The sequence below is a fragment of the Hoeflea sp. EC-HK425 genome, assembly GCF_902498795.1.
GTDB classification, from domain to species: Bacteria; Pseudomonadota; Alphaproteobacteria; order Rhizobiales; family Rhizobiaceae; genus Hoeflea; species Hoeflea alexandrii.
This window is the reverse complement of record NZ_LR701572.1, coordinates 1,809,445-1,915,245: the sequence shown is the minus strand read 5'-3', so window position 1 is coordinate 1,915,245 and position 105,801 is coordinate 1,809,445. Positions and strand designations below refer to the sequence as shown.

The following is a 105,801-nucleotide window of genomic DNA, read 5'->3' as shown; positions in this document are numbered from 1 at the left end:
GTCGACGAGTTTGTCGTCTGCCGCCATTCCGGCGATGTGATGATTACCCCGCGTGATAACATCGACCTGATGGACGTTTCGCCGCGCCAGCTGGTGTCGGTAGCTGCAGCCCTGATCCCGTTCCTCGAGAACGACGACGCCAACCGTGCGTTGATGGGATCGAACATGCAGCGTCAGGCGGTTCCGCTGGTTCGCGCCGAGGCTCCGTTTGTCGGTACCGGCATGGAGCCGGTTGTGGCGCGTGACTCTGGCGCAGCCATCGCGGCCCGCCGCGGCGGCGTTGTCGACCAAGTCGATGCGACCCGTATCGTTATCCGCGCCACCGAGGACCTCGAAGCCTCGCGGTCGGGTGTCGACATCTACCGTCTGCAGAAGTTCCAGCGCTCCAACCAGAACACCTGCATCAACCAGCGTCCGCTGGTGACTGTCGGTGATGTGCTCAACAAGGGCGACATCATCGCCGACGGCCCGTCCACGGACCTGGGCGATCTGGCGCTTGGCCGCAACGTGCTTGTCGCGTTCATGCCATGGAACGGCTACAACTACGAGGACTCGATCCTTCTCTCCGAGCGCATCGTCTCCGACGACGTGTTCACCTCCATCCACATCGACGAGTTCGAGGTGATGGCGCGTGACACCAAGCTTGGTCCGGAAGAGATCACCCGCGATATTCCGAACGTCTCGGAAGAAGCACTGCGCAACCTCGATGAGGCCGGTATCGTCTATATCGGTGCGGAAGTCGCACCGGGCGACATTCTCGTTGGCAAGATCACGCCCAAGGGCGAAAGCCCGATGACGCCGGAAGAGAAGCTTCTGCGCGCCATCTTCGGTGAGAAGGCCTCCGACGTCCGCGACACTTCGATGCGGATGCCGCCAGGAACCTACGGCACCATCGTTGAAGTTCGCGTTTTCAACCGCCACGGCGTTGAAAAGGACGAGCGTGCGATGGCCATCGAGCGCGAGGAGATCGAGCGCCTGGCCAAGGACCGTGACGACGAGCAGGCCATTCTTGACCGCAACGTCTACGGCCGTCTGTCCGACATGCTGGCCGGCAAGACCGCCATCGCCGGACCGAAGGGCTTCAAGAAGGGCGCGGAAGTCAATGCCGACTCGATCGCCGAATATCCGCGGTCGCAGTGGTGGACATTCGCTGTCGAGGACGAAAAGCTGCAGGGCGAGATCGAAGCGCTGCGTGCCCAGTACGACGATTCCAAGAAGCTGCTGGAAAGCCGCTTCATGGACAAGGTCGAGAAGGTCCAGCGCGGAGACGAACTGCCGCCTGGCGTGATGAAGATGGTCAAGGTCTTCGTTGCAGTGAAGCGCAAGATCCAGCCGGGCGACAAGATGGCCGGCCGTCACGGCAACAAGGGTGTGGTTTCCCGCATCCTGCCGTGTGAAGACATGCCGTTCCTCGAAGACGGAACCCATGTCGACATCGTGCTCAACCCGCTCGGCGTGCCGTCGCGCATGAATGTCGGACAGATCCTCGAAACCCATCTGGGTTGGGCCTGCGCCGGCATGGGCAAACAGATCGGCGCCATGCTCGATGCCTACAATGAGGGTGGAGATATCCAGCCTCTGCGTGACACCATCGACAGCGTCATCGGCACCGGTCCTAAGGGCGAGCCGATCAAGCAGTATGATGATCCGTCGATCGTCCGTCTGGCCGAGCAGACACGCCGCGGCGTGTCGATCGCCACGCCGGTGTTTGACGGTGCGGTCGAGGCCGACATCAACGTCATGCTCGAGCAGGCGGGCCTCAACGTTTCGGGTCAGTCGACGCTTTATGACGGGCGTACCGGCGAAACCTTCGACCGACCGGTGACCGTGGGCTACATCTACATGCTCAAGCTCAATCACCTGGTTGACGACAAGATCCACGCCCGTTCGATCGGACCTTACTCGCTCGTGACCCAGCAGCCGCTGGGCGGCAAGGCGCAGTTTGGCGGTCAGCGCTTCGGGGAAATGGAGGTCTGGGCTCTCGAAGCCTATGGTGCCGCCTACACCCTGCAGGAAATGCTGACGGTGAAGTCGGACGACGTGGCGGGCCGTACCAAGGTTTACGAAGCCATCGTGCGTGGCGACGACACCTTCGAAGCTGGCATTCCCGAGAGCTTCAACGTTCTCGTCAAGGAAATGCGGTCGCTTGGTCTCAATGTCGAGCTGGAATCGAACAAGATCGACGGTATCGCCGAACCGGATGAATTGCCCGACGCGGCTGAATAAAGCCTGGAAGGCGCGGGGGACTGACGTTCCTCGCGCCAGCTTCCTTTCCGCTTCAACGCGGGCAGGAGATGACACCCGCGTGTGACGCGGTGAACATGAATTTCAGGCGATGGCCTGTTGCCGGTGTTGACCGGCGCCGTCGCAAGTCAAGGGCGAACAGCCCTAAAAGGAGACAGGCATGAACCATGAGGTCATGAATCTTTTCAACAACAATGTTCCGGCGCAGACGTTCGATTCCATCCGGATATCGATCGCCAGCCCCGAGAAGATTCTTTCCTGGTCTTTCGGCGAAATCAAAAAGCCGGAGACAATCAACTATCGGACATTCAAGCCTGAGCGCGACGGTCTGTTCTGCGCCCGCATCTTTGGCCCGATCAAGGACTACGAATGCCTGTGCGGCAAGTACAAGCGCATGAAGTACAAGGGCGTCATCTGCGAGAAGTGCGGCGTTGAAGTCACGCTTTCGCGCGTGCGCCGCGAGCGCATGGGCCATATCGAGCTCGCAGCTCCGGTTGCCCACATCTGGTTCCTCAAGTCGCTGCCTTCGCGCATCGGCACGCTGATGGACATGACGCTCAAGGATATCGAGCGGGTCCTGTACTTCGAGAACTACATCGTCACCGAGCCGGGCCTGACGTCACTCAAGGAGAACCAGCTTCTCTCCGAGGAAGACTACATGGTCGCCGTCGACGAGTTCGGCGAAGACAGCTTCACCGCCATGATCGGTGCCGAGGCCATCTACGAGATGCTCGCCTCGATGGACCTCGAGCGCATCGCCGGTGAACTGCGCACCGAACTGGCCTCCACGACTTCCGAACTGAAGTCCAAGAAGCTGATGAAGCGCCTCAAGATCGTCGAAAGCTTCCTCGATTCCGGCAACCGCCCGGAATGGATGATCATGAAGGTCGTGCCGGTGATCCCGCCGGACCTGCGTCCTCTGGTTCCGCTCGATGGCGGCCGTTTCGCCACCTCCGACCTCAACGACCTCTACCGTCGCGTGATCAACCGCAACAACCGTCTCAAGCGGCTGATCGAACTGCGTGCGCCCGGCATCATCATCCGCAACGAGAAGCGGATGCTGCAGGAAGCTGTTGACGCGCTGTTCGACAACGGCCGCCGCGGCCGGACCATCACTGGCGCCAACAAGCGTCCGCTGAAGTCGCTGTCCGACATGCTCAAGGGCAAGCAGGGCCGTTTCCGCCAGAACCTGCTCGGCAAGCGCGTCGACTATTCCGGCCGTTCGGTGATCGTGACCGGACCGGAACTCAAGCTGCACCAGTGCGGCCTGCCGAAGAAAATGGCGCTCGAGCTGTTCAAGCCGTTCATCTATGCCCGTCTTGACGCCAAGGGGTATTCCTCGACCGTCAAGCAGGCCAAGAAGCTGGTTGAAAAGGAAAAGCCGGAAGTCTGGGATATCCTCGACGAGGTCATCCGCGAGCATCCGGTTCTCTTGAACCGCGCGCCGACGCTCCACCGTCTGGGCATCCAGGCGTTCGAGCCTACCCTGGTGGAAGGCAAGGCGATCCAGCTTCATCCGCTCGTCTGTACTGCGTTCAACGCCGACTTCGACGGCGACCAGATGGCCGTTCACGTGCCGCTGTCGCTCGAAGCCCAGCTTGAAGCACGCGTGCTGATGATGTCGACCAACAACATCCTGCACCCTGCTAACGGCGCACCGATCATCGTGCCGTCGCAGGACATGGTGCTGGGTCTGTACTATCTTTCGATCCAGGCTGAGAACGAGCCGGGGCAGGGCATGGTGTTCTCCGATATGGGTGAACTGCATCACGCTCTCGAGAGCAAGGTCGTCACCCTGCACACCAAGATCAAGGGACGCTTCAAGAGCGTTGACGCGGACGGCAATCCGACATCGAAGATCTACGAGACCACGCCTGGTCGCATGATCATCGGCGAACTGCTGCCGCGTAACGTCAATGTCTCCTTCGACATCTGCAACCAGGAAATGACCAAGAAGAACATTTCCCGGATGATCGACACCGTCTACCGCCACTGCGGTCAGAAGGACACGGTCATTTTCTGTGACCGCATCATGCAGCTCGGTTTCGGCCATGCCTGCCGCGCCGGCATTTCCTTCGGCAAGGACGACATGGTGATCCCGGACACCAAGGCAAAGATCGTTGGCGACACCGATGCGCTGGTCAAGGAATACGAGCAGCAGTACAACGAGGGTCTCATCACCCAGGGCGAAAAGTACAACAAGGTTGTCGACGCCTGGGGCAAGGCCACCGAGAAGGTTGCCGATGAGATGATGGCGCGCATCAAGTCCGTGGAGTTCCACGACAACGGCCGCCAGAAGCAGATGAACTCGATCTACATGATGAGCCACTCCGGTGCGCGTGGTTCGCCGAGCCAGATGCGTCAGCTGGGCGGCATGCGCGGCCTGATGGCCAAGCCGTCGGGCGAGATCATCGAAACCCCGATCATCTCGAACTTCAAGGAAGGCCTGACCGTGAACGAGTACTTCAACTCGACCCACGGCGCACGTAAGGGCCTCGCCGACACCGCTCTGAAGACGGCGAACTCGGGCTACCTCACCCGTCGTCTGGTCGACGTTGCACAGGATTGCATCGTCACCCATGTCGACTGCGGCACCACCGAAGGCCTGACCATGACGGCGATCGTCGATGCCGGTCAGGTGGTGGCGTCCATTGGTCAGCGTATCCTTGGCCGCACCACGCTTGACGACATCAATCATCCGGTCACCGGCGATCTCATCGTCAAGGCCGGCTCGATGATCGATGAAGCCCAGGTGGTCGATATCGAGGCCGCAGGCATCCAGTCGGTTCGCATCCGCTCGCCGCTGACCTGCGAAATCCAGACCGGGATCTGCGGAACCTGCTACGGCCGTGACCTTGCGCGCGGCACGCCGGTCAACATCGGTGAGGCCGTCGGCGTCATCGCCGCGCAGTCGATCGGTGAGCCGGGCACCCAGCTGACCATGCGTACCTTCCACCTTGGCGGCACTGCCACCGTGGTCGACCAGTCGTTCCTGGAAGCCTCCTACGAGGGCACGGTCCGCATCAAGAACCGCAACATGCTGCGCAACTCCGATGGCAATCTCATTGCCATGGGCCGTTCGATGGCGATCCAGATCCTGGATGAAGCCGGCACCGAGCGTTCCTCGCAGCGCGTCGCCTACGGTTCCAAGATCTATGTGGATGACGGCGATGCGGTCAAACGCGGCCAGCGTCTGGCCGAGTGGGACCCGTATACCCGCCCGATGATGACCGAAGTCGAAGGCACCGTGGAATTCGAAGATGTCGTCGACGGCATCTCGGTTCTCGAGGCCACCGACGAGGCCACCGGCATCACCAAGCGTCAGGTCATCGACTGGCGTTCGACGCCGCGTGGCACCGATCTCAAGCCTGCGATCGTGATCAAGGGCAAGGATGGCGAGATCGCCAAGCTGGGCCGTGGCGGTGAAGCCCGCTTCCAGCTTTCCGTTGACGCGATCCTGTCGGTCGAACCCGGTGCCAAGGTCAGCCAGGGCGATGTTCTCGCCCGTGTGCCGCTCGAAAGCGCCAAGACCAAGGACATCACCGGTGGTCTGCCGCGGGTTGCGGAACTGTTCGAGGCCCGTCGTCCGAAGGATCACGCCATCATCGCCGAGATCGATGGCACCATCCGCTTTGGTCGCGACTACAAGAACAAGCGCCGGATCCAGATCGAGCCTGCGGAAGATGGCGTTGAGCCCGTCGAGTATCTCATCCCGAAGGGCAAGCCGTTCCATCTTCAGGATGGCGACTACATCGAGAAGGGCGACTACATCCTCGACGGCAATCCTGCACCGCACGACATCCTGGCGATCAAGGGCGTGGAGGCTCTGGCTTCCTACCTCGTCAACGAGATTCAGGAAGTCTACCGGTTGCAGGGCGTGTTGATCAACGACAAGCACATCGAGGTGATCGTCCGCCAGATGCTGCAGAAGGTCGAGATCACCGAATCCGGCGATTCCGTCTATATCGTCGGCGACAATGTCGATCAGATCGAGCTGGACAATGCCAATGACCGTCTCGTCGAGGAAGGCCGCAAGCCTGCTTACGGCGTGCCGGTGCTGCTCGGCATCACCAAGGCGTCGCTGCAGACCCCGTCCTTCATCTCGGCGGCATCGTTCCAGGAGACCACCAAGGTGCTGACCGAAGCCGCGGTTGCGGGCAAGGTCGACACCCTGCAGGGTCTCAAGGAAAACGTCATCGTCGGTCGTCTGGTGCCGGCCGGTACCGGCGGAACCATGACCCAGATCCGTCGCATCGCAACCTCGCGCGACGATCTGATCCTGGACGAGCGTCGCAAGACCTCGGGTGCGGAAACAGCGGCTCCGATGCTGACCGACATGGCCAAGGAAGAACCGTCACCTGCCGAATAGTCAGGAAGATCTCAGACATGAAAAAAAGGCCGCCTTTCGGGGCGGCCTTTTGCGTTGCGGGAATGGAAACAGGCGCCAGGCTCGGATGTTTCAGCTTGGTTCAGCGTCCGTTGCCGGACTGGTCGAAGGCAATGACTGCGACTTCGCCCTCAAGCGCACCCTGATAGGCCGAGGCATGCGGCTCTTCATCCGGCATGCCCTGCATCAACCCGATCTGGTCGAGGTCCGCTTCGGCAAATCCTTTGGCGGAAAGCGCGTCAAGGCAAAGCCGGACGGCGGTGTCCTCGTCGGGGGCCGCCAGCATGACATGGACCGGCGCCATGTCGCCGCCCTTTTCCTGGCTGACCTGGCCGATAATGATGAAGATCGTCGCCGCGTCGCCGCCATCCCGGGCATTGTCATTGTCTGAATTCATCTGGCCATCCTTTCAGGGTCGGTGTTTGAACGACTTATTCCCATGCGATCCGCGCAAACACAACGCCGGGCAGGGGATTTACTGCCCTGTTCCCGGTTTGCCGCTGGAACGACAGTCTGAATGAACACGCGTGCCGATATCTGGCGAGGCAGGAAGCCCCGACCAGTCTTTCACGCACCAAATGTGGGCCGAGATGATTGGGGAGAGCTGAAGCCGGGTTGATGGCCGATGTTATTCATGTTTCCATGAAAAGTGCGGTGAAGCACAGGCCTCGCAGAGACATGCGCTCAGTCTCGTATGGGGCTGCACAGTGATTGTCTTCCCGCGAGCAGTACGGGCTTTCAGTACGGAGAGGTACATCATGGGTATTCAGGGTCTGATTGTTTTTCTTCTCATTGGCGCCGTCGCCGGCTGGCTTGCCGGTATCATCATGAAAGGCTTTGGCTTTGGCCTGATCGGCAACATGGTGGTCGGCATTGTCGGAGCCTTCGTCGCCGGTCTGGTCCTGCCGATGGTCGGCGTGTCGATTGGCGGCGGAATCGTTGGTTCCATCATCCACGCCACCATCGGTGCCGTGATTCTGCTGTTTCTCATCGGACTGGTTCGAAAGCGCTGATTCCCGATTCTTCTGGGGAGATTCGCCCGACGCGCCGATCCATCGGTTGCCGCCGGCAGAAAAACTGGTAGTGCAAGGACCGCGATGGGCTAGGCGGGCAATGAATCTCCGCGGATGCCCCGACGCGCCGCAATTTTCTTTCGCGCCTTTGCGCCGCGGAGCCCCTGTCAGCCGATGGTGACGATTATTTCGCCCATGGCCTTGACGTCATGCGGGGAAATCAGTAGTTACCGGCCACCGAGACCGATGTGAGGCGCTTTTCTTCGGGACGACACGTCCTGGAACTTGTCTCAAACACGGTTTCTTACTGCACTGTGAACTGACAATGCTGCACGCATGACACGGCCTATTGTGTCCTCTGCTTTTTTGGGCCCTCCGGCAAAACCGGATCCGGCCCTCGTTTTGCGCATACGGTTTGCGGGCATGGTGCCTGAGAGGGCGAAACATGAATTCTAAAGGGATGGTTACATGCCAACTGTAAACCAGCTGATCCGCAAGCCGCGCCAGGCGCCGGTAAAGCGCAACAAGGTTCCCGCGCTGGAGCAGAATCCGCAGAAGCGCGGTGTTTGCACCCGCGTTTACACCACGACCCCGAAGAAGCCGAACTCGGCGCTTCGTAAGGTTGCAAAGATCCGTTTGACCAACGGCTATGAAGTGATCGGCTATATCCCGGGTGAGGGGCATAACCTTCAGGAACACTCCGTGGTCATGATCCGCGGCGGCCGCGTGAAGGACCTTCCGGGTGTGCGTTACCACGTCATCCGCGGCGTTCTCGACACCCAGGGCGTCAAAAACCGCAAGCAGCGTCGTTCGAAATACGGCGCCAAGCGTCCGAAGTAATTGTGTCGGGCTGCCGCGCGGGGTGCGCGGCAATCCGTTTCGACCCATCAGTTGAAAGACGAAAAGCATGTCACGACGTCACAGTGCAGAGAAGCGTGAGATCAACCCGGACCCGAAGTTCGGCGATCTGGTCATCACCAAGTTCATGAACGCCATCATGATGCACGGCAAGAAATCAGTTGCCGAGCAGATCGTCTATGGTGCCCTTGATCAGGTTGAAACGCGTTCCAAGTCGGAGCCGGTCGCCCAGTTTCATCAGGCTCTCGACAATGTCGCGCCGCACGTGGAAGTCCGCTCGCGTCGCGTCGGTGGTGCAACCTATCAGGTGCCGGTCGATGTGCGCCCCGAGCGCCGTCAGGCTCTTGCCATTCGCTGGCTGATCGCCGCTGCGCGCAAGCGCAACGAGACCACCATGATCGAGCGCCTTTCGGGCGAGCTCATGGATGCGGCCAACAATCGCGGCAGCGCGGTCAAGAAGCGGGAAGACACCCACAAGATGGCCGACGCCAACCGCGCATTCTCGCATTACCGCTGGTAATCAAAGAACCGTTCTCGAAAGGCATTCAAGATGGCCCGCGAATACGCAATCGAAGACTACCGTAACTTCGGCATCATGGCGCATATCGACGCCGGCAAGACCACGACCACCGAGCGTGTTCTTTACTACACCGGCAAGTCGCACAAGATCGGCGAAGTGCATGATGGTGCAGCCACCATGGACTGGATGGAGCAGGAGCAGGAGCGTGGCATCACGATCACCTCTGCTGCGACCACCACTTTCTGGAAGGGCCGTACCGGCAAGATGTGCCGTTTCAACATCATCGACACTCCCGGCCACGTTGACTTCACCATTGAAGTCGAGCGTTCGCTGCGCGTGCTTGATGGCGCGATTGCGCTGCTCGACGCCAATGCCGGTGTTGAGCCGCAGACCGAGACTGTCTGGCGCCAGGCCGACAAGTACAACGTCCCGCGCATGATCTTCTGCAACAAGATGGACAAGACCGGCGCCGATTTCTATCGCTCCGTGTCGATGATCAAGTCCCGGCTTGGCGCAACCCCTGTCGTCATGCAGCTGCCGATCGGCGCTGAAACGGAATTCAAGGGTGTTGTCGATCTGATCGAGATGAATGCGATTGTCTGGCGCGACGAGTCGCTCGGCGCGCAGTGGGACGTGGTTGAAATCCCTGCCGATCTCAAGGAGAAGGCAGAGGAATACCGCGAACTACTCATCGAGACCGTGGTCGAGGCCGACGAAGCTGCGATGGAGCGTTATCTGGAAGGCGAAATGCCTGACAATGACGAGATCCGTGCGTTGGTCCGCAAGGGCACGATTGCCGTGCAGTTCTTCCCGATGTTCTGCGGCTCCGCCTTCAAGAACAAGGGTGTTCAGCCGCTGCTCGACGCCGTTGTCGAATACCTGCCGAGCCCGATTGACGTTCCTGCCATTGAAGGCATCGACGTCAAGACTGAAGAAGAGACCACGCGTACAGCATCCGATGATGCGCCGCTGTCGATGCTGGCCTTCAAGGTCATGAACGACCCGTTCGTTGGTTCGCTCACCTTCGCCCGCATCTATTCCGGCAAGCTCGAGAAGGGCTCGTCGGTTCAGAACACGGTCAAGGAAAAGCGTGAGCGCGTCGGCCGCATGCTGCAGATGCACTCGAACTCCCGTGAGGACATCGAGGAAGCATTCGCAGGCGACATCGTCGCGCTTGCAGGTCTCAAGGAAACCACCACGGGTGATACGCTTTGCGATCCGCTCAAGCCGGTTATCCTCGAGCGCATGGAATTCCCCGAGCCGGTGATCCAGATCGCCATCGAGCCGAAGACCAAGGGCGACCAGGAAAAGATGGGCCTCGCGCTCAACCGCTTGGCTGCCGAGGATCCTTCGTTCCGCGTCAAGACCGACGAGGAGTCCGGCCAGACGATCATCGCGGGCATGGGTGAGTTGCACCTCGACATCCTCGTTGACCGTATGCGTCGCGAGTTCAAGGTCGAGGCCAATGTCGGTGCTCCGCAGGTCGCCTACCGCGAATCGATCACCAAGGCTTACGAGGCCGATTACACCCACAAGAAGCAGTCGGGTGGTTCGGGTCAGTTCGCCCGCGTCAAGATCCGTTTCGAGCCGAACGACGAGACCGAAGAGTTCATCTTCGAATCGAAGATTGTTGGTGGTTCGGTGCCCAAGGAATACATCCCGGGTGTCCAGAAGGGCATCGACAGCGTGATGAATTCCGGGCCGCTTGCTGGCTTCCCGATGCTCGGCATCAAGGCAACCCTGATCGACGGCGCCTACCACGATGTGGACTCGAGCGTCCTCGCCTTCGAAATCGCCGGTCGCGCCTGCTTCCGCGAGAACTCGAAGTTCATGGGCCCGCAGCTGCTCGAGCCGATCATGAAGGTCGAGGTTGTGACACCGGAAGATTACGTCGGTGACGTGATTGGTGACCTGAACTCACGCCGCGGCCAGATCCAGGGCCAGGAAATGCGCGGAATTGCCGTGGTCATCGATGCCCACGTTCCGCTGGCCAACATGTTCAAATACGTCGATACGCTGCGTTCCATGTCCCAGGGCCGTGCGCAGTACTCGATGGTCTTTGATCACTACGCGGCCGTGCCGTCGAATGTCTCCCAGGAGATCCAGGCGAAATACGCATAATTTGCCGGACTGCCGTGCCGGCGTCTGAAGACGCGGCCCGGACCGGAGACCGAAACTGTAAATTGCTCGTAATGGGCTGAAGAGAATGGAGAGCCGAAGATGGCAAAGGGTAAGTTCGAGCGCAACAAGCCGCACGTAAACATCGGCACGATTGGTCACGTTGACCACGGCAAGACATCGCTGACGGCTGCGATCACCAAGTATTTCGGTGACTTCAAGGCCTACGATGGCAAAGGGTAAGTTCGAGCGCAACAAGCCGCACGTAAACATCGGCACGATTGGTCACGTTGACCACGGCAAGACATCGCTGACGGCTGCGATCACCAAGTATTTCGGTGACTTCAAGGCCTACGACCAGATCGACGCAGCGCCGGAAGAAAAGGCCCGCGGCATCACCATCTCGACGGCTCACGTCGAGTATGAGACCGAAGCGCGTCACTACGCCCACGTCGACTGCCCCGGCCACGCCGACTATGTGAAGAACATGATCACCGGTGCGGCGCAGATGGACGGCGCGATCCTGGTGGTCTCGGCTGCCGATGGCCCGATGCCGCAGACCCGCGAGCACATCCTGCTTGCCCGTCAGGTTGGCGTTCCTTCGCTGGTCGTGTTCCTCAACAAGGTCGACCAGGTCGACGACGAGGAGCTGCTCGAGCTCGTCGAGATGGAAGTGCGCGAGCTGCTTTCGTCCTACGACTTCCCGGGCGACGATATTCCGATCACCAAGGGCTCGGCGCTTGTGGCGCTCAACGATGGCGACAAGGCCCAGGGCGAAGACGCGATCCGCGCTCTGATGAAGACCGTTGACGACTACATCCCGACCCCTGAGCGTCCGATCGACCAGCCGTTCCTGATGCCGATCGAAGACGTGTTCTCGATCTCGGGCCGCGGCACCGTTGTGACCGGCCGTGTCGAGCGTGGCGTTGTCAAGGTTGGCGAGGAAATCGAGATTGTCGGTATCCGCGACACCCAGAAGACGACCTGCACCGGCGTTGAAATGTTCCGCAAGCTGCTCGACCAGGGCCAGGCCGGCGACAACATCGGCGCACTGCTTCGTGGCGTTGGCCGTGAGGACGTCGAGCGTGGTCAGGTTCTGTGCAAGCCCGGTTCGGTCAAGCCGCACACCAAGTTCACCGCGGAAGCCTACATCCTGACCAAGGAAGAGGGTGGCCGTCACACGCCGTTCTTCACCAACTACCGTCCGCAGTTCTACTTCCGCACGACCGACGTGACGGGCATCGTGACGCTGCCGGAAGGCACTGAAATGGTGATGCCGGGCGACAACATCTCGGCTGAAGTTTCGCTGATCGTGCCGATCGCGATGGAAGAGAAGCTGCGCTTCGCCATCCGCGAAGGCGGCCGCACCGTCGGCGCCGGCATCGTCGCCTGAAATGGTGATGCCGGGCGACAACATCTCGGCTGAAGTTTCGCTGATCGTGCCGATCGCGATGGAAGAGAAGCTGCGCTTCGCCATCCGCGAAGGCGGCCGCACCGTCGGCGCCGGCATCGTCGCTACGATCATCGAGTAACAAAACTGGGTCAGGGCGCATGGTCCGGGTCTCCCGGACCATGCGGTTCTCACACAAGCAAGGACAAGTCGAATGAACGGCCAGAACATCCGCATCCGCCTCAAGGCGTTTGACCACCGGATCCTTGACGCCTCCACGCGTGAAATCGTGTCGACGGCAAAGCGGACCGGCGCAAGCGTACGTGGCCCGGTGCCGCTGCCGACACGGATCGAAAAATTCACTGTCAACAGGTCGCCGCACATCGACAAGAAGAGCCGCGAGCAGTTCGAGATGCGCACTCATAAGCGCCTTCTCGATATTGTTGATCCTACCCCGCAGACCGTAGATGCGCTCATGAAGCTGGATCTCGCTGCAGGTGTAGATGTGGAAATCAAGCTTTAAGGCCCTGAGCCTTGAAGACAGGGAACGAGGCATGAAGGGGCTAGGCCCCGACAGGCTCATCTCAAGAGGATTGAACCGATGCGTTCAGGTGTGATTGCACAAAAGTTGGGAATGACGCGGGTCTACAACGACGCCGGCGAGCATGTCCCCGTAACCGTCCTGCGGTTGGAAAACTGCCAGGTGGTGGCCCAGCGGACCGAAGAGAAGAACGGCTACACCGCCGTTCAGCTCGGCGCCGGCGTTGCCAAGGTTAAGAATACGTCCAAGGCCATGCGCGGCAACTTCGCCATCGCCAATGTCGAACCCAAGGCCAAGCTGGTCGAGTTCCGCGTGAGCTCGGACAACATGATCGATGTCGGTGCCGAGATCACTGCCGAGCACTTCGTTGCCGGCCAGCTGGTCGATGTCTCCGGCATCACACAGGGTAAAGGCTTTGCGGGCGCCATGAAGCGTCACGGCTTTGGCGGTCTTCGCGCCACCCACGGTGTATCGGTTTCGCACCGTTCGCACGGCTCGACCGGTTCCAACCAGGATCCGGGCAAGGTCTGGAAGGGCAAGAAGATGGCTGGTCACATGGGTCAGACCCGCGTGACCACGCAGAACCTCGAAATTGTCTCGACCGATGCCGACCGTGGTCTGATCCTGATCAAGGGCGCGGTACCGGGTTCCAAGGGCACCTGGATCGTCGTTCGTGACGCCGTCAAGTCCGGCATCCCGGCTGATGCGCCTCTTCCTGCAGCCATCCGCGCTGCAGCCACCGTATCGAATGAGGGAGCCGAATAATGGATCTCACCGTCACCACTCTCGAGGGCAAGGACGCAGGAAAGATTTCGCTTTCCGATGCGATCTTCGGTCTCGAGCCGCGCCAGGACCTGATCCAGCGCATCGTGCGTTGGCAGCTCGCCAAGAAGCAGCAGGGCGGTCACAAGACCCTCGGCCGTTCCGAAGTGGCCCGCACCGGCGCCAAGATGTTCAAGCAGAAGGGAACGGGCCGCGCCCGTCACCACGCTGCAAGCGCCCCGCAGTTCCGCGGTGGTGGCCGGGCCCACGGTCCGGTCATTCGCAGCCACGCTCATGACCTTCCCAAGAAGGTTCGTGCGCTTGCCCTGCGTCATGCGCTGTCGGCCAAGGCAATGTCGTCCGACATCATCGTTGTCGACAATCTGTCCGCAGCCGAGGCCAAGACCAAGGCGCTGACAGGTTCGCTGTCGAAGCTGGGTCTGACCAACGCGCTGTTTATCGGCGGCGCCGAGCTTGACCAGAATTTCCGCCTTGCGGCCAAGAACATTCCGAACGTGGATGTGCTGCCGGTCCACGGCATCAATGTTTACGACATCCTGCGCCGCGGCAAGCTTGTCTTGTCCAAGGACGCTGTCGCTGCTCTGGAGGAGCGCTTCAAATGACGGATCTTCGCCACTATGATGTGATCGTCTCGCCGGCGATCACCGAAAAGTCGACGCTGGTGTCCGATCAGAACCAGGTTGTCTTCAATGTTGCCCGACGTGCTTCCAAGCCTGAGATCAAGGCTGCTGTCGAAGCGCTGTTCGGTGTCAAGGTAACGGCTGTCAACACGCTGGTACGCAAGGGTAAGACCAAGCGTTTCCGTGGCATCGCCGGTCGCCAGACCGACGTCAAGAAAGCGTATGTGACGCTTGCCGAAGGTCAGTCGATCGACGTCTCCACCGGTCTGTAAGGGCCGCGCGGAAGCAAGCCCCCAAAAGGGAACAGGAAAATGGCACTGAAAAGTTACAATCCGACGACCCCGAGCCAGCGCCAGCTGGTCATCGTTGATCGTTCGGGTCTTCATCGCGGAAAGCCGGTCAAGTCGCTGACCCAGGGGCTTCACAGCAAGGGCGGCCGCAACAACGCCGGCCGTGTTACCGCACAGTCGATCGGTGGCGGTCACAAGCGCACCTACCGCATGGTTGATTTCAAGCGTCGCAAGTTCGGCGTTGAAGCCACCGTTGAGCGGATGGAATACGATCCGAACCGGACCGCATTCATTGCGCTGATCACCTATGCCGATGGCGAGAAGTCCTACATTCTCGCGCCGCAGCGTCTGACTGCAGGCGACAAGGTGATCTCGTCGGACAAGGCGGTTGACGTGAAGCCGGGCAATTGCATGCCGCTTCAGTTCATGCCGGTCGGTACGATCGTCCACAACATCGAGATGAAGCCGGCCAAGGGTGGTCAGATCGCCCGCTCGGCAGGCGGATACGCCCAGCTGGTCGGCCGCGACCAGGGCATGGCGATCCTGCGTCTCAACTCGGGTGAGCAGCGTCTGGTTCAGGGTGCATGCCTTGCCACCGTTGGCGCGGTATCCAACCCCGACCACCTCAACATCAACGACGGCAAGGCAGGCCGCTCCCGCTGGAAGGGCAAGCGCCCGCATGTTCGCGGTGTTGCGATGAACCCCGTCGACCACCCGCACGGCGGCGGCGAAGGCCGTACATCCGGCGGTCGTCATCCGGTCAGCCCATGGGGCAAGCCGACCAAGGGCAAGCGCACGCGCTCGAACAAGTCGACCGACAAGTTCATCATGCGCTCGCGCCACCAGCGCAAGAAGTAAGAGAGGAAGTCTCCAATGGCTCGTTCAGTTTGGAAAGGTCCGTTTGTTGACGGCTATCTTCTCAAGAAGGCTGAGAAGGTTCGCGAAGGCGGCCGCAATGAAGTGATCAAAACCTGGAGCCGCCGCTCCACCATCATGCCGCAGTTCGTCGGCCTGACGTTCGGCGTCTACAACGGAAGCAAGCACATTCCGGTCAACGTGTCCGAGGACATGGTCGGCCAGAAGTTTGGCGAATATTCCCCGACGCGGACCTATTATGGCCACGGCGCCGACAAGAAAGCGAAGAGGAAGTAACCATGGGCAAGGCAAAAACCGAACGCCGGCTCAAGACCAACGAAGCGCAGGCAATAGCCCGCACGCTTCGCATCAGCCCGCAGAAGCTCAACCTGGTCGCTGCCCTCATTCGCGGCAAGAAGGTTGACAAGGCGCTGGCCGAGCTTGAGTTTTCGCGCAAGCGCATCGCTTCGACCGTCAAGAAGACGCTTGAATCCGCAATCGCAAACGCCGAAAACAACCACGATCTCGATGTCGACTCGCTGGTTGTTGCCGAGGCTTACGTGGGTAAGTCGATCGTCATGAAGCGTTTCCATGCCCGCGGCCGCGGTCGCTCTTCGCGCATCGAGAAGCCGTTCGCTCACCTCACCATCGTGGTGCGTGAAGTGGAAGCCAAAGGGGAGGCCGCCTAATGGGTCAGAAAATCAATCCAATCGGTTTCCGCCTCGGCATTAACCGTACCTGGGACAGCCGTTGGTTCGCCGACAATGCCGAATACGGCAAGCTGCTTCACGAAGACCTGAAGATCCGCAAGTATCTTCTGGCCGAACTCAAGCAGGCCGGCATTTCCAAGGTCGTTATCGAGCGCCCGCACAAGAAGTGCCGCGTCACGATCCACGCTGCCCGTCCTGGCCTGATCATCGGCAAGAAGGGTGCGGACATCGAAAAGCTGCGCCGCAAGCTGTCGGAAATGACCAACTCGGAAACACACCTCAACATCGTTGAAGTGCGCAAGCCCGAAGTTGACGCAACCCTGGTTGCCCAGTCGATCGCCCAGCAGCTGGAGCGCCGCATCGCGTTCCGCCGCGCCATGAAGCGTTCGGTCCAGTCGGCCATGCGTCTTGGCGCAGAAGGCATCAAGATCACCTGCGGCGGCCGTCTCGGCGGCGCGGAAATCGCCCGTACCGAATGGTACCGCGAGGGCCGGGTTCCGCTTCATACCCTGCGCGCCGACATCGATTACGGCACCGCGGAAGCAAAGACCGCTTACGGGATTTGTGGTGTGAAGGTCTGGATCTTCAAGGGCGAAATCCTCGAGCATGATCCAATGGCGTCTGAACGTCGCGCCACTGAAGGCGACGCTTCTGGCGGCAATCGCCGGCGCGAAAACGCCTGATTTTGCGCCAGGCAGATAATTCGGAGAATTAGACAATGTTGCAGCCAAAGCGTACCAAGTACCGCAAGCAGTTCAAGGGCCGCATCAAGGGCGTCGCCAAGGGCGGCTCGGACTTGAATTTCGGTTCCTACGGCTTGAAGGCACAAGAGCCTGACCGCGTCAATGCGCGCCAGATCGAAGCCGCCCGCCGTGCCATCACCCGTCACATGAAGCGTGCCGGGCGTGTGTGGATCCGCATCTTCCCGGACGTGCCGGTCACGTCCAAGCCGACGGAAGTCCGCATGGGTAAGGGCAAGGGTTCGGTCGATTACTGGGCTGCAAAGGTCAAGCCCGGCCGTATCATGTTCGAAATCGACGGTGTCAGCGAGGAACTCGCCCGTGAAGCCCTGCGTCTCGGCGCAGCCAAGCTTTCGGTCAAGACCCGCTTCGTACAGCGCATCGCAGAGTAAGGAGACGGATCATGAAAGCCGCTGATGTTCGCGCCTTGAGCGTCGACCAACTCAATGATGAGCTCGCCAAGCTGAAGAAAGAGCAGTTCAACCTGCGTTTCCAGGGCGCTACCGGCCAGCTCGAAAAGACATCGCGCGTTCAGCAAGTTCGCCGCGATATCGCTCGGATCAAGACTATTGCCCGCCAGAAGGCGGCCGAATCCAAGGCCTAAGGACCGAAGAAAATGCCAAAACGCATTCTGCAGGGCACTGTTGTCAGTGACAAGAACGAGAAGACCGTAGTGGTCCGGGTGGAACGCCGTTTCGCGCATCCGGTCATGCGCAAGATCGTTCGTCGCACCAAGAACTACAAGGCACACGACGAAAACAACCAGTACAAAGTGGGCGATGAGGTTTCCATCCAGGAATGCGCGCCCATTTCCAAGGACAAACGCTGGACAGTCATCGAGACCGTCCAGGCTTGAATGAATAGGTTTTGAGGCGAGGGCACTTGCGCCACGCCGAGAATCCTGTATGAAGCAGGCCATTGGCGCAGAACGCCCCGGAAACGGGCGTTCTTCTGCTTTCAGCGCATGGAAGGTCCTTTCGGGGAAACCACCTTGGCAACATCCTTCCCGCGCACAAAAAGAATTGATTCCTAAGCTGGCATAGGGGGCCTTTCCGCCCAACCGTGCCGGTAACAACAAGAAGGCGGCCTGATATGATTCAGATGCAGACAAACCTCGACGTCGCGGATAATTCCGGCGCTCGTCGTGTCATGTGCATCAAGGTTTTGGGCGGTTCCAAGCGGAAATATGCTTCCATCGGCGACATCATTGTCGTCTCGATCAAGGAGGCCATTCCGCGCGGCCGCGTCAAGAAGGGTGATGTGATGAAGGCGGTTGTCGTTCGGACAGCCAAGGACATTCGTCGCGCCGACGGCAGCGTCATCCGGTTCGACCGGAACGCGGCTGTGTTGATCGACAACAAGAAAGAGCCGATCGGCACCCGTATCTTCGGACCGGTTCCGCGCGAATTGCGCGCCAAGAGCCACATGAAGATCATCTCCCTGGCTCCCGAAGTGCTGTAAGGAACGAACCGATGCAAAAGATCCGCAAAGGCGACAAGGTCGTCGTTCTGACCGGCAAGGACAAGGGCCGTTCTGGCGAAGTCCTGGCTGTGATGCCGAAGGAAGACCGTGCGATTGTCCGTGGTCTGAACATGGTCAAGCGCCACCAGCGCCAGACCCAGACCCAGGAAGCCGGCATTATCAACAAGGAAGCTTCGCTTCACCTCTCCAACCTGGCGATTGCCGATCCGAAGGACGGCAAGCCGACTCGCGTCGGTTTCCGCATCGAGGGCGAGAAGAAGGTGCGCGTGGCAAAGCGTTCGGGAGTGGTCATCGATGGCTGATAAGTACGAGCCACGGCTCAAGAAGGATTATGTCGAGCGTATTCGCAAGGCGATGCAGGAGCAGTTTGCCTACGCAAACGAGATGCAGATCCCGCGCCTCGACAAGATCGTCATCAACATGGGTGTTGGTGAAGCGACCGCGGACTCCAAGAAGCCCGCAATCGCGGCTGAGGATCTCGCAGCGATCGCCGGCCAGAAGCCGGTCATCACCCGCGCCCGCAACTCGATCGCAGGCTTCAAGCTTCGTGAGCAGATGCCGATCGGCGCCAAGGTGACGCTGCGCGGCAACCGCATGTTTGAATTCATGGACCGCCTGATCACCATCGCGCTTCCGCGCGTTCGTGACTTTCGCGGCCTGAACCCGAAGAGCTTTGACGGCCGTGGCAACTTCGCCATGGGCATCAAGGAGCACATCGTGTTTCCGGAGGTCAACTACGACAAGGTTGATCAGATCTGGGGCATGGACATCATCGTTTGTACGACGGCACCGACGGACGACGAAGCACGGGCTCTTTTGAAAGAGTTCAACTTCCCCTTCCGCCAGTAATCGTAACGGCATTCGTAAAAAGGATATCTGATCATGGCGAAAGTCAGCGCAATCGAAAAGAACAAGCGCCGCCGCAAGCTGGTCGCACGCGACGCGTCAAAGCGCGCCGCACTCAAGGCGATCACACAAAATCAGGAGCTTCCGATCGAGGAACGCTTCCGTGCAACCCTGAAACTGGCCGAAATGCCGCGCAACGGATCCAAGATCCGCGTTCGCAATCGTTGCGAAGTTACCGGCCGTCCGCGTGCGTTCTACCGCAAGCTGGGCATGTCGCGTATCGCATTGCGTGAACTCGGGTCGCTGGCCAAGGTGCCCGGCCTGGTCAAGTCGAGCTGGTAAGGAGCACGCAACATGGCAATGACTGATCCACTGGGTGATATGCTCACCCGCATCCGCAACGGCGTTGCTCGCCGTAAGTCCTCGGTGTCGACGCCCGCTTCCAAGCTGCGCGCCCGCGTGCTCGATGTGCTGCAGGCCGAAGGCTATATCCGCGGATACACCGAAGTTGCATACGACAACGGCAAGTCCGAGCTGAGCATCGAGCTCAAGTACCACGAAGGCGCACCGGTGATCCGCGAGATCGCCCGCGTCTCCAAGCCGGGCCGTCGCGTGTACGTCTCCGTTAAGTCCATTCCGCAGGTCGCCAACGGTCTCGGCATCACGATCCTTTCGACTCCGAAGGGCGTTTTGGCCGATCATGTTGCGCGCGAGCACAATGTTGGTGGTGAGGTTCTCTGCTCGATCTTCTGATCGCGCAGGATCTCCAACTCGAACAGACAGGTTGAACAATGTCTCGTATCGGTAAAAAGCCCGTCCCAGTCCCCGCCGGCGTCACCGCGACGATCGACGGCCAGACAGTGGTCGCCAAGGGTCCCAAGGGTGAGCTGTCCTTCGTTGCTAACGACGAAGTGTCGCTCAAGCTTGAAGACAACGCGATTGTTGTCACGCCCGTGGATAACTCCAAGGACGCCCGCTCCAAGTGGGGCATGTCGCGCACCATGGTTTCCAACATCCTGACAGGGGTGAAGGACGGCTACGAGCGCAAGCTCGAAATCAACGGCGTCGGCTATCGTGCCGCCATGCAGGGCCAGAACCTGCAGCTGGCACTCGGCTTCAGCCACGATGTCGTCTACCAGCCTCCAAAGGGCGTCAACATCGCTTGCCCGAAGCCGACGGAAATCGTCATCACCGGCATCGACAAGCAGGTGCTGGGCCAGGTTGCTGCGGAAATCCGCGCCTACCGGAGCCCCGAGCCCTACAAGGGCAAGGGCGTGAAGTATGCTGAAGAGCGGATTGTCCGCAAAGAAGGCAAGAAGAAGTAAGGAAGACGCGAAATGGCTAGCAGGAAACAATCCCTTACGCGTCGTTCCGACCGGGTACGTCGCCAGATCAAAGCGGTGGCCAATGGCCGTCCACGCCTGTCGGTACATCGCTCGTCGAAGAACATCTATGTTCAGGTTATCGACGATGCGGCAGGCCGCACGCTTGCCGCCGCATCAACGCTTGATGCCGGCCTGCGCGCCGACCTCAAGACGGGTGCCGATGTGGCTGCTGCTGCAGCAGTTGGAAAACTGGTTGCGGAGCGCGCGGTCAAGGCCGGCGTTACCGAAGTCGTTTTCGACCGTGGTGCATTCATTTATCACGGCCGCATCAAGGCCCTCGCCGAAGCAGCCCGCGAAGGCGGTCTGAGCTTCTAATCAGAACCAGCCGATTGATTCCGGAAAAGAATAAGGAACAGGACAATGGCCAAGGAAGGTCGCCGCGACAACCGCGGTAGAGACGAAGAGCGCGACAGCGAATTCGTCGACAAGCTCGTACACATCAACCGCGTTGCCAAGGTCGTCAAGGGCGGCCGCCGTTTCGGGTTTGCAGCCCTGGTGGTTGTCGGAGACCAGAAGGGTCGCGTTGGCTTCGGTCACGGCAAGGCACGCGAAGTGCCGGAAGCGATCCGCAAGGCGACTGAGTCGGCCAAGCGCGATCTGATTTTCGTCCCGCTTCGCTCGGGCCGCACCCTGCACCATGATGTGCACGGCCGTCACGGCGCCGGCAAGGTGCTCCTGCGTGCTGCCAAGCCCGGTACCGGTATCATCGCCGGTGGTCCGATGCGTGCTGTTTTCGAAACGCTCGGCATGCAGGATGTTGTGGCCAAGTCGACGGGGTCTTCCAACCCGTACAACATGGTCCGTGCCACCTTTGACGCGCTGAAGAACCAGATGCACCCCAAGGACATCGCTTCGCAGCGCGGCATGAAGTACTCCACGCTCCAGGAACGCCGCGGTGTAACCGCCGGTGCCGAAGAGTAATCGGGCGTCCGCCTTTATCGTATAAGGGAGCCAAGACCATGGCTGACAATAAAAAGGGCAAGACGGTCACCGTCGAACAGATCGGCAGCCCGATTCGCCGTCCCAACGTTCAGCGTCAGACGCTGATCGGCCTGGGCCTCAACAAGATGCACCGCCGCCGGACCCTCGAGGACACTCCGTCCGTTCGTGGCATGATCCGCTCGGTGAGCCACCTCGTTCGCGTTGTCGACGAGAAGTGAGTGGGAGTGAACTGTCATGAAACTCAATGAGATCACCGACAACGAAGGTGCAACCAAGAACCGTAAGCGCGTAGGTCGCGGTATCGGTTCGGGTTCCGGCAAGACCGGTGGCCGTGGCGTCAAGGGGCAGAAGTCCCGTTCCGGCGTCGCCATCAACGGTTTTGAAGGCGGCCAGATGCCGATTTACCGTCGTCTGCCCAAGCGCGGCTTCAACAACATCTTCTCGTCCGACTTCAACGTCGTGTCGGTTGGCCGTATTCAGACTGCGATCGATGCGGGCAAGCTTGATGGCAAGGCGACCGTTGATGTTGCAGCACTCAAGGCTGCCGGCGTCATCCGCCGCACCAAGGACGGTGTCCGGCTCCTCGCCGACGGCGAACTCAAGGCCAAGCTGACGCTTGAAGTCGCAGGTGCCTCGCGCACAGCCATCGAAAAGGTCGAAAAGGCCGGCGGCTCGATCAAGCTTCTCGCTTCGGCTCCGGCAGCGACCGAAGAATAACAAGTTTTTGACCGCCCGGTGCTTCACATCGGGCGGTTTTCATCCCATATGGGATCAGTCGTCGCGCCAGGCCGCGTCGGCTGGGGCAGGCGCCAGGCACGGTTGATCCGGTCAGGCCGCAACGTCCGGTGAAACCAACTCAGACCCTCCGGAGATGATCGGGTTCATCAGGCGCCGGATGGGCCGCGCGGAGAACGCAATGGCATCTGCAGCCGAACAACTCGCTTCCAATTTGAACTTCGGAGCTTTCGCCAAGGCGGAAGATCTCAAAAAGCGTATCTGGTTCACGCTTGGCGCACTTCTGGTGTATCGCCTCGGAACCTACATCCCGCTTCCCGGCATCAATCCGGAAGCCTTCGCGCAGGCCTTCCAGGGCCAGGCCGGCGGCATTCTCGGCCTTTTCAACATGTTTGCCGGCGGCGCCGTCGAGCGCATGGCGATCTTCGCGCTCGGCATCATGCCCTACATTTCGGCCTCGATCATCATCCAGTTGATGACGTCGGTCATTCCCACGCTCGAGCAGCTCAAGAAAGAGGGCGAGCAGGGACGCAAGATCATCAACCAGTACACCCGCTACGGCACCGTGCTGCTTGGTACTGTACAGGCCTACGGTATCGCCGTCGGTCTGGAGTCCGGCACCAACATCGTCACCGATCCGGGTTGGTTCTTCCGCATCGCCACCGTCATCACGCTTGTCGGCGGTACCATGTTCCTGATGTGGCTCGGCGAGCAGATTACGGCACGCGGTATCGGCAACGGTATTTCGCTGATCATCTTCGCGGGCATCGTTGCAGCCCTGCCGAGCGCCGTTGCCGGCACTCTGGAACTCGGCCGCACCGGCGCGCTTTCCACCGGCCTGATCATTGCTGTTATCATCGTCGCAATTGCCGTCATCGCTTTCATCGTGTTCATCGAACGGGCCCAGCGGCAGTTGCTGATCCAGTACCCCAAGCGCCAGGTCGGTTCGCGGATGTTCCAGGGCGACACGTCGCACCTGCCGCTCAAGCTCAACACTGCCGGCGTGATCCCGCCGATCTTTGCCTCGTCGCTGCTGCTTCTGCCGGCAACCATCGCGGGCTTCGCCAATACCGGCGATCTTCCGGGCTGGGCCTCGACCCTGCTGGCGTCGCTCGGCCACGGCCAGCCGGCCTACATGGCTCTTTATGCGCTGATGATCGGCTTCTTTGCCTTCTTCTACACCGCGATCGTGTTCAATCCGAAGGACACTGCCGACAATCTCAAGCGCCACGGCGGCTTTATCCCGGGCATCCGCCCCGGCGAGCGGACCGCTGAGTACATCGACTTCGTGCTGACGCGAATCACGGTGGTTGGCGCCATGTATCTGATTTTTGTCTGTCTCTTACCCGAATTTCTAATCGCGCAGACTGGCGTTCCGTTCTATTTGGGTGGTACGTCGCTTCTGATCGTCGTCTCGGTGACGCTCGACACGGTTGCGCAGATTCAGGGACATCTGATTGCCCAGCAGTATGAAGGGTTGATCAAGAAGTCCAAACTTCGGGGAGGCAAGAAGGGACGATGAAGCTAATACTTTTGGGACCGCCGGGTGCGGGCAAGGGGACCCAGGCGCAGCGTCTGGTCGAAAAACACGGCATTCCGCAACTGTCGACGGGCGATATGCTGCGCGCTGCGGTGACGGCCGGTACGGAAGTCGGCAAGCGCGCCAAGGCAGTCATGGATGCCGGCGAGCTGGTCTCCGATGATATCGTCAATGCGATTGTCTCCGAACGCATTGATCAACCCGACTGCGCCCGTGGTTTCATTCTCGATGGTTATCCGCGCACACTGGTTCAGGCCGACGCGGTGGAAGCCATGCTCAATGCCAAGGGCATGAAGCTTGATTCGGTCATTGAACTCCTGGTCGACGACAAGGCGCTTGTGGGCCGTATCGTCAAGCGGGCCGAGGAAGCTGCAGCCGCGGGGCAGCCGGTGCGCAAGGACGATAACCCGGAAGTGTTCGAGGAGCGTCTGCGCGAGTATTACAAGAAGACCGCGCCACTGACGGGCTATTATTATGCCAAGGGGGCGCTGCGCACGGTGGACGGCATGCTCGCCATCGACGCGGTGACAGAGGAAATCGAGGCCGTTCTGGCTTCTCTGTAAGATGATTTGACAGTCCGGCGGGCGGCTCGAACAGGTCTGGCCGCCCACCGGGCGTCAAGTTTGCGTAAAATAGGACAGCGCAGAGGTTGACGAAAGCCTTGCTGTTCCGCTAAGACCCGCTCAACTCGCGACATTCCAGCGACCGGCGCGTCTCCTCGAAGGCTTGAGGATACGGCTCTGGTCGCTTTTAGTGTGTCGGGTTGCGACGCATCCGCAGCCGCAGTGCCCAGCCGGGCAGGTCGGTTTCGGTACAGACTACCCCGCAAGGGCCGGCCTCCACCGGACGCGGGTCAACGATAACCCGCCGGCCAGATCAGATCTGTCCCGGCCCACATGGAGAAGCACATGGCCCGCATAGCTGGCGTAAACATTCCGACGAACAAGCGCGTCGTCATCGCGCTGACTTACATCCACGGCATTGGCAACAAGTTTGCCCAGGAAATCGTCGAAAAGGTCGGCATTCCGCTGGAGCGCCGCGTCAATCAGCTTTCTGACGCCGAAGTGCTGCAGATCCGCGAAACCATCGACCGCGACTACCAGGTCGAGGGCGATCTGCGCCGCGAGAATTCGATGAACATCAAGCGTCTGATGGATCTGGGCTGCTACCGCGGCCTGCGCCATCGTCGTGGCCTGCCGGTCCGCGGTCAGCGGACCCACACCAATGCCCGTACCCGCAAGGGTCCGGCAAAGGCGATTGCTGGCAAGAAAAAGTAATTGGGCTTCGCCTGGGCGGCGGTCCCGAAACCGGAGCGGTGGTTCTGACGACCACCGCTTTAAGGTTGGGGCTGGCGTTGAGGCGCATCCCGGTGGAGCCGCTGGTGCTACGGCGGTGCTGATATCTCGAAAGGAAAAATCATGGCCAAGGAAGCCGCACGCGTCAAACGGCGCGAACGCAAGAACATCTCGTCGGGCGTAGCCCACGTCAACTCGTCCTTCAACAACACGATGATCACCATCACCGATGCGCAGGGCAATGCCATCTCGTGGTCATCTGCTGGCTCCAAGGGTTTCAAGGGCTCGCGCAAGTCGACGCCGTTTGCCGCCCAGATGGCCGCTGAAGATGCTGCCAAGAAGGCTCAGGAACACGGCATGAAGTCGCTGGAAGTTGAAGTCTGCGGCCCCGGTTCGGGCCGTGAGTCGGCACTCCGCGCGCTCCAGGCTGCCGGCCTGACCATCACTTCGATCCGTGATGTGACACCGATCCCGCACAATGGCTGCCGCCCGCGCAAGAAGCGCCGCGTCTAACAGACTGGCGGTTTTCTCAACGGGCCGGGCCTTGCCTGCGCCCGTTTGATCCTCTTCTCACTTGGCCGCACGATTGGATGGTGCGGCAACAGGAAGGCAACAGATATGATTCAGAAAAACTGGCAGGAATTGATCAAGCCCAGCAAGGTCGAGTTCAACACCTCGGGCCGCACCAAGGCGACCGTGGTAGCCGAACCGCTCGAGCGCGGCTTTGGTCTGACCCTGGGCAATGCCCTGCGTCGCGTGCTTCTGTCCTCGCTGCGTGGCGCTGCCGTCACCGCGGTGCAGATCGACGGCGTGCTGCATGAATTCTCCTCCATCCCGGGCGTTCGCGAAGATGTCACCGACATCATCCTGAACATCAAGGAAATCGCCATCCGCATGGAAGGCGACGAAGCCAAGCGCATGGTTGTTCGCAAGCAGGGCCCCGGTGTGGTCAAGGCTGGCGACATCCAGACCGTCGGCGACATCGAGATCCTCAACCCCGAGCATGTTCTGTGCACGCTCGACGAGGGCGCTGAAATCCGCATGGAGTTCACCGTCAACAACGGCAAGGGCTACGTGCCTGCCGACCGCAACCGCGCAGAAGATGCACCGATCGGCCTGATCCCGGTCGACAGCCTCTACTCGCCGGTCAAGAAGTGCTCCTACAAGGTGGAAAACACCCGTGAAGGTCAGGTTCTTGACTATGACAAGCTGACGCTGAACATCGAAACCGATGGTTCGGTCAGCGGCGAAGATGCCGTGGCCTACGCAGCGCGTATTCTTCAGGACCAGCTCGGCGTTTTCGTCAACTTCGACGAGCCGCAGAAGGAAGTTCACGAGGAAACCGTTGCCGAACTGGCTTTCAACCCGTCGCTTCTCAAGAAGGTCGACGAGCTGGAGCTGTCGGTGCGTTCGGCAAACTGCCTGAAGAACGACAACATCGTCTATATCGGCGACCTGATCCAGAAGACCGAAGCCGAAATGCTCCGGACTCCGAACTTTGGCCGCAAGTCACTCAACGAGATCAAGGAAGTCTTGGCTTCCATGGGCCTGCATCTGGGTATGGAAGTTCCGTCCTGGCCGCCGGAAAACATCGAAGATCTCGCCAAGCGTTACGAAGACCAGTATTAAACCGTCAAACGGCAGGCGTGCGCCTGCATGTGAAGGAGACAAGCCATGCGCCACGCAAATTCAGGTCGCAAGCTGAACCGTACCTCAAGCCACCGCAAGGCGATGTTCGCCAACATGGCGGCTTCGCTCATCGAACATGAGCAGATCGTGACCACCTTGCCCAAGGCCAAGGAAATCCGTCCGATCGTCGAAAAGCTCGTCACGCTCGGCAAGCGCGGCGATCTGCATGCCCGCCGCCAGGCGATCTCGCAGATCCGCGACAACGAGGCAGTGCGCAAGCTGTTCGACACCATCGCCACGCGTTACGCCACCCGCAACGGCGGCTACATCCGCATCATGAAGGCCGGTTTCCGCACCGGCGACAACGCGCCGATGGCCGTTGTCGAGTTCGTTGATCGCGATGTTGACGCCCGTGGCGCCAAGGACCGCGCGCGCGTGGCTCTGGAAGCAGCCAGCGAAGAAGAAGCCGCATAAGCGGACTGCTTCTGGCAGAGACTGACAAAGGCCGGGTGCTTCGCGCGCTCGGCCTTTTGCATTCTGTGGAGTTCGCGCCGCCCTTGGTTAGATACCTCCCGAATGGGCTGGCGACATGACGTGGTTCTCAGCTGGGCGCGCGTAGCAGCGCTTCCTTTTGCTCAAGCTCAAGTATGTTTCCTTCCGGATCGCGTGCATATGCGATCCAGCACGGCTTCTCGGATGTCCCGAGATCAATGGTCTGGCCGATCTGGGTCCCGCCAGCTTGGATGATCATGGAAAGTGCATCTGCAATATCTTCCATCTGGAACGCAAGGTGACCGAAGCCGGGTTCGTTAACTCTTGGCTGATCGCGATGATGGGAGACCCTATGCTGGTGTATTTCCAGAAACGGACGTTCAAGTTCGGGAAATTTGAGCCAGATCGTGTATATCTCAGAGCCCGCTAGGCCATTGCCTCGTGAAACAGTTTCCCCATACAACGTCCTGGGCGCGCGCAGCAGTTCGCATTTCAGCACAGTTATGTAGAAGGCTGCGAGCGAGTCCGCATCGCGAGCCACCAGGTTGATGTGAGCAAGTTTCATGGCGTTCGCATCCTCGTCTATGAGACGACCATATCCGCTCGTTGAGGGCAACGGAACAAGTTGCCTTTGCAACTTCGCTCTCCGCGCGGATTCGCAGTTGAAGGTCGGCTCTAGTCCGCCCGCGGGATTGCGCTTGCAAGTTCGGAACTGCTTTGCCGTTTGCCACGTTTCCAATCCATATAGTGTCGGCGAACCAGCCGCCAGGCGATAAGAATTGTTATCAGCCCTGCATAGATCAGCTGTTCCGGCCCGATCACCTTGACCGACAGGCAGTAGTGCAGGGCGCCTGCCGCGGCGATCGGATAGATCAGCCGGTGCAGTTTGTTCCAGCCTGGCCCGAGCCTACGGATCGACCAGCGGTTGGATGTGAGCGCCAGCGGGATCAGCAGGATGAAGGCCGCCATGCCGATTGTGATGAACCAGCGCTTGAAGACATCCTCGACGATGACATTAAACGCCAGGCGCTTGTCGAGCACCATGTAGGCCAAGAAATGCATCGTGACATACCAGAAGGCCAGAAGCCCCAGCGTCCGACGGTAACGCACCCAGTTGATGCCGAAGACATCCCGGACGGGAGAGATCAGCAGTGTCAGGATCAGGAACCTGAGAGCCCATTCGCCAAGCAGGTGTTCGAAGATCTTCACCGGATTGCCGATAAGCTGCCCGGTCGCGCCGAGATAGAACGTCCATACAGCCGGGAGCAGGCCGACCGCGTAGAGCGCCCAGATCGAGGCGGGATGATACCGTTTCGGCAGGGCGGGCAGAGGCATGATCAGAAATTTACCGTCAGGTCCATGCCGTCATAGAGGCTCGCGACTTCATCGCCATAACCGTTGAACGGCAGTGTCGGGCGCTCGTTTGAGCCGAAGAAGCCGCCGCCACCGATGCGGTTTTCCTTTGCCTGGCTCCAGCGCGGATGATCGACGGCCGGATTGACGTTGGCATAAAAGCCGTACTCGTTCGGCGCCAGCCGGTTCCAGGTCGAGGCCGGCTGTTCCTCGGTTAGCGTCATCCGGACGATCGACTTGATGCCCTTGAAGCCGTATTTCCACGGCACCACAAGCCGCACCGGCGCACCGTTCTGGTTGGGCAGCGTCTTGCCGTAGAGCCCCATCGCCATGATCGTCAGCGGATGTCGCGCCTCGTCGAGCCTCAGTCCCTCGACATAGGGCCAGTCGAGCGGTTGGAACGCGCCGCGCTGGCCGGGCATTTCCTGCGCCCGGACAATGGTTTCGAACGCCACATACTTGGCGCTGCCCAGCGGCTCGACCTTGTCGAGCAGCGCCGCCAGCGGAAAACCGATCCATGGAATGACCATCGACCAGGCTTCCACGCACCGCATCCGGTAGGTCCGTTCTTCAAGCCCCAGCGCCATGAGTGCATCAAGATCGAATTCGGCGGGCTTGCCGACCATGCCGTCAACCTTGATGCTCCAGGGCCGCGGATTGAAATCACCCGACCGGGCCTTCGGATCGCCCTTGCCGGTGCCGAATTCATAGAAATTGTTGTAGCTGGTGGCATCGGCCTCCGGCGTCAGCTCTTCACCGGGGTCGTATGCGCCGGGTGCGGCTGCAAGCGGCTCAGGTTCTGCACCGAAGGCGAGGGAGGGGGCAGCCAGTGGAGCTGTCAGCGCGAGACCGCCGGCGGCACCAAGGCGCAGGATATCGCGGCGCTGCAGATAGCTCGCTTCCGGGGTGAATTCGGACCCCGGGATGGCTGTGGGACGGAAACGGCGCATGGCTTGTACTCCTCGGATCGAAGGCCAGCGGACTGTGGCTTCCGTTCAGAAGGTATACCAATGGCCCGCGCTCAAAAAGCAGGCGCGCAACCACATTTTCGTGTAGCTGCCGTGATGCCGGCATCCGTCCCAGGATGTCCATTGCCCTCGAGAGTTCATGCGGGCTGGTGAGCTCGGGTTGTGTTCATTGATGAAGGACCATGCTGCCATCAAGCCGTCAAACTGATGATGACTTTGGTATCCGCGTCGGGCCATAGTGGCCCAAATCACTGAGGATTGCCGACATGATTCCAAATCGCTCGCGCCTGCGCGTCGTTCCGTTTGCCCTTTTGGCCGTGTGTCTGCTGGTTGTGCCGGTGCTGGTTCCGGCAACGGCCCAGACCAGTGTGGAAGATTCACTGACCGATAGCATAGGCAAGATCTTTCGCGGCGTCATTGGAGAGACCGGGGAACAAGCGGCCCCCCGAAGCGAGGCCGCGCCTGTCAACGAGGTTCGACGCGAACCGCCCCGCTCGCGGGCGGACATGATGCAGTCCTTCTCGCCGCTTGTGAAGGCGACGGCACCGGCCGTCGTCAATGTCTATGCCGACCGGCTGGTTCAGCGCAGCATGTCGCCGTTTGGTGGTGATCCGTTCTTCGAACAGTTTTTCGGCCAGCGCATGCCCAACCGTACCGAAAAGCAATCCTCCCTCGGCTCCGGCGTCATCATTCAGCAAAACGGCATCGTCGTGACCAACAACCACGTCATCGAAGGCGCCGATGATGTTCGTGTGGCGCTTGCCGACGGGCGCGAGTTTCAATGCCGTATCCTGCTCAAGGATGAACGCTTCGACCTCGCGATCCTGCAGATCGAAGGCGATGGGCCATTTCCGATCATCGATTTTGGCGACACCGACCTGATTGAAGTGGGCGACATCGTTCTGGCCATCGGCAACCCCTTCGGCGTCGGTCAGACCGTGACCAGCGGCATTGTCTCCGCACTTGCCCGCAACAGCGTCGGCGTGTCGGATTTCGGCTCCTTCATCCAGACCGATGCCGCGATCAATCCCGGCAATTCCGGCGGCGCTCTGGTCGACATGAATGGTCGTCTGATCGGCATCAACTCCGCGATTTTCAGCCGCTCCGGCGGTTCTAACGGCATCGGTTTTGCCATTCCCGCCAATCTGGTGCGGGCGGTTGCCGAAACCGCCGAGGCCGGCGGCACGGTGTTCGAGCCGCCCTTTATCGGCGCTTCGTTTGATCCGGTAACACCCGACATTGCCGAGGCGCTGGGTCTCGACCGGGCCATTGGGGCACTGGTTGCCGATGTCACGGACTCAGGCCCCGCGGCGAATGCAGGACTGCGTGTGGGCGATATCGTGCTCGGGTTCAACGGCCGCCCGATCGAGCATCCCGACGCACTTGGCTACCGGCTGGCGACCACCAGAGTCGGTACCAGCGCGCAGCTCGACGTGCTCAGCCGCAACGGCCGCCGCAGCCTTGAAATCAAGCTTCAGCCCCTGCCTGAGGACAATCCGCGTGACCGCCGCAACCTTGAGGGCCAGAACCCGTTTGCCGGTGCGGTTGTGTCCAACATCACCCCGCGTATCGCCACCCAGCTGCGGCTGCCGTCCTCGCTGCGCGGTGTCGTGGTCACGGAAGTCCCCGGACGCTCGATTGCCGGGCGATACGGATTTCGGGCCGGAGATCTGATCGCCGTCATCAATGGCGTTGAAATCGCCAATGTCGATGTCCTCGAACAGGTGCTCACCGAGGGCGCAAGCTTCTGGCGCTTCGAGATTGTGCGTGGTGGTCAGCGCATTCGCCAGATCATAAGGTGATGCGATGAGTGATCTGTTCGCCAGTCCCGAGGCCGCCCGGAGCGGGCACCGCCCGCTTGCCGACCGGCTGCGGCCGGCAAGCCTTGCCGAAGTCACGGGGCAGCCGCATCTGACCGGCCCGGATGGGGCGATCACCAGGATGATCGCCTCGGGAAGTCTCGGTTCGATGATCTTCTGGGGTCCCCCAGGCACCGGCAAGACCACCGTGGCGCGGCTCCTGGCCGGAGAGACCGAGCTGGCGTTTGATCAGATCTCTGCGATTTTCTCAGGCGTTGCCGATCTCAAGAAGGTTTTTGAATCAGCCCGGGCCCGCCGCATGAGTGGCCGCCAGACGCTGCTCTTCGTCGACGAGATCCACCGTTTCAACCGGGCCCAGCAGGACAGTTTTCTGCCGGTGATGGAGGATGGCACCATCGTGCTGGTGGGCGCGACCACTGAAAACCCCTCGTTCGAACTCAATGCAGCTCTTCTCTCTCGCGCCAGGGTGCTGACCTTCAAGCCCCACGACCAGGAGAGCCTCGAGAGCCTGCTCGTGCGCGCCGAGGCCGAGACCGGAAAGCCGCTGCCGCTGGAACCCGAGGCGCGGCTGAGCTTGCTGGGTATGGCCGACGGTGACGGACGCGCGGTTCTGACACTGGCCGAGGAGGTCTGGCGCGCCGCCCGCGAGGGTGAACTGTTTGACGTCGAAGCACTTGTGAAAGTCGTCCAGCGCCGCGCGCCTGTCTACGACAAGGGCCAGGATGGCCACTACAACCTGATCTCGGCGCTGCACAAGTCCGTGCGCGGATCCGATCCCGACGCGGCGCTCTACTATCTCGCCCGCATGTTCGATGCCGGCGAGGATCCGCTGTTTCTCGGCAGGCGATTGGTGCGGATGGCATCCGAAGATATCGGTCTTGCCGACCCCCAGGCGCTGGTCATCGCCAACGCGGCCAAGGATGCCTATGATTTTCTCGGCTCCCCCGAAGGCGAGCTGGCTCTGGCCCAGGCCTGCGTCTATCTCGCCACGGCGCCGAAATCCAATGCGGTCTACACCGCCTACAAATCCGCCATGCGCGCCGCCAAGGAAGGCGGATCGCTGCTGCCGCCGCGGCACATCCTCAACGCGCCCACCAAGCTGATGAAGGCCGAAGGCTACAGCGAGGGCTATCTCTATGATCACGACCAACCCGACGCGTTCTCCGGACAGGACTATTTCCCGGAGGCCATGGGCCGAAAGACCTTCTACGATCCGCCGGAGAGGGGTTTTGAGCGCGATCTCCGCAAACGCCTCGATTTCTGGTCCCGGCTCAGAAAAGAACGCTCGACAAAGGGATAGGACATGAACAGCACCACCCGTGAACCCGCGCCGGTGGTCGGCATCATGGGTGCCGGCGCCATCGGGCTCTATGTCGGTGGCATGCTCGCCGTCGCCGGCGCACATGTGGTTTTCGCCGCTCGCGGGCGCACACTGGAATCGCTGTCGCGCGGCCTGTCACTCTCACGTTATGATGGCTTCAAGTCAGCCTTGAAGCCCGAGCACTATGCTGTCGGCGGTGTGGACGGTCTCGCAAAGTGTGATGTCGTGCTGTTTTGCACCAAGTCCGGCGATACCGAAGCCGCGGCAATTGATCTCGCCAGGGTTCTCAAGCCAGATGCAACGGTCATCAGCCTGCAGAACGGTGTCGGCAATGTCGAACTGCTCAAGCGATTGGTGTCGCCCCATCAGGTCGTCGCGGGCACCGTCCCCTTCAACGTGGTCCGCCTGTCCCCGAATGCCGTGCACTGCTCGATGGAAGGCCCGGTTCTGATCGGCCCGTCTGACGCCTCCGGCCCTCTGGCCAAGCTGGCTGAAGGGTCGCCCTTGAAACTGCAGGTCCATGACAATCTCGACGCCATGCAATGGGGCAAGCTGCTTCTCAACCTCAACAATGGGCTCAACGTCATCAGCGGTCTGCCGCTGTTGAATCAGTTTCGGGATCCCGGTTACCGAAAGGTGCTGGCCATGGCGATGGAGGAGCTGCTTGCGGCGCTTGATGCCGCCGGCATTCCGGTCATTGGCGCCACCCGCACCAATCCGCGCCTGATCCCAAGGGTCCTGCGCCTGCCGACCTGGCTCTTTCGCGTTGTCGCACGCCAGCAGCTCCGGATGGATGAGACCGCCCGGTCCTCCTCATGGGATGATCTGAAGGCAGACCGTGAACCGGAAACCCGGTTTCTCAATGGCGCCGTCGTATCGCTCGCCGAAGCGCATGGCCGCACTGCACCGGTCAACGAACTGATCTGCAGTCTGGTCGCAGAAGCCTTTGCCGAAAAGGTCTCGCCGCAAATGCCGGGTGACAAGCTTGTGGAGCTGGCTCGAAAGGTGACGGCCGGACTGTAGGCCCGTGCTCGTTTCCAAGCCATTGACTTGCGTCAATGCCTGTCTTGCGCAAGCGCTGCATTCTGACCTCCACCGAACAAGGAGGACACACCCATGACGGTTCTGGTTCTTTACGCCACGATTGAGGGGCATTCCCGCAAGATTGCCGAACGCGCCGCTTCCAGGCTTGAGGAAGCAGGTCAGCATGTGGTGCTCGGCGACGTGCGCGAACCCGGCTTCGCCGTTCCGGGCCGCTTTGACGGCGTGTTGATCTGCGCGCCCATTCACATCGGGCGCTATCCGACATCTGTCGCCCAGTTTCTGATCGACTGGAAAGCCGCGCTTGCTGCCGTTCCCACGGCATTCATCTCGGTTTCTCTGGCCATTCACAGCGATAGCGCCGACGAGCGTGCCGAGGCGGAAACCTATCCGGCCAAGCTGGAAAAGAAGACCGGATTTCACATTGCCAAGGTGCATCATGCCGCCGGGGCGCTCAAATACCTCGAATACGATTTCTTCAAGCGGGCGTTGATGCGTCAGATTGCCAGGAAGGAAGGCGCATCGGTGGACACCAGCCGGGACCACGAATTCACTGACTGGGAGGCGCTTGATGCCTTCGTGCAGGAGTTTGCCGACGATGTGGCGCTGGCTGCCAGTGCCTAGCCGGAACGGGCAGCCTGCCGCAAGACTGCCCGAGGGCTGCGCGGAACGGCTTTCTTGATCGCCGGTTTTCCGCTAAGCAGCGGGCATGAACGTTCTCTTGCTTGTTTTTGTCGGTGGCGGTTTTGGTGCCGTGGCACGCCATCTTTCGGGAATGGCGGTCATGCGTGCTGCCGGCCCCGGTTTTCCCTGGGGTACGATGGCGGTCAACATAGCCGGCTCGCTGGCGATGGGGCTTCTGATTGCCTGGCTTGCCCGCCGTTCATCCGGCGACAGTGAGCTCCGGTTGCTGCTGGCGACCGGTTTTCTTGGCGGTTTCACCACATTTTCCGCCTTTTCTCTCGATGCCGTGACGCTTTACGAGCGTGGCGCGTTGACGGCGGCGGCTGCCTATGTGATTGCCAGCGTCACAGTTTCCATTCTGGCATTGTTTGGCGGGCTATGGCTGGCGCGCCAGTTCTGATGCCCAGATCAAAGAGATAATCGATATGGCGGGCGTACAGCTCATACAGGTTGATCCCGATGAAGCGGGCATGCGGCTCGATCGCTGGTTCAAGATCCATTTTCCGGGTCTGGGATTCGGCCAGCTTCAGAAGCTGCTCCGCTCCGGCCAGATCCGTGTCGATGGCGGCCGGGTCAAGACCGATGCGCGCGTTCAGCCCGGTCAGACGGTCAGGGTGCCGCCGCTTGGTGTCGATGAGAAATCGACCGGCCCGCTGACAGCCAAGACCATCCGCAACCGCGACGATGGCGATGTGCTCAGTCAGATGCTTCTGCACGAGGACCCCAAGGTCCTGGTCTTCAACAAGCCCGCCGGCCTTGCCGTCCAGGGCGGCTCCGGCGTCACCCGCAATGTCGACGAGATGCTTGAGGCGTGGCGCAACAAGAAGGGTGAGAAGCCCAGGCTTGTGCACCGGTTGGACCGCGATACCGCGGGCGTTCTGGTGGTGGCGCGCACCCGCGGTGCGGCGCAGGCGCTGACCGCCGCCTTCCGCGAACGCACCACAAAGAAAACCTACTGGGCGCTGGTCAAGGGCGTGCCGCGCACCAAGGAAGGCAAGATCTCCACCTGGCTGATCAAGGAAGCCACCGAGGATGGCGACCGCATGCGCATTGCCAAACATGGCGAGCAGGGCGCAGACCACGCGGTGTCTTACTACCGCGTCATCGACAAGGCGGCACAGAATCTCGCCTGGCTGGAGTTCGAACCCTATACAGGTCGGACCCACCAGTTGCGCGTACATGCGTTGCACCTGGGGCATCCGATCATTGGTGACCCGAAATATTTCGAGTTCGACAAGAACTGGGAATTTCCTTCTGGCATGCAGAACCGGCTGCACCTGTTGGCGCGCCACATCTCCATTCCGCACCCCGATGGTGGCAGGCTTTCGGTCACGGCACCGCTGCCCCCGCACATGGTGCAGAGCTGGAACCTGCTCGGCTTTGACGAGGCTGCAGGCGGGGAGCACGAGGAATGAAGCTTGCCCTGTTCGATTGCGATGGCACCATTGTCGACAGCGCCGCAGTAATCCACACCTGCATGGAACGCACCTTCGAGGATTTCGGAGTTGCCAAGCCTGAAATGGCGCACACCAAGTCGATCATCGGGCTGACGCTCGATATCGCGATCGCACAGATGCTCGTCCGTCCGGTTGATGCGGAGATTGCGGCGATGACAGCCCGCTACAAGGAGCACTTCATGCTCCATCGCCAGAACGGCGGTGTGCTGGAACCCGCCTATGACGACCTGCTGCCGCTGATTGCTGCACTTGCGGCGCGTGACGATGTGGTCCTCGGCGTGGTCACCGGCAAGTCACGCCGCGGGCTTGACGCCATCCTCGCCCACCATGGCCTGACCAAAGCCTTTTTCACCACCCGAACCGCGGACGATTGCCCCTCCAAACCGCATCCTGCGATGGTTCTGGAATGCTGCACGGAAGCAGGCATTGATCCGAATCAGACCACGGTGATCGGCGATGCCGTCTATGACATGCAAATGGCGGTTAGCGCTGGAGCCAGGGCGGTCGGCGTGTCCTGGGGCTATGGTCCGGTGGATGCGCTCAAGGCCGCCGGCGCGCATCACGTGGTTTCTCATGCCGACGAAATTGCCACGCTCATTTGACGACAGGAGACGTTTTCATGCGCGATATTCTCAGTGATCTCGATCTCGGTGACGACAAGCTGACCGATCCGGTCCGGGAAGCCCAGACCGGTCTCAACAAGCCGTTGCCAAATCGCTTCTACAAGGAAGCTGCGGTTGTCGAGGGTAAAGAGGGCGGCTTTGTCGTGGCTCTCGACGGCAAGCAGGTGCGCACGCCCTCCCGCCAACCGCTGGGGGTGCCTCACCGGGGGCTGGCCGAGGCCATTGCCGCCGAATGGCAAGCCCAGGGCGACAAGATCAATCCGGCGACGATGCCGCTTACCCGCATGGTCAATACCGCCATTGACGGAGTGACGGCCGCGCAGGAAGAGGTATTCGAGGAGATCTTGCGCTACGGCGGATCGGATCTTCTGTGCTACCGCGCCGACGCGCCCGAAGGTCTGGTGGCGCGCGAGAGCGAACTCTGGGATCCCTATCTCGACTGGGCATCGAGCATGGGTGCGCGCCTGGTTCTTTCAGAGGGCATTGTTCATGTCGAACAGCCACCGGAAGCCATACGCGCCATTGCAACCCTTCTTCGCCGCTATGGCACACCTCTGCAGCTCACTGCCCTGCACACGATCACTTCATTGACTGGTTCGTTGGTGCTTGCTCTGGCGCTGGCCGAAGGGCAGGGAGAACCATCCGAGATCTGGGCCGCGGCCCATGTCGACGAGGACTACAACATCGCACAATGGGGCGAGGACCATGAAGCAGCGGAAAGCCGCGCCAAGCGGCAGCTCGATTTCGAGGCGGCTCACCTGATTCTGCTCGCCCACCGCGCCTGAGCCTGTCGGAGATTGCAAATCACGTGCTTGCTGGTGGAGCGCGGCCTGTCATCAATGGGCTCTGTTCCCAATTGGCGGGGACGAGTGACTGTTCTGGATGTTCCCCAAGCGGCATCACAGCAGAGGAAGGGTTCAAATGACAGACGACACTTCAACCGGCTACATTGATCCGACCAGGGAGGCGTTCGCGCGTTTTCGCGAGATGGACCGGCCGGGACCGGTGCATATGCTCAATCTCGTCAGATTTCGTGAGCAAGCCGCCTATGACGACGGTACGGTTGCCACCGGTGCTGAAGCCTATTCAAGCTATGCCCGCGAGAGCGGACCTGTGTTCAAGCGTCTTGGCGGACGCCAGGTCTGGATCGGAAAGCCGGAACTCATGCTGATCGGACCTCAGAGCGAAGCCTGGGACATGGCGTTCATCGCCGAATATCCGAGCAAGGACGCATTTGTCGCCATGCTGCGCGATCCGGAGTACCGCAAGGCTGTGCGTCACCGTCAGGCCGCTGTTGCCGATTCCCGCCTGATCCGCATGGAGCCCGGCATACCTGGCACGCGCTTCGGGGCGATGAGCGAGGGTGATCAGCGCTGAACGATATGCCTGGTCTGCCACTGTGCAGCTTGGTGAACCGCGATTTCAGTACACGGCGGTCATATCCATATCTGCGTTCTTAACCATGTGCTAACCATAAAATGCGATTTCTCGGAGGGTAGGAATAGTCCTCCGGAGCATTGGCATGTTGCAAACCGACCGATTTACCATGTGCCTGGCGCGCGCAATGGTTCTGTTTGCCATTGCCGCCACAGTTTCGGCCTGTGCAGGGAGACCGAAGCCGCTCGAACCTGCGACACCATACAATGTGACTGAAGTCCGTGTCATGGCCGACAGCATTGAAGACTTGGGCTTTGCCGGCCGTTTGCAACAGAGGCTCGAGGCAACCGCGGGCCGCGCCACTGCCGATGTCGGTCAGACATCGGCGTTGCGGATCGTGGTTCAGGATCGCCGGCAAGATCCTTCTCCGGTGAGCTTCTTTGGTGGCACGTCCCAGTCCGTTGAGCTTGATCTGACGCTGACCGATGTCGAGTCGGGCAGGGTGCTCACGGGTCGCACGCTGCGCTCCTCCTACCAGGATTTCAACGGGGCCGGCGCCGAAGCCGTCATGATCGCCCGGCTGACCGGTGAAGTAAGAGCTCTCTTGGGTCTCTCGGGCTACACGCCTTATCCGGTTGCCGGCGCCAAGCGCGAGGTGGCATGGCCGCGCGACAATCCGGAACGCTTTGACGATGAGGCGTTGCGAGCGGTCGACCCACTGCTTAACGGCACCGTGACGCCGACGACGGTCACGCTGGACGTGGAAGAGGACCCCGTCCCGGCAATGGATTTTTCCAAGCCACTGCTTGACGCGGGACAGGCCCCGAAGCCGGTCCCGGCTGCTGACCGCCCTTTGGCGTCTCCGGAACCCGTGAAGGTGACACTCGATCCCGGAAGCAAACCGCTGGCGCCGTCTGTCGAGATGTCAGCCGACGACGCAGGTACCATCGACGAGCCCTGCATCATCACGCTGGAGAATGACTGCAGCGATCCCGACAGCCGTTAGGGCGCATTCGCAGAGTGACGGATTAGGGCTGGGAAAATGCTCCGGGCCTTTCCATCGAGCTGGGTAAAAAGATCAGCCCAGCCGCGCGGCGTGCCACGCGAGGTGGTCGTCCATGAAGGTGGAGATGAAGTTGTAGGAGTGGTCGTAACCCTCCTGCATCCGCAAGGTCAGCTCGATATCGGTGCTGCGGCAGGCCTCTTCCAGCAGCCACGGGCGCAAGCCGTTGTCGAGAAACCCGTCGGCCGTCCCCTGATCCACCAGAAACTCGGGAAATCTGGCGCCGTCCTCAATCAGCTGCGTGGCGTCATGGCGCCGCCATGCCGCTTCGTCGGAGCCGAGATATTTCTCCAGCGCCGGGCGCGACCAGTCGGCGCTCGACGGCTGCACGATGGGTGCAAACGCCGAACAGCTCTTGAACCGGTCCGGATGCTTGAGCACGAAGGTCAGCGCGCCATGGCCGCCCATCGAATGCCCCATGATGCCCTGGCGGCTCATATCGGCGGCGAAATGGCCGGCAATCAGCTCCGGCAATTCCTCAAGGATATGGGTTTCCATGCGGAAATGCTTTGACCAGGGTGATTGTGTCGCATCGAGATAGAAGCCCGCGCCCTTGCCGAACTGCCAGTTGTCGGGCTCGTCCGGCACATGGTCGCCACGCGGGCTGGTGTCGGGGCAGACGATGATCAATCCCAGTTCCGCCGCCAGCCTGCGGTACTCGCCCTTGTCCATCACGTTGGCATGGGTGCAGGTCAGGCCGGACAGGAACCAGACCACCGGACACAGCTGTTCCTTGGCCAAGATCGGCCGGAACACCGAAAATGTCATGTCGCAGCCGCAGGCGTCCGACTCCATTGTGTAGACGCCCTGGCGTCCGCCATGGGCCTTCGCTTCCGAGATGATTTTCATCGCGATCTCTTCCGGTTGAAGTGGGTGGCAGGCGCCAGGGCTGCGGTCAGTAGACCACGACGCTGCGGATGCTCTCGCCCCTGTGCATCAGATCGAAGGCCTCGTTGATACCCTCAAGTCCCATGGTGTGGGTAATCATCGGGTCGATCTCGATCCGGCCCTGCATGTACCAGTCGACGATCTTCGGCACGTCGGTGCGGCCGCGGGCGCCGCCGAAGGCCGTTCCGCGCCAGGACCGGCCGGTGACCAGCTGGAATGGACGCGTCGAGATTTCCTGGCCGGCGCCGGCAACGCCGATGATGATCGATTCGCCCCAGCCCTTGTGCGCGCATTCGAGGGCCTGGCGCATCACCTTGGTGTTGCCGGTCGCGTCGAACGTGTAATCGGCGCCGCCCTTGGTCAGGTCCACCAGGTAGGGCACCAGGTCGCCTTCGACTTCGCTCGGGTTGACGAAATGGGTCATGCCGAAGCGCTCGCCCCATTCCTTCTTGGAATTGTTAAGGTCGACGCCGACGATCATCTCCGCCCCGATCAGCCGCAGGCCCTGGATCACGTTCAGCCCGATACCGCCCAGACCGAAGACGACCGCACGGCATCCGGTTTCGGCCTTGGCCGTATTGATCACCGCACCGATGCCGGTGGTCACGCCGCAGCCGATGTAGCAGACCTTGTCGAAGGGGGCATCCGGATTGATCTTGGCCAGCGCAATCTCGGGCAGCACGGTGAAGTTGGCGAATGTCGAGCAGCCCATGTAGTGAAACAGCGGCTTGCCATCGAGCGAGAACCGCGATGTGCCATCCGGCATCAGCCCGGCGCCCTGGGTGGTGCGAATCGACTGGCACAGATTGGTTTTCGGGTTGAGGCAGTACTCGCACTCACGGCATTCCGGCGTGTAGAGCGGAATGACATGGTCGCCCTTCTTCAGTGACGTCACCCCCGGTCCGACGTCGACGACGACGCCCGCACCCTCATGGCCGAGAATGGCCGGGAAAATGCCCTCGGGGTCGGCCCCGGAGCGGGTGAACTCATCGGTGTGGCATACGCCCGTGGCCTTGATCTCCACCAGCACCTCGCCCGCGCGCGGGCCTTCCAGCTGAACTGTTATGACTTCCAGCGGTTTACCGGCTTCAAAAGCGACTGCTGCGCGTACGTCCATTCCCGTGCTCCCGGATAAGATCTGACAATTGAGCCGACCCTGCCAGAGCGGCAGGGTCGGCTCAACCCTGTTTTACAGCCTTCTAGTCGTTTGCCGCGCGTGTCAACGTCACAAGCCGGCTTTCCAGCGTTTCGATACAGGTAGAAATCTGAGCTGCGAGTTCGCGCAAGCGGTTGATTTCGCCGGACATCTCGTCAACGGCAACTGATATTCCCGGCGACTGCGGAGCTTCGCCGGCGCCGCTGATCAGCCATGCCGGAGAGACACCCAGAACGCCGGCCAGCGTCATGATCTTATTGGCCCTAGGTTCGGAGCGACCCGATTCCCATTCCGACAGGGTTTCGTCGGTTACGCCGATGCGCGAGGCCGCCTCCTCGAGTGTCAGGCTGGCGAGATCGCGTGCACGCGTGATTCTTCCACCCAGCGTATCGCCATCGTCGTAGGTGTCCGCTGTCATGTCATGCATTTATAAAAGTCCCTTTGTTTTTCGGACCGGGCAGACAAAATGCGCGAGCTGGTGCGCGGGCGGCTGTCCCGTCCAGAAAGTGAAGCCTATGCAAGGACCATGTTGGTTCTGTGAACCTTGGGCCGCAAGAGATGCATGGCGATGTGATGATCCGTCACCGGCAATCCATGCGCGGCGCCCCGGGATCAAGTTTCACTGTCAAGTGAACGCCGGATCTATTGAAGCGGGGTGAGGGTTTCCGTTCCGGCCCCTGCAGTATCGGCGATTGTCCACACGCCGTCCAGTGTGCCGTCACGCATTAATTCGTAGACGACCAGCCCGATAGTGCCGTTTTCGAAGGCGTAGGCCGCTGCAAAGGCGTTCTGATTGATCATGCAGATGCCGCTTGATGACGTGCCTGTATCCCAGTGAATCCGGCAGGTGGTTGAACTGGTGATATCGATCCGCGCCGTACCCGAATACCGGCTGCCGTCCAGATTGGTGCCTTCAACCTGGTACATGCCGCCAATTTCCTGCGCCCCGACAGACGTTGCCAAGCCAAGCAGAAGCGCCAGGCCGGTCAATCCAAACCGATGCATGGAAAACCTCCCCAAAGCTTCAAGGGACCGTTTCGAAGCCTGCCGGAATCATCTGCCCAGGCGATGATATTGTCAATCGGGCCACGCGCCCCAGCTCACGGATCTACCGGTTGAGAACTCACGAGAGGAGGGCGATCATCCCGGGTCGGTCCGAACACTGTTTCAAACGCATCACGCAGCCGGATGTCGGCTTCGTGCATGGGAATCGGCAGCCCGAGATCGACAAGGCTGGTGACACCGTGCGCCCGGACCCCGCAGGGAACGATGCCTGAGAAATGTTCAAGGTCCGGGTCGACGTTGAGTGCCAACCCGTGGAAACTCACCCACTTGCGCAAGCGGATTCCGATCGCGGCGATCTTGTCTTCCGCCATCGATCCGTCGGCAAGCCGTGGCTTGTCGGGCCGGCGTACCCAGACACCAACCCTGTCCTCGCGGCGTTCGCCTTTGACGTTCATGCTGTCGAGCGTGGCGATGATGACCGTTTCGAGCGCCGAGACGAAGGCGCGTACATCGGGCCGCCGCCGCTTCAGATCGAGCATCACATAGGCAACCCGTTGGCCAGGTCCGTGATAGGTGTATTCGCCACCGCGTCCGGTCTGGTGCACCTCGAACCGGTCTGGCGCAACGAGATCGTCGGCCTTGGCGCTGGTTCCGGCCGTGTAGAGCGGCGGATGCTCGACCAGCCAGACGAGCTCATCGGCTTCACCGCTGGCAATCCGCCCGGCTTCTGTTTCCATGAAGGCCACGGCATCGGCATAAGGTGTCAGCCCTTCCGAAATCCGCCATCTGACCGACGGATGGGCGCCCTGGGCAAAAAACCGGGTCTCAAGTGTGTCGCGCGAGTTCATGCCCTTCTCTAGAACCGTTCGCGCCCAAAGGAAACAGGCAGATGATGCGCTCCTTTCTCTCTTGCAGGTTGGCCATGGTTCGAACGTGCCGGCAGGGGCAAAACAGGGTTTTAACGCTGCTTCCTGCCGCAAAGCGTGTTCCCCGGCTTGTCCGCCTGCGGGCCCCACGCTGCGCGCTCCCCGGGAATCGACAGTTTGGTGTTTGCGCGGCTGGGTCTTTCGAAGACAAGGCTTTGCCGGTTATACCGAAGCTGCCGGAAAACTTCATTTGGAAGCGTTTCGGGACGCTGGTACCGAGCCATTTTTGCGATGCAAACGCCGTTTTCTCGCGCCTGTCGGCTTCGTGTGTTTTTTGTGACGAATGCGCTTGTGCAGGGCAGGTCCATTTGCTACATGCAGCGCGCCGGACAGGTTTCGGCTCTACCACGTGCGGTCGTGGCGGAATTGGTAGACGCGCAGCGTTGAGGTCGCTGTGGGGCAACCCGTGGAAGTTCGAGTCTTCTCGACCGCACCATTCCCCTTCTAACCATCTGTTTTTATTGATGGTGAGGGGTGGTGTCCTGCAAGGTGCGGGGCGTTCGTGTTCCTCAGGCGTTCCATTCCCTGCCTCGCCAGCCGCGTCCGGTCCACCGTTTTGGTGTAGAGCGACGCCATGGTTCCGCCCGTCCAGCCGAAAATCGCCTCGAGTTCCGCGACTGTTGCGCCCGCCTCGGCGATTCGGGTGGCGGCAAGCTTGCGGATGCCGTGAGCCGATTTTGCCACGCCGGCGGCCGTGCAGGCCTTGCGGAACAGGTTTCCGAAGCTTTCCTTGGTCAGGGGCAATCCGCGCTCGCCGCAGATGAATGTCAGGTCGCCGGTCGGACCCGCCTTCATCAACGACAGGAAACCTTCTGTAACCGGAATGGCCACATGCATGCCGGTCTTTTCGGTCTGGATGACGAGTGCGCCGTCTCTGAGGTGCTGCCGTCCGGCGCGCACCGCATCGCCGCGTCGCAGCCCGGTGTTGAGGAGAACCTCGAACCAGACGCGTTCGTGCGTGCCGATCGGCCAGCGTTTGCAATAGGCTTCGGCGTCTTCTGCGGTCCATGCCTTGAAGCCCGCGGCCTTTGGCCTGCGCGGGTTCTTCACTCCTGCTGTCGGATCGACCGTGACGAGGTCGGCTTCGAGCGCCCAGCGGAACAGGCCGCGCATGGCGTCGAGAAAGTTGCGCGCCTGGGCCGGGGTGGCGGCGCGGTCTTCCCTTCCGCCTACGATCACGGCGCGGGTGATGTCGGTATAGCTCACGCCGCCGGCCTTCTTGATCACGTTGCCGAAGATGTTGTCACGCTGCCGCCTTGTCGCCGCCGACAGGCCCGTATAGGCGGATGACTGGCGATAGATGCCGATCAGCCATTCGAGCGTGCCCTGCGCGGCCCTGGGCGGCCTGATGCCCTGGAGAGACTGTGAGCGTGCCTGCTCGTAGGCTTGCCAGAAGTCCGGATGCCCGAAGTCCGGAAGACGGTGCCGCGCACCCTTGCCGCGCCGGAAGTAGAAGCGTGCGGCGCCGTGGCGGGATAATTCGCGATAGCAGAATTGCGGAAGCTTCCGGGTCATGTCGGTCATTACAGACGGATATCCGGCTTGCCGTCAACCGGCAGGGGCTTGCCCGGATGGATGGTGTAGACAGTTGCGCCGAGCTTGATCTCGATCGAGCAGCCGGTTTCGTTTGCCACTTCTGCAGCCTTCTTCAGGTCGGGCTTTTTGATCACGGCGGCTGTGGTCATTGCTTCACCCTCCTGATCGCGTTGCCGCTGGTCACCATGGTGTATCCGTCCTCGAAGCGCACGCAGATCGAGTTCATCTTGCCGCGCGCGGTGACGGTGCAGACCTGGCCTTTGCGGCCCTGGCGGTTCCAGCGGTAGATGTAGCGTTTTTCGCTCGTTCGGTGGTTCATGACAGCGCTGCCGGGAATTGCCGCAGTCGCATGTCTGGCGGGACCATGTCATAGGTCGGACGGAAGGCTGCCATCTGTTTCATGAAGAAGGCGCATCCTGTCTGGGCGCATTGGATCCGGGTCCGGCGTCCCCATTCAATGTCGAACGGCCGGTCGTTCCACTTAGGCCCGCTCTTCCCTCCGAAGATGATCCAGTCGATGCCTGTCCCGACGTAACGCGGACGGAGCCAACGGGTAAAGTCAATCCACTCTTGCGCGGGTTCATAACTGATGCCCACCCACGGGATGCCGAACCGTTTCTTGCAATCCAGCAGCCGGGGGATATCGCGATCCGCCTCGGCCTGGGTGACGACGGTGATCAGCACGCCGATGTGCTGCGGCCAGCGCGATTCCCATTCTGGAAAGATCATCTTCGGCAGGTTGCTGATCCGCTTGGTGCAGATCTGCCATTTCAACCGATCCGTGGCTTCCATGACGCCCATGTGATCATTGCGCCATTGCGGGTCGACCTCGTTGTCGAACAGGTCGCCCATGGACAGGGTGAACACCTGGCGATCGCGGCCATGCTCGGCAAAGAACTCGTCGGCCTTCCTCTGCCACCGGTAGGGCTCGTTGCGAGCCTGCTCGGAGATCCGCCGACGCGGCACCCCATGGCCCCAATGGTTGTCGCCACCGCCGCGTTTGTCGACGCCCTCGGCATAGCAGTCGTCGCAAGCTGGTCCGACTTTCGTGCAGCCCCACCATGGATTGTGCGTGCTGTCGGTCCATGGAATTCCGGTTTCAGCGGCCATCTTCGCCACTCCAGGGTTCGAGCATGTAACCGGGGAAGTTCTGGATGCAGCCGGGGTCGTGGGCGAGGCTTACATTGTAGCCGTGTTCGCCCGTCGCCGGATTGTCGTACTCGCCGCAGACAACGCCGCGAAATCGATAGGCGGGCGGACGGCCGTCGGCGTGGTTGCGGCGCTGCACACTGTCTCCACGTTTGAAATCCATCGTCACACCCTCATCGGCATCAGAACGAATGTCAGGGCAATCTTGTCGTCCGCGGCGTGCACCGGCTCGAAGCAGGCCGGCGAGCCGCCGGTGTCGAGGTTCACGGTGGCGGCGCCCGGGATATGGGCCAGCATGTCGGCGAGGTAGCGGGCGTTGAAGCCGATCTCCACGTCGTCGCCGTCGTCATTCGTGACGTCGACCGTATCCTGGCCTTCGCCGGCGTCCGGGTTGGTGACCATCAGGTCGACGCTTTCCCGACCCCAGTTCATCTTCACTGCGCGGCCGCGCTCGCTCGAGACGATCGAGACGCGCTCGGTGGCGGCCAGGAGGGCGGCCACGTCGAAGCGCCAGCGGTTGGGGTTGCCGGCCGGGATCACCCGCACATAGTCGGGGAAGGTGCCGTCGATCAGCTTTGAGGCAATGCGTACCGCGCCAAGCTCGAAACTGATCTGGTGCTCGCTCACCCTGACCGACAGCATCGCCTGCTTGTCGCTTGCCGACAGCACCTTCGCCAACAGCCCGACGGTCTTGCGCGGGATGATGACGCCCGGCATGCCTGCGGCGTCTTGCGCGCCGGAATAGGTGGCGCGGGCCAGCCGGTGGCCGTCGGTTGCCACGGCGACCAGGTCGCCGCCGTCGATCGCGTGCAGGTAGACGCCGTTGAGGTAATACCGGGTTTCCTCGGTCGAGATGGCGAAGCTCACCGCGGCCAGCTGGGCCGAGAACTTGGCGGCGGGGATCTCGAAGCTCGTCGACTGGCCCTCCCGTTCCACCAGTCGTGGCCAGTCTTCTCCGGGCAGCGTCTGCAGCATGAAGCGCGACCGGCCGCAGGTCAGCGCCATCTGGCCGCCCGTTGTGGTCTTGAGCGTCACGTCAGCCTTCGCCGGCAACTTGCGGAGAATGTCGTTGAGCAGCGCCGCGGGCAGGGTGATCCCCTGTTCGGGCATGCCGGCGTGCTCGATCATCGCGGTCACCGAGGTCACCACGTCGAGGTCGGTGCCGGAGACGCGCAGGCCTCCGCCGAGCCCCGCATCAAATAGCAGGTTCGCCAGCACCGGAATCGTGTTCTTACGCTCGACCGGCGCCAGCGCGGTCTCGACTGCCGCCAGCAGCGCCTCGCGCGGCGCGGTGAGTGTGAAAGGGGTGGTCATTGCGGTTCCTTCAAAACAGGGTTGGCTGCGAGGTGCTGGCGGGGGGCGCTTTTGCGCCGGCCGGCAGCATCCATTTATTCGGCGCGGGCAGGATGTCCTCGCCCGCGGCCTGCCAGCGGAAGAAGCCGAGCGCGCCGACAGCCGGGACCATGTCGCACGGCTCCGGGGTGGCCAGCACCAGGCCACGCGGGCCGAAGAACCAGCGGCTGTCGCTCGCGGTGACCACACCGGTGAGCTCCACGCTGCCGATGATCCCGCCGCGCAGGAGGTCACGCGCCTCGGGGCATTCGACACCGATCGAAGCCATGAACTCCGCAGCGCCTTCATATTCGTCGCGGGTCAGGCCCTTGGCGGCGTGGATGGCAATCCGGCCCCTTGTGTTGAGCCCGTGGTTGACCGCCTGCCAGGACCGGTTCTCGATGTCCTTGCCGGCATGAATGATCGCCCAGGCCCATGGCTGGCGGACGGAGAGTGCGAGTGGTGGCAGCATCAGGAGAGTCCTTCTTGTGAGGACGCCACCCGTCCGGTCTGTAGCTGTGAGGCCAGACCGCGATAGGTGTTGGCCTTCATCTCGTAATGGTTCTGCAAATCGCTAAGTGCGCGCGCCAGCGTCCGGTCGCTGGTTGTGTGCGCCCATGGGGCGCGTGTCCCGAAACCTGCTGACTTGACTTCGTACCGCTCGAATTCGTTGGCATCCTCGCGCCGGTAAACCATGAGCGTCGACAAGCGGTTGAAACCGCTGCTCTTGATACCGGTGGCGGACAGGCACATCGGGTTCGTGCTCTTGTGAACTGTCCAGTTGTAGCCCGGCATGATCTTCACCAGTTCTTTTCGAAATTCGGCGCTGTTCATGGTCTTCTCCGGTGGAAGCGGGCGGCCCCGCGCGGCTCGGGAGCGTTTCGCGCGGAGCCAGGGTTGACCTCGTGGTCAGGCAGGCTCGGGCTTGCCGATAAAGCCGGGCAGGGCGGTCTTCGTGGTGGCGTCCTCGTAATCCTCGAGCACGCGCTCGGTCACCGCCACGTCGGGCCGGTAGATCTGGTAGAACCAGATGGTCGAGCCCTCGCGAATGCGGTAGCGCAGCCGCACCGGCACGCGCTGGGTCTCGCCCATGTGAAACAGCGGGATGGAAAGCATGAACAGGCCCGGCACCTTCAGCTTCTTGCCGTCCGCGCCCTGATGCACCTCGTCCCAGACGATCTCGCCTTCGCCCGATTGCAGCACGACGGACGACATCGCCTTCGATTCCACCCTGACCGCCAGTCCGCGCGACAGCGCCACCAGTTCGGACGGCGTGGCGATCTTGGTGGCGAACTTCGCCTCGTAATCCGTCACTTCCATCACTTCCGGCGAGGACAGGTCGGCGATGTTGTCTTCGATGAACTGGGCGAAATCGGCCTGGCTCATTGCCTTGCCGTTCGACGCCACCCACGTCTTCCACTGCTCAGACAGCGGGAAGGCATAATGCACCCGGTGCTTGAGCCACTGCGCATCGTCACCCTCGGCCTTGTGATAGTCGATGACGGCGGTTAGTGACGGCGCCTTCCAGTTGGTGTCGGCGAAGATTGCGCTGTCAGTGGTCTTGTGGCGGTTGGCTAGGTCGATGAAGGAGCCAAGCGTGTCGACCTGCGCCGTGCCGGTCTTGCGCTCCGGATGCTCGCGCCATTCCTCGGCAAGCCGCTTCAGGCTGCCGAACTCGGGGTTCTCGCCATGTCGCCGGGCGACCGGCACGCTGCCGGGCAGGCCTTTCGCAGAGAGCGAAAGCGTGGCGATGTCGATGCCGGCGGCTTCGCGGGCAAGTTTCGCGATCGTTTCAACGTGATCCGGCGGGCTCATCAGTTCGCCGGCGATTTGGTCAGTCTTGGCCATGGTCGTTTTCCTTTGCGGGGTGGGTGGATCAGACGGCAGGTTCGGCGGTGCGCGCGGCTGTGTCGCGCGGGCCCTTGAATATGTCGTGCTGGTTGGGGTGTTCGGTCGAAAGCGTGCCTTCCTCGGTGATCCAGTAGAAGGTGCGCGCGCGCGGGCGCTTCGGCGTCTTCGACTTGATCTCGGAGGAAATCGTCACCGCGCCGTTTTCGGCCGACAGAATGATCTTGAGGTCGACCTCGCCCTTGAACGTCTTTTTCACGTCCTCGGTCGACATCGTGTGCAGCTCGCGCAGCACGGTTGAAAGCTCGTGGCTGACGGAGCGGTTGAGTTCACCGCCCTCCAGCGCGCCAAGCAGGATGGAAGCATCGCGGATATGCATGGGTTGATCCTTTCGGGGTTGGTCAGAACGGTATGTCGTCGTCGAGCTCGCGACGCGTATCTGCGGGGTCGTAGGGCGCAGCGCCGCCGTTGTTGCGGCCAGCCGTCCGGCCCGCTGCCCGGTCGGGGTCGTGGCCATAATCTTCCGGTCCGTCGCCGCCGGGCCTGTAGCCCGTGCCCTTTGCGCTATCGAGCATCACCAGCGATCCGCCAAAGCCCTGCAGCACGACTTCCGTGGAGTAGCGGTCCTGGCCGGATTGATCCTGCCATTTGCGGGTGGCGAGCTGGCCTTCGAGATAGACCTTCGAGCCCTTCTTCAGGTAGGTCTCGGCCACTTTGGCGAGGCCTTCGTTGAATATGACGACACGGTGCCACTCGGTCTTCTCGCGCCGCTCGCCGCTGGACTTGTCGCGCCAGCTTTCAGAGGTCGCGACCGACAGCGTGGCGATCGGCCGACCATCCTGTGTGCGGCGGATCTCGGGGTCTGCGCCGAGGTTGCCCACCAGGATGACCTTGTTGATCGAGCCCGCCATGTCAGATCTCCACGCCGAGTTCGCGCAGCCGGTCATCTGAGGCGACGATCTGTTCGGTCAGCGATTCCCTGACGCTGTCGTTGACGAGCTGCTGCAGCGTGGGTGGCATGCGCACCTCGATCGCGTCAGCGCCTATGCCCAGCACCAGGCGGGGGCTCGTTTGCTTCAACCGGGTCAGCACTGCTAGGTTCTTCTCTCGGCCCGCAGCGAGTTCGCGGATGGTTTCTAGGTCGTCGAGCTTCATGGGATCCTCAGGAGTTGAGCGCCACGTGGGCGGCATGGATGGCGGATTGCTCGTGCAGTCGGTCTTCGCCGATGAAGCGACGGGCGGCTTCATTGAAGCGCTCCTCAGCCTTCATCGCCGCCCACGGGCGGATGCCGCCCTTGAGCTTGAGCGTCCGTTCATGGGCGACCGGTAGCAGCTGTGCCCGGGCCGCGGGCCCGAACAGCGCCAGCATTTCCGCGTTGCACATGCGGCGGTCGAAGTCCTCGATGTGGGCCTGCTGAAAGCTGTCGGGCAGACCAAGGCCTGCGGCGCGCCATCCGACCTCGCGCCATTGCCGCTTGATCCAGGTCCAGTGCCAGCGAACCCCACTCCCGCTGCCGTGTCCACCAGCCTGCTCTGCGTGTTCCTCGAGCAGGCGCTGCGCGGGAGTGACCTTGTCGCCGAGCAGATATTCCTCGCCGTCATGCAGCAGGAAGAATGCCGCGAGCCTGTCGTCGCCGGTCTCGTTGAATATGGCCTCCGCTCCCATCGCAGAGTGCTGCGCCACCGAATATGCGATGCCGGGATTGGAGCCGTTGAAGCGGGCGATCTTCGACAGCGCATTGGCCATGGCGAAGAAATCGATCTCGGCTGGATCCGGAGCGGCCAGATCGCGTACCGAGCCATCGGGCCGAAACGACCAGACCGGTTCCGGGGCGAGGCGGACGAGGGCGTTCATGCCGCGTCTCCCTGCTGGCTCTCCGGGTTCTGGTGTCGGAGATAGCCAACGATCACCTCGTCTGAATATCCGGCGCGGTTGAGGTCGGAGATGTCGGCGTAGCCGCGTCCTGCGCGCGCTTCGTCGATGAGCGAACGCATGTCCTTGAGCATTTCCGCCCAGAGCCGCGGCGCGATCTGAGTGAAGCGTTCGAGCATCCGGGCCAGCTGGCAGGCATCCTCGCGCGCCAGGCGCTTGGCGTCGTCCGAGCCGCCCGAAAGCGTCTCGAGGAAGGATCGGGCGTTGGCCTCGTCGCTGGCAACCGGAATGAAGGTGCGGGTGAGGTCGGTCATCCGGTTACGCCCCCGCCACGATGGCGAGAAGGCCGCAGCCGATTACGAAGGCCAGGATGACGACGATCGACGCAACGGCCGGGGCATCCGGTTCGCGCGCCGCCCGGGCGCGTTCCTCGGTGAGCCGGGTGCCGTCGATAATGGTGATCGAGCGGGTCATGCCACCCTCCGCACGCTCTGGCGGCGGGCGAGGGCAACCGCGTGGGGTGCCAGCCGCTTGATGCTGGCTGGAGACCATCCGCGCTCTCCGAGCGTTTCGGCGCTGACTGTCTGGCCGGCAAAGGCCATTTCACGCATCTCGCCGGCCATCCGGTCGATCAGCGCCGTGCGGCAAGAGGGGGAGGGTGTGGCAGAAGCTGCCGAGAAAGCCTGGTAACGGATCATGCGGTCACCTTTTGCTTGACGCACTTTACCGGCGTGCGACTATGCAAAGACGCAACCGGAGGGTGGATGGAATGAAGCGGAGCTTGATGGTGGCCGTCGCGATGGCGCTCGTGGCCGGCCCGGCAATAGCCGATGAGAGCACCTACGACACCGTGGTGCGGAAATACGGGGAGGCTTATGCCATTGCCGACATCTGTCCCTCGCTGGAAATCAACGCGGGCCGCATGGCGATCTACCTGGTCGGTCTGGGTATCGAACTTGATGAGGCCTTCAAGAGCCGCGTGCTGGAGCAGGTCGCTGTCGCAAAGACAACGCTCGGCGACACCAATCGCTACAAGGTCTGTACGCTCGGTCACATGCTCTACGGCGAAAGCGGCACCAATGCTCCGGGTCTGCTCAAGGTGGAATGACCGCATGTCCTGTCTCCAACGGGATTTGTTGGAGGGCAAGCTAATAGGGACAAATGTCCCCTGTCAAGCTGGAATGGGGAAAAATATCCCCATCTTGGTGTTTGTGCCAATCCGCTCTATTTTCGGCAGCCGCCGCGATAGGCTCCGCCGGAAAACTTTACCCAGTCACAGGCGTGGCCGGATATCACCATCCGAGCCGCAATATCGTGCGTGCCGAGATAGCATTGCGCCACTATGCGCTTGCGGTTGAAGAGTTTCGAACGCCCGTCGCAGACCGAACCCGCACCCACGGGCACGCAACGCACCCGCCGGCCCTCGATCAGCGCGGTCAGCGCGCGCATGGCCTGCCGGTGGCCGCCGTCCCCGCGTTCTGGCGCATCGATGCCGCAGAGCCGGATCCTGAGTGCCTGGAAGTCGAATGTGTCGCCGTCAATCACGCGCGTCACCGTGCCTTCGATCGTTTGTGCCGGCGCAGGCTGGGCGCAGGTCACGGCTGCCGCGCAGGCGACGGCGATCATCCAGCGGTGCATGGGTCGGCTCCGGTAAATCAGGGGTTACTTACTAAACCCCAAACAGTTCATTGGGTGTGAGCACCCGGTGAATGGCGGCGATTCGCGTCTGGGTGATGGTGATCTCGGCGTCCGGCGGATTGTACTTGCGCAGCACCACGGTGCCGTTGGCGCGTTTAAACAGCACGCCGATCGAAGCCGCCACTGGGCCGCTGTCGCCATTGTGTTCCTGGACAATCACCGTGTCGCCGATTCGCGGCGGCTTATGTGGGTTCACATAGACCAGCTCGCCCGGAAAGTAGCGCGGCTCCATCGAAGATCCCTCGATGTAGAGTGCGTAGATATCGCGCGCGCCGCTTAAGGCCGGCGGGCGCCGCACGTAATCGATCACGCCGCCCTGCAGTTGGAATGCGCCGGAGAGAAGGCTGCCGGCGGCCGTGCCCATCACTGGCACGTCGGCGGGCATGGCATTGCGGGAGAGCGGCGGGGTATCGCTCGGGCGTACTTCCGGGAGGCGTGGTGGTAAGGCGCTTGTCGCGGGATCGTCCGTGCGGCCAAGCAGCCAGTCCACCGAGACATCAAGCGCGGTTGCCAGGCTCTCGAGGGTGTCGAGTTTGGGAATGGCTGTCTCGCGCGCCAGCGTCTTTCGCAGGTATGTCTTGTCCTTGCCAGCGGCACGGCTTGCCGCCTCGTGCGTGATGCCGAGTTCCGAAATCCGCTGGTTTATCCGTTCGCGAAAACGCGCTGCTTCGTCCGTTTTGGCCATTCGGGGATTATCGTCCCCATCGGGAATAAGAGAAGGGGGACAAAAATCGGTTGACGATGGGGACAAATATCCCCTATCTGTAAGCAACCTGAAAACATCAGCGACGTGAGTTGTCATGGAAATAGCCTCCGAAATCAAGAGCACGCTGGCTCGGCATTTGGTTGTTGCGGCCGACGCCTATTGCGCCGCGACCGGGGAAAGCCGGAACGCGATTTCCAAGCGGCTGCTTCATCGTGGCGGGCAACTCAATGCCCTCGCGGCAGGCCAGCGCGACGTGCGGGGCGAAACTGCCGAGACCGCCATGAAATGGCTGTCCGACAACTGGCCCGAAGGCGCCGAATGGCCTGCCGAAGTCGAGAGGCCAAGAACCAGCGAGGAGCGCGCTGTTGAGGCTGCACCCGCAATCCCCGAGGCAGCCGAATGAGCGGCTCCGATCAGTTTCAACGTAGGCTGGGGAAGCGGTCATTGCGCCGTTCGCCTGCGGCTCACCATTCCCAGGATGTCGCCGGTTCGAATCCGGCCCCTGCAACCAATACCCCGAGCGCGCCCGCTGACCTGCGCGACAACGAACGGAAGGCCTGCAGCGGCGGGGCGGGTTTTCCATTTTCATCATCCGGTCCTCCTTGAACACCGGATGATCTGACCAGTTTTGAACGCTTCCCACCACGGGAAAGAGAACCGGGTTTTCCCGGAACGGGAAAGGTGTGTCCAATGCTCAAGAATGCATGGTTTTACCGCATCAAGGCGGCGCAGCGGGATCTGATCGCGCTGTCGGGCGGCATCGAACGCTCAGCCGAGATCACCTCGATCTCCAAGAGCCATGTCGGCCGCTGGAACAATGCCCAGGACACCGACCTGATGCCGCTCAACGCGGTGCTGATGCTGGAAGAGCATTGCGGCGTCGCCGTGGTCACCAGCGTGATGGCCGAGCTCAACGGGCGTCGCCTGGCCGACGATACCGAGGCCACTCGGCAGAACGCCGATGTTCTCTCCGCCTATGCCGAAGCAGTGCGCCACGCCGGCGAGGTCATGAGCGCCGGCGCCATTGCGCTGGCCGACGGCAAGGTGACGCCCGCAGAGGCGCTGACCGTCGACCGGGCAGTCTCGGTGCTTGAGCGCGGGCTTTCGGATTTGCGCCAGACGCTCGCCCACGTGCGGGCCGGCGATCTCAAGATCGTCGGTGGGGAGGGCGAGTGATGGCGCGGCTTGTTTCCAGAGGTTGTTGCGGACGGGACGGAGACCATCTGTCCGCGACAAAAGGCGACGGAGGGGGCGGCGTAGGACTTCTCCGTCGCCGTCCACGGTCGGCACACGTGTTTGCCGGTCACGCGATCCCATCGTTCCGCACCGTCGGTCGCCATTTGGCGCTGGCCGATGTCGCCGCGATGGATGCCGTGGAGGGCCGGGCAGGCTTTGCCCGGTCACCATTGTCGAGGTTCGGCAAATGAGCGTGCCAGTCAATCAAAGCCAGCCTGGCGCCCTGCGCCCGGTCACGGTTCCCGCCGCCATGGAAAAGCCCGTGGTGCGCGGCGATCGCCCGCATCTCGGCTGGGTGGAAATCTCGAAGCTCCGGATCGACGACCGTTACCAGCGGCCGCTGCAGCGGCACAACTGGGAGGCCATCGGCCGTATTGCCAAATCGTTCGACTGGAGCCTGTTCACGGTCGTCGACGTCGCACCGATCGGCGACCAGCTGTTCTCGGTCATCGACGGGCAGCACCGGGTGCACGCGGCGGCGATGGTCGGCATCGACAAGGTTCCGGTGCGCATCGTCGCGCAGCCGCTTGAGGGCCAGGCCCGCGCCTTCATGGGCATCAATGGCAATGTGACGGCCATCTCGACCTTTCACGTGCTGCGCGCCAGCCTGACTGCAGGCGAGGCCTGGGCGATCGAGGCCGACCGGGCGATCACCCGCGCCGGATGCCGGTTGATGACCTCCAACCGCGCCACCCATGAGCGCAAGCCCGGTGAAGTCTACGCCGTGCAATGGGTGCGCAGTCTCGCCGAGCGCGACAACGCTGCCGATACATGGGCGCTATGGCGGCTTGAGATCGCACTGGCGAGTCTCAAACAGAGCAGCGAAGGCGGGGCCGACGCCGGGCTCTGGACCCACGTGATGCTGCGCGCCTGGTATGGCGCGGTTGAAGGCCTTGACGATTATCTCGATGCGCCCGGCGCCGCAGGGGCGCTCGCCCGGTTTCTCGATCGGGAAGGGCTTGTGCGGCTGCTGGCCCGGGCCGAGGACCGTTACCGGCAGGCCAAGCGCGACGGCAAGCCATCGGCCGCGGTCTACCGCCTCTTGATGGGAGACCTGCAGGACCGGCTCGACCAGGTGTTCCCCGACCGGTCGGCCTTCACGCGGGCAGAGGAGGCGGGGAAGTGAGCGCGGCGCAGGTGTTTCTTGACGGTCGCGTGGGGCTTCATATCGGCGATTGTCTCGCAGTGTTGGCTGGCATGGACGCGGACAGCGTGGACTGTGTGGTGACCTCGCCACCCTATTGGGGTCTGCGCGACTACGGGGTCGAAGGACAGATCGGGCTGGAGCCGACGCTGGTAGAGCACCTTGCCGTAATGGTCGATGTGTTCGAGCAGGTCCGGCGGGTGCTCAAGCCGACCGGAACCTGCTGGGTCAATTATGGCGACTGCTACGCCACAAGTCCGAACGGGAGGAGTGCCGCAGATACGAAGGCAACAGGCAAAGATGACCGGACTTTCCGCGACAAGCCGTTCTCGACGATTCAGGGAACCTTGAAGGCCAAGGACTTGTGCATGGTTCCAAACCGCTTCGCAATCGCGATGCAGGACGCGGGCTGGTATGTTCGGGCCGAGATTGTTTGGGGAAAGTCAAACCCGATGCCGGAGAGCATCAAGGACCGCCCCGCCACATCCCACGAGAAAATCTTCCTGTTCACCAAGTCGGCCCGGTATCACTACGACGCCGAGGCGGTTCGTCAGAACAGGGGGCAGGGTGAGGACGCCAATGGCTTCCGCGGTGGGTCCTACGTCGGCAGCGTGCCAGGGCCGCGCCAAACAGTGGGCAATCGTCGGGTCGATATGTCGACGCTCTCCGGAGGCGCCTACGGGCGCCATCATCTGGGTGAGGCGATCCCGAGCGGAGAGAGGCGCGAGAAGGTGAGGGCCTCAAAGATCGCGTCGCCAAGGCATGCAGATCATATCTGTCACACGACGCTCGACGGTACCCCGCGCGGGCTTGGGCGCAACCTGCGCAATTATGAACCGGCCCCGATCAGTGTTTGGCCCATTGCCACGCGTGCTTTTCCCGAGGCGCATTTTGCCACCTTTCCGCCGGAGCTTGCGGAACGGTGCATCCTCGCCGGTTGCCCGCGGGGTGGCGTTGTGCTCGATCCCTTCGGTGGCGCGGGGACCACCGCGCTTGTCGCGCTGCGCCATCAACGCCGGGCCGCGCTGATCGAGCTCAATGCTGAATATGCCGCGATGGCCCGCAGCCGAATCGAGAAGGAATGGCGAGCTGCGCCGGTGGCCGATGCTTCGCCCGATATAGGCCCGCTGTTTGACGGGGTGACTGCATGACACCCCGTCGCCCGGACATCCGTCTCACCATCGTCACCAACCATCCGCCGCGAGCGGTGCTGGCCGTGCTCGGCGTCGAAGCGGCGCCCTCATGGTGCCGGATGCTGACCCGCATCGACGAGGTGAGGTCGTTGCCCTCCGGCGCCAAGGTTATCGGGTCCTGGTTCGAGCCGCGCAAGTTCCGCTCGGCGCTCGAGTGGGCTTTCATCGAGCGGCGGGGGCTTGGAGATCTCGTAGGCCTGTCGGCCGAGGATCTGGAAAAACTCGCCGAATGGGCCGCGCGGCACCACGCGCAGTCCGGGCTTGATTCAAACCTCGCAGCCGCGGTGGGCGGCATGGTGATCAGCGAACGGAGGATCTCATGAGCATCCATCTTCATGTCGGCAGTCCGGCCAGGGGGTTCCCTTCGGCGATCAAGCAGTTGGGTATCGTGGCGTTGTGGCAGGCGGGGTTCGATCACGACGAGATCGGTGCGCAAGTGTCGCTGCATCCCTCGCGGGTCGCGAAAGTGCTCGACCTGGTGCGGGAGAAGACCGGCGCACTGCGCCCGGCACATCCAGAGGCAATCCGATGACGGCTGGCCTTGGCAGTTCCTGGTTCATTGGACCGTTTCCGCACATCGCACAGCGGCTTCCGGGCGGCCCTTTCGGCAGTCCGTCAGCGATCGCGCCGCATTTCGAGGCGATGGAGCCGGCCGAACAGGTATCCGCCATCAGGCTGATGCAAGAGCGCGGTGATGACCTGCGGGAGATTGGCGACTGGCTCGGGCTGTCGCCGCATGCGCTCGCGGCAATGGGTGATCGGCGCTGCCCGCTCATCAGTCCTCGGGGCGAGGGCGACGACACGAGGTGCAGGCCGAGCGCGGGGCCCAAGCGGCGCGCCGTCTCATCTGCTGCGGTGGACCGGGCGCTCGACGCCACGCTGATGGCGATCGATGCACTGCGCGCCAGGGCCGGCGGGGCGCGCCAGGCGGAATTCGACCTCACGCTCGAGGAGGTCTGCCAGGCTTGCGGATTCGGGCTCGAGACCGCTCGTCGGCGGTTCCGCGAGCTCGAAAGCCGCAAGTGGATACGCCGGACCTTGCGACCAGGCCAGCCCGCCCGCGTGATGATCGCGCTTGCCGGTCGCTGCCGGTTGGAAGCGCTTGCCGACGGCAAGGGGAGGGCGGAGCCATGATGGCGCGTGTTCTCCGCGAGCAGCGGCCGCTCTACATCATCGCGCCGAGCCTCTGGCAATGCCGCGAGGCAGCACTCGCCCATGGCCTTGACCCGGAGACCCTCGAAAACACCCGCTCGATTACCTCGGCCTACCAGCTGCGCGGCACCCGACCCGGCACGCCCTTCATAACCCATCGCCGCGAGAACTGGGTCCGTTCGATGCCCGGAATCTACGAACTTGACCAGGCGATCGACCTGCTGACCCGAACCGGTCGCCTGCGCGTGGCCGGAGACGACGATATCGCCGCAGCGCGCGGCGAGCAGCTGGAGGCACGGGCTTGACGCGACCGATCATCATCGACTGTTTCGCTGGCGGCGGCGGTGCTTCCACCGGAATCGAAATGGCGCTGGGGCGCTCGCCGGATTACGCGATCAACCACGATCCGGTGGCGGTCGCCATGCACGCGGTCAACCATCCCGATGCGATCCACCTGTGCCAGAACGTCTACCAGGTCGATCCGCTCGACCATTTCAACCGCGCACATATCGGCTTCGCCTGGTTCTCGCCCGACTGCAAACACTTCTCGAAGGCCAAGGGCGGCGCGCCGGTGCAGAGGAACATCCGCGACCTCGCATGGATCATCCCCGGATGGATCGAGCGTATCCAGAAATCGGGCGGAAAGGTCGATGTGGTGGCGATCGAGAATGTCGAGGAATTCCAGACCTGGGGGCCGCTGCTGACAACGGGAAAGGGACTTGTGCCGGATCCCGACCGCAAGGGCGAGACTTTCCAGAAGTGGTGCAAGAAGCTGCGGCAGCTCGGCGGCAAGATCGAATGGCGGGAGCTGAGGGCCTGCGACTATGGCGCGCCGACGATCCGGAAGCGGGTGTTCATCCTGATCCGGTTCGACGGACAAAAGATAGTCTGGCCGGAGCCGACGCACGGGCATCCCGACAGCGAGGACGTACGTTCGGGCAAGCTAAAGCCCTGGCTGACGGCGGGGCGCGATGTCATTGACTGGTCGATCGTGTGCCCTTCGATCTTCGACAGCAAGGCGGAGATCCTCAGCAAGCACAATTTGCGCGCGGTGCGGCCACTGGCAGGCAACACGCAAGCCCGGGTGGCGCGCGGCATCAAGCGTTACGTGCTGGATGCGGCAAGGCCGTTTCTGGTCAACCTGACCCACGGGGCCCGGCTTGAAGACGCAGCCGAGCCGATGCGGACCGTGACCGGGGCGAACCGTGGCGAGAAGGCGGTCGTTGCGCCCTCGCTGACCCGGTTCAACTCCGGCGCCACCGGCGCGAGTATGTATGAACCGGTGCCGACCGTGACTGCCAACAGCTTCCACAAGCGCCCGGGTGGGGCTGCCCCGCTTGGCGTGGTGACGCCGCACCTGATGACCATGCGAAACGCCGGAAAGCCGTTCCAGGGTGCGGATGAACCGGCGCACACGGTGACGGCCGGCGGGGCGGGGTTGACCTGCGTTGCGGCCTCGCTGGCCCAGACCGGCTATGGCGAGAGGGAGGGGCAGGCGCCTCGGTCGCTCGATCCGGACGCGCCGCTCGGGACAGTGGTCGCCGGGGGCGTCAAGCACGCGCCGGTGGCGGCCTTTTTGGCAGCGGGGTCACCCAAACCGGAAAAGAACAACCATGGTGCAAAGGATAGCGAGCGCTATGAGTCCGACAAGGCCTTTACCGCGAAAGGTGAAGTTCTTGAATCTAAAACTGAACATCGAGCATGTCTCCGTTTGAAAGATGGCTCGAGTTTGGATCAGCAAAAGGGGTGTCGGTTTTTGTCCGGCGCTTCAGCGGCTGCTTTTATTGCCCAGCACAACAACGACAGCAGGCGGGTTGGCGGGGTCAATCCGGGGCGCGAGGCCGATGAGCCGGTTTCGACGGTGACGGCATCGGGCGCGCAGCAGGGCGTCGTCGCGGCCAGCATGCTTTCCATGAAGGGCAGCGACCGGCGCGCTAGCGCAGCGGATGAACCCGCTCGGGTGGCCTGTACAGGCGGCGGCCAGTCCGCTCTCGTGGCCGGTGCGCTGACCAAATATTACGGCACAGGCGACGGGCAGGAACCGCGCGACCCGCTGCACACAGTTACCACGAAGGACCGTTTCTGCCTTTCGCTGGCAGCACTTGCCGCGCCTCCGTTCGGACCGGAACACCACGACCGCGCCCGCGAGGTGGCGGCGTTCCTGCGGGCTCATGGCTTCTGGGATGAGCGCGAGTTCGTAACGCTCGAGGTCGAGGGCGTCATGCTGGTGATGGTCGACATCGGCATGCGGATGCTGACGCCACGCGAACTGTTCAACGCGCAAGGATTCCCAGCGGATTACGAGATCGACCGCGATCTCGAAGGCAACGTGTTCTCGAAATCCGACCAGGTGGGCCGCGCCGGCAACAGCGTCTGCCCTCCGCTGGCTGAGGCCATCACGCGGGCCAATGTGCCGCACCTGGCCGAGTTTCAGGAGGCCGCGGAATGAGCGAGATCCTCGAGCTGTTCGTCGCCCGCGCCCGCAAAGTCTCCATTGCAGAAGCCGCGCCCCGTCTGGGGATCACCATCAAGGGCCGTGCGGCGGAGCAGGCAATGCCCTGTCCGCGTTGTGGCGGCAACGACCGGTTCGCTCTCAACACCGCCAAGAACAAGTGGAACTGTCGCGGCGGTTCCATCGGCGGCAATGATGCGATCGGCATGTCCGCACACGTTCGCGGCCTCGATGTCGGGCAGCGCGCCGAGTTTCTCGAAGCCTGCGGCCTGGTGCTTGGCGAGGCGGTGCCCGATGCCTGCGAGCAGGTGAGCGACGAGCGACGCGCCGAAATTCAGGCCGAGGCTGAGGCGCTGAGAGCACGGGCCGAGGCCGATGCGGCAGAGCGCGACCGGGAGGCCAATGACTATCGCGATCGCGAACTGGCGAAATGTCGGGGCATCTATGAGGCGGCTGGCTCCGCATCGCGGGCACCGGCCTTCCGTTATCTCAATCTCCGTTCTGGCTTGCCGATCGAGGCCGGGGCGCATTGCTGCAAGGCAATACGGTTCGAGCCGAAGCTTACCTACTGGCATGGCAGGGATGAGCGGGGCTTTGCCCGCGACATCTGGTGCGGTCTGGCCATGGTGCTGCCGTTCGTCGATGGCGCTGGACAGATGATCGGCATTCACCAGACCTGGATCGATCTGGGTGCGGGGCCCAAGTACCGGCCCAAGCTCATCTGCCCAGACACCGGAGAGGCCCTCAAGAGCAAGAAGATGCGCGGCTCGAAAAAGGGCGGGCTTCTGCCCGTCGCGGGCGAGATGAGTGCTGAGCGCTGGGTGGTGGGAGAGGGGATCGAGAATGTCGCCGCATGGTTCACGGCCGAGCTCGATGACGACAAGGCGACAGCGCTTTCAACCTTCTATGCCGCAGCGGGCGATATCGGCAACCTGGCGGGGGCGGCCGCGCGCACCGGGCGGTTTGCCCATCCGACCGACACGAAGGTCAATGCCAATGGCGCCACCCGGCCGGTGATGATGCCGAGTCCGGATCCTGACCCGGAGCGGCTTTCCGAAGGCTTCCCTCTTGGCGCCCATGTGCGCGATCTTCTGTTTCTCGGCGATGGTGATTCTGAGCCCGTCTGGACTGCCGCGCACATGGCTCGCGCCGAGGCTCGCGCGGGGCTGATTGCACCAGGTATCGACGTCTGCACCGCCTGGCCACCGCGAGGGCAGGACTGGGCAGAGATCATTCTTGCTGCGCAGCGGGGTGAGGCAGCGTGAACAAGCATGTCAAACTTCCTGCGGCCGTTCAGGCACATCTCGATGCGATGAACTATGAGCGGGGTGAAAGCCGAGCCCCCGAACCCCCTTCTGACGATCGTGGCGGTGGTGAAACTGGTGCCGAACGCGAGGCCGGTCGCGCCGAGGGGCAGAAGGCCGGATTTTCGGGCACCACGGCAAAGAAGGGTCTCGCAGAAATCGTTGCCGAATGTGCCAAGCTCGATCACTCGGACACGGACAATGCCGTGAGGTTGCGGTCGCATTTCGGCTCCGATCTGCTGGTGGTGATGCAATCCAAGGCAAAGAGCCCGTTCTATGCAGTCTGGACCGGAACGCACTGGGATACGGATAATGGCGGACCGAGAGCCCTGGCGCTGGCCCAGCAGCTCGGCGAATTGATCCGGCTCGAATGTGAACACATCCATCCGATGCCGCAGGAACAGGCGGCTCTCGATGCCGGTGGTCAATTCCTTCAACGTCCTGACGATGAGCTTGGCAAAGCCGAGGTGAAAGCGAAGAAGCTGGCGGAAGACGCGACCAAGTCCTGGCAGAAGCGCGTCGGCCGTCGGGCGGACCATGCCGTGAGTTCGAAGAACATGGCGCGTTTAACTTCGATGCTCGCCTGCCTCGCGCCGCACATCATGCGCAGCCCAGATGATTTTAACGCCGATCTCTATTCCTTTGCCACGCTCAATCACACGATCCGGTTTAACCGCGAGACTGTCACCGTGCCGGCGCAGTCGGACGCGCAGGAAGATGAGGAGACGGTGCGGGCGCATGTCAATGTGCTGCAGGGGCATCGCCGCGAAGACCTGATCACCCAGCTGGTGCCGGTGGACTATGACCCGGAGGCCTCATGTCCGCGTTGGACAGCCTTTCTCACCCGGATGCTGCCTGACCCGGAGGTGCGCAAGCTGGTGCAGATTGCATTTGCGCTCGGCCTTGTCGGCGTCACGGTGCAGAAGCTGTTCTTCCACTACGGGTCCGGCGCCAACGGCAAGTCGGTCGCCATGGAGGTGATCTGCCGGTTGCTGGCCTCGGCCTCTGTGACGCTGCCGGCCACCTCCTTCATCGGGGAAAGCAACACCGGCGGATCGGCCTCGCCCGATATCGCCCGGCTCTATGGGCGGCGTTTTCTGCGCGTCAAGGAGCTTCCCCAGGGCGAGGACCTAAAGGAGAACCTTGTGAAAGAGGTGACAGGCGGCGAGGCGATCACCGCGCGCGACCTCCACCAGGGCTATTTCGACTTCGATCCGAAGTTCACGCCACACATGAGCGGCAACGGCTATCCCAAGATCACCGGCATGGACAACGGCATCTGGCGGCGCATGTGCGTGATCCACTGGCCGGTCCAGCTCAGGCCAGAGGAACAGCGCGACTTTGAAGACGTGATGGCGGAGTTCGAGCCGGAGTTTCCGGGCATTCTCAACTGGCTGATCGAGGGCATGCGGGTGTTTTTGGAGGAGGGGCTGGTGATCCCGGAAGCGGTTGCCCGCGCCACCCAGGACTATCGCGACGAGATGGACCCGACTGCCGCCTTCTGCGCCGCCTGTGTGCGCACAGAGCCGGGTGCGCGGGTTACGGCCAAGGATTTCTATCACGCCTATGTCAATTACACCGTCGACCAGGGGGGCAAGCCGATTTCCTTGACGCGGTTCGGGCTGATTATGAAGCGCAAGTTCGAGCGCGAGGAGGGGCGAACCAACCATTATCTCGGCGTCAGGCTGGAGAACGTGCCGCGCGGCGAGGGCGAAACAGGCGGGTCACCACCGGGCTACTGGGACGATATCCCGCCAATTTGAGGCCAATTCTGCACCAGTTGCACCAGTTCTGCACCAGTCTGCGATAGTTGATCAAGGGGGTTTGGGGGAATGAAAACAATGGCTTGCACCAGTCTGCATCACTTATCGCGACCCTATACGTATGGAAAACACTGCGAAAGGAAAAACTGCATACGTATAGCCCCTCAACAACTGGCGCAAGTGATGCAAGGCATTGAAATATAAATAGAATAACTATCGTCATAACTATCGCAAAGTGGTGCAAAGTGGTGCAGCCGACAAGACAGGACAAAATGCCATGAAACAGATTGCCATTATTGAGCTCCTCGAATGGGCTTACCGGCATGAACTGCCGAAGGCGGAGCGTCCTGGCGGCGGCCTCGGCGCTTCCACATCTTCATCGTGGGGCATGGTCTATGATCTCGGCATTCTCGGCACGGTCATCGATGCGTCGATCAATGCTCACGGCGTTGTGCCGGCTTACATGGATGAGGGGGATCCTCACCCGGATGCCCTTCTGGTGGGTTCGGCTGTGGCCGGGCTCGGCAACGCACGGATCTCGATATCCGAGGACTGGACACCGTTTCCCGACTGGCCTGATGAAGACGGGCTTGTTGCGGCTTGCGTGGAGCGGGTGCGTCCGCGGCTCGCCGTCATGACCGGACAGGAAATCCAGGCCATGCTGATCGCTCGCGCCGTGCTCGGCCGCAAGCCGGATTGGCGGGGTGATGAGCCGGGCCGGGCCATGGTGATGCGGGGCGGCAAGCCGGCATGGTTCGTGAAAGTTCCCGGTCAGGATGCCTTTGGAAACCCGATCGAACGGGAGGTGGATGGGTTCAATCCTCGCAGCCATCGTCCCCGCGCTGGCGCTTATCGAAAATACCGGTTGACCGAAGATGTGGCCGGATTGGCGATCGACCGGTTCCGCCGGTCTGTTTGGGCGCTGTCCGTGCGCCATGTAGCCCGAGAGGTTGCGGGACAACTTTCAAGTCATGAATTGACCGCCGAAGTCCCCACGACCGCACCGTGGACAGTAGTGATGGGCCAGCCGGTCGGGGGAGACCCCTCTCACTCTTTGTCGCTTTTTCTTTGACAGGCGGCGAAAAGTTGACAATGGTCATCTCACCCTGAAAAGGAAAGGTTCAACCCGCCTCGGCCCCCACGCCGCCGGCGGGTTTTTCATTGGGAGACCGTCAGGTGGCCGGCGCAGCACTTCACATCGATGCCAGTGACTTCCGGGCGCTCGGTGCGGCGATGCATCGCCTTCCGGCTGATCTGAAGGCCAAGGCGTTTCGCTCGGCCGTCAATCACACCGGCAAGAAGGCGCGCACCCAGATCACGAGGCTGGCTGCGAGTTATTCCGGTCTGCCTTACCGATTTGTCCGCGGTGCAGCAGCCATGCGGCTGACCGGCGACGATGTCGAGATCAAACTGCGTTCGCGCTGGATTTCGCTGGCACAACTGAGCGCGCGGCAAACCCGAAAGGGTGTGAGCGTTCGCGGACGTGGCTCCTATGCTGGGGCGTTCGTCGCCCATTCAAAGATATCCGGCGGCAATGCCGTTCTGATCCGAAAGGGAAAGAGCCGAACACCGGTTCGCGAGCTTTACGCCGCCAACCCTGCCCATGCCATGGGCGCCGACCGGCACGGTGAATTCCAGCGGATGGCCGAGGAGATTATGGATCGTGACTTCGCCGCCCGGCTTCTGCACGAGGTCGACCGCCGTCTGTCCCGCCTTGCCGCACGCTGACTGCACCGACGAGTGTGTGACACAAGCCGCAAACCTCGTGTGGGCTCGCCGGAAAAAAGGGACCGTATCCCGCCTCCAACCCAAGCGGGGCGGGACGACCCCGAAAAACTGCCAGTTTTGCAGTGGTTCTGGTTGGGTTGTCAGGTTGTCAGTGGCGTGAGCAGAGCGTTGTCAGGTTGTCATTCAGGATTTTGAGGAAGTCATGGTCGAGACAGTGATGATGACGCTGTCGGAGATCGCCGAACGCGACGGAATTTCCCGCCAGGCGATTTCGAAGACCGTGCGTGAGCTCATCGCGAAGCATGAGATCCCGGTGGAGCGGGACAGCCGCGATCGCATCGTCCGCGTGTCGGTTGCCCATATCGATCACTACCGGGGCAAGTTTCAGAACCCGGCCAAGGTCATGGCATCGCGTCCGTCCGTGAGCGGCGAGAAGCCGAAACGCGGTGACACGACTGCATCGGAGACGGACGCGGATTCCTTCGAGGAGGCCAGGCGGCGGAACGAATGGCTGCGCTACAGCCGGCTCAAGCTCGAGCATGATGAGGCGTGCGGGAAGCTGATCAGGGCCGAACTCGTTGAGGCCGCGCTCGACAGTCTCGGCCGAGAAGCCCAGGCGCTGGTCGCAAGGCTTCCAAACCACGCCGATGATCTGTCGGTGCCGTTCGCAAAGGAAGGCGTGCACGGACTTCGTCTGGCGCTCAGAGAAGTCGCGCACAAGATCAACCTGTCGATCGCCGAGAAGTTCAAGGAGATCGCCGCGGCGGCGCCGGACAAGGATGTGATCGAGGACGAAGAGGCCGGCTTGTGACGATCCATCCGGGTGCCTTGCAGCTGGTCGCGTCGCGGTTATCGGATGCGATCAGGCCGGTTCCGCCCAAGCCCTTCGTGGAGTGGCTGTCGGAAAACATCGTCCTGGTCGACGGGCCCCGCAAAGGTGAATTGTGGTCACCCCACGATGCGCCGTACCTGGTCGAAATAGCCCAGTGCCTCAGCCAGGAGCATCCCGCCAACCTCGTCACCGTGCGGAAGGCGCAACAGACCGGGGTGTCGATCCTTGCGCTCGCCTGGTGCCTCTACATCGCGGAGATTGTGCCGGACAACGTTCTTTATGGCGTTCCGGGCATCGACGCGCTCCAGGACATCAACGGTCAGAAACTGCAGCCACTGATCGACGCCTGGCAGGCGAAGACCGGCAAGAAGATCATCCTGCCGGTGACGAGCCGGTCCGGCCGCAACTCGACGACCTACGAGAAGCGGTTTCCGGGCGGTTATATTTCGCTCGCCAATGCCAACACCGTCATGGACCTGTCCATGAAGACATGCCGGTTCGGCGTGAAAGACGAGGTTTCGAAATGGGCCGAGCTGTCGAACGGAGCTGACCCGGAGACGCTGTTCTTTGGACGCTTCACCGCGTTCCGGAGGCAACGCACATACAAGATTTTCGAGCTGTCGACCCCGGAACTCGATTCGGGCGATGTACTCGGCGACGATCCGGCCCATTGCCGTATCGACCGGTCGTTCAGGCGCTCCGACCAGAGACATTGGTTTGTCGCATGCGCCGAATGTCACGAGCACTTCGTGCAATCGGACGACCACTTCCAGGTCGATCGGGCGCATCCGCACAAGAGTGTCGTAGTCTGCCCGTCCTGCGGGCACTGGATCACCGAATCCGAGCGGGTGCCAATGGTGAGAGCGGGGCATTATCGGCCAACCCAGTCCGGACCGGACAGGCATCCCGGCTTTCATGTCGATGCGTTCATGAGCCTGCTCATGAGCCTCGGCGATATTGCCGACGACAAGCTCAAGGCCGAACCACGCGGTGAGGCGGGGGCAAAGGACTATCACAACCTGGTGCGGGCCTTGCCCTACCAGATGCGGGGAAATGCTCCCGACTGGCAACGGTTGATCGAGCGCCGGGAGGACTATCCCGACGGTGTCATACCGGCCGAGGGTCTGATCTTCGTTGCCGGCGCCGATGTCCAGCACAACGGCATCTATGTCGAGTTCGTCGCTTTCGGATCCGATCGGCAATCCTGGTCGGTCCATGCGGAGTTTCTCGAGGGCGACACCGACGACAAGAACGGCGGCGCCTGGGTGAAGCTCGATCAGCTTTACCGGAAGGCCTGGCCGGATACGTTTGGCGGGCAGCGGCGACAGGAAGCGATGGCGGTCGACGCCGGCGACGGCAATCGCACCACGCAGGTGCTCGAATGGTGCCGGGAACGGCCCGACACCTACGCGATCGCCGGCAAGCATGGCCGTGGCGTTCCTGCCATCGGGGTGCCGACCAGGAAGGCGGTCCGCAAGGGTGGCAAGCGCAAGCGCATCGGTTCGACGATGCTCTGGCCGGTCGGAACATGGTCGCTGAAGGGCGAATTCTACGGCAACCTTCACCGGCTCGGATTGCGGTCCGGGGAGGTGGCGGATCCTCCCGGGTATTGCCACTTCAGCGAGGCGCGGAACGAGGAGTTTTTTCGACAGCTCACGGCCGAATACTTCGACCAGAAGATGGTCCGGGGCCGGGTGATCGAGGAATGGAAGAAGACCCGAAAGGACAACCATTTCCTCGATTGTCGGATCTACGCGATGGCGATGGCAGAGCATATGGGGCTTTCGCGGCTTACGCCGGCGGGCTGGGCTGCACTGCGGGCGCAGCTGACGCCGTCCGAGGGCAGGACCCTGTTCTCGCAGCCATCCCAGAAAATTGCCGAGGAGGCATCACGGCACGTGCAGGTGCAGGAGACGCCGACGACCGTGTCGAACAATGAACCAGCCGACAGCGTGCTGGCAAAATGGAAGAGGCGAAAGTGATGCGGGTACCGAATGTGGCGCGTGACGGCACGGTGCTGGCGCGCGGCACTGCCGTGTCAGGCGCACCGCGGCCGGTGATGCGCATGTTGCGCGACAGTCCGTCTGGCGTGCTGGCTGCCCGGTTGACACCGGTGCCGGACAGCCGGGATGAAATCCGGAGATCCTGGCGCAGGGCGGCAGCCCTGGCGCTCGACTTCATCCACAATTCCGGCCGTCTGACCGGGGCGGTCGACCAGGTGATCGCAGACACCGTTGGCTCCGAGCTCATTCTCAAGCCAGCGCCCGACTTTACGCGGCTCGGCTGGAACAAGGAGGAGGCGACGGCCTGGGCCAAGCTGGTCAAGGCCGAATGGAAGAAGTACGCCTGGAACGCACGAGAGTGCGACCACCGCGGCAAGTTTACGGTTCCGCAGCTGGTGGCCATCTCGCTTCGCTGGCACATCGCGTTTGGTGAGACCACCGGGATACTCACCCATTTCGATGCCGGCGAGCGCGCGCGCTACGGTATTTCGACCGGATCCAAGACGCTGCTCGTGCCGCCGCCGCGGCTGCTGCAGGATACGAATGTCGGCGAACGGCTTTGGCAGGGGGTGTATCACGATGCGAACGGCCGTCCGGAAGGCTACCTGTTCGAAGAGAAGCACAGCGGCTTTCCGAAGCGGGTGAGGTATCCGGCATATGATGCGAGCGGACGGCCGGTCGTCATGCATATCTTCGATCCGCTCGACGCGGACGATGTGCGCGGCATTTCGAAACTGACGCCCATCCTGAAACAGCATGCCCAGACCGAAGTCGCGCGCGAAGCGACGCTGCAGACATTGATCGTGCAGACCTTCTTCGCCGCGGTGCTGACGTCGAAGCTGCCGTCGGCGGAGGCGATCGAGTCGCTGCAGGAACTGGCCAAGGGTTCGGGCGACGGAAGCACGCTCGGCAAGTCGATCTATGACAATGTGCTGGGCCATCTCGGTGCAACCCTCGACCGGGCGTCGGAAGGTGGCGTCAGCCTGACGGGCGGCTCCCGGATCCCGGTTCTGGCGCCCGACGAGGCGCTCGAGTTCAAGCAGGCCGAGGCCCCGGGCGACAATTACCTGCCGCTCACGCAGTCGCTTGACCGCGACATGGCCAGGGCGATCGGCGTTACCTACGGCGCCTATACGATGGACCATTCGGACGCGACCTATTCGTCGGTCCGGATGGAAAACGCCTCGATCTGGCCGGTGGTGATGCGACGACGCGAGCACGTGGCAGCACCCGCCTACCAGATGATCTACGAGCAATGGCTCGACGAGATGATCGAGGTGGGCCGCGTTCCGTTCAAGGGCGGTCTTGCGAACTATCGCGCCAATCGCGACGCCGCCACCTGGGCACAGTGGCAGGGCCCGGAGAAGCCGACGGCGGACGACCTGAAATCCGAGAAGGCTGCCAGCGAGCGGATTGCCAACGGCACATCCAGCATCCCGCGTGAGGCGGAACTCAAGGGTGTGGACGCGGACGAGCTGTTCGACGAACGCAGTGCGGACCACCAGCGCTATCTCGAGGCCGGGATGCGATCTCCCTATGACCGCGATGCACCGGCGCCGGCGCAGCCGGTGGAAGTCCAGAACAACGAGTAGGGGTGCGGGATGGCAACGGTGAAAATCGATGGCGCCACCGTCGACATCAACGACCCGTGCGCACTGTTCCAGGCGCTCTATGCGGTCAAGATCCGGCGGCTTGCGGGCGAGGCCGTCGAAGAGGGGGAAATAGCCTCGCCGGTGACCCGCAGGCGGATGCGATACGCATCCATCCCAATGAGCGAACTCGACGCCGAGCTGAGCCGCCTGTCAGCGGCCTGTGACGCAAAATCGGGCAAGCGCCGCCGCGGCGCTGCCAGCTTCCACTTTTGAGGACAGATCATGGCTGCAACACTTGACGGACAGACGCTGACACTCTCGGGCTTTGTCGGAGACAACTGGTGGGGCGAGGGCTTTACCTATGACGAGGTAATGGTCGCCCTGGCGTCGGTCGAAGAAGATTCGGACCTGCTCGTGGTGATCAATTCGGGTGGCGGCTACGCAACCGATGGCGCCGCGATCCACGCTCTTCTGTCCCGCAGGGCCGGGGACACCAATGTCCTTGTCGACGGGATTGCCGCATCGGCCGCCTCGCTGATCGCCATGGCCGGCGACACGGTCACCATGTCGTCAGGTGCGATCATGATGATCCATGATCCGGCGGGCATTTCATTCGGAACATCAGCGGATCACCAGAAGGCCGTCGAGGCGCTCGAGGCGCTGGCCACCGCCTACGCGCGGGTTTACGCGGCGAAGTCCGGCAAGACCGCCGACGAGTGCCGGGAGGTGATGAAGGCGGAAACCTGGCTGACGCCGGAGCAGGCGATCGCCGAAGGTTTTGCCGATGCTGCCAATGACAACGCGGCGCCCGCCGTCGCTGCATTCGATTACCGCGCCTATGCTCATGCGCCGGATCAACTCCGCGCGGTGGCAAGCGCCAATGGATGGAGCCTGAAACAGGCCACACGCAAACCGCCGGCGGCATCCGCCACGGCGCCAACCGGTCACCAGAAGGAGAACCCCAACATGACCGACAAGCCGAAGGCGGATACCAAGCCCGCCAACACCGATGAAGCCACCGCCAACGCGGTTCGGGAAGCCGTGAAGGCCGACCGCTCACGGCATGCGGAAATCATGGCTCTTGACGAGGCGAAAGGCCGCGAGGCGCTCGCCGCACATCTTCATGCAACCACGGAAATGTCGGTGGACGAGGTCAAGGCGGTTCTCGCCTCCGCCCCAGCTGCCGCAGCCGCCGACGCCGAGGAAGAAGATAAGCCTTCTGCAGCGGCCTACGACAAGTCCCGCGCAGCCGCCGGGGCGGGTCTTGCAGCGCCGGGAGGAGGCCAGAAGGCCGAAAGCGGACTTTCCAAGCTCATCACCGCCAGGGTCGAGCGCAAGCGCGCCTGAACGGTCTCATTCACAATCCCATAGTCCGCATCGCCCGCAAGCAGGCGTGATGCCGGTCAACAGGAGTAAATCCCATGATGCCCTATTATTCCCATGCTGCGCCGGTCCGCGAGAGTGACCTTCTCAAGCAGGAATACGACCCGCAGTTCTGCCGCGAAAACTACACGCTCAAGGCCGGTTCGGGCTCCGAACGCAAGGTCGTTCTCGGCACGCCGCTGATGCTGGATGTCGCCACTGCAAACCTGGCGGCAACGGCAGCGGCGGTCGCGGGTAACACCGGCAACGGCACCATCGCCCTCGCGGATCCGTTCTACACGACTGTCAAGGCGGTTCAGGAGGGCCGGTATACGTTGCGCTGCACAACCGGCGGGGCCGACTCCGCTTCGAAGTTCCAGGTCGAGGGGCCGGATGGAAAGACCGTCGGCGAAGCGACCGGCGGCGCGGCTTTCGCCAAGCAGGTCAAGTTCACGATCACCGGCGGTGGAACCGACTTCGTCGTGGGCGACAGCTTCGTGATCGATGTCGCCATCGACCAGGAAGATCCGTCCAACACCCGCGTCGCCTGGGTTCCGGGCGATGGCGACATCATCGGCCTGTCTCTCCGCAACACCACGGCCCCCGATGGGGTTGCCGTCGACGGGCTGTCACTCGATCGCGGACCTGCCATCCTTTCCGCGGACAAGATCGTCTGGCCCGACGGCATCACCGCTACCGAGAAGGCTGCGGGCATCGAAACGCTGAAGCAGCTCAACATCATCCAGCGCTGATCAAACAGGGTGCGGCTTCTCTCCGCGCCCTTGCCATCCACCCATTGACGAGCGTGGCGTGTCGCCGCGCCGCAGGAGACACTCATGTTCGACTATCTCTACACCAGCACGGACCTGACCCAAGAGGTCAACCGTCTTCCCAACGAGTTCGGGCTTCTGAACGCCCTCAACCTGTTCCCGATCGAGACGCTCGGCGCCCGCTTCGTGCGGGTGGACTACCGCAATGGCCAGATCTACGTTCTTTCCGCCCAGGAGCCCGGCGCGCCCGGATCTGTCGGCGGGACGGACGCGGATGAGGGTGGCGTGATCCTGCAGATCCCGCACTTCCCGCACCTCGAACGGATCGCGGTCGGCGATGTGGACGGGCTGCTGCAGGTCTTCAACGGCCAGGTTGATCAGCGCTCGGTCGACCGCGAGACCGCTCGCAAGCTCGATCTCATCCGCCGCAACCATTCGATCACCCTCGAATACATCCGCCTCGGCGCGCTGAAGGGCCTGATAAAGGATGGCCGCGGCAAGACGCTTTACGATCTCTACACGGTCTTCGGGATTACCAAGAAGGAGGTGGACTTCGTTCTCGGCACGGCCGGGACCGATGTCCGGGCGAAGTGCGAGGAAGTGATCGATCACACGATGACCAACCTGAAGGGCGAGACCAGTGCGGGCGTCGAAGCCGTGGTGGATTCGAAGTTCTTCGGCAAGCTCATCACCCATCCGAACGTCGAGAAGTTTTGGCTCAATGCCCAGAACTCGAGCGAGCACAAGCAGCTCAATCGCGAAAACCGCGCCGGCAACTGGGGCCGCGCCTTCGAGTTCGGCGACATCGTATGGCGCGAGTACAAGGGCGGCCTGCCGGTTCGCGCCGCCAATGGAGCGATCACGACCGAGAAGAACGTCGCCGACAATTCCGGCACCGCCTATCCGACCGGGACCCAGTCGATGATGCGGACCTTCGAGGCTCCGGTGCACCATATGGATCTCGTCAATCAGGAGCCCGACGCCGACACGATCTACATTTCGGTCGAGTCGCTGAAGCACGGCAAGGGGGTTGAACTGGAATCCCAGACCAACCGCTTGGCGGTGAACAAGCAGCCGGAGTGCGTTGTACAGGTCAAGACCTCGAACTGACCCCAGGCCGATGAGCAACTGGACCGATATGGAGCGCCGTCTCGAGACTGACGCGGCGGCGCTCTTTGACACCGTTGAGGTTGAGGCAATCGCCCGCAAGGGCGGCACGACGGTCAATCACCGCCGGGAAGCCGATCCGGCCCGGGCGAGTTTTCCGTTTCCGGGATCCGTCGAATTTAATCCGCCGCCGCTGCGCAACGAACAGTTCATGCAGGCCGGAAAGACCGGGCCGGCCAACGTAGCGTTCGACGCGGTGATTACCGCTCATGATGACGGTACATGGCCATGGCTGCCGAAAAGGGGCGACCATCTTGTGGCCGACACCGTGATCTATGAGATTGCCGATATTCACCGCGACGGCTCTTCCCGGCGCGTTTTCTACATCAACAAGGCGAAGCCATGACGCTGACCGCTGAAGCCGTGCGATTGGCCGCCATGGAAGTGTTGCTGCCGACCGGAGCGACAGATGCGTTCCCGACGCTTGCCCGCGCCATGGTGTTTGACAGTCGACAGGCGAGCGTTGCCGACATCGACAATCTGGCGTCCGGAGATCTGCCATATACGCCTGTGCTGGCACTTTATACGGAAGACTCGACGGTCGAAGCGCGCGGCGCAGCGGCGGATGTGCGCGACAACTATTGCCAGATGACGCTGGAGATCGTCGGGGAACTGGCTGTGATCGCCCGCGACGAAGACATCGGCGCGACTTATGTCGATGCGGTGGCGGGAAGCGACCCCGAGGCGCGGTTGGTGCTGTCGGCGATGATGGCACAGGTGCGCAAGGAGTTGCTCTATTCTGAGCGAGGGCGTTTGTTTCGACGGATCGCCACGCATTGCGACAAGATCGAGCAGGAGAGCCACACGGTGCCGGAGCTTGGCTTACGGTTCCAGCGGGAATTCATGCGAATGACACTGACCATCGCCGATGACGAACTGAGCGACGAAGCCGGGCTGACTGGCCGGATCAAAACACTATACGACGCGCTGCCAGCGGGATCCTATGCCAAGGCGAAACTGACCGTGCTCGCGACGCACCTTGCCGGCGAGACCCGAACGAACCTGACGGAGCTCACCGTTGATCCCAGCGCGGGTCCGGCGGCTGGCGCAACACTGGAGTAGGAACATGCAACGTTACAAACCAGCCGAGGGCGCTCCATTGCTGCGCACCACGGACGGCGAAGCCTTCCCGGAAGCGGGCAAGATGATCGACCCGGCAAACCGCTATTACGCTCGGCTGATCAGCGAAGGCGCTCTTGAGCTCACGGCGGACGACGAGCCTCAATCGAAACCCAGACCCAGCAAACCGGCGGCGGCGGCCGCATCCAACAAGGAGACGCGGAAATGACCGTACCTGCAAACCTCGTGGCCCCCCTGTTCGCGTTCTCGGTGGAGAGCGGCGGCCAGTTCGAAGATCTGGCGCCGGTCATCCTGTATGGCCACAAGACATCGGCCGGTTCGATGTCGGACAATGTCAAGGTGTCCTGCGCTTCTCGCTCCCAGGCCCGCGCGCTGGCCGGCAAGGGCTCGATGCTCGAGCAGATGGTCAACGTGTTCCGCAAGAATGCGCCAACACACCCGCTCTTCATCGTCTCTATCCCGGCCTCCGGGACCGCAGAGATTCGCACCATCACGGTGGGCACGGTGCCTGCCGCCGGCGGCACCGGTGTGATCAATATCATGGGCGAACTGGTTTCGATCTCGATTGCTGCCGGCGACAGCGCCAACACGGTGGCCGCGGCGATCAACGCCGCGATCAACGCCTATGACAATCCGCAGAGTGGCCACGCTCTGCCCTACACCTCGACGGTGGCCACCAACGTGGTCACCATCACGGCGCGCCACGCCGGGGCCTATGCGGCGGAAATCGGGGTAAGCGTTCCGGTGCTCGACGGCACCAACGCTCTGACTGGCGTACTGACCATTGCGGAGGGAACGGCGGGCGCCGGCACACCTGACACGTCTTCGGCGAACGCGGCGATCGAGGAAGATGACTGGTCGTTCCTGGTCTCGGCCTTCGGCGACGCCACCAATGTGGGCAAGTACGACACGCTTCTTTCGGAAGCGTCGGGCCGCTGGTCCTATGCCAACCAGAAATTCGGCATCGCCTATTATCCGAAGCGCGACAGCCAGTCGAACCTGATTTCCTACGGCGAGGGCAAGGACACCTGGAAGCTTTGCGCGGTGCCGACCTTTGCCTCGGGCGGTCATTCCGAGCCGGGGTATCTGTGGGTGGCAGCGATGATCGGGCGCGTGGCGCCGTGGCTCGCCGGTGGCGCGACGGGCGATGTGAACCGCAACCAGACCGGCCTCGTGGTCGAGGGAATCAGCGCGCCGTCGGATGGGGCCTACTGGCCGGATCTCGCGACCCGGAACGCGTTTCTCGCTGCAGGGCTTTCTTCTTGGAGCGTCAACGGCAATGGCCGGGTGGCGGTAGACAAGATCATTACGCATGCCCGCACCACTGCGGGCGTACCCGACACCACGTTCCGCGATATCCAGAAGCCGCATGCGCTGATGTATTCGCTGCGCTACATGCTGGCGCAGCTGGCGTTCGAGCATTCCAACAAGGTGATTGCCGACGACAACCCCGGTAATGTCGGCTCGGTTTCGACGCCGAAGGACATCGAGGCCACGTGCTACCATGCCTATGTGGATCTTGAGCTGCGCGGGGTTCTGGAGAACTCGGCCACAGCACTCAAGGATCTCACGGTCACCCGCAACGGTGACAATCCGAACCGGGTTGATGCGGTGGTGCCGATGGACTTCACCAATCCGCTCGACATCTTCTCGGGGCTGGCGCGCGTCTACTCCCAGTTTCGCTGACCGAACTTGAACCGGGCGAGATAGCGCCCGGTTGACCCGATTCCAAACAAAGGATCCTGAAAATGGCTGGTAAAGATTATGGCGGTCAGATCCGCCTTCGGCTTTCAAATGGCGAAACCTTTTCGCTGCGTGGCACCATGACGCTGATGACGGCTGGCCGTTCCGTCGAGGCTGTCGTGAACCAGGACCGGTCGACCGACCGGGTTTCGACGCTCACGCCCTATGCCTTCGAAATGTCGTTTGCCGACAAGGGGCAGAACATGCAGGCGCTGATGACAGCCGACCGGTTCGACGCGACGTTCATCGAGGATGACACCGGTGTGTCGCACTATTACACGCGCGCATTCTTCACCGGTGAGCCGTCGATCAATCGCATGAACGGCGAAGTCACCGGCATGGCGGGCGCTGCGGAAACCTACGTCCAGAAGGGCTGATCCATGTCCGGTGAAAAGACCATCCGGCTGTCGCGTCGCTACGAGGCGCACGGCCGGGCTTTCGACAGCCTCACCTTCCGCGAGCCGAAGATGGCGGATTTCGAGGCGGTCGGCGAGATTGCGGAATATCAGCCGGCACCTGAAGGCGGGATGCTGATCATAAATCATGACGATCGGGTGTGGCGATACCGCGACCGGTTGCTCAAACGCGGAGACGATCTGCCGTCTGCTGCGGATCTTGGCGATCTCGATCTGGCCGACGCGATCGCAGTGAAAGAGGCGATCACCGGTTTTTTTACCCGGGCGAGGGCAAAGCCGCTCGCCGCGCCGCCGACCTGCTGATCTTCAGGTTCGGCCTTTCCTTTGAAAGCGTGATGGCGATGACGCCATCGCAATGTGTCTCCTGGGCCGTTCGCGGTTTTGAAGCTGGAAGCAAACCATGAGCAACCGCACGATTGAAGCCATTGTCCGGCTGTCGGCGAAGCTTGGGCCTATGGCGGCTTTCGGCCAGTTGGGCTCCAAGCTTGCGGACGTGAACCGGAAGGCCGCGGCGGTCTTCAGAAACCAAACGATGATCGCCAAGAGCTCAAATGCGGCCACCGCAGCGTTGATGCGCTATGCCGCGCCTGCAGCGATCACCTATGGTGCGGTGTCGGCTGGCCGGGCCTTCGCGACAATCGAGAGGCGTTTGGAGCGCATCGGTATCAACGCCGACGCCAGTTCGGCTCAGATGCAGACGGCATTCCAACAGATGCGCACGATCGCCGATGATGTGAATGCCCCGGTTGATAATGTTGTCTCCGGGCTGGAATCGCTGATTGCTTCCGGCAAGCCCCTCGATGAGGCGATGTCACTTCTGCCGAAAGTCGCAGCCGCCGCCCAAGCTTCGGATTCTGAATTCGCTGCAATGGCGACAACAGCGGATGCAATCACCGGTTCGTTTGGGATAGCTGCCGACCAGATGGGTGTCGCCTTCGACATCATTGCCAAGGCGGGTAAGGCCGGCAAGTTCGAGTTGAAGGACATGGCTGCGGAGTTGCCGTCACTGGCCCCGGCCTTCGCTGCGTTGGGATATCGGGGTGAAGAAGGCCTCAAGAAGCTTGCGGCGGCGCTGCAGGTTGTTCGAATGGAAACCGGCACATCGGGCGAAGCGGCGACATCCTTCATGGATGTGCTTACGAAGATGAACTCGGTAACCGTCTCCAACAACTTCAAGAAACAGTTCGGCATTAACATCAGAAGGGAAATGGAGAAAGCCAAGAAGGCCGGCGAAGATACGCTCATGGCTTTCATCCGGCTTTCAAAGGAGGCAATCGACGGCGACCTTTCGAAGATTCCGCTTCTGTTCACTGACAAACAAATGCAAATCGCGATGAGGGCGCTGATCAACCGGACTGGCGAGTACACATCCCAGCTTAATGCTCTCGGCAATGCGGCGGGGACGGTGCAGGGCGACATCGATCGGTTGGCGACAAATACCCAGGCGAGCATTGATAAGATGGCGAACTCCTGGGACCGGTTGAAGACGAGCATCGGTGGCGCGATCGCGCCAACGGCAAGCGCCGGGATGGATTCCGTGTCCAATACGATCGAAAATCAGGCCGCAATGGATCGCGGCTTCGCAAAGATGGGCATGGGGTTCTTTGAAAGCCGCTTCTGGTCAATGATGAATGCAGGCAACCCGGAGGCCTTGAAAAGTGTTTTCTGGTTGGGCGGCGGAAGAACCGAATGGGACAAGACGAGAATCGCTGGTTACCGGCAGGGCGCCGATGCGCGCCTCGGAGCAGATACCCCGAACCTGCCGGATGGTGTTCCCTATCAGGAAAGGGGTTTGCCTGAAACCGGCCCGGTGATCCGGACGCGGGATGGAAAGCTGCTATCCGTTTTCGAAGCCGCTGCCGCATCGGCGCCGGTTCCTGCGGTCAGACCGTCCGAGTTTGAGATGGAGTTGGCGAGGCAGGAGGCTGCGCGCGCCCGTAGTGATGTGCGAACAGAGGCTTATGTCGCGGGGCGTACCCCCTTAGCTGTGCCCGCTGATGCAGACGGCAATATTTCGCTGCGCCCCAATCAGCGCGTGGATGAACTAGAGGGCTTATTAGAGAAAATAGATCAGGCTGGGTCGCAATCAGGAGCGGACCTGGCTCAGGGTGGCAGGGATGCGGCTGAAGCGGTGAAAGCGTCTGGTGACGATATCGCGCGAGGCGGGCAGGATGCTGCGGCGGCCATTCGTGATGCTGGTACATCAATCGCTGCCCAGATCCGTGCCGCCATCAGTGGTGCCTTTGGGTCGGGTTCATCCGCGCCCGTTTCCGGCAATCGCGGCCGCACCATGCCGCAGGCCGGGCAAGCCGGAAGGGCACAATAGAGATGGCGATGCGCGACTGGTCAAAGACGTTGCGGCGGGCGTCGTTTCGCGGCGTGCCGTTCTGGGTCGATGTGGAAGAGCCGGAAGTAGGTCGCCGCGTGGTGGCGCATGAGATCTCCGGCGGCGACGCTTCGCTGACCGAAGACATGGGCGCCCGGACGAAGACGATCTTTGTCGAGGCCTATGTGGCGGGCGACCTGGCAGACGTGGCGGGCCATGCGTTGGAGCAGGCTTGTGGTGCGCCTGGTGCATCGTTGTTGATCCTGCCGATGGATGCGGGCGAGGCGGCGCATTGCCTGTCCTGCTCGCGCAGCCGGCGCAAAGACAGGAACGGTTTCATCGCCTACCGCCTGGAATTCATGCGGGCGGGCGGCGGGGTGTCGTTAGCGGGCAGCGGGCTCGGGCAGTTGCGTACGGCGTTCGATGCGGGTCTCGCCGCGGCATCGGTGCTTATTGCGGCGCAATTGTGAGTGATCAGACGATGGAACAGGTTCTGACCATTATTTCTGGCCTCGCTCGTGAACTCATTCTCGATGCCGATGATCTCGCGCGCATCGATGCGCTGGCGGTAGCGGCGCAGGCCGGCGGAGGCAGCGGCGTGACGGCGCTGATGCAAATGGCGCGGCTGACTGGCGAGGCGGCTGCCGACGCTAATGCCGTGCCCGATGCGATTGACCGGTTGCAGGACGACAGCCAGCTGTGGCGGCTCGTCGCGCTGGTGGTGGTCTGCTTTGCCGCGGTGCGTGCCGAGTATCCGTCGCGGCAGGACGCTCAGGCTGCCAGGACTGCAATCAGCGCACGCGCTGATGCAGTCTACAGTGAGGCCGGCACCTTCGGGGCGGAAACCGTCGCGTGGCTGGTGTCGATGACAGGCGTCGCGACACTCTTCCTATCGCGGACTGCGGCGGAACGGGCGCCGGCGGTGCGGGTGGAAACCGGCGTGTCGTTCCCCTCGACGCTGCTCGCCTATGATCTCTATGGCGATGCGGGCCGGGCCGAGGCGCTTGTCGATCGGAACCGGGTGGCCACTTCGCTGGCCATGCCGGTCAGCTTCGAGGCTGTGGCGCCGTGACGCTGGAAACCGTTGTCTTTTCGGTCAATGGAAAGACGTTGCCGCACACATCCGCAGCGCTTGACGAGTCCGCCGAGGAGGCCGTCCGCACCGCGCAGTTCGATATCGCATGGACGGGGGCAGGCATTCCCTGCGCGCCTGATGACGAGGCGACGATCACCGTGACGGGCGCTTTGTGGGGCACTGGCTATGTGCGAGATGTTAGGCCCGGTCATGATGAGAATAGCCGGACCTATTCGGTGAGCTTCGTCTCGCGCAGCTGCGACGCCACGGAATGCTCGATCGATCACCCCACCGGCCTCAAGCGCGACGCAGATCTCGGCGATATCGCCAGGGAATTCGATGTGCTCGGCGTCGGTGTGGAGGTCAAGGCGAGAACCATTAAGAAGGCAGTGCACAAGGTTCGGCCTGGCGAGACGCTGTTCCAGACGCTTGAGACGGACGCGCGGGCGCAGGGCGTGCTGATCCATGACAGCCCGGAAGGCAAGCTTGTCCTTGCCGACAAGCCCGAGGGGCGCCATGCTGGCGCGCTTGTGCGTGGCGTCAACATCAAGGGTGCGTCAGCCAGCCTTTCTGGCGCGACGAGTTTTTCGAGCGTCAAGGTTCGCGGACAGGCGTCGATCGGGGTCAGTGCCTCGGCATTGCGGGCGGAAGCGGAGGCCAGGGGCATAGCCCGCCGGCGGCGGCCTCTGATCGTGCCGTTCGAAGGCGAGGCCACATCCGAGCGGCTCAAGAAGCGAGCGATATGGGAAGCCAAGCGGGCGAGTGGCGAGGGCGTAAGCTGCCAGATCACCGTCGCGGGTTTCCGCGACCTGGGCGGGCAATTGTGGAAAGCCAACTGGCTGGTCGAGGTCGATGACGACTGGCTGGGCATCAGCCAGGACATGGTGATCGCCTCGCTCACTCTGTCGCAGGACGGATCCGGCGGGACGACGGCGAGGCTGTCTCTCAAGGACCCGCGGGCGCTCGGCGGCGACAATCCGCGCGGCAAATCGAATTCAGCCTGGGGTGCGCCAGGCTCAACAGATGCAGATTACCGGGAAGTTTGATTGATGTTTGACGGCAACCTGACCCGGTTTCAGTTGGATGGGACGGTCGAGCACCGCGAGGGCCAGCAATTCGTGGGCGGCAACGGGTTCGCCGGCGACAGCTTCGAGCGAGTGCATCGCATCGAGCCGCATGGTTTCGCGAGCAGCCCGGTCAAGGGCGGCATTGGCGTGGCCATGTCGGCGCGCGGCAACCGAGATTCGGCCTATGTGTTCGGCGGAGAGAACCCGTCGATGCGGCCGGAAATCGCTCTGGGCGGCGCCGCGATCTACGACCATACGGGCAATATCGTCTCGGTGGTGCAGAAAGACATGAGGATCGTGCATTCGGCCAAAGTGCACATCATCGCGCCTAAGATCGTCCTCGAGGGTGAGGTCTATTTCGGCAGCGAATCCGCGGCGCGACCAGTTGCTGTAGAGGGCACTCTTGACAGTGCCGGTCATGCGCTGACCAGCAACTTCGCCGCCGGGGTGTTTGCGACATGAAAATCATCCCGCTTGCGCCGGCGACCGAGCCGCTGCTTGACCCGGACCTAGTCTGGAACGGGCAGTTTGGCGACCTCGCCACAACGGCGATCGACGACCCTATCAACCCCGGCGGGTTGCGCGCGACCCAGGCGCTGGCGACGGCCATCCTGATTTGTCTGATGACCGATGCCCGTGCCGATGAAACTGAGCTCCGCGATGGCGATATCAATCGCGGGTGGCCCGGCGACAGTTTCGATCGCGATGCCGATGAGCCGCCGCTCGGGTCCAGGCTGTGGTTGTTGCGCCGACGAGCGCTCACGCCTGATGTTGAGATCCTCGCCGAGGATTACACGCGCGCGGCCTTGCAGACACTGATCGACCAAGGCGCCGTCGCCCGTTTCGATGTGCGCGCTGCCGCGGATCGTGCGCGATCAACGCTTGTCTTGACCATCGTCGGCTACGGCCGCGACGGCAGCCAGGTTCATGACCAAAAATATGCAGTTTTGTGGGAGCAGTTGAATGGCGTTTCCGATCCGCTCGCTTGACGAGATTTCGGCCTCGGTTCGCGGGGCCATGCGGCAGTATCTGCCCGGCACCGATGCCAGCCTCAAGCAGAACGTGCTGCGGGTCATCGGCAAGGTGCAGGCGCTGCTGGCGCATGAATATGAGCTCCGCCTGAAATGGATTTTTCGGCAGTTGTTCCTGTCGACGGCCACCAGCGAAGCGATCATCCGGCTGCATTGCGCCGAGTACCGCATCCTGCAGAAGCCGGCTTCGGCTGCGGCGGGGCATGTGACCGGCGCCGGCCAGGCAAATGTCACCTACCCGGCCGGCGTTCGGTTTGTGTCCGCTGGCGTCACTTACGTGACGACGGCGGCGTTCACCGCCAATGCGGTCGGCGGATTCACTGCCAACGTGCAGGCTGAAAGCGCCGGCGCCGCGACCAACCGGGACGCCTCGGCCGAGTTGCTGCTCGCCGATCCCGCGCTCTATCCGACCCTGCCCGAGACGGTCTCCGTCGGAGCTGATGGTCTTGGTGGTGGCGCCGACATCGAGAGCATCGAGGATCTTCGGGCGCGCGGCCTCAAGCGGAAGGCCTCACCGCCGCAGGGCGGCGCGTTGCCTGATTATGAAAACTGGGCGCTGGATGTGCCCGGCGTGGTGAATGCCTGGGCCAAGAACTTCGCCGGCGGTTTTGGCACGATCGGTGTCTGGGTGCTGTTCAGGGGGCGGGTCAACGGGATACCGGAGCCGGCCGATCTCGCAGCGGTCGACGCCTACATCGGAAGCCTGCGGCTGGTCCGGGCGCGCTACTTCACCATGGCGCCGGTGGCGAAGCCGGTGGATCTGACGATCAGCCTGTCGCCGGATACGGCGGCCATGCGCAGCGCGGTCACCGAGGCGCTGAACAATTTCTTTGACGCGACGCGCGAAGGCACGCGGTTGCGGCCGGGTCTGCCGGATGATCCATTCACACTGCCGCGCGCATGGCTTTCGGAGGAGATCTCGACCGTTCCTGGCGAGACAAGTCATGTCTTGATCGAGCCTGCTGCCGCTCCGGTGTTCCAGCCCGGTGAGTTGCCGGTGCTGGGCACGATCACCTGGTCATGATGATGGCGGGGGCGTGAGGCGATGTCGACATGGTATGCAAGCACCGACTGGCCCGAGTTCTTTGCCTCGGATGGCGGACTGGTGGTCTTGGTCGACCCGGATGACGGCTTCGCCGACCCGGAGATCGATCCGCGCGATGCGCTGAGTGCGCCAACTGTCGAGGGCCTGCTTTTTTCCGGCCTGTCGCTATGGCCACGGGGTGCTGCCTGGGGGACGCCCGATGGTGCGGCGCCTGGCACGTCGACCGTGATTGCCAAGCTTACGCGTGCGCTGCTCTCGCCGTTCGTCGATCTCTATGTCAAGGCCTGGCGGCTCATCGAGGAGTCTCGCTCGGCTTCGCTTGTCGACAGCCTCGATGAGTGGGAATCGGATTTCGGTCTCCCTGGCCTGTGCGGCGGCTTCACCCAGACCGACGCCGCGCGGATAGCCACGCTGCGAGCGCGCGTGGCTCGGCTTGCCACGATCACGCCGGCCGACGTGATACGGCTTGCGGCGCGGCTGGGCTATGTCGTGGGGCTCGAGGAGCCCGATGCTTTCCTGGCGGGCGAGGGGGCGTGTCTCGGGCTTGGTGAGGTATCCGGCTCGGCCCTTGAACAGCAATGGGTTGTCCTGGTGCGCGATGCGCCATCAAGCCAGTTCGAGACGGGTATTGGTGAGACCGGTGTGACCCGTCTTCTGGATTTCGACCACGACGTTCTTGAATGCGAGATCCGCCGCATCGCACCGGCCTGGACGGTCGTTGTCTTCAATTATGCCGAACAGCCGATCGGACCTTACCTCGTCACGGAGACGGGCGCCAACATCGTCACCGAAACCGGCAAGAAACTGGTGCTGCCGGTTCTCGCCTCATCCCTTTCAACATGACGGAGACAATCCGATGAAGTATATCCAGCCGGCCGGCGAAGCCGCCGACGCGTCCTATGTGGACGGAAATCGAAGCGCAGGCACCAAGGGCTCCGTGGTTCCCGCCGCCGCGATCGAGCATCCGCAGCGCGAAATCCAGGAGGTCATCAGCTTTTTCGGGTTGACGCCTTCGGGCACTGATCTCGCGCAGCTGCGCAAGGCAATTGAGGCCGCGATCCTGGCTGCAACGGGTGGGGGCGACACCTCGCAGTATGTGCTGATCACCCAGGCCCGTGCCCGCCTGCCGATCTTTCCGGAGATCCAGAGCGCCGACGGCAAGATGAACGTGACGAGCCCCTCGGCCGGCACGGTGCAGGTGCCGAGCGCGGTCAGCTTCCAGCATCGCGGGATCTATCCGGTCTCGACCAGCGACTATATCGAGGATGACCGGACTTTCACGACGCTCGCCAACAAGACCTATCATCTGCGCTGGAACCCAACCGATGGTTTCAGCCTCGAGGATCTCGCCGACTCCGGCTATAACCCCTCCGTGCTTGCGGAGAGCAATGTCGCCTTCGACAGCGCCTATGACGACATGCTGGTTGCCCGCGTTGTCACCGACGCGTCGAACGTGGCAACCATCACCAACCTGGTCAACAAGAACAAGGTTCTGCTCTCGTTTGTAAAAACTGGATCAGCCGGAGCACTAGACGGGGTATATTCGTCGACATTTTCCGCATCGGAGGCGGTGAGCCTTGCCAGAACGCCGATCGCCATGTTCTCCGGCTCGGTTGCAACCTCGGGGGTAACCGGTCCTGGCGGCCTTGAATATGCAAACTCGATCACCAGCAGAATTGTTACGAGGTATTCAGTAGGGGCGTCTGTCACCTCGAACTGGAATGAAACTCAAGGAGTGCCGGTGGGGCTGACCGGAATTCTCGAATTTACCGTTATGGCGTGAGGGTGGGAGATGACTGAGGAAACACAGATCAAGGATCTGCCGCCAGTTGCCGCTGCGGAGCTGGCGGACATGTTTCTCGTGCAGCGTTCCGGCCTGATGAAGCGGATCAGTGGGCAACAGTTGGCAGATCTGTTCATCGCAACAATATCGGTTGGTGCACCTGAGGCGCTTGATGCATGGCTGGAGCTTGTCGGACAAATTGAGGACAATGAAGATTCGTTATCTGCACTCGTGTCAGCCTTGGCAACGAAAGCTGACTCGGCTGCGCTGGCTCTAAAGCAAGACATAGCCGGGTTGTCTTTCGGGCAATGCCGCCTGTCACTGTCCGGCGGCAATTTGGTCTTGTCCCGATTTAACGGGCGCTTGTTGACGATTGACGGGGCGCATGAAGACATACCGTCTGCGGGGGTAAGCCTTGCTGCTGCTGGCCTGACCCCCTCAACGCTTTATTACATCTATGCCTACATGAACGTCGGAACGATGACGCTTGAAGCGTCAACGACAGCCCATGCAGCTGATCCTGAAACCGGCGTCAAGATTAAGTCAGGCGATGCAACCAGAACGCTGGTCGGCATGGCCAGACCCATCACTGGTCCGGCATTTGAAGACAGTTTCGCGAAGCGGTTTGTCCGGTCCTGGTTCAACCGACGGGCGTTGTCGCTTCGCGGTGTCTTCGGCGGCGTCAGGTCCACGGCAAGTCTTTCCTGGATTGAAATCAACCCGGAAATCCGAGTGGAGTTTCTGATTTGGGCTGATGAGGCGGTGGACCTCGGGCTGCACGCGTCGACTCTCGTCAGCGCTTCCGGGGTGCGCATGGGAACGGCGCTGACCTTGGATGGTGTCGGGATCAGTTCTGCATGGGTAATGGAAACGGTCTTCGACGGAACCGGTGCCTACCCAGTGCCTCTCCGTAGGTCCGAATCGGGACTTTCCGAGGGATATCATTTTGCCACGCTTGCAGGCATCGTTTCATCAGGAACCGGCAGTTGGCGCGACGGCATCACAGCTGCGTCCCGTGCCGCAATTACTGGAACAATTCACACGGGAGGCGAGTGATGTTCGGTCCAACTTTTGGCGACGAGTTGGCTGCAGCCGGCCTTAATGGTTTGCCGATTTCGTGGGGAGACGACGGGACCGTGTTTGGGCGCGAGCACTTGTCCCAAGAGCAGGTGAACACTCTCAACTTGGTCATCGCGGCCCATGATCCGAACGCTGAAACGGCTTCTATGTATCCGCTCAACCGGTTTCAGTTCGAGGGCATGTTGTTGGCCATGGGGGTGACCTTCGCTCAGATCGAAACGGCGATCGAGGCAACTGCCATGACAGCCATGGAGAAAGCCTTCGCTATTTCACGGGTGCGCAATGCCGGCACCTATAACCGTGATCATCCTCTAATCCCAATGCTGATGCCAGCTTTTGACCTTACGGAAGAAGCTGTCGATGCGGCGTGGCTTGCCGCCAAAGACGTTCGCTAACGCACACCCCATCCGAGGACATTTCCATGACATTTGAACAGTGGCTGCAAAGCCGACTGACGGCACACGGCTATCCGTGCGGCCTGATTGACGGTGATATCGGGGACAAGACCATTGCGGCGCTTACGGCGTTCCAGCGCGGGCAGGGCGTACCAGTCTCGGGAATGGCTGACCAATTGACGATCGAAGCCTTGCGGCGCAGCGCGAGCAACGGCCCAGGTTATCCGGAGCGCCCCGCGAGCTCGGCTGCCGGAAAGCCAAGTGTAGCAGGACCGTGGCCGCACCAGAGGGACGTCGAGCGGTTTTATGGGCCTGTCGGCACGTCGCAGGGGCGGCTCGATCTTCCTTTCCCCATGAAGCTCGCTTGGGACAAGCGCCGGATTGTAACCCGCATAACCCTGCACACGAAGGTCGTCGAGAGTGCCCGCCGCGCGTTTGCCGAGATTGCGGACACCTACAGCGACAAGGAGCGCCGGGATCTTGGCATCGACGTCTTCAGTGGGTCGCTCAACGTGAGGCGCATGCGCGGCGGTTCCCGCTACTCGATGCACGCCTGGGGTATCGCGATCGATTTCGACAATCAACGAAACGGATTGCACGTCAAGGCTCCCAAAGCCCGGCTATCGCATGCCGATGCGGTCCCCTTCTGGCAGGCATGGGAACGGGCAGGCTGGGTGTCACTCGGCCGCGAACGGAACTTCGACTGGATGCATGTCCAGGCAGCAAGGCTCTGATCATGCTGGTCCATGTTCTCAGGTTCCTCGGCGTTGCACCTCGCATCGCCGGCAAGAGTGGCAAGCGCGAAGCGGCATGGCTGGTATTCGGCTGTGCCGTGGCTCTGACGTTGGCCGCCATGTGGGTGGGCGTCGAGATGGTGAGCGCGATGACCGCCGTGCTGATGGTCATCTGGCCCGCCGCGCTGGGTCTACTGGGCGCGGCCTACAAGCTCGAATTCGACAAGGTGAAAACTGATCGGGCGGCAGTTGTGCCGGATGGCTGGCCCGAAGATATCGCGCCGCCTGAGCGTCAGGGCGGGGAATGTTAATGCTGATCCTTCTCACCCTCCTGAAATGGGGCCTTCCTGCACTCATTTTTGTGGCGCCCATAGCCGCTTCAGCCTGGTTTCCGCCGGCACGCCGCGTGCTGATGTTTGCTCTGCCTATCCCGCTCTTCGTCATTGCCGCTGCCGGCGCGTGGCTTTGGCTCAACCAGGAGAGCGCGGTTCTTCGGGCGGTTCACGAGCGGATGACCGAAATGGTGGCCGGCGCCGAGATCGCGACGCTCGAGGCAAAGCTCGATGCCGAAGAGAAGATCAGCGCGGCCCGCGGGCAGGTCGCGGCGGAAGCCAATCGCCGCCTGATGGCCGAGATCAATGCCCGGGTGAACCTCTCGCGGCGGCTGGCCGCCATTCAGACAGAAAACGAGATCCTCAATGACGACCTGGCAGATCTGCTTTCGTACCCTGTTCCCAGGGATTGTGCTGTTGATCCTGATCTTCTTGACCGGTTGCGCGCCAAGTAGGTTCATCGCAGCCGAGCGGGAGAGGGCGAGCGCCGGTCAGGTGGATCGTGCGCTCGCTGTCGCGGAAACGGCGAAGGCGATCGGGCAGAGCCTGCCCTCATATCCGGAAGCCTGCCGTCGCACCCATCGATCGGCCGTCTCGCAAGGAGACCGGCTTGATGCCGCGCTCGTGAAGACGGACCGGGCCTTGTCCCGGGCCAACGGTCAAATCCGGGAATGCGCCGGATGGTACGACGAACTCAGAGCAGGCATTGAAAGCGGGGTGCAATGATCGACTTCCTCCATGTCTCCCGATCATTCCGGAAGACGTTCGCCGTGCGTGCATCCGAGTGGGCTCTGGCCATCATGCTGGTCAACTGGTCGCTAGTGCTGTTTGCTAATCCGGAGCTCTTCGCTGACCGGGAAAGCTATGCGCCGCTGCAGGATATTATGCGGCAGGAGACATGGGCATTGGTCTGTTTCGCAGCGGGGGCGGGCCGCCTGATTGTTCTGATGATCAATGGGGCTTGGCGACGATCGCCGCATCTGAGGGCTGCGGGCGCATTCATTGCCTGTTTCTTCTGGTCTCAGATCACGCTGGGCTTTGCGCAGTCGGAGATATGGGGCACCGGCATGGCCATCTACCCCGTGCTGTTTGCGCTCGATGCCTACAACGTATTTCGTGCAATCACAGACGCCGCCATTATCGATAATCACTTCAATAGGGCGGTGTCGGATGGACCAGCTAACCCCTGAGTTTCTGGTGACGCTGCTGACCGGCGCAGTCTTCGGCCTGGCGGCGATAGGCCAGTATTTTCGCACCAAGAACCAGATGCCGTCGCAGGCAATCTCCAGAGACGCCCAGTTTCACGATGCTCGGCATGCAGATGAAACCCTGAGGTGTCTGGAGCGCATTGCAGCTGCTGTCGAGAAGATAGCCGCCTCGGCCGACACCATCGCCGACAAGCGCCAGAGCGACATCCAGGACACGCTCCACAAGATCGCGGAGCACATGAAACAATCCTGATCCGCTGCCGGGGCGGTCATCCCGGTTCAACCAAAAGGAAGAAGACCATGTCAAAGGTACGCGCGAAGTTCTTCGTCAAGCAGATCATCAACCACCACAACGGTGACCCGAAGGCTGACCAGGCGGGCGAGGTGGTGCTTGGCCCGGTCTACGATGACGCCAACAAGCTTTGGTCGAAATGGACGCCGCAGGGCGAAATCAAGATGACCATCACCAACCCCGCCGCGCTCGAAGCCTTCGAGTTGGGCGGGCAGTATTTCGTGGATTTCACTCCGGCATAGCCTGATTGGGGACGGCGGCAGCACAAACCTGCCGTCGTTCCCGGGTGGCCAAGAGCCCTTGCAGGGGCTCATGACAGCGGGCCTATTGGCGTAGGTGATCCCGCCCGACAGCACCTGAGATACCGTCGCACCCGGGCCCTCGCGGGCATCAGCGGTGTGTCAGAAAACGGGTCTCACCACAATGACCGAACTCTTTTCCTTCACAGAAGTCCGCCCGGTCTCGCCGCCGGCGGCCTATATCGGCGGCAAGAAGCAGCTTGCGCAGCGTGTCGCCTCCATCATCGAGCAGGTCCCGCACGGCATCTATGCCGAGCCTTTCGTAGGCATGGGCGGGGTGTTTCTGCGCCGGCGCCAGGTTCCGCGCTCTGAGGTCATCAATGACCGTTCGGGCGACGTGACCACCTTGTTCCGGATCCTGCAGCGGCATTACCCGCAATTCATGGATGCGCTGAAATTCCAGATCACCAGCCGGTCGGACTTCGAGCGGTTGAACAAGGCCGATCCGTCGACGCTGACTGACCTCGAGCGGGCTGCCCGCTTCCTCTATCTGCAGCGGCTTGCCTTCGGCGGCAAGGTGAGCGGCCGCAGCTTCGGCGTCGATTACACCGGCGGCGCCCGTTTCAACGTCAATCTCCTCGGTCCGATGCTGGCCGAGATCCACGAGCGGCTCGCCGGCGTGACGATCGAGAACCTGGACTGGCAAGAGTTCATCGAGCGTTACGATCGGCCGGAGACGCTGTTCTATCTGGACCCGCCATACTTCGGCAACGAAGGCGACTATGGGCCGGGTGTCTTCAGCCGATCGGATTTTGCGCGCATGGCCAGGGTGCTGGCCGGAATCAAGGGCAGGTTCATTCTGTCGCTGAATGACCGGCCAGAGGTGCGTAATGTGTTTTCGGAGTTCCGTTTCGCGGACGTGGGGCTGACCTACACGCTGCATGGAGGCGAAGGGAGCAAGGTGGGGGAGGTTATTATTCTCGACAACAAGGAGCCCGCGGCAGTGAATCTGCCGAGGGGGTGAACAGGCGCAACCGCCTCTGGATCCTTCCCTCCATCGCTGCCACAGAGCGATGTGCTGCATACGCAAAGGTAGCGCTGTTGCGTCGTTGCAATTCTGCCGATAGCTTCATCTGATAATGCGGAGGGTATCATGGACCAATCCACCATACTGGCGCTCGTCTACCTGTTTGTTGTCCCGCTGCTCGCGATCGGGCTTGGAGTTCTGCTATTCTTGCAATGGAGGAAAGCAAAACGAATTGGGGCCGAGAAGAGCGCGCTTGAAGAGCGGTTCAAGCCCATCCTTGATCAGGAGGCGGAGGTCCGTGTGCTCCAGGAGGCGAAGGCAAAACTCAACGCCTCGATCGCTGATTTGAAGAATGACTACTCCGAGAAGAAGGCCATCCACGATCGATTGCTCAAGCAGGTGGCTGTTTTCGATGACAGATTGGCGTTTGCAGAAATGGGCGTCTACGAACCTCATTTCGACTATAGCGACAGCGAGCAATTCAAGGCAGCGATCCTGCGGGTTCGAGAAGCCCAGAAAACAATGGTCTCGCTGAAAACAGCTGTTGTGTGCAAAACTGACTGGCAGGTCGATGGCAGCCTCAAAAAGGGGCAAACGATGACTGGCCGGAATATCCGCCTCACTCTGCGTGCCTTCAACAACGAATGCGACGCCGCGATCGCGAACGTGCGTTGGAACAATGTCAACGCAATGGAAAAACGGCTGATCAACGCGCAGCAGCAAATTGACAAGCTGAATGCCTCGAACACGACCTATGTCACGGATGAGTACCTGAAGCTGAAACTACAGGAACTCTATCTGACTCACGAGTATCGAGAGAAGCAGAAGGCTGAGCGCGACGAACGTGCGGAGCTGGCCAGGCTTGCCAGAGAGGAGCAGAAACTCCAGCGTGACATGGAGAGAGCAGAAGAGGAAGAAGCTCGCTACGAGAGGCTACTCGCGAAGGCCAGGGCAGAAGCTGAAGGCGCGGTTGGTCCGCAGTTGGAGAGCTATAGCGAGCGAATCCGCCTACTTGAGGAAGACTTGGCTGCCGCGCATGAGAAGGTCGAAAGAGCGCAGGCGATGGCCGAGAAAACGAAGTCGGGCTACGTTTACATCATTTCAAATGTCGGGTCGTTTGGAGAGTCCGTCGTGAAGATCGGATTGACTCGCCGTCTGGATCCCTCTGATCGGGTTCGAGAGCTTGGAGATGCGAGTGTGCCGTTCTTGTTCGATACCCATGCCATCATCTACAGCGATGATGCCCCGGCTTTGGAGCGTGCTCTTCATGCCGAGTTCGAAAGCACCCGCGTTAACACCGAAAACATGCGAAAGGAGTTCTTCCGCGCATCAATCGATGAGGTCGAGTCGGCCGTCATCCGACTTGCGCCCGACGCCCCGTTCTTCAAGGACATCGAGGCGCAGGAATATCGTGAGACGCTCGCCAGGCGAAATGCGATGCTTGCGGTTCCTGTTGAGCAAGCATCGGCCGCGTTTCCCGCCGAGATATGAACTCGATGACCGCAGAGAGCACGCGAAGGCTGGAGCGAGTTCTGTACGTGCGCGGCGCGGTCAAGCGCTTGATGGAAGTTGCAGAGAAGGAGCAATTTTCGATGCTCGGATATCTTCTTGATCTCGCTGACCATGAGGCAAAAGAACTCGAAGCTGAAATCCGGAATGATCGCAACGATCCATCAGTGTGATTAGGGGCTTGCAGACGACGATTGAATGGCTGATGAAGAGGCGGGGACCGCAGCCATGAAGATTCGTTGTCATGTCCCAACCAGCGCACTCTGTTTCGCTTCAAACCTTCGGTGATCTTCTCCGGCACGGCTACAAGCTTACCGGACATTGCCGGGGTTGCGCCGTTCATCGCGATATAGAGTTGACCAAGCTCTCGGCCGATCGGCAGTATGTCGGCGCCCGGTTCAAGTGCCGGCATTGCGGCGCCATTGTCGCCATAACCCTGAGCCAGATAGAGAATAGTGGGAACAACAGCGCCTACTACGCTGCTCTTGACAAATGGAGGACGCCGGAATGATGAGATCAATTCTCGCTTGGGCAGTGCTGGCTGCAATGTGTCTGCCGGCTGCCGCCGATCCTGCTTGCGGGCTCTACCAATACAAAGCCGAGATCGTCCGGGTGATTGATGGGGATACCGTGGTTGCCGATGTCGACCTGGGCTTCAACACATGGCGCCGTGAAGAGCACCTGCGGCTGTTCGGTATCGATACCCCGGAGCGCCGAAAAGAAACCATGGACGGATGGCGGGCGGCCAAGGACGCTCTGGCGCAGCGCATTGAAGGCAGGGAACTCATCATCTGCACCGTCAAGAACAAGCGTGGCGACGAGGATGTAGGCAAGTACGGTCGGTACCTGGTGAAGATTTACGACGGCGATGACTTGGTGAACGACTGGATGCTCGAGCTGGGTCTCGCTGTCGTTTACGAGGAGTGATCGTTCGGGCCGGGACCAGTCCCCGGGGCCAAACATGGCGCTTACGATAGTGTATTTGAGCAACAGGGTTCGAGAAACAAGCTGCTCGAAAATAGGTGCATTTAGTGACAGCGATCCAAAAAAGCTGAGATCGCACAGTTTACCAACTCCGAGCGCGACGCCATCCTTCCTACATAGCAACCACAGAGGCTAGAGGGATGTTGATGGCACATCGGGCAGTTGAGCTTGTCGGTTATGGAAGACATGATCATGGTGACGTGATCACCGACGACGGAGAGATTATCGGGGCTTGGTCGCTAGTGGATGACGTGTTCGTAACATTCACACCCGACGGGACGGACAAACATATATTTTTTGAGCCGTTTGTTGGGATCCTGTGCACCAAAATCATCGATTGGCACAGCAACCAATAAGGGTTCCTGATCGTCCGCGCCTGCGCTTGAACGTCGACGGCGTGGAAAACGGGCCGGACATTGCAGCAAAGGAGCTTGCGTTGAGACTGGGATTGCGATTGGTTCCAACCGAAGGAGACCACTCATGTGCAACCTCTACAATATCACTGTCGGGCCGCAAGCGATCCTTGAATTTACACGGTCAGTTGTAAACCACGCCGGCAACCTGCAGACCGGCAAGATTTACCCGGACTATGAAGCGCCGATCGTGCGAACGGGCGAAGACGGCAAGCGTGAGCTGGTCAGGGCCCGCTGGGGCATGCCGACGCCGCAGAAGTTCCTGGAAGGCAAGAAGGTCGACAAGGGGGTGACGAACGTCCGCAATGCCTCATCGCCGCACTGGCGCCGCTGGCTGGGTGTTGAAAGCCGGTGTGTGGTGCCGGTGACTGAATTTGCCGAGCCGGATCCTGCCAGCAAAGAGGAGGGCGGCCGGACCCCGAACGCTTGGTTCGCTCTCAACGAAGAGCGGCCGCTCTTCGTTTTCGCCGGCATCTGGACCCGGTGGACCAGCGTTCGGAAGCTGAAAGAGGGGGAGATCGAGGCCGATCTCTATGCCTTCCTGACCACTTCACCCAATGCGGTTGTCGAACCGATCCACAAGAAGGCGATGCCGGTGATCCTGACGACACAGGAAGAAATCGATATGTGGCTGCAGGCACCATGGGATGAAGCGAAGGCGCTGCAACGGCCTCTCGAGAATGAACAGTTGGAGATCGTGGACGTTGCGTGACGGATCGCCTGCTATACCCCGGCTTTTCTGGCCTGAGACCGCTGAGTTATTTCGCCTCAGAAAACAGGCGGAATTTGACTCTCTATCGATTGGCCAGCATAAGACAGTTACGTTTTGTACATGGAATCGGGAGGGGTAAGTGTCACTTGGGCCAACTGGCGAGCGTCTACCTTTTTCCCCAGTGAATGAGGACCATGCTATTGAGAGCGTCAAGTTCTCTCTAAAGGCAAAGAGTGCTCTGCCTCGTCGCGCGTTCTTTGATGTCGACCCGCTTCGTGCAGCTTTCTCCGATGCGTTGCCGGCGTTCAGCGAAGGCGTCGCGGCGGTGGATGTTGGGGGACGTCAGCTTGAGGTGCCAACCATCGAATTCAGCTTCCTTCAGCCAAATGGGAGCCCCACGTGGTCACTTAACGCCGTCGGAAATCAGATCGATGTGCTGTGCAATATCTATACTAGGTGGGATAAGGTTTGGTCCAGAGCGGACAAATACCTATATCAGTGCCTCGACCACTTCGCAGGCCATTCCAAGGAAGGAGTTGAGTTGGTCGAGATAGAAATGACAGTACTTGATCGCTTCCTATCTCCCACACGGAGCTCGGTGCTTGACCTAATTTCAGGTCATGGATCGCTCCCAGAGAGGCTGGCTTCACGTGACTACCCTTGGCACTCTCATACTGGCTGGTTTGAGGATGCAGAAAACGAAGCGAGGATCCTTCAGAACCTTAATATTGATGCGATAGATAACCCTACAAAGGGTGTGAGTGTATCGATCACTCACTTTCAAAAATTCGTCAATATTTCAAAGCTTAATGCCAAGTTCGAAGGGAATAGGCCATTTATCCAGTCTTGCATGAACGAAATGCATGAACGAAATAAGAAAATGTTAGTCGATTTGCTTCATGACTCTGTCTTGAGGTCAATTGGGTTGGAGGTTGTATGAGCGGATTGTCAACTGTGGCTTTGCCGGATGGACTGCTTGCTGGTCGTGCGAAGGTGTATTTCAGTGATTCTGATGATGCATCTGTCGATGATCATGATTCCTATTTTGCCGCTAGCCCTCTGATCTCAGACCAAGACGTTCCTAGCTATTCGCGGGCTTTCACACGTACTGAACCTGTCATGTCCAGATTGTTCATGGAACCAGTGATCGTGGGCGGCGCTGGTAATCATCAATGGAGTGTTTCAACAACTGTTGTTCGAGGCCTCGCTGCTGAGCCTTACTCCCGATCGAGTGGGCGCAATAGGCTAGTAGTTCATAACTCCGCCACGTCTTGGGCCATGAGGATCGTGTCTGAGCTGGGTCGTCTAAAGGAAGGCTGGGCGGGCGAGGGGTCTGCGGCCCCAAAGTCGTCGATTGGCCGAGACATACTAACCGTTTATCCCCAAATCGATGCCAGAAACCCTGACGTAGAGATTGATGACGAGACCGGTAACGTATCATTTCGCTGGTTCGGTAGAGATGCGCTTTCCGCGGTCACCATGAATTTCATTGGTGAGGGAAAAATTGTGGTGACGTATACCCGCGTCAGCGTGGAGGGTAGCAAATTCGAGGAGTTCAACTCGGCTCAACTCCAAGCAATCTCCGCCTACTTCATGGAAGATGATATTGCCGAAATAACAAAATAAAATGTCATGTTCTGCGACCTGCTCACGTGAATCCGAATCGCTTTTTCCGGATGTTTCCCCGGGAGTGGTCGAAGGTGATGAGGACGTATCCAGAGCGGCCTTTTCTCCCTTTCATTTCAAAAAGGCCGGAGGCTTGAAAAACTCGTTTGTTAAGTCAAGCGACCTGAAGAAGGGAGATTTATCGGTTTGGCGCTTGAGGTACTGTGCCAACGAGCTAGAAGAGATCCTCTCTTCAAGCTGTCCTGCCGGAAGTGAGTTACATTCGGCGTACCCTTGCACCGCATCAGCAATACGGGGTCAGCGCATCGAAGGCCACGAAGGACGCGTCTTCTGCGTCGTCGATGATTGCAGGATTGATTCTGATGGAAATGTCCATAGTGCTCACGCTGCGATCGGGATTGCTTGCGAACTTAACCCTCAAGACCTGGACACGGAATCACCACAGTTTCTTCTCATCCGTGACTTGCTCGTAAATCTGTTCAAGTCCCGACAACCGCAGACTTTCTGAACCCAATGGTAGCGATCACGTATTCTTCTGGCCTATTGGGGCTGTGACCGCCGGATTCATGGCACGCTAACAACACCTCTACACCCCAAAGGAGGTCAGAGAAGCTGACGAAGTGGCGAAAAAGTGCGGGGCGCGCTTCTGGTTTGTCAATGAAATCAATTCAAGACCTGGGCGAGTGCGGGGCGTTAGGCTATTGAAAATACTAAACTATCCCACACTTCTCGACCGCACCATAAAACACCCGCTCCGGCGGGTTTTTTTGTGTCTATAAGTGGTTGAGAACGTCCACAGCAAAAGGGACAGAGGCCGGTTTGGCCGTCTGTCCCCTTGAATCTGGTAATCGCGACGTCTGTCGGAGATCAGTCGGCGATCACGGCGCGGAACATCCACAACGCCTTCTCGTGGAAGGTCAGACGAGCCGTCAGCATGTCCTCGGTGACGGAATCGTCGTTGTCGCCGGCGGTGGTGGCCGCCTTGCGCATGTCTCGGACAGCCTGCTCGTGATCCTTGATGAGGTCGGCGACCATGTCATGCGCCGAAGCCTGATCGACATCCGATTTGGTCGGCGCGAAATCCGATGCCATGCCGAGGCTGACCGGGGCCAGGTGGCCCAGTGCACGGATCCGTTCGGCGATGATGTCGGTCGCACCAAAGAGTTCGTTGTAGTGCTCTTCGGTCAGCTCATGGATCGGTTTGAAGATCGGGCCGACCACGTTCCAGTGATAGATGTGGCTCTTGATGGTCAGACGATAGGTTGCTGCCAGGATGTCGGAGAGATCCTTGGACATCGACCTGCGGTAGTCTGCCTTGAGGCCGGTGTTGATCCGGTCGTTGGAGGCTTCGGGCTGAAGGCTGGCGATAGCTGATTTGGCCATGATGATTTCCTTTCCAAAAAACAATCTTGATTGAGATGATCAGGCAAAAGCGGGATAGCCGAGGCTCAGTTGCTGGCTGATCGAAGATGCTTCCATCGGCTGATCAACGTCTTCTGCAACGGCGCCCCAGAGAACCCACCCGGCGATAACCGCGAGGAACAGGCTTACCGCCAGGATGACGAGAACCGGCTTGCCTTGGCGGGCCTGACGAACATTGATTGGATCTGTCGGTTCATTCATTTTCTGCTCCTGGTACTTGTGTGTTGGCGACCCGTCGTGTCGGTCTCGTGGGTCAACTCCGTTCGGAGCGCACCATCGAACCTGCGACAGCGCCGAGCACGATTCCGGTCAGGATCGCTGCTGTCTTGTTGCGGCTGATGAGCCCTGAAGCGGTTGTCAGCGACAGGGCTGTCGCGCTGGTTGCCACGGTCGTCGCCATTCGTCTGCGGGCCCGGCGGCGCAGCAGCGATCGAATGCCGAGCGCAAGAAGTGCGAGCACCACCGCAAGCCCGGCGGAAGCAAGCAGCCCGGTCAAGATGTCATGGCTCTGGGCCACGAACACCGCGAACGCGCTGAACAACGCCAGGCACACCACCAGCGCCATCAGACCGATGAAGCCGTAGAGGATGGCGTCACGACGTATCTGGCGGGCTTTCGCCCCGGCATAGGCCGAGGCAAGAGATGTCAGGGGGAAGGCCGGTGACATGGTCTTAGCGACGCATCAGCAGTGCTGCGAAGAAACCGGCAGCAACGGCAACGCCGAGCGCCTGCAGCGGATTGTCCCGCACCTTGGTGCTGACCTGCTGCTCGGCCCGCGAATAGTGGTTGGAGAGATCGGCAACGACCTTTTCGCCGTTCTTGAGCAGCTCGTCGATCTTGGTCTCGGCCGCGTCCCGGGCGACACCTGACTGGACCGCGCCGGCTCCAGCGAGCGCTTCGCCAAGGGCTGCCAGATCCTCTCGTATGCGTGCGGCATGCGCCGCGATGTCTTCAACAGCGGGGTTGGAGTTGCCATTGGAACGTGTGGATTTGCTGGTCGCAGCCATCTTGATGTCTCCTTGTTTGATTTCACCCAACCAACGCGCCCCGAATGAGAAGGTTCCCGGAAAAGGCAAAAAAAGACCGCCGGAACGATGCCCCGGCGGTCTCAGCGGAGTGGGGCAGGCTGACGTGTTAGCCGGCCGGAACAACCAGGATCACGCTGTCGCGTTCAGCTTCCCAGTTCTCCTCAGAATATTCTTTCTGAGCTTCCAGCTGCTCTTCGGTAAACGGCGTGAAGATGGTCAGCTCGCCATCGGCATCGGCGCGAATGTCCAGGTTCTCAGGCGAGATCGCGACCTGCTTCTCGCCCATGCCGAGGAAGCCGCCGACATCGAGGATGAAGCCTTCGACCTTGTTGTCGCTTGTCAGCAGCACGTCGCCGACTTCACCGATGTTCTCGTCCTGGGCGCTGTAGACCGTGCGGCCGATCAGGTTGTCGGCGCTCAGCTGGTCGGTTGAGACCGGGGTCATGGCCGAGCGGTCGAAGCCCATCGTCTGCTCGGTCCGGTTCTCGGCCGTCTCAACTGCGCTTTCGCCGTTTTCGACGTTCTCGGCGGTCCGCTCTTCAGCGGCCATGCCATTGGTCATCGCGTCGGCCGAGCGGTCGTCAGAGTAAAGCGTGTTGCGATCAAACGCGGGAGCCGCTTCAAGCTGCTCGCGGGTCATGTTGGCAACCAGCCAACGCTCGCCATCGCGCTCGACCCATTCGATGGTCTTGTACTCCACCGCAACGTCCTTTTCGCCAATGCCCAGGAAACCGCCGACGCCGACGATTACAGAGGCCACCTGGCCTTCAGGCGAGATGACGATGTCGTTGATGTCGCCGATCATTTCTGCATCCTGGGAGGATGAGCCATAGACGGACGAGCCGATCAGGTTGCTGGCGAGATTGTTGTTCATGTGCATCGCAGCGTCCTTGTCCGTCATGACAACGGTCTCGGAGCCGGAAGTGGTGGTTGCGGTGTTGGTGGTGGTTTCGCTGGCCGCCATCGCAGACGTGGTAACCATTGTTGCGAGTGCGGTACTGGCCAAAAGCATCTTGAACATGATAAATTCCTCTTTGCATCGAAAGGTGCCCGCCGGGCTGAACCGTGTGTGAGAGCGCTGGGTCGGCTCGGCGGCGTTTACAGCTCAACAACGCCGGCCCATGTCCAATGTTCCCGCCGGCATCAACTTTTTTTGTCTGATTTGTGAGCGATCCGGGCGCTTGGCGCGCCCCGCACAGGCAGGGAGTTTCTGATCACGGCATTGCCGATGAGAAGGAAAGGCACCGCAAGCAAGCCTCCCGCCGGACCCCAGATCCAGATCCAGAAAGACAGCGACAGGAAGACGAAAAACGGGTTGAGAGTGACCGATCGCCCGATCACCTGAGGGGTCACGAATTGCGCCTCGATCATGTTGAGGGTCAGATAGGCTGCCATCGGCAGGAAGATCGCCGGCGGCGAATCCCACGTCGCCAGTCCGACCCCGAGCAGGATCAAGGCCATTGCCGCCGGCCCGATATAGACGATGTAATTGAGGCAGAACGCCAGCATGCCCCACAGATAGGGTTGCGGCACGTCAAGCATCCACATGACCAGTGTCGTGGCAGCCCCGAGGCACGCATTGATCACGGTGATCGAGAGCAGATAGCGTGAGACGAACCATTCCGCATCCCGGAACATGCGTGCTGTCCTCAACCGCGAGTGGCGGCTGAAGCACAGCGACAGCACGCTTGCCCTGATCGAATGCCGGGTCGCGAGAAAGAAGTAGAGACTGGCGAGGAACAGTATGATCTGCGCCACCAGTGCCGGAGCCAGGGTCGCGATCTCCTGAACCGTCGAAGTGTCGGCGATATCGACGGTCATCTCGGCCTTGCCGCCGGCAATGGTGCGGATCTGTTCCTGGACCCCGCCAAGCGTGTCGAACACGGTGCGCCAATTGAGCAGGTGCCGCTGCATCTCGTGCCAGATTTCGGGCAGTCTTTCGGTCCATATTGACAGCGGCATGGAAAACAGCGCCACCGCGGAGCCGATAAGGGCCACAAACAGGACAACGACGATTGCAGCTGCGAGTGAAGCCGGGATCAGCCGCTCCAGCGCCGAGGCGACCGGCGAAGCCATCAGCCCGGTCACCACCGCCAGGCAGACGGGGGCCAGGAATGCCTGTCCGAAATCAAGCGCGGCGAGTGCCGCCACGATGCCGGTTATGATCAGCGCGATCCGGGCAGTCGACTGCAGTCCGGCGTCCATGCCTGACTTGGCAGCAATGCGCACAACCGGGGGTTCCATGCGGTAAAGACGCTTCATGCAGATATCCCTTTAAACACGAACAATGCCGGCTGATGACATTGGTTCCCTTTAAGGGGTCTGGTTCCGCGAGCACCTGGGAGTGTTCGCGGGCAAGGATGGTGCCTGGCAGGCAGCCTATATGGCTGAAGGGCAGGGTGGTGTGTGCGGCTGGGATGCCCGCCTGGACTGGCAGGGCCTTAGGCCTGCTGCGCGACCTTGACCCGCTCGTAGGGAACCTTGATCGTCACATCGATACCGAATTCGTCCGGGGAAGTGGTGATGCTTCCGCCGAGCTCGACGCGCATCGTGGCATCGAGCAGTTTGGTTCCGAACCCGCCTTTTCTCGTGATGGCGCTCAGGTCCTGCTCGTCAAGCGCCGTCTTGCTGCGTTCCCGCCAGGAGAAGACGAGGTGTTCCGCCCTGCCGGGCTCACGCTCTATGCGCCACCAGATGTTCAGCTCGCCTTCGTCTGATCGCGCTGAGCCATATTTGAGCGCGTTGGTGGCGAGTTCGTGGAAGGCAAGGCCGAAGGCCTGCGCGGCAACTTCGTTGAGCTTGATGTCGGGGCCTTGAAGCTGGCCTTCGTTGAAATCCGGACCGAACAATTGCCTGAGTTCCTGAACCAGCAATGTCTGCAGGTCGGCGCTTTGCCACGAGGTGCGGGCGAGAAGGTCCTGCGAGGCGGCCATTGCCTGGAGGCGGGCGCTGAAGGATTCGGTGAAGTCGCTCAGTGAATCAGCGGATCGTGCGGTCTGGCGCGACATTGCCAGCACTCTGGCAATCATGTTCTTGATCCGATGCTTCATTTCCTGAAGCAGGAACTCCCTGTCTGTCAGGGCCCGCTCGGAGTGCTGCCGCAAGGCCTCGCCGACCTCGATCGTGCGTTGCTGGGCACGGGAGGAGGCGGCAAGTGCGGCCGCCAGCAGGAAGCCGGCAATTGCCAGCATGATTGTCCGGGTCTGGTCCACCGGTGGGTGGTAGTCCTGCGAAGGCCGGATCTCGATGGTCCAGACCCGTCCGGCAACCTCCACCGACATCACCGTGGCGGGCGAGGCATCCATCCGCGTGCTGGCCTGGCCCTCCGTGGTGTAGATCAGGTTTGCAGCTGCAGGTTCCCCGTCCCAGGCGGTGATGTGAACCGGGAGCACCGGTGGCCGCCTGAGCGCGGATTCGAACAGGTTGGGAATGCGGAATGGTGCGTAGATCAGGCCGAGCAGCCGTCCGGAGTTCGCGGCAAAGAAAGGTGTGTACATCAAAAACCCGGCTTGTGGGTTCTGCGAATCCTCCTGGACCAGTTCGACAGTGCCCGAGGCGCGCAGCCGCGCTTCGGCAAGCGCCGCCAGAATGGCCGCACGGCGTGTCGGTTCGGAATACATGTCAAAGCCCAGAGCCCGCATATTGGCTTCGTTCGAGGGTTCGAGCATGACGATGGGTGTCCGGTACCCCTCGGCCGTTTCCGGCCAGGATGTGCGATCTAGCCCGTAGTTGCGGGCAAGTTCCGCCGAAATCGCCTGATCGGATGCCGGCCCGGTTTCCACATAGCGGGCAAAGCCCAGCCCCTGGACACCGCTGAACTGCTCGGTTTTCTGCAGGTGGCTGACGAACACCTGAAACTCACCGACCGAGGGAACTTCGCCTACGGCCTGGAAATGCGCCTCCACCGACTTGATGAGAAGCATGTGGTTCTCGATGCGATCCCCAACCCGTTGGACGGCGTCCTCGGCTATGTTGATGAAAGCCAACCGGTTTGTCTGATCGATAGTGTACCAAGAGGCGACCGCAGTCAGCATGCCGACAAATGCGACAACGACAAAAACCAGTACTGGTTGCAGCCTGTAGAACAAATTGCACTCTTTCGAAAAATCTTTGTGAAACCCGCTAAGCGTTTTGTGCAAATCCTGCAAGTCGGGTGGTCATGCAGACGCAGCGTCGGCCAACGGATGATACCAAAAGCCGCACAAGAATCGGCCGGGCAAGCGCGTTGTGCTCAGCCGTAGCTGTTTCACCGGGGCGGCGTCTATTACACAGGTTAAGTCGCTGCTCAGGCGTTGCGGATGTGTTTGCTGACAGACATCCCTTCGTCCCTCGTCTCGAACTCCATCAGGAAACGGTCGTCGAAATCGGCGAAACTGACGGATCTCGACACCTGCGGGAACATCACCTTGCCCTTGTCCATCCTGATCAGGTTTTCCTTGCTCAGGCGGCTGAGCGACCGATTAACGTGGACCGTGGACAGCCCCATGCAATCGCCGATCTGCTCTTGTGTGAGTTCAAGTTCAAAGCCCTTGCCATTCGCCAGCCCGACCTGTTCGAGCCGGACCCAGAGTTCAAGCAGGAAATGCAGGATACGCTGGGCAGCCGTTCGAGCGCCGAGCGAAACCTTGTGCTCTGAAAGAATGTTGGAGTGGCGCACCGACATCCAGTCGAGTCCGGATGCAAGCACCGGAAACCGCCTGTGGATTTCGAGGATGCGGACCGGTTCGATCAAAGCGAGGGACGTGTCGGTCAGCCCGGCGGCAGAAAAAATTGCCGAGTGGGTGAAGTTCACATGCAGCCCGATGAAATCTCCGGGCAGGGAGACGCCGATAATGATCCGGCGGCCTGCAGGCGTAATGCGGTAACGGATCACCCAGCCACGCCGGACCAGAAAGGTCACACGGAGCGGTTCGCCATCATGGATGAACTCGTCGCCCTTGCCAATCGAGGCCTGGTTGACCTGCATGGTTTCGAGATAATCGACTTCTTCCGAAGTCAGGAGAACAGACCGCCCCAGCCGGCGCACGAGCGGGCTGGCATTTTCGGGAATGGCACTCTGGTTGTCAGCTGGCATCGACGCGCTTTCAGAAAGAAAAAGGCCCGGCAATCACGTTGCCGGGCCTTGGCAGGATAATAGATTACTTGCTGCCGAGCCAGTCGTCGATTTCACGTTCCGCCTCGTCGCGGGTCTTGCCGTAGCGGGCCTGGATCTTGCCGGCCAGTTCATCCCGGCGGCCTTCGACGACGTCGAGGTCGTCATTGGTGAGCTTGCCCCACTGTGCCTGAGCCTTGCCCTTGTATTCGTTCCATTTGCCTTCAACGATATCCCAGTTCATTCGAATTCTCCTTTTTGATCAAATCTTTCGGCCGTTTGCTGGAAGGTTCTTGCCGGCCTGTGCTGACAACGCGGAGGGCAGTGTTTGGTTCCCTCCTATTGTCCTTCGAAAAACTCATTGTGCCGCCTGGCTGGCGGGCGCCACCGGAGGGAAGACCAGATGCGTTTTCTCGCCGACATCGGGTTCCTCGTCGGTGACATTCGCCTTGGCGATCTCCCAGGCAAATCGGATGCCGCTGCCCGAGGATGCCCAGACATCTGCTTCCGACGCGTCAAACCGCAGCATGATCAGATTGGTGTCTTCCTTGCCGTCTTCAAACCAGGCAGCGACAGCGGGGGACCAGAATGCATCGATCATCGACCGGTCGGTTTCCTCGCTCATCGTGCCCGAAATGCACGCATGGTAATCGTGGTCAGGGCTGATGGCGCAGATTCGCCCGCGTGTCGGTTGCTAGCTGGCGATGGCCGAACCCATTTCCGAATCCCGCTTGGCGTAGAACCAGATGCCGCGCCGGTCCTCGTCAACCTGCGGCGCCATCGGCTGCATCCCGTGCCCGGGCTTTTCCAGGCCGGCCATCACCGCGTGGGTGTCGTCGAGGATCTCGAACAATTGCTTGATCGGTTCATGTCGTGTTTTGTGAAGATCTGCCATATGGAACCCTTTCCTTGTTGAGCCGAACCAACGCACGAACCGCCCTCAGGTTCCTTCTGCTTCCTGCACTTTGAGGTCGGATTTCGCCGGGAAGCCATCGGCCGGAATGGGTCTTTCGCCTGCCATCTCCTGGTCCGCCGCGTCTGATGTTTGCTGCAGAAACTTGTCTTCGTGGCATGGCGTGGCGTGCATGAGCGAAGCGCGGCGGATTGCCTATTTCGCCCATACCTCTAAGTTGTAAGACGTTATCTCCGGTTGGCTGGTCGCGCCGGTTCACCTTTCGGTTCGTTCCCAGGGATCTGCTCAATGAATTTCCGGTCATTCGTGACGCTTAACGGCCTGCTCGGCGTTCCGGGTGCCATTGCGGTGGGGCTCTGGTTGCTGGCATTCCCGATGATTTGGGTCGATACCCAGTTCACCGTTATCGGCGATCCGCTGCCGTTCTGGCTGGCGATCTCCGCTGAAACCGCGAGGGCGTTGCTGACCACGATCGCATCCGCGGCGATCACAACGCTCGGCATGGTCTATTCGATAATGCTGGTTGTCTTTACCCTTGCCGCCGGGAACATCGCCCCCCGCCTGCTGCAGCGGTTTTCGCGCGACCGGGTCAACCAGATCACCGCTGGTCTGCTGGGTGGAACCTTCCTGTACGCCTTGACCGTTCTGCGTGCCTCGGGACCCGACCTGCGGCCGGAATTGTCGATAGCGATAGCATTCCTGCTGGCCGCCTTGTCGGTCCTTCAGGTCATTCATTTCGTTCACTCGGTCTCGCGCAGCGTCACCATTGATGCCGAAGTGGCGAAAATATCCGAGCAACTCGAAAGGCAGGTCAATTCCCTTCTCGCCGAGACCGACAATGGAAACCAGGATCTCGACGAGGATGGGTTGGAGAGTGTCGTTCAGGCAAGGCAATCCGGCTACGTGACCATGCTCGACGAAACTGCGCTGATCAAACTTGCATGTAAACACGACACGGCGATAGCCGTACGCGTAGCGCCGGGAGATTTCGTTCTTGCCGGGCAGTGTCTTGCGGTCGCCGGGTTCCACCAGGACAATGAGGAAGCATCCAAGGCGCTCACCTCGGCGATTACCCTGCAGCCTTACCGGGGCGCGATAGACGACATAAGGTTTTCGGTCCGCATCCTGCTCGAGATAGCGCTGCGGGCATTGTCACCGGGGGTCAATGACAGTTTCACGGCGGTCACCTGTGTCGATCGCGTCGCCGCGGCGCTGGCCAAGCCTGTGTCGGAGGGATTGCGCGGCGATGTGCGAGCGGATGAGGACGGCACGTCACGTTTGAAAGTGCCCGGGCTTTCCCTTGAGGATCTCTTCAACATGACGTTGCATCCGTTGCGGCAGGCATCCAGGGGTAATATTCTGATGCTCGATCACCTCGGTGTCGTGTTGAACTCGCTTTACGAGATTGCCGGACCGGATGCGAAGAAGCTGATCGCCGAGCACGGCAGGGCGTTGCTGGATACTGCACGCGCCGGCGATCCGATCGAATCCGATCTCGAGTTCCTTCGCAAACGTCTCGATTTCAAGGTTGATGGGTGAGGCCGAAAGCCTCAGTTCAGGTTGTTGCCGGTTTCCACCTGATCGGCGCGGGCCATCGACTGGATGGCGACCTGCGGATTGATCACTTCAAGGGTGACTTCCAAGCCCTCGTTTCGGGTAACATCCCAGACGATTTCCACGTCTTCATAAAACAAGGCAGGGTCGATCTCGATACATTTGCCGTAGGAATTGTCCTGCGACGCGGAGATGGTGCGCATGGCCGTGGTCAGTTCGGCCTCGCATTCCTGCACGGTCTCGTAGGCAATGGCCGGTGCGGGGATTTCATTGCATGCCTGCAGATCGTCGCTGCAAGCGATCAGGATCATAAATGCGGCAATGTGTTCCATGACACGTCTCCTTTGGCACGACAACGCCAACGCATCAGGGAAGTTCCCTTTCGCCAAGGAGAGGGGTTAAATTCAGGTAAACAAGTCGGGAAAGATGACTGCGCACCTGCGCGAGCGTAAAAGGTCATCAGCGCCCGCACTGCACCTTGTTCCGTCAGCCTTCAAGTTCGTACTGGCTGCCAGGAATGATCAACTGGTAGACCATGCTGTCGGCGTTCGTTTCGTGATGAACAGCAGCCGAAAGTGCCTGTGGAACGATACGTCCAAGCACGGTGCCGGAAAAGCCGTTGCGTGTCTTGTTCGTTCCTTCTTTTTCCGCCTGGCGAACAGCGTAAGTTTCGGTCCACGTCAACAGCAGTTCGGGCGAACCATCCGGGTTCGATTGCTCTCTGGCCGACAGCTCCAC

139 protein-coding genes, 1 tRNA gene and 1 pseudogene (2 of these 141 cut by a window edge) are annotated in these 105,801 nt (G+C 61.3%); 101 read left to right on the top strand and 40 right to left on the bottom strand.

Annotated features, from left to right (window positions below):
* Together rpoB and rpoC are read left to right on the top strand one after the other, a co-directional pair.
* Positions 1-2,226, top strand: the 3' portion of a protein-coding gene (gene rpoB, locus SPHINGO391_RS12065) for a DNA-directed RNA polymerase subunit beta (protein WP_152009062.1). It extends 1,947 nt beyond the left edge of the window; the window shows 2,226 of its 4,173 coding nt (coding positions 1,948-4,173); its start codon lies beyond the left edge, outside the window; the stop codon is at positions 2,224-2,226.
* Between the two features lie 178 nt (positions 2,227-2,404).
* Positions 2,405-6,613, top strand: coding sequence for a DNA-directed RNA polymerase subunit beta' (rpoC, locus tag SPHINGO391_RS12060; RefSeq protein ID WP_152009061.1), 4,209 nt, complete (start codon positions 2,405-2,407; stop codon positions 6,611-6,613).
* Between the two features lie 100 nt (positions 6,614-6,713).
* On the opposite strand, the gene SPHINGO391_RS12055 is transcribed toward rpoC, so the two are convergent.
* Positions 6,714-7,028 (bottom strand): transcriptional regulator, encoded by a 315-nt coding sequence (locus tag SPHINGO391_RS12055; RefSeq protein ID WP_152009060.1) that lies wholly within the window; start codon positions 7,026-7,028, stop codon positions 6,714-6,716.
* Between the two features lie 361 nt (positions 7,029-7,389).
* On the opposite strand from SPHINGO391_RS12055, the gene SPHINGO391_RS12050 reads away from it, so the two are divergent.
* The 34 genes and pseudogenes from SPHINGO391_RS12050 to rplQ all read left to right on the top strand — a co-directional run bounded on the left by SPHINGO391_RS12050 (position 7,390) and on the right by rplQ (position 27,397).
* Entirely contained in the window at positions 7,390-7,644 is a 255-nt protein-coding gene (locus SPHINGO391_RS12050; protein WP_152009059.1) for a GlsB/YeaQ/YmgE family stress response membrane protein, read from the top strand.
* A gap of 468 nt (positions 7,645-8,112) precedes the next feature.
* Positions 8,113-8,484: a 30S ribosomal protein S12 gene (rpsL, locus tag SPHINGO391_RS12045; RefSeq protein WP_007197105.1), complete on the top strand. Its 372-nt coding sequence runs from the start codon at positions 8,113-8,115 to the stop codon at positions 8,482-8,484.
* Between the two features lie 67 nt (positions 8,485-8,551).
* On the top strand, positions 8,552-9,022 hold the full coding sequence (gene rpsG, locus SPHINGO391_RS12040; RefSeq protein WP_152009058.1) for a 30S ribosomal protein S7: 471 nt from the start codon (positions 8,552-8,554) through the stop codon (positions 9,020-9,022).
* Positions 9,023-9,052: 30 nt separating this feature from the next.
* Positions 9,053-11,143 carry an elongation factor G gene (gene fusA / locus SPHINGO391_RS12035; protein ID WP_152009057.1) on the top strand — a complete coding sequence of 697 codons (2,091 nt, stop codon included), beginning with the start codon at positions 9,053-9,055 and terminating at the stop codon, positions 11,141-11,143.
* A gap of 99 nt (positions 11,144-11,242) precedes the next feature.
* Complete coding sequence (locus SPHINGO391_RS12030; RefSeq protein ID WP_152009056.1) at positions 11,243-11,383, top strand: GTP-binding protein; 141 nt, start codon at positions 11,243-11,245, stop codon at positions 11,381-11,383.
* Positions 11,370-12,533: an elongation factor Tu gene (tuf, locus tag SPHINGO391_RS12025; protein WP_152009055.1), complete on the top strand. Its 1,164-nt coding sequence runs from the start codon at positions 11,370-11,372 to the stop codon at positions 12,531-12,533. Before SPHINGO391_RS12030 ends, tuf (SPHINGO391_RS12025) begins: the two co-directional genes overlap by 14 nt.
* Positions 12,532-12,672 (top strand): annotated as a pseudogene (gene tuf / locus SPHINGO391_RS12020) (elongation factor Tu); the annotation flags it as partial. The gene tuf (SPHINGO391_RS12025) and the pseudogene tuf (SPHINGO391_RS12020), both read left to right, overlap by 2 nt.
* A 72-nt stretch (positions 12,673-12,744) precedes the next feature.
* Positions 12,745-13,053, top strand: a complete 309-nt coding sequence (rpsJ, locus tag SPHINGO391_RS12015) for a 30S ribosomal protein S10 (protein ID WP_003547547.1) — start codon at positions 12,745-12,747, stop codon at positions 13,051-13,053.
* Between the two features lie 78 nt (positions 13,054-13,131).
* Positions 13,132-13,836 (top strand): 50S ribosomal protein L3, encoded by a 705-nt coding sequence (gene rplC / locus SPHINGO391_RS12010; RefSeq protein ID WP_152009054.1) that lies wholly within the window; start codon positions 13,132-13,134, stop codon positions 13,834-13,836.
* Complete coding sequence (gene rplD, locus SPHINGO391_RS12005; RefSeq protein WP_152009053.1) at positions 13,836-14,456, top strand: 50S ribosomal protein L4; 621 nt, start codon at positions 13,836-13,838, stop codon at positions 14,454-14,456. Before rplC ends, rplD begins: the two co-directional genes overlap by 1 nt.
* Positions 14,453-14,746 carry a 50S ribosomal protein L23 gene (locus tag SPHINGO391_RS12000; protein WP_152009052.1) on the top strand — a complete coding sequence of 98 codons (294 nt, stop codon included), beginning with the start codon at positions 14,453-14,455 and terminating at the stop codon, positions 14,744-14,746. The genes rplD and SPHINGO391_RS12000 overlap by 4 nt, the downstream gene beginning before the upstream one ends.
* A 39-nt stretch (positions 14,747-14,785) precedes the next feature.
* Complete coding sequence (rplB, locus tag SPHINGO391_RS11995; RefSeq protein ID WP_152009051.1) at positions 14,786-15,622, top strand: 50S ribosomal protein L2; 837 nt, start codon at positions 14,786-14,788, stop codon at positions 15,620-15,622.
* Positions 15,623-15,637: 15 nt separating this feature from the next.
* Complete coding sequence (gene rpsS / locus SPHINGO391_RS11990; protein WP_035528290.1) at positions 15,638-15,916, top strand: 30S ribosomal protein S19; 279 nt, start codon at positions 15,638-15,640, stop codon at positions 15,914-15,916.
* A gap of 2 nt (positions 15,917-15,918) precedes the next feature.
* Positions 15,919-16,308: a 50S ribosomal protein L22 gene (rplV, locus tag SPHINGO391_RS11985; protein ID WP_152009050.1), complete on the top strand. Its 390-nt coding sequence runs from the start codon at positions 15,919-15,921 to the stop codon at positions 16,306-16,308.
* Positions 16,308-17,012 (top strand): 30S ribosomal protein S3, encoded by a 705-nt coding sequence (gene rpsC / locus SPHINGO391_RS11980; protein WP_097109093.1) that lies wholly within the window; start codon positions 16,308-16,310, stop codon positions 17,010-17,012. Before rplV ends, rpsC begins: the two co-directional genes overlap by 1 nt.
* 35 nt (positions 17,013-17,047) lie before the next feature.
* A complete protein-coding gene (gene rplP, locus SPHINGO391_RS11975; RefSeq protein WP_097109094.1) occupies positions 17,048-17,461 on the top strand; it encodes a 50S ribosomal protein L16 in 414 nt (137 codons plus the stop codon).
* A gap of 11 nt (positions 17,462-17,472) precedes the next feature.
* Positions 17,473-17,673, top strand: a complete 201-nt coding sequence (rpmC, locus tag SPHINGO391_RS11970; RefSeq protein WP_152009049.1) for a 50S ribosomal protein L29 — start codon at positions 17,473-17,475, stop codon at positions 17,671-17,673.
* Positions 17,674-17,685: 12 nt separating this feature from the next.
* Positions 17,686-17,925: a 30S ribosomal protein S17 gene (rpsQ, locus tag SPHINGO391_RS11965; protein WP_152009048.1), complete on the top strand. Its 240-nt coding sequence runs from the start codon at positions 17,686-17,688 to the stop codon at positions 17,923-17,925.
* A gap of 236 nt (positions 17,926-18,161) precedes the next feature.
* Positions 18,162-18,530 carry a 50S ribosomal protein L14 gene (gene rplN, locus SPHINGO391_RS11960; protein ID WP_035528307.1) on the top strand — a complete coding sequence of 123 codons (369 nt, stop codon included), beginning with the start codon at positions 18,162-18,164 and terminating at the stop codon, positions 18,528-18,530.
* A gap of 11 nt (positions 18,531-18,541) precedes the next feature.
* The gene (rplX, locus tag SPHINGO391_RS11955) at positions 18,542-18,853 is read left to right on the top strand and encodes a 50S ribosomal protein L24 (RefSeq protein ID WP_152009047.1); all 312 of its coding nucleotides are present in this window, start codon (positions 18,542-18,544) and stop codon (positions 18,851-18,853) included.
* Positions 18,846-19,400, top strand: a complete 555-nt coding sequence (gene rplE, locus SPHINGO391_RS11950; protein WP_152009046.1) for a 50S ribosomal protein L5 — start codon at positions 18,846-18,848, stop codon at positions 19,398-19,400. The genes rplX and rplE overlap by 8 nt, the downstream gene beginning before the upstream one ends.
* 33 nt (positions 19,401-19,433) lie before the next feature.
* On the top strand, positions 19,434-19,739 hold the full coding sequence (rpsN, locus tag SPHINGO391_RS11945; protein ID WP_152009045.1) for a 30S ribosomal protein S14: 306 nt from the start codon (positions 19,434-19,436) through the stop codon (positions 19,737-19,739).
* A 12-nt stretch (positions 19,740-19,751) separates the two neighbouring features.
* Positions 19,752-20,150, top strand: coding sequence for a 30S ribosomal protein S8 (gene rpsH / locus SPHINGO391_RS11940; protein ID WP_152009044.1), 399 nt, complete (start codon positions 19,752-19,754; stop codon positions 20,148-20,150).
* 38 nt (positions 20,151-20,188) lie between these two features.
* A complete protein-coding gene (gene rplF, locus SPHINGO391_RS11935) occupies positions 20,189-20,722 on the top strand; it encodes a 50S ribosomal protein L6 (RefSeq protein ID WP_152009043.1) in 534 nt (177 codons plus the stop codon).
* Positions 20,723-20,734: 12 nt separating this feature from the next.
* A complete protein-coding gene (rplR, locus tag SPHINGO391_RS11930) occupies positions 20,735-21,097 on the top strand; it encodes a 50S ribosomal protein L18 (RefSeq protein ID WP_152009042.1) in 363 nt (120 codons plus the stop codon).
* Positions 21,098-21,142: 45 nt separating this feature from the next.
* Positions 21,143-21,703, top strand: a complete 561-nt coding sequence (gene rpsE / locus SPHINGO391_RS11925) for a 30S ribosomal protein S5 (RefSeq protein ID WP_152009041.1) — start codon at positions 21,143-21,145, stop codon at positions 21,701-21,703.
* Between the two features lie 38 nt (positions 21,704-21,741).
* Positions 21,742-21,942: a 50S ribosomal protein L30 gene (gene rpmD, locus SPHINGO391_RS11920; RefSeq protein WP_152009040.1), complete on the top strand. Its 201-nt coding sequence runs from the start codon at positions 21,742-21,744 to the stop codon at positions 21,940-21,942.
* A gap of 16 nt (positions 21,943-21,958) precedes the next feature.
* A complete protein-coding gene (gene rplO, locus SPHINGO391_RS11915) occupies positions 21,959-22,441 on the top strand; it encodes a 50S ribosomal protein L15 (RefSeq protein ID WP_152009039.1) in 483 nt (160 codons plus the stop codon).
* A gap of 199 nt (positions 22,442-22,640) precedes the next feature.
* Positions 22,641-23,981 (top strand): preprotein translocase subunit SecY, encoded by a 1,341-nt coding sequence (gene secY / locus SPHINGO391_RS11910; protein WP_152009038.1) that lies wholly within the window; start codon positions 22,641-22,643, stop codon positions 23,979-23,981.
* Positions 23,978-24,562, top strand: coding sequence for an adenylate kinase (locus SPHINGO391_RS11905; protein WP_152009037.1), 585 nt, complete (start codon positions 23,978-23,980; stop codon positions 24,560-24,562). The genes secY and SPHINGO391_RS11905 overlap by 4 nt, the downstream gene beginning before the upstream one ends.
* Before the next feature lie 345 nt (positions 24,563-24,907).
* Entirely contained in the window at positions 24,908-25,276 is a 369-nt protein-coding gene (gene rpsM / locus SPHINGO391_RS11900; RefSeq protein ID WP_152009036.1) for a 30S ribosomal protein S13, read from the top strand.
* A 141-nt stretch (positions 25,277-25,417) separates the two neighbouring features.
* A complete protein-coding gene (rpsK, locus tag SPHINGO391_RS11895) occupies positions 25,418-25,807 on the top strand; it encodes a 30S ribosomal protein S11 (RefSeq protein ID WP_152009035.1) in 390 nt (129 codons plus the stop codon).
* 105 nt (positions 25,808-25,912) lie between these two features.
* Positions 25,913-26,923 carry a DNA-directed RNA polymerase subunit alpha gene (locus tag SPHINGO391_RS11890; protein ID WP_152009034.1) on the top strand — a complete coding sequence of 337 codons (1,011 nt, stop codon included), beginning with the start codon at positions 25,913-25,915 and terminating at the stop codon, positions 26,921-26,923.
* Positions 26,924-26,968: 45 nt separating this feature from the next.
* A complete protein-coding gene (rplQ, locus tag SPHINGO391_RS11885) occupies positions 26,969-27,397 on the top strand; it encodes a 50S ribosomal protein L17 (RefSeq protein WP_152009033.1) in 429 nt (142 codons plus the stop codon).
* Positions 27,398-27,524: 127 nt separating this feature from the next.
* Here the strand turns inward: rplQ and SPHINGO391_RS11880 are convergent, their stop codons facing one another.
* The 3 genes from SPHINGO391_RS11880 to msrP all read right to left on the bottom strand — a co-directional run bounded on the left by SPHINGO391_RS11880 (position 27,525) and on the right by msrP (position 29,718).
* Positions 27,525-27,980 carry a VOC family protein gene (locus SPHINGO391_RS11880; RefSeq protein ID WP_152009032.1) on the bottom strand — a complete coding sequence of 152 codons (456 nt, stop codon included), beginning with the start codon at positions 27,978-27,980 and terminating at the stop codon, positions 27,525-27,527.
* Between the two features lie 110 nt (positions 27,981-28,090).
* A complete protein-coding gene (gene msrQ / locus SPHINGO391_RS11875; RefSeq protein WP_193217422.1) occupies positions 28,091-28,753 on the bottom strand; it encodes a protein-methionine-sulfoxide reductase heme-binding subunit MsrQ in 663 nt (220 codons plus the stop codon).
* On the bottom strand, positions 28,753-29,718 hold the full coding sequence (gene msrP, locus SPHINGO391_RS11870; protein WP_152009030.1) for a protein-methionine-sulfoxide reductase catalytic subunit MsrP: 966 nt from the start codon (positions 29,716-29,718) through the stop codon (positions 28,753-28,755). Before msrP ends, msrQ begins: the two co-directional genes overlap by 1 nt.
* A 524-nt stretch (positions 29,719-30,242) precedes the next feature.
* Between msrP and SPHINGO391_RS11865 the strand changes: the two genes are divergently transcribed.
* The 10 genes from SPHINGO391_RS11865 (at position 30,243) to SPHINGO391_RS11820 (ending at position 39,065) form a co-directional block, all read left to right on the top strand.
* Positions 30,243-31,538, top strand: a complete 1,296-nt coding sequence (locus tag SPHINGO391_RS11865; protein ID WP_244615406.1) for a DegQ family serine endoprotease — start codon at positions 30,243-30,245, stop codon at positions 31,536-31,538.
* Between the two features lie 4 nt (positions 31,539-31,542).
* Positions 31,543-32,856 (top strand): replication-associated recombination protein A, encoded by a 1,314-nt coding sequence (locus tag SPHINGO391_RS11860; protein WP_152009028.1) that lies wholly within the window; start codon positions 31,543-31,545, stop codon positions 32,854-32,856.
* A gap of 3 nt (positions 32,857-32,859) precedes the next feature.
* Positions 32,860-33,900: a 2-dehydropantoate 2-reductase gene (locus SPHINGO391_RS11855; RefSeq protein WP_152009027.1), complete on the top strand. Its 1,041-nt coding sequence runs from the start codon at positions 32,860-32,862 to the stop codon at positions 33,898-33,900.
* A 93-nt stretch (positions 33,901-33,993) separates the two neighbouring features.
* Entirely contained in the window at positions 33,994-34,542 is a 549-nt protein-coding gene (locus SPHINGO391_RS11850) for a flavodoxin domain-containing protein (RefSeq protein WP_152009026.1), read from the top strand.
* An 85-nt stretch (positions 34,543-34,627) separates the two neighbouring features.
* Positions 34,628-35,002, top strand: coding sequence for a fluoride efflux transporter CrcB (crcB, locus tag SPHINGO391_RS11845; RefSeq protein WP_152009025.1), 375 nt, complete (start codon positions 34,628-34,630; stop codon positions 35,000-35,002).
* Positions 35,003-35,027: 25 nt separating this feature from the next.
* On the top strand, positions 35,028-36,017 hold the full coding sequence (locus SPHINGO391_RS11840) for an RluA family pseudouridine synthase (protein WP_152009024.1): 990 nt from the start codon (positions 35,028-35,030) through the stop codon (positions 36,015-36,017).
* Positions 36,014-36,661: an HAD-IA family hydrolase gene (locus SPHINGO391_RS11835; protein ID WP_152009023.1), complete on the top strand. Its 648-nt coding sequence runs from the start codon at positions 36,014-36,016 to the stop codon at positions 36,659-36,661. The genes SPHINGO391_RS11840 and SPHINGO391_RS11835 overlap by 4 nt, the downstream gene beginning before the upstream one ends.
* Before the next feature lie 17 nt (positions 36,662-36,678).
* On the top strand, positions 36,679-37,467 hold the full coding sequence (locus SPHINGO391_RS11830; RefSeq protein ID WP_152009022.1) for an ATP12 family protein: 789 nt from the start codon (positions 36,679-36,681) through the stop codon (positions 37,465-37,467).
* Between the two features lie 136 nt (positions 37,468-37,603).
* Positions 37,604-38,059, top strand: coding sequence for a DUF1330 domain-containing protein (locus SPHINGO391_RS11825; protein WP_152009021.1), 456 nt, complete (start codon positions 37,604-37,606; stop codon positions 38,057-38,059).
* Positions 38,060-38,204: 145 nt separating this feature from the next.
* On the top strand, positions 38,205-39,065 hold the full coding sequence (locus SPHINGO391_RS11820; RefSeq protein WP_152009020.1) for a hypothetical protein: 861 nt from the start codon (positions 38,205-38,207) through the stop codon (positions 39,063-39,065).
* Positions 39,066-39,137: 72 nt separating this feature from the next.
* On the opposite strand, the gene fghA is transcribed toward SPHINGO391_RS11820, so the two are convergent.
* The 5 genes from fghA to lipB all read right to left on the bottom strand — a co-directional run bounded on the left by fghA (position 39,138) and on the right by lipB (position 43,019).
* On the bottom strand, positions 39,138-39,971 hold the full coding sequence (fghA, locus tag SPHINGO391_RS11815; protein WP_152009019.1) for an S-formylglutathione hydrolase: 834 nt from the start codon (positions 39,969-39,971) through the stop codon (positions 39,138-39,140).
* 46 nt (positions 39,972-40,017) lie between these two features.
* Positions 40,018-41,127, bottom strand: coding sequence for an S-(hydroxymethyl)glutathione dehydrogenase/class III alcohol dehydrogenase (locus SPHINGO391_RS11810; RefSeq protein WP_152009018.1), 1,110 nt, complete (start codon positions 41,125-41,127; stop codon positions 40,018-40,020).
* Between the two features lie 82 nt (positions 41,128-41,209).
* On the bottom strand, positions 41,210-41,593 hold the full coding sequence (locus tag SPHINGO391_RS11805; protein ID WP_152009017.1) for a helix-turn-helix transcriptional regulator: 384 nt from the start codon (positions 41,591-41,593) through the stop codon (positions 41,210-41,212).
* A gap of 215 nt (positions 41,594-41,808) precedes the next feature.
* Entirely contained in the window at positions 41,809-42,171 is a 363-nt protein-coding gene (locus tag SPHINGO391_RS11800) for a hypothetical protein (protein ID WP_152009016.1), read from the bottom strand.
* A 95-nt stretch (positions 42,172-42,266) separates the two neighbouring features.
* Positions 42,267-43,019 carry a lipoyl(octanoyl) transferase LipB gene (gene lipB / locus SPHINGO391_RS11795; RefSeq protein WP_152009015.1) on the bottom strand — a complete coding sequence of 251 codons (753 nt, stop codon included), beginning with the start codon at positions 43,017-43,019 and terminating at the stop codon, positions 42,267-42,269.
* 429 nt (positions 43,020-43,448) lie between these two features.
* On the opposite strand from lipB, the gene SPHINGO391_RS11790 reads away from it, so the two are divergent.
* Positions 43,449-43,533, top strand: a tRNA-Leu gene (locus SPHINGO391_RS11790).
* Positions 43,534-43,541: 8 nt separating this feature from the next.
* On the opposite strand, the gene SPHINGO391_RS11785 is transcribed toward SPHINGO391_RS11790, so the two are convergent.
* The 16 genes from SPHINGO391_RS11785 to SPHINGO391_RS11710 form a co-directional block, all read right to left on the bottom strand.
* On the bottom strand, positions 43,542-44,621 hold the full coding sequence (locus SPHINGO391_RS11785) for a tyrosine-type recombinase/integrase (RefSeq protein ID WP_152009014.1): 1,080 nt from the start codon (positions 44,619-44,621) through the stop codon (positions 43,542-43,544).
* Positions 44,621-44,782 (bottom strand): hypothetical protein, encoded by a 162-nt coding sequence (locus tag SPHINGO391_RS11780; RefSeq protein WP_193217268.1) that lies wholly within the window; start codon positions 44,780-44,782, stop codon positions 44,621-44,623. The genes SPHINGO391_RS11785 and SPHINGO391_RS11780 overlap by 1 nt, the downstream gene beginning before the upstream one ends.
* Positions 44,779-44,952, bottom strand: a complete 174-nt coding sequence (locus tag SPHINGO391_RS11775; protein ID WP_193217267.1) for a hypothetical protein — start codon at positions 44,950-44,952, stop codon at positions 44,779-44,781. The genes SPHINGO391_RS11780 and SPHINGO391_RS11775 overlap by 4 nt, the downstream gene beginning before the upstream one ends.
* Entirely contained in the window at positions 44,949-45,743 is a 795-nt protein-coding gene (locus tag SPHINGO391_RS11770; RefSeq protein WP_152009013.1) for a DUF5131 family protein, read from the bottom strand. Before SPHINGO391_RS11770 ends, SPHINGO391_RS11775 begins: the two co-directional genes overlap by 4 nt.
* Entirely contained in the window at positions 45,733-45,945 is a 213-nt protein-coding gene (locus SPHINGO391_RS11765) for a hypothetical protein (RefSeq protein WP_152009012.1), read from the bottom strand. Before SPHINGO391_RS11765 ends, SPHINGO391_RS11770 begins: the two co-directional genes overlap by 11 nt.
* A gap of 2 nt (positions 45,946-45,947) precedes the next feature.
* Positions 45,948-47,096, bottom strand: a complete 1,149-nt coding sequence (gene dnaN, locus SPHINGO391_RS11760; protein ID WP_152009011.1) for a DNA polymerase III subunit beta — start codon at positions 47,094-47,096, stop codon at positions 45,948-45,950.
* A 10-nt stretch (positions 47,097-47,106) separates the two neighbouring features.
* Positions 47,107-47,586, bottom strand: coding sequence for an ASCH domain-containing protein (locus tag SPHINGO391_RS11755; protein WP_152009010.1), 480 nt, complete (start codon positions 47,584-47,586; stop codon positions 47,107-47,109).
* Positions 47,586-47,948: a hypothetical protein gene (locus SPHINGO391_RS11750; protein WP_152009009.1), complete on the bottom strand. Its 363-nt coding sequence runs from the start codon at positions 47,946-47,948 to the stop codon at positions 47,586-47,588. Before SPHINGO391_RS11750 ends, SPHINGO391_RS11755 begins: the two co-directional genes overlap by 1 nt.
* A gap of 75 nt (positions 47,949-48,023) precedes the next feature.
* The gene (locus SPHINGO391_RS11745; protein ID WP_244615174.1) at positions 48,024-48,962 is read right to left on the bottom strand and encodes a DUF2303 family protein; all 939 of its coding nucleotides are present in this window, start codon (positions 48,960-48,962) and stop codon (positions 48,024-48,026) included.
* A 28-nt stretch (positions 48,963-48,990) separates the two neighbouring features.
* Positions 48,991-49,341 (bottom strand): hypothetical protein, encoded by a 351-nt coding sequence (locus SPHINGO391_RS11740; protein ID WP_152009008.1) that lies wholly within the window; start codon positions 49,339-49,341, stop codon positions 48,991-48,993.
* 22 nt (positions 49,342-49,363) lie between these two features.
* Positions 49,364-49,873, bottom strand: a complete 510-nt coding sequence (ssb, locus tag SPHINGO391_RS11735) for a single-stranded DNA-binding protein (RefSeq protein WP_152009007.1) — start codon at positions 49,871-49,873, stop codon at positions 49,364-49,366.
* 1 nt (position 49,874) lies between these two features.
* Positions 49,875-50,117 carry a hypothetical protein gene (locus tag SPHINGO391_RS11730; protein WP_152009006.1) on the bottom strand — a complete coding sequence of 81 codons (243 nt, stop codon included), beginning with the start codon at positions 50,115-50,117 and terminating at the stop codon, positions 49,875-49,877.
* 7 nt (positions 50,118-50,124) lie between these two features.
* Positions 50,125-50,817, bottom strand: a complete 693-nt coding sequence (locus SPHINGO391_RS11725; RefSeq protein WP_152009005.1) for a hypothetical protein — start codon at positions 50,815-50,817, stop codon at positions 50,125-50,127.
* Complete coding sequence (locus SPHINGO391_RS11720) at positions 50,814-51,149, bottom strand: hypothetical protein (protein WP_152009004.1); 336 nt, start codon at positions 51,147-51,149, stop codon at positions 50,814-50,816. Before SPHINGO391_RS11720 ends, SPHINGO391_RS11725 begins: the two co-directional genes overlap by 4 nt.
* A gap of 4 nt (positions 51,150-51,153) precedes the next feature.
* Positions 51,154-51,309 carry a hypothetical protein gene (locus SPHINGO391_RS11715; RefSeq protein WP_193217266.1) on the bottom strand — a complete coding sequence of 52 codons (156 nt, stop codon included), beginning with the start codon at positions 51,307-51,309 and terminating at the stop codon, positions 51,154-51,156.
* Entirely contained in the window at positions 51,306-51,533 is a 228-nt protein-coding gene (locus tag SPHINGO391_RS11710) for a hypothetical protein (protein ID WP_152009003.1), read from the bottom strand. The genes SPHINGO391_RS11715 and SPHINGO391_RS11710 overlap by 4 nt, the downstream gene beginning before the upstream one ends.
* 71 nt (positions 51,534-51,604) lie before the next feature.
* Here SPHINGO391_RS11710 and SPHINGO391_RS11705 point away from each other — a divergent pair, with 71 nt between their 5' ends.
* The gene (locus SPHINGO391_RS11705) at positions 51,605-51,943 is read left to right on the top strand and encodes a hypothetical protein (protein WP_152009002.1); all 339 of its coding nucleotides are present in this window, start codon (positions 51,605-51,607) and stop codon (positions 51,941-51,943) included.
* Between the two features lie 116 nt (positions 51,944-52,059).
* Here the strand turns inward: SPHINGO391_RS11705 and SPHINGO391_RS11700 are convergent, their stop codons facing one another.
* Both SPHINGO391_RS11700 and SPHINGO391_RS11695 read right to left on the bottom strand, forming a co-directional pair.
* Positions 52,060-52,473, bottom strand: a complete 414-nt coding sequence (locus tag SPHINGO391_RS11700; protein WP_152009001.1) for a thermonuclease family protein — start codon at positions 52,471-52,473, stop codon at positions 52,060-52,062.
* Positions 52,474-52,504: 31 nt separating this feature from the next.
* On the bottom strand, positions 52,505-53,218 hold the full coding sequence (locus tag SPHINGO391_RS11695) for a S24 family peptidase (protein ID WP_152009000.1): 714 nt from the start codon (positions 53,216-53,218) through the stop codon (positions 52,505-52,507).
* Positions 53,219-53,333: 115 nt separating this feature from the next.
* Between SPHINGO391_RS11695 and SPHINGO391_RS11690 the strand changes: the two genes are divergently transcribed.
* The 51 genes from SPHINGO391_RS11690 (at position 53,334) to SPHINGO391_RS11440 (ending at position 95,054) form a co-directional block, all read left to right on the top strand.
* On the top strand, positions 53,334-53,642 hold the full coding sequence (locus SPHINGO391_RS11690) for a hypothetical protein (RefSeq protein WP_152008999.1): 309 nt from the start codon (positions 53,334-53,336) through the stop codon (positions 53,640-53,642).
* Positions 53,643-53,929: 287 nt separating this feature from the next.
* On the top strand, positions 53,930-54,415 hold the full coding sequence (locus SPHINGO391_RS11685) for a phage regulatory CII family protein (RefSeq protein ID WP_152008998.1): 486 nt from the start codon (positions 53,930-53,932) through the stop codon (positions 54,413-54,415).
* A 247-nt stretch (positions 54,416-54,662) separates the two neighbouring features.
* Positions 54,663-55,601, top strand: a complete 939-nt coding sequence (locus SPHINGO391_RS11680) for a ParB N-terminal domain-containing protein (protein WP_152008997.1) — start codon at positions 54,663-54,665, stop codon at positions 55,599-55,601.
* Positions 55,598-56,770 (top strand): site-specific DNA-methyltransferase, encoded by a 1,173-nt coding sequence (locus SPHINGO391_RS11675; protein WP_244615173.1) that lies wholly within the window; start codon positions 55,598-55,600, stop codon positions 56,768-56,770. Before SPHINGO391_RS11680 ends, SPHINGO391_RS11675 begins: the two co-directional genes overlap by 4 nt.
* The gene (locus tag SPHINGO391_RS11670; RefSeq protein ID WP_152008996.1) at positions 56,767-57,135 is read left to right on the top strand and encodes a hypothetical protein; all 369 of its coding nucleotides are present in this window, start codon (positions 56,767-56,769) and stop codon (positions 57,133-57,135) included. Before SPHINGO391_RS11675 ends, SPHINGO391_RS11670 begins: the two co-directional genes overlap by 4 nt.
* Entirely contained in the window at positions 57,132-57,344 is a 213-nt protein-coding gene (locus SPHINGO391_RS11665; protein WP_152008995.1) for a hypothetical protein, read from the top strand. The genes SPHINGO391_RS11670 and SPHINGO391_RS11665 overlap by 4 nt, the downstream gene beginning before the upstream one ends.
* Entirely contained in the window at positions 57,341-57,946 is a 606-nt protein-coding gene (locus SPHINGO391_RS11660) for a hypothetical protein (RefSeq protein ID WP_152008994.1), read from the top strand. The genes SPHINGO391_RS11665 and SPHINGO391_RS11660 overlap by 4 nt, the downstream gene beginning before the upstream one ends.
* Positions 57,946-58,269, top strand: a complete 324-nt coding sequence (locus SPHINGO391_RS11655; RefSeq protein ID WP_152008993.1) for a hypothetical protein — start codon at positions 57,946-57,948, stop codon at positions 58,267-58,269. Before SPHINGO391_RS11660 ends, SPHINGO391_RS11655 begins: the two co-directional genes overlap by 1 nt.
* Positions 58,266-60,413 (top strand): DNA cytosine methyltransferase, encoded by a 2,148-nt coding sequence (locus SPHINGO391_RS11650; protein ID WP_152008992.1) that lies wholly within the window; start codon positions 58,266-58,268, stop codon positions 60,411-60,413. Before SPHINGO391_RS11655 ends, SPHINGO391_RS11650 begins: the two co-directional genes overlap by 4 nt.
* Positions 60,410-61,681: a P4 alpha zinc-binding domain-containing protein gene (locus SPHINGO391_RS11645; protein ID WP_152008991.1), complete on the top strand. Its 1,272-nt coding sequence runs from the start codon at positions 60,410-60,412 to the stop codon at positions 61,679-61,681. The genes SPHINGO391_RS11650 and SPHINGO391_RS11645 overlap by 4 nt, the downstream gene beginning before the upstream one ends.
* Positions 61,678-63,483, top strand: coding sequence for a DNA primase family protein (locus tag SPHINGO391_RS11640; RefSeq protein ID WP_152008990.1), 1,806 nt, complete (start codon positions 61,678-61,680; stop codon positions 63,481-63,483). The genes SPHINGO391_RS11645 and SPHINGO391_RS11640 overlap by 4 nt, the downstream gene beginning before the upstream one ends.
* A 277-nt stretch (positions 63,484-63,760) precedes the next feature.
* Entirely contained in the window at positions 63,761-64,555 is a 795-nt protein-coding gene (locus tag SPHINGO391_RS11635; RefSeq protein WP_152008989.1) for a hypothetical protein, read from the top strand.
* 104 nt (positions 64,556-64,659) lie between these two features.
* On the top strand, positions 64,660-65,211 hold the full coding sequence (locus SPHINGO391_RS11630) for a phage tail protein (RefSeq protein ID WP_152008988.1): 552 nt from the start codon (positions 64,660-64,662) through the stop codon (positions 65,209-65,211).
* A 202-nt stretch (positions 65,212-65,413) separates the two neighbouring features.
* Complete coding sequence (locus tag SPHINGO391_RS11625; protein ID WP_152008987.1) at positions 65,414-66,022, top strand: helix-turn-helix domain-containing protein; 609 nt, start codon at positions 65,414-65,416, stop codon at positions 66,020-66,022.
* Positions 66,019-68,025 (top strand): terminase gpA endonuclease subunit, encoded by a 2,007-nt coding sequence (locus tag SPHINGO391_RS11620; protein ID WP_152008986.1) that lies wholly within the window; start codon positions 66,019-66,021, stop codon positions 68,023-68,025. Before SPHINGO391_RS11625 ends, SPHINGO391_RS11620 begins: the two co-directional genes overlap by 4 nt.
* Positions 68,025-69,638, top strand: coding sequence for a phage portal protein (locus SPHINGO391_RS11615; RefSeq protein WP_152008985.1), 1,614 nt, complete (start codon positions 68,025-68,027; stop codon positions 69,636-69,638). Before SPHINGO391_RS11620 ends, SPHINGO391_RS11615 begins: the two co-directional genes overlap by 1 nt.
* Before the next feature lie 9 nt (positions 69,639-69,647).
* Positions 69,648-69,911, top strand: a complete 264-nt coding sequence (locus SPHINGO391_RS11610) for a hypothetical protein (protein ID WP_152008984.1) — start codon at positions 69,648-69,650, stop codon at positions 69,909-69,911.
* A 9-nt stretch (positions 69,912-69,920) separates the two neighbouring features.
* Positions 69,921-70,985, top strand: a complete 1,065-nt coding sequence (locus SPHINGO391_RS11605; RefSeq protein WP_152008983.1) for a head maturation protease, ClpP-related — start codon at positions 69,921-69,923, stop codon at positions 70,983-70,985.
* Between the two features lie 74 nt (positions 70,986-71,059).
* Positions 71,060-71,752 carry a head decoration protein gene (locus SPHINGO391_RS11600; protein WP_152008982.1) on the top strand — a complete coding sequence of 231 codons (693 nt, stop codon included), beginning with the start codon at positions 71,060-71,062 and terminating at the stop codon, positions 71,750-71,752.
* A gap of 84 nt (positions 71,753-71,836) precedes the next feature.
* Positions 71,837-72,880, top strand: coding sequence for a major capsid protein (locus tag SPHINGO391_RS11595; protein ID WP_152008981.1), 1,044 nt, complete (start codon positions 71,837-71,839; stop codon positions 72,878-72,880).
* A gap of 10 nt (positions 72,881-72,890) precedes the next feature.
* Positions 72,891-73,283: a hypothetical protein gene (locus SPHINGO391_RS11590; protein ID WP_152008980.1), complete on the top strand. Its 393-nt coding sequence runs from the start codon at positions 72,891-72,893 to the stop codon at positions 73,281-73,283.
* Entirely contained in the window at positions 73,280-73,999 is a 720-nt protein-coding gene (locus SPHINGO391_RS11585; RefSeq protein WP_152008979.1) for a hypothetical protein, read from the top strand. Before SPHINGO391_RS11590 ends, SPHINGO391_RS11585 begins: the two co-directional genes overlap by 4 nt.
* Before the next feature lie 4 nt (positions 74,000-74,003).
* The gene (locus SPHINGO391_RS11580) at positions 74,004-74,225 is read left to right on the top strand and encodes a hypothetical protein (protein WP_152008978.1); all 222 of its coding nucleotides are present in this window, start codon (positions 74,004-74,006) and stop codon (positions 74,223-74,225) included.
* Positions 74,222-75,703: a hypothetical protein gene (locus SPHINGO391_RS11575; protein WP_152008977.1), complete on the top strand. Its 1,482-nt coding sequence runs from the start codon at positions 74,222-74,224 to the stop codon at positions 75,701-75,703. Before SPHINGO391_RS11580 ends, SPHINGO391_RS11575 begins: the two co-directional genes overlap by 4 nt.
* Positions 75,704-75,765: 62 nt before the next feature.
* On the top strand, positions 75,766-76,137 hold the full coding sequence (locus SPHINGO391_RS11570) for a phage tail tube protein (RefSeq protein ID WP_152008976.1): 372 nt from the start codon (positions 75,766-75,768) through the stop codon (positions 76,135-76,137).
* A gap of 3 nt (positions 76,138-76,140) precedes the next feature.
* Positions 76,141-76,479: a phage tail assembly protein gene (locus SPHINGO391_RS11565; RefSeq protein WP_152008975.1), complete on the top strand. Its 339-nt coding sequence runs from the start codon at positions 76,141-76,143 to the stop codon at positions 76,477-76,479.
* Positions 76,480-76,576: 97 nt separating this feature from the next.
* Positions 76,577-78,502, top strand: coding sequence for a phage tail tape measure protein (locus tag SPHINGO391_RS11560; RefSeq protein WP_152008974.1), 1,926 nt, complete (start codon positions 76,577-76,579; stop codon positions 78,500-78,502).
* Between the two features lie 2 nt (positions 78,503-78,504).
* Positions 78,505-78,972: a DNA circularization N-terminal domain-containing protein gene (locus SPHINGO391_RS11555; protein ID WP_152008973.1), complete on the top strand. Its 468-nt coding sequence runs from the start codon at positions 78,505-78,507 to the stop codon at positions 78,970-78,972.
* Positions 78,969-79,574, top strand: coding sequence for a hypothetical protein (locus SPHINGO391_RS11550; RefSeq protein ID WP_152008972.1), 606 nt, complete (start codon positions 78,969-78,971; stop codon positions 79,572-79,574). Before SPHINGO391_RS11555 ends, SPHINGO391_RS11550 begins: the two co-directional genes overlap by 4 nt.
* Complete coding sequence (locus SPHINGO391_RS11545; protein ID WP_152008971.1) at positions 79,571-80,623, top strand: hypothetical protein; 1,053 nt, start codon at positions 79,571-79,573, stop codon at positions 80,621-80,623. The genes SPHINGO391_RS11550 and SPHINGO391_RS11545 overlap by 4 nt, the downstream gene beginning before the upstream one ends.
* Positions 80,624-80,626: 3 nt before the next feature.
* A complete protein-coding gene (locus SPHINGO391_RS11540; RefSeq protein WP_152008970.1) occupies positions 80,627-81,106 on the top strand; it encodes a phage baseplate assembly protein in 480 nt (159 codons plus the stop codon).
* The gene (locus SPHINGO391_RS11535) at positions 81,103-81,633 is read left to right on the top strand and encodes a phage GP46 family protein (protein WP_152008969.1); all 531 of its coding nucleotides are present in this window, start codon (positions 81,103-81,105) and stop codon (positions 81,631-81,633) included. The genes SPHINGO391_RS11540 and SPHINGO391_RS11535 overlap by 4 nt, the downstream gene beginning before the upstream one ends.
* Positions 81,608-82,699: a baseplate J/gp47 family protein gene (locus tag SPHINGO391_RS11530; RefSeq protein ID WP_152008968.1), complete on the top strand. Its 1,092-nt coding sequence runs from the start codon at positions 81,608-81,610 to the stop codon at positions 82,697-82,699. Before SPHINGO391_RS11535 ends, SPHINGO391_RS11530 begins: the two co-directional genes overlap by 26 nt.
* Positions 82,700-82,720: 21 nt before the next feature.
* A complete protein-coding gene (locus SPHINGO391_RS11525; RefSeq protein WP_152008967.1) occupies positions 82,721-83,563 on the top strand; it encodes a putative phage tail protein in 843 nt (280 codons plus the stop codon).
* A gap of 13 nt (positions 83,564-83,576) precedes the next feature.
* Positions 83,577-84,503, top strand: a complete 927-nt coding sequence (locus tag SPHINGO391_RS11520; protein WP_152008966.1) for a hypothetical protein — start codon at positions 83,577-83,579, stop codon at positions 84,501-84,503.
* Positions 84,504-84,512: 9 nt separating this feature from the next.
* Positions 84,513-85,559: a hypothetical protein gene (locus SPHINGO391_RS11515; protein ID WP_152008965.1), complete on the top strand. Its 1,047-nt coding sequence runs from the start codon at positions 84,513-84,515 to the stop codon at positions 85,557-85,559.
* Complete coding sequence (locus SPHINGO391_RS11510; protein WP_152008964.1) at positions 85,559-85,978, top strand: hypothetical protein; 420 nt, start codon at positions 85,559-85,561, stop codon at positions 85,976-85,978. Before SPHINGO391_RS11515 ends, SPHINGO391_RS11510 begins: the two co-directional genes overlap by 1 nt.
* Before the next feature lie 26 nt (positions 85,979-86,004).
* The gene (locus SPHINGO391_RS11505) at positions 86,005-86,712 is read left to right on the top strand and encodes a peptidoglycan-binding protein (protein ID WP_152008963.1); all 708 of its coding nucleotides are present in this window, start codon (positions 86,005-86,007) and stop codon (positions 86,710-86,712) included.
* A gap of 2 nt (positions 86,713-86,714) precedes the next feature.
* On the top strand, positions 86,715-87,023 hold the full coding sequence (locus tag SPHINGO391_RS11500) for a hypothetical protein (RefSeq protein WP_152008962.1): 309 nt from the start codon (positions 86,715-86,717) through the stop codon (positions 87,021-87,023).
* Complete coding sequence (locus SPHINGO391_RS11495) at positions 87,023-87,499, top strand: hypothetical protein (protein WP_152008961.1); 477 nt, start codon at positions 87,023-87,025, stop codon at positions 87,497-87,499. The genes SPHINGO391_RS11500 and SPHINGO391_RS11495 overlap by 1 nt, the downstream gene beginning before the upstream one ends.
* Positions 87,462-87,770 carry a hypothetical protein gene (locus tag SPHINGO391_RS11490; RefSeq protein ID WP_152008960.1) on the top strand — a complete coding sequence of 103 codons (309 nt, stop codon included), beginning with the start codon at positions 87,462-87,464 and terminating at the stop codon, positions 87,768-87,770. The genes SPHINGO391_RS11495 and SPHINGO391_RS11490 overlap by 38 nt, the downstream gene beginning before the upstream one ends.
* On the top strand, positions 87,767-88,234 hold the full coding sequence (locus tag SPHINGO391_RS11485; protein ID WP_152008959.1) for a hypothetical protein: 468 nt from the start codon (positions 87,767-87,769) through the stop codon (positions 88,232-88,234). Before SPHINGO391_RS11490 ends, SPHINGO391_RS11485 begins: the two co-directional genes overlap by 4 nt.
* A complete protein-coding gene (locus SPHINGO391_RS11480) occupies positions 88,215-88,505 on the top strand; it encodes a hypothetical protein (protein WP_152008958.1) in 291 nt (96 codons plus the stop codon). The genes SPHINGO391_RS11485 and SPHINGO391_RS11480 overlap by 20 nt, the downstream gene beginning before the upstream one ends.
* 47 nt (positions 88,506-88,552) lie before the next feature.
* The gene (locus tag SPHINGO391_RS11475; RefSeq protein WP_152008957.1) at positions 88,553-88,786 is read left to right on the top strand and encodes a hypothetical protein; all 234 of its coding nucleotides are present in this window, start codon (positions 88,553-88,555) and stop codon (positions 88,784-88,786) included.
* Between the two features lie 181 nt (positions 88,787-88,967).
* Positions 88,968-89,807, top strand: coding sequence for a DNA adenine methylase (locus SPHINGO391_RS11470; protein WP_152008956.1), 840 nt, complete (start codon positions 88,968-88,970; stop codon positions 89,805-89,807).
* A gap of 129 nt (positions 89,808-89,936) precedes the next feature.
* On the top strand, positions 89,937-91,301 hold the full coding sequence (locus SPHINGO391_RS11465; RefSeq protein ID WP_152008955.1) for a DUF4041 domain-containing protein: 1,365 nt from the start codon (positions 89,937-89,939) through the stop codon (positions 91,299-91,301).
* Between the two features lie 5 nt (positions 91,302-91,306).
* Positions 91,307-91,492 (top strand): hypothetical protein, encoded by a 186-nt coding sequence (locus SPHINGO391_RS11460; protein WP_152008954.1) that lies wholly within the window; start codon positions 91,307-91,309, stop codon positions 91,490-91,492.
* 334 nt (positions 91,493-91,826) lie between these two features.
* Positions 91,827-92,246 carry a thermonuclease family protein gene (locus tag SPHINGO391_RS11455; protein WP_193217265.1) on the top strand — a complete coding sequence of 140 codons (420 nt, stop codon included), beginning with the start codon at positions 91,827-91,829 and terminating at the stop codon, positions 92,244-92,246.
* Positions 92,247-92,783: 537 nt separating this feature from the next.
* Entirely contained in the window at positions 92,784-93,428 is a 645-nt protein-coding gene (locus tag SPHINGO391_RS11450) for an SOS response-associated peptidase (RefSeq protein WP_152008952.1), read from the top strand.
* 139 nt (positions 93,429-93,567) lie between these two features.
* Positions 93,568-94,368 (top strand): hypothetical protein, encoded by an 801-nt coding sequence (locus SPHINGO391_RS11445; RefSeq protein ID WP_152008951.1) that lies wholly within the window; start codon positions 93,568-93,570, stop codon positions 94,366-94,368.
* Positions 94,365-95,054: a hypothetical protein gene (locus SPHINGO391_RS11440; protein WP_152008950.1), complete on the top strand. Its 690-nt coding sequence runs from the start codon at positions 94,365-94,367 to the stop codon at positions 95,052-95,054. Before SPHINGO391_RS11445 ends, SPHINGO391_RS11440 begins: the two co-directional genes overlap by 4 nt.
* Positions 95,055-95,921: 867 nt before the next feature.
* On the opposite strand, the gene SPHINGO391_RS11435 is transcribed toward SPHINGO391_RS11440, so the two are convergent.
* From SPHINGO391_RS11435 to SPHINGO391_RS11405, 7 genes are all read right to left on the bottom strand, one after another.
* Entirely contained in the window at positions 95,922-96,437 is a 516-nt protein-coding gene (locus tag SPHINGO391_RS11435; RefSeq protein ID WP_152008949.1) for a DNA starvation/stationary phase protection protein, read from the bottom strand.
* A gap of 39 nt (positions 96,438-96,476) precedes the next feature.
* Positions 96,477-96,677 (bottom strand): hypothetical protein, encoded by a 201-nt coding sequence (locus SPHINGO391_RS11430; protein WP_152008948.1) that lies wholly within the window; start codon positions 96,675-96,677, stop codon positions 96,477-96,479.
* 52 nt (positions 96,678-96,729) lie between these two features.
* Entirely contained in the window at positions 96,730-97,143 is a 414-nt protein-coding gene (locus SPHINGO391_RS11425) for a hypothetical protein (RefSeq protein WP_152008947.1), read from the bottom strand.
* A 4-nt stretch (positions 97,144-97,147) separates the two neighbouring features.
* On the bottom strand, positions 97,148-97,483 hold the full coding sequence (locus tag SPHINGO391_RS11420) for a DUF883 family protein (protein WP_152008946.1): 336 nt from the start codon (positions 97,481-97,483) through the stop codon (positions 97,148-97,150).
* Positions 97,484-97,610: 127 nt separating this feature from the next.
* The gene (locus SPHINGO391_RS11415) at positions 97,611-98,525 is read right to left on the bottom strand and encodes a PRC-barrel domain-containing protein (RefSeq protein ID WP_152008945.1); all 915 of its coding nucleotides are present in this window, start codon (positions 98,523-98,525) and stop codon (positions 97,611-97,613) included.
* A gap of 122 nt (positions 98,526-98,647) precedes the next feature.
* Positions 98,648-99,766, bottom strand: a complete 1,119-nt coding sequence (locus SPHINGO391_RS11410; RefSeq protein WP_152008944.1) for an AI-2E family transporter — start codon at positions 99,764-99,766, stop codon at positions 98,648-98,650.
* A gap of 179 nt (positions 99,767-99,945) precedes the next feature.
* Positions 99,946-101,427 carry a CHASE domain-containing protein gene (locus SPHINGO391_RS11405; protein WP_193217264.1) on the bottom strand — a complete coding sequence of 494 codons (1,482 nt, stop codon included), beginning with the start codon at positions 101,425-101,427 and terminating at the stop codon, positions 99,946-99,948.
* On the opposite strand from SPHINGO391_RS11405, the gene SPHINGO391_RS11400 reads away from it, so the two are divergent.
* Entirely contained in the window at positions 101,428-101,745 is a 318-nt protein-coding gene (locus tag SPHINGO391_RS11400; RefSeq protein WP_193217263.1) for a hypothetical protein, read from the top strand.
* A gap of 44 nt (positions 101,746-101,789) precedes the next feature.
* Here the strand turns inward: SPHINGO391_RS11400 and SPHINGO391_RS11395 are convergent, their stop codons facing one another.
* The 4 genes from SPHINGO391_RS11395 to SPHINGO391_RS11380 form a co-directional block, all read right to left on the bottom strand.
* Positions 101,790-102,578: a Crp/Fnr family transcriptional regulator gene (locus SPHINGO391_RS11395; RefSeq protein ID WP_152008942.1), complete on the bottom strand. Its 789-nt coding sequence runs from the start codon at positions 102,576-102,578 to the stop codon at positions 101,790-101,792.
* 64 nt (positions 102,579-102,642) lie between these two features.
* Complete coding sequence (locus SPHINGO391_RS11390) at positions 102,643-102,840, bottom strand: CsbD family protein (protein ID WP_152008941.1); 198 nt, start codon at positions 102,838-102,840, stop codon at positions 102,643-102,645.
* A gap of 114 nt (positions 102,841-102,954) precedes the next feature.
* Positions 102,955-103,263 (bottom strand): pyridoxamine 5'-phosphate oxidase family protein, encoded by a 309-nt coding sequence (locus SPHINGO391_RS11385; protein WP_280177936.1) that lies wholly within the window; start codon positions 103,261-103,263, stop codon positions 102,955-102,957.
* A 27-nt stretch (positions 103,264-103,290) separates the two neighbouring features.
* A complete protein-coding gene (locus tag SPHINGO391_RS11380) occupies positions 103,291-103,491 on the bottom strand; it encodes a hypothetical protein (protein ID WP_152008939.1) in 201 nt (66 codons plus the stop codon).
* 306 nt (positions 103,492-103,797) lie between these two features.
* Here SPHINGO391_RS11380 and SPHINGO391_RS11375 point away from each other — a divergent pair, with 306 nt between their 5' ends.
* Positions 103,798-105,048, top strand: coding sequence for a DUF2254 domain-containing protein (locus SPHINGO391_RS11375; RefSeq protein ID WP_152008938.1), 1,251 nt, complete (start codon positions 103,798-103,800; stop codon positions 105,046-105,048).
* Between the two features lie 11 nt (positions 105,049-105,059).
* On the opposite strand, the gene SPHINGO391_RS11370 is transcribed toward SPHINGO391_RS11375, so the two are convergent.
* Positions 105,060-105,395 (bottom strand): hypothetical protein, encoded by a 336-nt coding sequence (locus tag SPHINGO391_RS11370; protein ID WP_152008937.1) that lies wholly within the window; start codon positions 105,393-105,395, stop codon positions 105,060-105,062.
* A gap of 154 nt (positions 105,396-105,549) precedes the next feature.
* Positions 105,550-105,801, bottom strand: partial view of a PAS domain-containing sensor histidine kinase gene (locus tag SPHINGO391_RS11365; protein WP_152008936.1) — the 3' portion only. Its footprint extends 759 nt past the window's final position; the window shows 252 of its 1,011 coding nt (coding positions 760-1,011); its start codon lies beyond the right edge, outside the window — the gene reads right to left on this strand; the stop codon is at positions 105,550-105,552.

Excerpts from the sequence above, each read along its gene's own strand:
- rpoC (WP_152009061.1), top strand. The coding sequence starts at position 2,405 with ATGAACCATGAGGTCATGAATCTTTTCAACAACAATGTTCCGGCGCAG.
- SPHINGO391_RS12055 (WP_152009060.1), bottom strand. The coding sequence starts at position 7,028 with ATGAATTCAGACAATGACAATGCCCGGGATGGCGGCGACGCGGCGACG.
- SPHINGO391_RS12050 (WP_152009059.1), top strand. The coding sequence starts at position 7,390 with ATGGGTATTCAGGGTCTGATTGTTTTTCTTCTCATTGGCGCCGTCGCC.
- rpsL (WP_007197105.1), top strand. The coding sequence starts at position 8,113 with ATGCCAACTGTAAACCAGCTGATCCGCAAGCCGCGCCAGGCGCCGGTA.
- rpsG (WP_152009058.1), top strand. The coding sequence starts at position 8,552 with ATGTCACGACGTCACAGTGCAGAGAAGCGTGAGATCAACCCGGACCCG.
- fusA (WP_152009057.1), top strand. The coding sequence starts at position 9,053 with ATGGCCCGCGAATACGCAATCGAAGACTACCGTAACTTCGGCATCATG.
- SPHINGO391_RS12030 (WP_152009056.1), top strand. The coding sequence starts at position 11,243 with ATGGCAAAGGGTAAGTTCGAGCGCAACAAGCCGCACGTAAACATCGGC.
- tuf (WP_152009055.1), top strand. The coding sequence starts at position 11,370 with ATGGCAAAGGGTAAGTTCGAGCGCAACAAGCCGCACGTAAACATCGGC.
- rpsJ (WP_003547547.1), top strand. The coding sequence starts at position 12,745 with ATGAACGGCCAGAACATCCGCATCCGCCTCAAGGCGTTTGACCACCGG.
- rplC (WP_152009054.1), top strand. The coding sequence starts at position 13,132 with ATGCGTTCAGGTGTGATTGCACAAAAGTTGGGAATGACGCGGGTCTAC.
- rplD (WP_152009053.1), top strand. The coding sequence starts at position 13,836 with ATGGATCTCACCGTCACCACTCTCGAGGGCAAGGACGCAGGAAAGATT.
- SPHINGO391_RS12000 (WP_152009052.1), top strand. The coding sequence starts at position 14,453 with ATGACGGATCTTCGCCACTATGATGTGATCGTCTCGCCGGCGATCACC.
- rplB (WP_152009051.1), top strand. The coding sequence starts at position 14,786 with ATGGCACTGAAAAGTTACAATCCGACGACCCCGAGCCAGCGCCAGCTG.
- rpsS (WP_035528290.1), top strand. The coding sequence starts at position 15,638 with ATGGCTCGTTCAGTTTGGAAAGGTCCGTTTGTTGACGGCTATCTTCTC.
- rplV (WP_152009050.1), top strand. The coding sequence starts at position 15,919 with ATGGGCAAGGCAAAAACCGAACGCCGGCTCAAGACCAACGAAGCGCAG.
- rpsC (WP_097109093.1), top strand. The coding sequence starts at position 16,308 with ATGGGTCAGAAAATCAATCCAATCGGTTTCCGCCTCGGCATTAACCGT.
- rplP (WP_097109094.1), top strand. The coding sequence starts at position 17,048 with ATGTTGCAGCCAAAGCGTACCAAGTACCGCAAGCAGTTCAAGGGCCGC.
- rpmC (WP_152009049.1), top strand. The coding sequence starts at position 17,473 with ATGAAAGCCGCTGATGTTCGCGCCTTGAGCGTCGACCAACTCAATGAT.
- rpsQ (WP_152009048.1), top strand. The coding sequence starts at position 17,686 with ATGCCAAAACGCATTCTGCAGGGCACTGTTGTCAGTGACAAGAACGAG.
- rplN (WP_035528307.1), top strand. The coding sequence starts at position 18,162 with ATGATTCAGATGCAGACAAACCTCGACGTCGCGGATAATTCCGGCGCT.
- rplX (WP_152009047.1), top strand. The coding sequence starts at position 18,542 with ATGCAAAAGATCCGCAAAGGCGACAAGGTCGTCGTTCTGACCGGCAAG.
- rplE (WP_152009046.1), top strand. The coding sequence starts at position 18,846 with ATGGCTGATAAGTACGAGCCACGGCTCAAGAAGGATTATGTCGAGCGT.
- rpsN (WP_152009045.1), top strand. The coding sequence starts at position 19,434 with ATGGCGAAAGTCAGCGCAATCGAAAAGAACAAGCGCCGCCGCAAGCTG.
- rpsH (WP_152009044.1), top strand. The coding sequence starts at position 19,752 with ATGGCAATGACTGATCCACTGGGTGATATGCTCACCCGCATCCGCAAC.
- rplF (WP_152009043.1), top strand. The coding sequence starts at position 20,189 with ATGTCTCGTATCGGTAAAAAGCCCGTCCCAGTCCCCGCCGGCGTCACC.
- rplR (WP_152009042.1), top strand. The coding sequence starts at position 20,735 with ATGGCTAGCAGGAAACAATCCCTTACGCGTCGTTCCGACCGGGTACGT.
- rpsE (WP_152009041.1), top strand. The coding sequence starts at position 21,143 with ATGGCCAAGGAAGGTCGCCGCGACAACCGCGGTAGAGACGAAGAGCGC.
- rpmD (WP_152009040.1), top strand. The coding sequence starts at position 21,742 with ATGGCTGACAATAAAAAGGGCAAGACGGTCACCGTCGAACAGATCGGC.
- rplO (WP_152009039.1), top strand. The coding sequence starts at position 21,959 with ATGAAACTCAATGAGATCACCGACAACGAAGGTGCAACCAAGAACCGT.
- secY (WP_152009038.1), top strand. The coding sequence starts at position 22,641 with ATGGCATCTGCAGCCGAACAACTCGCTTCCAATTTGAACTTCGGAGCT.
- SPHINGO391_RS11905 (WP_152009037.1), top strand. The coding sequence starts at position 23,978 with ATGAAGCTAATACTTTTGGGACCGCCGGGTGCGGGCAAGGGGACCCAG.
- rpsM (WP_152009036.1), top strand. The coding sequence starts at position 24,908 with ATGGCCCGCATAGCTGGCGTAAACATTCCGACGAACAAGCGCGTCGTC.
- rpsK (WP_152009035.1), top strand. The coding sequence starts at position 25,418 with ATGGCCAAGGAAGCCGCACGCGTCAAACGGCGCGAACGCAAGAACATC.
- SPHINGO391_RS11890 (WP_152009034.1), top strand. The coding sequence starts at position 25,913 with ATGATTCAGAAAAACTGGCAGGAATTGATCAAGCCCAGCAAGGTCGAG.
- rplQ (WP_152009033.1), top strand. The coding sequence starts at position 26,969 with ATGCGCCACGCAAATTCAGGTCGCAAGCTGAACCGTACCTCAAGCCAC.
- SPHINGO391_RS11880 (WP_152009032.1), bottom strand. The coding sequence starts at position 27,980 with ATGAAACTTGCTCACATCAACCTGGTGGCTCGCGATGCGGACTCGCTC.
- msrP (WP_152009030.1), bottom strand. The coding sequence starts at position 29,718 with ATGCGCCGTTTCCGTCCCACAGCCATCCCGGGGTCCGAATTCACCCCG.
- SPHINGO391_RS11865 (WP_244615406.1), top strand. The coding sequence starts at position 30,243 with ATGATGCAGTCCTTCTCGCCGCTTGTGAAGGCGACGGCACCGGCCGTC.
- SPHINGO391_RS11860 (WP_152009028.1), top strand. The coding sequence starts at position 31,543 with ATGAGTGATCTGTTCGCCAGTCCCGAGGCCGCCCGGAGCGGGCACCGC.
- SPHINGO391_RS11855 (WP_152009027.1), top strand. The coding sequence starts at position 32,860 with ATGAACAGCACCACCCGTGAACCCGCGCCGGTGGTCGGCATCATGGGT.
- SPHINGO391_RS11850 (WP_152009026.1), top strand. The coding sequence starts at position 33,994 with ATGACGGTTCTGGTTCTTTACGCCACGATTGAGGGGCATTCCCGCAAG.
- crcB (WP_152009025.1), top strand. The coding sequence starts at position 34,628 with ATGAACGTTCTCTTGCTTGTTTTTGTCGGTGGCGGTTTTGGTGCCGTG.
- SPHINGO391_RS11840 (WP_152009024.1), top strand. The coding sequence starts at position 35,028 with ATGGCGGGCGTACAGCTCATACAGGTTGATCCCGATGAAGCGGGCATG.
- SPHINGO391_RS11835 (WP_152009023.1), top strand. The coding sequence starts at position 36,014 with ATGAAGCTTGCCCTGTTCGATTGCGATGGCACCATTGTCGACAGCGCC.
- SPHINGO391_RS11830 (WP_152009022.1), top strand. The coding sequence starts at position 36,679 with ATGCGCGATATTCTCAGTGATCTCGATCTCGGTGACGACAAGCTGACC.
- SPHINGO391_RS11825 (WP_152009021.1), top strand. The coding sequence starts at position 37,604 with ATGACAGACGACACTTCAACCGGCTACATTGATCCGACCAGGGAGGCG.
- SPHINGO391_RS11820 (WP_152009020.1), top strand. The coding sequence starts at position 38,205 with ATGTTGCAAACCGACCGATTTACCATGTGCCTGGCGCGCGCAATGGTT.
- fghA (WP_152009019.1), bottom strand. The coding sequence starts at position 39,971 with ATGAAAATCATCTCGGAAGCGAAGGCCCATGGCGGACGCCAGGGCGTC.
- SPHINGO391_RS11810 (WP_152009018.1), bottom strand. The coding sequence starts at position 41,127 with ATGGACGTACGCGCAGCAGTCGCTTTTGAAGCCGGTAAACCGCTGGAA.
- SPHINGO391_RS11805 (WP_152009017.1), bottom strand. The coding sequence starts at position 41,593 with ATGCATGACATGACAGCGGACACCTACGACGATGGCGATACGCTGGGT.
- SPHINGO391_RS11800 (WP_152009016.1), bottom strand. The coding sequence starts at position 42,171 with ATGCATCGGTTTGGATTGACCGGCCTGGCGCTTCTGCTTGGCTTGGCA.
- lipB (WP_152009015.1), bottom strand. The coding sequence starts at position 43,019 with ATGAACTCGCGCGACACACTTGAGACCCGGTTTTTTGCCCAGGGCGCC.
- SPHINGO391_RS11785 (WP_152009014.1), bottom strand. The coding sequence starts at position 44,621 with ATGACCGACATGACCCGGAAGCTTCCGCAATTCTGCTATCGCGAATTA.
- SPHINGO391_RS11780 (WP_193217268.1), bottom strand. The coding sequence starts at position 44,782 with ATGACCACAGCCGCCGTGATCAAAAAGCCCGACCTGAAGAAGGCTGCA.
- SPHINGO391_RS11775 (WP_193217267.1), bottom strand. The coding sequence starts at position 44,952 with ATGAACCACCGAACGAGCGAAAAACGCTACATCTACCGCTGGAACCGC.
- SPHINGO391_RS11770 (WP_152009013.1), bottom strand. The coding sequence starts at position 45,743 with ATGGCCGCTGAAACCGGAATTCCATGGACCGACAGCACGCACAATCCA.
- SPHINGO391_RS11765 (WP_152009012.1), bottom strand. The coding sequence starts at position 45,945 with ATGGATTTCAAACGTGGAGACAGTGTGCAGCGCCGCAACCACGCCGAC.
- dnaN (WP_152009011.1), bottom strand. The coding sequence starts at position 47,096 with ATGACCACCCCTTTCACACTCACCGCGCCGCGCGAGGCGCTGCTGGCG.
- SPHINGO391_RS11755 (WP_152009010.1), bottom strand. The coding sequence starts at position 47,586 with ATGCTGCCACCACTCGCACTCTCCGTCCGCCAGCCATGGGCCTGGGCG.
- SPHINGO391_RS11750 (WP_152009009.1), bottom strand. The coding sequence starts at position 47,948 with ATGAACAGCGCCGAATTTCGAAAAGAACTGGTGAAGATCATGCCGGGC.
- SPHINGO391_RS11745 (WP_244615174.1), bottom strand. The coding sequence starts at position 48,962 with ATGGCCAAGACTGACCAAATCGCCGGCGAACTGATGAGCCCGCCGGAT.
- SPHINGO391_RS11740 (WP_152009008.1), bottom strand. The coding sequence starts at position 49,341 with ATGCATATCCGCGATGCTTCCATCCTGCTTGGCGCGCTGGAGGGCGGT.
- ssb (WP_152009007.1), bottom strand. The coding sequence starts at position 49,873 with ATGGCGGGCTCGATCAACAAGGTCATCCTGGTGGGCAACCTCGGCGCA.
- SPHINGO391_RS11730 (WP_152009006.1), bottom strand. The coding sequence starts at position 50,117 with ATGAAGCTCGACGACCTAGAAACCATCCGCGAACTCGCTGCGGGCCGA.
- SPHINGO391_RS11725 (WP_152009005.1), bottom strand. The coding sequence starts at position 50,817 with ATGAACGCCCTCGTCCGCCTCGCCCCGGAACCGGTCTGGTCGTTTCGG.
- SPHINGO391_RS11720 (WP_152009004.1), bottom strand. The coding sequence starts at position 51,149 with ATGACCGACCTCACCCGCACCTTCATTCCGGTTGCCAGCGACGAGGCC.
- SPHINGO391_RS11715 (WP_193217266.1), bottom strand. The coding sequence starts at position 51,309 with ATGACCCGCTCGATCACCATTATCGACGGCACCCGGCTCACCGAGGAA.
- SPHINGO391_RS11710 (WP_152009003.1), bottom strand. The coding sequence starts at position 51,533 with ATGATCCGTTACCAGGCTTTCTCGGCAGCTTCTGCCACACCCTCCCCC.
- SPHINGO391_RS11705 (WP_152009002.1), top strand. The coding sequence starts at position 51,605 with ATGAAGCGGAGCTTGATGGTGGCCGTCGCGATGGCGCTCGTGGCCGGC.
- SPHINGO391_RS11700 (WP_152009001.1), bottom strand. The coding sequence starts at position 52,473 with ATGCACCGCTGGATGATCGCCGTCGCCTGCGCGGCAGCCGTGACCTGC.
- SPHINGO391_RS11695 (WP_152009000.1), bottom strand. The coding sequence starts at position 53,218 with ATGGCCAAAACGGACGAAGCAGCGCGTTTTCGCGAACGGATAAACCAG.
- SPHINGO391_RS11690 (WP_152008999.1), top strand. The coding sequence starts at position 53,334 with ATGGAAATAGCCTCCGAAATCAAGAGCACGCTGGCTCGGCATTTGGTT.
- SPHINGO391_RS11685 (WP_152008998.1), top strand. The coding sequence starts at position 53,930 with ATGCTCAAGAATGCATGGTTTTACCGCATCAAGGCGGCGCAGCGGGAT.
- SPHINGO391_RS11680 (WP_152008997.1), top strand. The coding sequence starts at position 54,663 with ATGAGCGTGCCAGTCAATCAAAGCCAGCCTGGCGCCCTGCGCCCGGTC.
- SPHINGO391_RS11670 (WP_152008996.1), top strand. The coding sequence starts at position 56,767 with ATGACACCCCGTCGCCCGGACATCCGTCTCACCATCGTCACCAACCAT.
- SPHINGO391_RS11665 (WP_152008995.1), top strand. The coding sequence starts at position 57,132 with ATGAGCATCCATCTTCATGTCGGCAGTCCGGCCAGGGGGTTCCCTTCG.
- SPHINGO391_RS11660 (WP_152008994.1), top strand. The coding sequence starts at position 57,341 with ATGACGGCTGGCCTTGGCAGTTCCTGGTTCATTGGACCGTTTCCGCAC.
- SPHINGO391_RS11655 (WP_152008993.1), top strand. The coding sequence starts at position 57,946 with ATGGCGCGTGTTCTCCGCGAGCAGCGGCCGCTCTACATCATCGCGCCG.
- SPHINGO391_RS11645 (WP_152008991.1), top strand. The coding sequence starts at position 60,410 with ATGAGCGAGATCCTCGAGCTGTTCGTCGCCCGCGCCCGCAAAGTCTCC.
- SPHINGO391_RS11635 (WP_152008989.1), top strand. The coding sequence starts at position 63,761 with ATGAAACAGATTGCCATTATTGAGCTCCTCGAATGGGCTTACCGGCAT.
- SPHINGO391_RS11625 (WP_152008987.1), top strand. The coding sequence starts at position 65,414 with ATGGTCGAGACAGTGATGATGACGCTGTCGGAGATCGCCGAACGCGAC.
- SPHINGO391_RS11615 (WP_152008985.1), top strand. The coding sequence starts at position 68,025 with ATGCGGGTACCGAATGTGGCGCGTGACGGCACGGTGCTGGCGCGCGGC.
- SPHINGO391_RS11610 (WP_152008984.1), top strand. The coding sequence starts at position 69,648 with ATGGCAACGGTGAAAATCGATGGCGCCACCGTCGACATCAACGACCCG.
- SPHINGO391_RS11605 (WP_152008983.1), top strand. The coding sequence starts at position 69,921 with ATGGCTGCAACACTTGACGGACAGACGCTGACACTCTCGGGCTTTGTC.
- SPHINGO391_RS11600 (WP_152008982.1), top strand. The coding sequence starts at position 71,060 with ATGATGCCCTATTATTCCCATGCTGCGCCGGTCCGCGAGAGTGACCTT.
- SPHINGO391_RS11595 (WP_152008981.1), top strand. The coding sequence starts at position 71,837 with ATGTTCGACTATCTCTACACCAGCACGGACCTGACCCAAGAGGTCAAC.
- SPHINGO391_RS11590 (WP_152008980.1), top strand. The coding sequence starts at position 72,891 with ATGAGCAACTGGACCGATATGGAGCGCCGTCTCGAGACTGACGCGGCG.
- SPHINGO391_RS11585 (WP_152008979.1), top strand. The coding sequence starts at position 73,280 with ATGACGCTGACCGCTGAAGCCGTGCGATTGGCCGCCATGGAAGTGTTG.
- SPHINGO391_RS11580 (WP_152008978.1), top strand. The coding sequence starts at position 74,004 with ATGCAACGTTACAAACCAGCCGAGGGCGCTCCATTGCTGCGCACCACG.
- SPHINGO391_RS11575 (WP_152008977.1), top strand. The coding sequence starts at position 74,222 with ATGACCGTACCTGCAAACCTCGTGGCCCCCCTGTTCGCGTTCTCGGTG.
- SPHINGO391_RS11570 (WP_152008976.1), top strand. The coding sequence starts at position 75,766 with ATGGCTGGTAAAGATTATGGCGGTCAGATCCGCCTTCGGCTTTCAAAT.
- SPHINGO391_RS11565 (WP_152008975.1), top strand. The coding sequence starts at position 76,141 with ATGTCCGGTGAAAAGACCATCCGGCTGTCGCGTCGCTACGAGGCGCAC.
- SPHINGO391_RS11560 (WP_152008974.1), top strand. The coding sequence starts at position 76,577 with ATGAGCAACCGCACGATTGAAGCCATTGTCCGGCTGTCGGCGAAGCTT.
- SPHINGO391_RS11555 (WP_152008973.1), top strand. The coding sequence starts at position 78,505 with ATGGCGATGCGCGACTGGTCAAAGACGTTGCGGCGGGCGTCGTTTCGC.
- SPHINGO391_RS11540 (WP_152008970.1), top strand. The coding sequence starts at position 80,627 with ATGTTTGACGGCAACCTGACCCGGTTTCAGTTGGATGGGACGGTCGAG.
- SPHINGO391_RS11535 (WP_152008969.1), top strand. The coding sequence starts at position 81,103 with ATGAAAATCATCCCGCTTGCGCCGGCGACCGAGCCGCTGCTTGACCCG.
- SPHINGO391_RS11530 (WP_152008968.1), top strand. The coding sequence starts at position 81,608 with ATGGCGTTTCCGATCCGCTCGCTTGACGAGATTTCGGCCTCGGTTCGC.
- SPHINGO391_RS11525 (WP_152008967.1), top strand. The coding sequence starts at position 82,721 with ATGTCGACATGGTATGCAAGCACCGACTGGCCCGAGTTCTTTGCCTCG.
- SPHINGO391_RS11520 (WP_152008966.1), top strand. The coding sequence starts at position 83,577 with ATGAAGTATATCCAGCCGGCCGGCGAAGCCGCCGACGCGTCCTATGTG.
- SPHINGO391_RS11515 (WP_152008965.1), top strand. The coding sequence starts at position 84,513 with ATGACTGAGGAAACACAGATCAAGGATCTGCCGCCAGTTGCCGCTGCG.
- SPHINGO391_RS11510 (WP_152008964.1), top strand. The coding sequence starts at position 85,559 with ATGTTCGGTCCAACTTTTGGCGACGAGTTGGCTGCAGCCGGCCTTAAT.
- SPHINGO391_RS11505 (WP_152008963.1), top strand. The coding sequence starts at position 86,005 with ATGACATTTGAACAGTGGCTGCAAAGCCGACTGACGGCACACGGCTAT.
- SPHINGO391_RS11500 (WP_152008962.1), top strand. The coding sequence starts at position 86,715 with ATGCTGGTCCATGTTCTCAGGTTCCTCGGCGTTGCACCTCGCATCGCC.
- SPHINGO391_RS11495 (WP_152008961.1), top strand. The coding sequence starts at position 87,023 with ATGCTGATCCTTCTCACCCTCCTGAAATGGGGCCTTCCTGCACTCATT.
- SPHINGO391_RS11485 (WP_152008959.1), top strand. The coding sequence starts at position 87,767 with ATGATCGACTTCCTCCATGTCTCCCGATCATTCCGGAAGACGTTCGCC.
- SPHINGO391_RS11480 (WP_152008958.1), top strand. The coding sequence starts at position 88,215 with ATGGACCAGCTAACCCCTGAGTTTCTGGTGACGCTGCTGACCGGCGCA.
- SPHINGO391_RS11475 (WP_152008957.1), top strand. The coding sequence starts at position 88,553 with ATGTCAAAGGTACGCGCGAAGTTCTTCGTCAAGCAGATCATCAACCAC.
- SPHINGO391_RS11470 (WP_152008956.1), top strand. The coding sequence starts at position 88,968 with ATGACCGAACTCTTTTCCTTCACAGAAGTCCGCCCGGTCTCGCCGCCG.
- SPHINGO391_RS11465 (WP_152008955.1), top strand. The coding sequence starts at position 89,937 with ATGGACCAATCCACCATACTGGCGCTCGTCTACCTGTTTGTTGTCCCG.
- SPHINGO391_RS11460 (WP_152008954.1), top strand. The coding sequence starts at position 91,307 with ATGACCGCAGAGAGCACGCGAAGGCTGGAGCGAGTTCTGTACGTGCGC.
- SPHINGO391_RS11455 (WP_193217265.1), top strand. The coding sequence starts at position 91,827 with ATGATGAGATCAATTCTCGCTTGGGCAGTGCTGGCTGCAATGTGTCTG.
- SPHINGO391_RS11450 (WP_152008952.1), top strand. The coding sequence starts at position 92,784 with ATGTGCAACCTCTACAATATCACTGTCGGGCCGCAAGCGATCCTTGAA.
- SPHINGO391_RS11440 (WP_152008950.1), top strand. The coding sequence starts at position 94,365 with ATGAGCGGATTGTCAACTGTGGCTTTGCCGGATGGACTGCTTGCTGGT.
- SPHINGO391_RS11435 (WP_152008949.1), bottom strand. The coding sequence starts at position 96,437 with ATGGCCAAATCAGCTATCGCCAGCCTTCAGCCCGAAGCCTCCAACGAC.
- SPHINGO391_RS11430 (WP_152008948.1), bottom strand. The coding sequence starts at position 96,677 with ATGAATGAACCGACAGATCCAATCAATGTTCGTCAGGCCCGCCAAGGC.
- SPHINGO391_RS11425 (WP_152008947.1), bottom strand. The coding sequence starts at position 97,143 with ATGTCACCGGCCTTCCCCCTGACATCTCTTGCCTCGGCCTATGCCGGG.
- SPHINGO391_RS11420 (WP_152008946.1), bottom strand. The coding sequence starts at position 97,483 with ATGGCTGCGACCAGCAAATCCACACGTTCCAATGGCAACTCCAACCCC.
- SPHINGO391_RS11415 (WP_152008945.1), bottom strand. The coding sequence starts at position 98,525 with ATGTTCAAGATGCTTTTGGCCAGTACCGCACTCGCAACAATGGTTACC.
- SPHINGO391_RS11410 (WP_152008944.1), bottom strand. The coding sequence starts at position 99,766 with ATGAAGCGTCTTTACCGCATGGAACCCCCGGTTGTGCGCATTGCTGCC.
- SPHINGO391_RS11405 (WP_193217264.1), bottom strand. The coding sequence starts at position 101,427 with ATGCTTCTCATCAAGTCGGTGGAGGCGCATTTCCAGGCCGTAGGCGAA.
- SPHINGO391_RS11395 (WP_152008942.1), bottom strand. The coding sequence starts at position 102,578 with ATGCCAGCTGACAACCAGAGTGCCATTCCCGAAAATGCCAGCCCGCTC.
- SPHINGO391_RS11390 (WP_152008941.1), bottom strand. The coding sequence starts at position 102,840 with ATGAACTGGGATATCGTTGAAGGCAAATGGAACGAATACAAGGGCAAG.
- SPHINGO391_RS11380 (WP_152008939.1), bottom strand. The coding sequence starts at position 103,491 with ATGGCAGATCTTCACAAAACACGACATGAACCGATCAAGCAATTGTTC.
- SPHINGO391_RS11375 (WP_152008938.1), top strand. The coding sequence starts at position 103,798 with ATGAATTTCCGGTCATTCGTGACGCTTAACGGCCTGCTCGGCGTTCCG.
- SPHINGO391_RS11370 (WP_152008937.1), bottom strand. The coding sequence starts at position 105,395 with ATGGAACACATTGCCGCATTTATGATCCTGATCGCTTGCAGCGACGAT.